Source organism: Pseudooceanicola sp. (assembly GCF_041987405.1).
Classification (GTDB): domain Bacteria; phylum Pseudomonadota; class Alphaproteobacteria; order Rhodobacterales; family Rhodobacteraceae; genus Pseudooceanicola.
The window spans coordinates 960,766-1,043,974 of sequence record NZ_JBHIWR010000001.1 but is presented as its reverse complement, the minus strand read 5'-3'; the positions used below and the strand labels follow the sequence as shown (position 1 = coordinate 1,043,974).

Annotated in this window: 86 protein-coding genes; 49 read left to right on the top strand and 37 right to left on the bottom strand. The window is 65.2% G+C overall.

The features are described from left to right. Positions 1-945: 945 nt before the first annotated feature. The 3 genes from ACFC2Y_RS04700 (at position 946) to ACFC2Y_RS04690 (ending at position 2,134) form a co-directional block, all read left to right on the top strand. Positions 946-1,350 (top strand): DUF2177 family protein, encoded by a 405-nt coding sequence (locus ACFC2Y_RS04700; protein ID WP_375175208.1) that lies wholly within the window; start codon positions 946-948, stop codon positions 1,348-1,350. 90 nt (positions 1,351-1,440) lie between these two features. Continuing rightward, on the top strand, positions 1,441-1,719 hold the full coding sequence (locus ACFC2Y_RS04695; protein ID WP_375175209.1) for a hypothetical protein: 279 nt from the start codon (positions 1,441-1,443) through the stop codon (positions 1,717-1,719). A 127-nt stretch (positions 1,720-1,846) separates the two neighbouring features. Next, a complete protein-coding gene (locus ACFC2Y_RS04690) occupies positions 1,847-2,134 on the top strand; it encodes a hypothetical protein (RefSeq protein ID WP_375175210.1) in 288 nt (95 codons plus the stop codon). A 32-nt stretch (positions 2,135-2,166) separates the two neighbouring features. Here the strand turns inward: ACFC2Y_RS04690 and ACFC2Y_RS04685 are convergent, their stop codons facing one another. Next, a complete protein-coding gene (locus ACFC2Y_RS04685) occupies positions 2,167-2,373 on the bottom strand; it encodes a cold-shock protein (RefSeq protein WP_375175211.1) in 207 nt (68 codons plus the stop codon). A 177-nt stretch (positions 2,374-2,550) separates the two neighbouring features. Here ACFC2Y_RS04685 and ACFC2Y_RS04680 point away from each other — a divergent pair, with 177 nt between their 5' ends. Then, positions 2,551-2,865, top strand: a complete 315-nt coding sequence (locus tag ACFC2Y_RS04680) for an ArsC/Spx/MgsR family protein (protein ID WP_375175212.1) — start codon at positions 2,551-2,553, stop codon at positions 2,863-2,865. 3 nt (positions 2,866-2,868) lie between these two features. Beyond that, a complete protein-coding gene (locus ACFC2Y_RS04675) occupies positions 2,869-3,237 on the top strand; it encodes a hypothetical protein (protein WP_375175213.1) in 369 nt (122 codons plus the stop codon). Here ACFC2Y_RS04675 and ACFC2Y_RS04670 read toward each other — a convergent pair. The 4 genes from ACFC2Y_RS04670 to ACFC2Y_RS04655 all read right to left on the bottom strand — a co-directional run bounded on the left by ACFC2Y_RS04670 (position 3,188) and on the right by ACFC2Y_RS04655 (position 5,755). Next, complete coding sequence (locus ACFC2Y_RS04670) at positions 3,188-3,751, bottom strand: DoxX family protein (RefSeq protein WP_375175214.1); 564 nt, start codon at positions 3,749-3,751, stop codon at positions 3,188-3,190. The two genes, ACFC2Y_RS04675 and ACFC2Y_RS04670, sit on opposite strands and share 50 nt — an antisense overlap. A 1-nt stretch (position 3,752) precedes the next feature. After that, positions 3,753-4,508 carry a putative DNA-binding domain-containing protein gene (locus tag ACFC2Y_RS04665; protein ID WP_375175215.1) on the bottom strand — a complete coding sequence of 252 codons (756 nt, stop codon included), beginning with the start codon at positions 4,506-4,508 and terminating at the stop codon, positions 3,753-3,755. Further along, positions 4,505-5,356 (bottom strand): DUF692 family multinuclear iron-containing protein, encoded by an 852-nt coding sequence (locus ACFC2Y_RS04660; RefSeq protein ID WP_375175216.1) that lies wholly within the window; start codon positions 5,354-5,356, stop codon positions 4,505-4,507. The genes ACFC2Y_RS04665 and ACFC2Y_RS04660 overlap by 4 nt, the downstream gene beginning before the upstream one ends. A 72-nt stretch (positions 5,357-5,428) precedes the next feature. Further along, complete coding sequence (locus ACFC2Y_RS04655; protein ID WP_375175217.1) at positions 5,429-5,755, bottom strand: DUF2282 domain-containing protein; 327 nt, start codon at positions 5,753-5,755, stop codon at positions 5,429-5,431. A 184-nt stretch (positions 5,756-5,939) separates the two neighbouring features. Here ACFC2Y_RS04655 and ACFC2Y_RS04650 point away from each other — a divergent pair, with 184 nt between their 5' ends. Together ACFC2Y_RS04650 and ACFC2Y_RS04645 are read left to right on the top strand one after the other, a co-directional pair. Then, complete coding sequence (locus ACFC2Y_RS04650) at positions 5,940-6,488, top strand: sigma-70 family RNA polymerase sigma factor (protein WP_375175218.1); 549 nt, start codon at positions 5,940-5,942, stop codon at positions 6,486-6,488. Between the two features lie 12 nt (positions 6,489-6,500). Further along, positions 6,501-7,142 (top strand): NrsF family protein, encoded by a 642-nt coding sequence (locus ACFC2Y_RS04645; protein ID WP_375175219.1) that lies wholly within the window; start codon positions 6,501-6,503, stop codon positions 7,140-7,142. A gap of 397 nt (positions 7,143-7,539) precedes the next feature. Here ACFC2Y_RS04645 and thrS read toward each other — a convergent pair whose 3' ends face one another. After that, positions 7,540-9,519: a threonine--tRNA ligase gene (gene thrS, locus ACFC2Y_RS04640; RefSeq protein WP_375175220.1), complete on the bottom strand. Its 1,980-nt coding sequence runs from the start codon at positions 9,517-9,519 to the stop codon at positions 7,540-7,542. 124 nt (positions 9,520-9,643) lie between these two features. Between thrS and ACFC2Y_RS04635 the strand changes: the two genes are divergently transcribed. From ACFC2Y_RS04635 to ACFC2Y_RS04625, 3 genes are all read left to right on the top strand, one after another. Beyond that, positions 9,644-10,936: an MFS transporter gene (locus ACFC2Y_RS04635; RefSeq protein ID WP_375175221.1), complete on the top strand. Its 1,293-nt coding sequence runs from the start codon at positions 9,644-9,646 to the stop codon at positions 10,934-10,936. A gap of 293 nt (positions 10,937-11,229) precedes the next feature. Continuing rightward, a complete protein-coding gene (locus ACFC2Y_RS04630; RefSeq protein ID WP_375175222.1) occupies positions 11,230-12,000 on the top strand; it encodes an alpha/beta hydrolase in 771 nt (256 codons plus the stop codon). A 67-nt stretch (positions 12,001-12,067) separates the two neighbouring features. After that, the gene (locus ACFC2Y_RS04625; RefSeq protein ID WP_375186408.1) at positions 12,068-12,775 is read left to right on the top strand and encodes an alpha/beta fold hydrolase; all 708 of its coding nucleotides are present in this window, start codon (positions 12,068-12,070) and stop codon (positions 12,773-12,775) included. 138 nt (positions 12,776-12,913) lie between these two features. Here the strand turns inward: ACFC2Y_RS04625 and ACFC2Y_RS04620 are convergent, their stop codons facing one another. The 3 genes from ACFC2Y_RS04620 to fsa all read right to left on the bottom strand — a co-directional run bounded on the left by ACFC2Y_RS04620 (position 12,914) and on the right by fsa (position 15,583). After that, positions 12,914-13,846, bottom strand: a complete 933-nt coding sequence (locus ACFC2Y_RS04620) for a tyrosine recombinase XerC (protein ID WP_375175224.1) — start codon at positions 13,844-13,846, stop codon at positions 12,914-12,916. Then, positions 13,846-14,550 (bottom strand): DUF484 family protein, encoded by a 705-nt coding sequence (locus ACFC2Y_RS04615; protein WP_375175225.1) that lies wholly within the window; start codon positions 14,548-14,550, stop codon positions 13,846-13,848. The genes ACFC2Y_RS04620 and ACFC2Y_RS04615 overlap by 1 nt, the downstream gene beginning before the upstream one ends. A gap of 379 nt (positions 14,551-14,929) precedes the next feature. Beyond that, positions 14,930-15,583 carry a fructose-6-phosphate aldolase gene (gene fsa / locus ACFC2Y_RS04610; protein WP_375175226.1) on the bottom strand — a complete coding sequence of 218 codons (654 nt, stop codon included), beginning with the start codon at positions 15,581-15,583 and terminating at the stop codon, positions 14,930-14,932. A 136-nt stretch (positions 15,584-15,719) separates the two neighbouring features. Between fsa and ACFC2Y_RS04605 the strand changes: the two genes are divergently transcribed. The 5 genes from ACFC2Y_RS04605 to ACFC2Y_RS04585 all read left to right on the top strand — a co-directional run bounded on the left by ACFC2Y_RS04605 (position 15,720) and on the right by ACFC2Y_RS04585 (position 22,087). Continuing rightward, positions 15,720-17,915 carry a primosomal protein N' gene (locus ACFC2Y_RS04605; RefSeq protein ID WP_375175227.1) on the top strand — a complete coding sequence of 732 codons (2,196 nt, stop codon included), beginning with the start codon at positions 15,720-15,722 and terminating at the stop codon, positions 17,913-17,915. A 233-nt stretch (positions 17,916-18,148) separates the two neighbouring features. After that, entirely contained in the window at positions 18,149-19,378 is a 1,230-nt protein-coding gene (locus tag ACFC2Y_RS04600; protein WP_375175228.1) for an MFS transporter, read from the top strand. After that, on the top strand, positions 19,356-20,747 hold the full coding sequence (locus tag ACFC2Y_RS04595) for an MATE family efflux transporter (RefSeq protein WP_375175229.1): 1,392 nt from the start codon (positions 19,356-19,358) through the stop codon (positions 20,745-20,747). Before ACFC2Y_RS04600 ends, ACFC2Y_RS04595 begins: the two co-directional genes overlap by 23 nt. 30 nt (positions 20,748-20,777) lie before the next feature. Continuing rightward, on the top strand, positions 20,778-21,650 hold the full coding sequence (locus ACFC2Y_RS04590; RefSeq protein ID WP_375175230.1) for a 50S ribosomal protein L11 methyltransferase: 873 nt from the start codon (positions 20,778-20,780) through the stop codon (positions 21,648-21,650). Between the two features lie 77 nt (positions 21,651-21,727). After that, positions 21,728-22,087 carry a hypothetical protein gene (locus tag ACFC2Y_RS04585; RefSeq protein ID WP_375175231.1) on the top strand — a complete coding sequence of 120 codons (360 nt, stop codon included), beginning with the start codon at positions 21,728-21,730 and terminating at the stop codon, positions 22,085-22,087. 100 nt (positions 22,088-22,187) lie between these two features. Here ACFC2Y_RS04585 and ACFC2Y_RS04580 read toward each other — a convergent pair whose 3' ends face one another. Further along, positions 22,188-22,730 (bottom strand): DUF1127 domain-containing protein, encoded by a 543-nt coding sequence (locus tag ACFC2Y_RS04580; RefSeq protein WP_375175232.1) that lies wholly within the window; start codon positions 22,728-22,730, stop codon positions 22,188-22,190. Between ACFC2Y_RS04580 and ruvC the strand changes: the two genes are divergently transcribed. The 20 genes from ruvC (at position 22,720) to folD (ending at position 41,205) form a co-directional block, all read left to right on the top strand. Beyond that, positions 22,720-23,220 carry a crossover junction endodeoxyribonuclease RuvC gene (gene ruvC / locus ACFC2Y_RS04575; protein ID WP_375175392.1) on the top strand — a complete coding sequence of 167 codons (501 nt, stop codon included), beginning with the start codon at positions 22,720-22,722 and terminating at the stop codon, positions 23,218-23,220. The genes ACFC2Y_RS04580 and ruvC overlap by 11 nt on opposite strands. Further along, positions 23,217-23,885: a Holliday junction branch migration protein RuvA gene (gene ruvA / locus ACFC2Y_RS04570; protein ID WP_375175233.1), complete on the top strand. Its 669-nt coding sequence runs from the start codon at positions 23,217-23,219 to the stop codon at positions 23,883-23,885. Before ruvC ends, ruvA begins: the two co-directional genes overlap by 4 nt. 3 nt (positions 23,886-23,888) lie before the next feature. After that, positions 23,889-24,275, top strand: coding sequence for a hypothetical protein (locus ACFC2Y_RS04565; protein WP_375175234.1), 387 nt, complete (start codon positions 23,889-23,891; stop codon positions 24,273-24,275). Positions 24,276-24,284: 9 nt separating this feature from the next. Further along, entirely contained in the window at positions 24,285-25,316 is a 1,032-nt protein-coding gene (gene ruvB, locus ACFC2Y_RS04560) for a Holliday junction branch migration DNA helicase RuvB (RefSeq protein WP_375175235.1), read from the top strand. A gap of 4 nt (positions 25,317-25,320) precedes the next feature. Then, complete coding sequence (locus ACFC2Y_RS04555) at positions 25,321-26,016, top strand: hypothetical protein (RefSeq protein WP_375175236.1); 696 nt, start codon at positions 25,321-25,323, stop codon at positions 26,014-26,016. 304 nt (positions 26,017-26,320) lie between these two features. Further along, complete coding sequence (locus ACFC2Y_RS04550) at positions 26,321-27,313, top strand: Hint domain-containing protein (protein WP_375175237.1); 993 nt, start codon at positions 26,321-26,323, stop codon at positions 27,311-27,313. Positions 27,314-27,387: 74 nt separating this feature from the next. Continuing rightward, entirely contained in the window at positions 27,388-27,777 is a 390-nt protein-coding gene (gene ybgC / locus ACFC2Y_RS04545) for a tol-pal system-associated acyl-CoA thioesterase (RefSeq protein WP_375175238.1), read from the top strand. Positions 27,778-27,898: 121 nt separating this feature from the next. After that, on the top strand, positions 27,899-28,594 hold the full coding sequence (tolQ, locus tag ACFC2Y_RS04540; protein ID WP_375175239.1) for a protein TolQ: 696 nt from the start codon (positions 27,899-27,901) through the stop codon (positions 28,592-28,594). 150 nt (positions 28,595-28,744) lie between these two features. Continuing rightward, a complete protein-coding gene (tolR, locus tag ACFC2Y_RS04535) occupies positions 28,745-29,215 on the top strand; it encodes a protein TolR (RefSeq protein ID WP_375175240.1) in 471 nt (156 codons plus the stop codon). 9 nt (positions 29,216-29,224) lie between these two features. Then, complete coding sequence (locus ACFC2Y_RS04530; protein WP_375175241.1) at positions 29,225-30,355, top strand: energy transducer TonB; 1,131 nt, start codon at positions 29,225-29,227, stop codon at positions 30,353-30,355. Continuing rightward, positions 30,352-31,677 carry a Tol-Pal system beta propeller repeat protein TolB gene (gene tolB, locus ACFC2Y_RS04525; RefSeq protein ID WP_375175242.1) on the top strand — a complete coding sequence of 442 codons (1,326 nt, stop codon included), beginning with the start codon at positions 30,352-30,354 and terminating at the stop codon, positions 31,675-31,677. The genes ACFC2Y_RS04530 and tolB overlap by 4 nt, the downstream gene beginning before the upstream one ends. A 78-nt stretch (positions 31,678-31,755) precedes the next feature. Beyond that, on the top strand, positions 31,756-32,268 hold the full coding sequence (gene pal, locus ACFC2Y_RS04520; RefSeq protein WP_375175243.1) for a peptidoglycan-associated lipoprotein Pal: 513 nt from the start codon (positions 31,756-31,758) through the stop codon (positions 32,266-32,268). Between the two features lie 21 nt (positions 32,269-32,289). Continuing rightward, positions 32,290-33,150 (top strand): tetratricopeptide repeat protein, encoded by an 861-nt coding sequence (locus tag ACFC2Y_RS04515; protein ID WP_375175244.1) that lies wholly within the window; start codon positions 32,290-32,292, stop codon positions 33,148-33,150. Beyond that, positions 33,147-34,400: a tRNA lysidine(34) synthetase TilS gene (gene tilS, locus ACFC2Y_RS04510; RefSeq protein WP_375175245.1), complete on the top strand. Its 1,254-nt coding sequence runs from the start codon at positions 33,147-33,149 to the stop codon at positions 34,398-34,400. Before ACFC2Y_RS04515 ends, tilS begins: the two co-directional genes overlap by 4 nt. 80 nt (positions 34,401-34,480) lie before the next feature. After that, a complete protein-coding gene (gene ftsH, locus ACFC2Y_RS04505; RefSeq protein ID WP_375175246.1) occupies positions 34,481-36,400 on the top strand; it encodes an ATP-dependent zinc metalloprotease FtsH in 1,920 nt (639 codons plus the stop codon). A 94-nt stretch (positions 36,401-36,494) separates the two neighbouring features. Beyond that, the gene (locus tag ACFC2Y_RS04500) at positions 36,495-37,268 is read left to right on the top strand and encodes a methyltransferase domain-containing protein (protein WP_375175247.1); all 774 of its coding nucleotides are present in this window, start codon (positions 36,495-36,497) and stop codon (positions 37,266-37,268) included. A gap of 19 nt (positions 37,269-37,287) precedes the next feature. Then, complete coding sequence (locus tag ACFC2Y_RS04495; protein ID WP_375175248.1) at positions 37,288-37,884, top strand: MOSC domain-containing protein; 597 nt, start codon at positions 37,288-37,290, stop codon at positions 37,882-37,884. Between the two features lie 365 nt (positions 37,885-38,249). After that, positions 38,250-39,926: a formate--tetrahydrofolate ligase gene (locus ACFC2Y_RS04490; protein WP_375175249.1), complete on the top strand. Its 1,677-nt coding sequence runs from the start codon at positions 38,250-38,252 to the stop codon at positions 39,924-39,926. 65 nt (positions 39,927-39,991) lie between these two features. After that, positions 39,992-40,306, top strand: a complete 315-nt coding sequence (locus ACFC2Y_RS04485; protein ID WP_375175250.1) for a chorismate mutase — start codon at positions 39,992-39,994, stop codon at positions 40,304-40,306. After that, positions 40,303-41,205, top strand: a complete 903-nt coding sequence (gene folD / locus ACFC2Y_RS04480; RefSeq protein WP_375175251.1) for a bifunctional methylenetetrahydrofolate dehydrogenase/methenyltetrahydrofolate cyclohydrolase FolD — start codon at positions 40,303-40,305, stop codon at positions 41,203-41,205. The genes ACFC2Y_RS04485 and folD overlap by 4 nt, the downstream gene beginning before the upstream one ends. Here folD and ACFC2Y_RS04475 read toward each other — a convergent pair. From ACFC2Y_RS04475 to ACFC2Y_RS04460, 4 genes are all read right to left on the bottom strand, one after another. After that, positions 41,202-41,609: a PaaI family thioesterase gene (locus ACFC2Y_RS04475; RefSeq protein WP_375175252.1), complete on the bottom strand. Its 408-nt coding sequence runs from the start codon at positions 41,607-41,609 to the stop codon at positions 41,202-41,204. The two genes, folD and ACFC2Y_RS04475, sit on opposite strands and share 4 nt — an antisense overlap. Beyond that, on the bottom strand, positions 41,606-42,283 hold the full coding sequence (pdeM, locus tag ACFC2Y_RS04470) for a ligase-associated DNA damage response endonuclease PdeM (RefSeq protein WP_375175253.1): 678 nt from the start codon (positions 42,281-42,283) through the stop codon (positions 41,606-41,608). The genes ACFC2Y_RS04475 and pdeM overlap by 4 nt, the downstream gene beginning before the upstream one ends. 70 nt (positions 42,284-42,353) lie before the next feature. Beyond that, positions 42,354-44,762 carry a ligase-associated DNA damage response DEXH box helicase gene (locus ACFC2Y_RS04465; protein WP_375175254.1) on the bottom strand — a complete coding sequence of 803 codons (2,409 nt, stop codon included), beginning with the start codon at positions 44,760-44,762 and terminating at the stop codon, positions 42,354-42,356. Between the two features lie 37 nt (positions 44,763-44,799). Continuing rightward, a complete protein-coding gene (locus tag ACFC2Y_RS04460; RefSeq protein WP_375175255.1) occupies positions 44,800-45,378 on the bottom strand; it encodes a MarR family winged helix-turn-helix transcriptional regulator in 579 nt (192 codons plus the stop codon). A gap of 161 nt (positions 45,379-45,539) precedes the next feature. Between ACFC2Y_RS04460 and ACFC2Y_RS04455 the strand changes: the two genes are divergently transcribed. Then, positions 45,540-47,084, top strand: coding sequence for an MDR family MFS transporter (locus tag ACFC2Y_RS04455; protein WP_375175256.1), 1,545 nt, complete (start codon positions 45,540-45,542; stop codon positions 47,082-47,084). A gap of 99 nt (positions 47,085-47,183) precedes the next feature. Here the strand turns inward: ACFC2Y_RS04455 and ACFC2Y_RS04450 are convergent, their stop codons facing one another. Then, positions 47,184-48,497: an ATPase gene (locus ACFC2Y_RS04450; RefSeq protein ID WP_375175257.1), complete on the bottom strand. Its 1,314-nt coding sequence runs from the start codon at positions 48,495-48,497 to the stop codon at positions 47,184-47,186. Between the two features lie 170 nt (positions 48,498-48,667). Between ACFC2Y_RS04450 and ACFC2Y_RS04445 the strand changes: the two genes are divergently transcribed. Further along, a complete protein-coding gene (locus ACFC2Y_RS04445) occupies positions 48,668-50,179 on the top strand; it encodes a hypothetical protein (RefSeq protein ID WP_375175258.1) in 1,512 nt (503 codons plus the stop codon). A gap of 6 nt (positions 50,180-50,185) precedes the next feature. Here the strand turns inward: ACFC2Y_RS04445 and ACFC2Y_RS04440 are convergent, their stop codons facing one another. The 12 genes from ACFC2Y_RS04440 to ACFC2Y_RS04385 form a co-directional block, all read right to left on the bottom strand. Continuing rightward, positions 50,186-50,677 (bottom strand): prepilin peptidase, encoded by a 492-nt coding sequence (locus tag ACFC2Y_RS04440; RefSeq protein WP_375175259.1) that lies wholly within the window; start codon positions 50,675-50,677, stop codon positions 50,186-50,188. Positions 50,678-50,681: 4 nt separating this feature from the next. After that, on the bottom strand, positions 50,682-51,527 hold the full coding sequence (locus ACFC2Y_RS04435) for a tetratricopeptide repeat protein (protein ID WP_375175260.1): 846 nt from the start codon (positions 51,525-51,527) through the stop codon (positions 50,682-50,684). 30 nt (positions 51,528-51,557) lie between these two features. Beyond that, on the bottom strand, positions 51,558-52,118 hold the full coding sequence (locus tag ACFC2Y_RS04430; protein ID WP_375186407.1) for a tetratricopeptide repeat protein: 561 nt from the start codon (positions 52,116-52,118) through the stop codon (positions 51,558-51,560). Further along, on the bottom strand, positions 52,115-53,119 hold the full coding sequence (locus ACFC2Y_RS04425; RefSeq protein WP_375175262.1) for a type II secretion system F family protein: 1,005 nt from the start codon (positions 53,117-53,119) through the stop codon (positions 52,115-52,117). Before ACFC2Y_RS04425 ends, ACFC2Y_RS04430 begins: the two co-directional genes overlap by 4 nt. A gap of 15 nt (positions 53,120-53,134) precedes the next feature. Beyond that, positions 53,135-54,106, bottom strand: a complete 972-nt coding sequence (locus tag ACFC2Y_RS04420; RefSeq protein WP_375175263.1) for a type II secretion system F family protein — start codon at positions 54,104-54,106, stop codon at positions 53,135-53,137. 4 nt (positions 54,107-54,110) lie between these two features. After that, the gene (locus ACFC2Y_RS04415) at positions 54,111-55,616 is read right to left on the bottom strand and encodes a CpaF family protein (RefSeq protein WP_375175264.1); all 1,506 of its coding nucleotides are present in this window, start codon (positions 55,614-55,616) and stop codon (positions 54,111-54,113) included. A gap of 23 nt (positions 55,617-55,639) precedes the next feature. Next, positions 55,640-56,887: a CpaE family protein gene (locus ACFC2Y_RS04410; RefSeq protein ID WP_375175265.1), complete on the bottom strand. Its 1,248-nt coding sequence runs from the start codon at positions 56,885-56,887 to the stop codon at positions 55,640-55,642. 192 nt (positions 56,888-57,079) lie between these two features. Next, entirely contained in the window at positions 57,080-57,745 is a 666-nt protein-coding gene (locus ACFC2Y_RS04405) for an OmpA family protein (protein ID WP_375175266.1), read from the bottom strand. A gap of 5 nt (positions 57,746-57,750) precedes the next feature. Then, a complete protein-coding gene (locus tag ACFC2Y_RS04400) occupies positions 57,751-59,175 on the bottom strand; it encodes a type II and III secretion system protein family protein (RefSeq protein ID WP_375175267.1) in 1,425 nt (474 codons plus the stop codon). 172 nt (positions 59,176-59,347) lie between these two features. After that, on the bottom strand, positions 59,348-60,205 hold the full coding sequence (gene cpaB, locus ACFC2Y_RS04395; RefSeq protein ID WP_375175268.1) for a Flp pilus assembly protein CpaB: 858 nt from the start codon (positions 60,203-60,205) through the stop codon (positions 59,348-59,350). 141 nt (positions 60,206-60,346) lie between these two features. Continuing rightward, positions 60,347-60,517, bottom strand: coding sequence for a Flp family type IVb pilin (locus ACFC2Y_RS04390; protein WP_375175269.1), 171 nt, complete (start codon positions 60,515-60,517; stop codon positions 60,347-60,349). Positions 60,518-60,628: 111 nt separating this feature from the next. Next, the gene (locus tag ACFC2Y_RS04385; RefSeq protein ID WP_375175270.1) at positions 60,629-60,814 is read right to left on the bottom strand and encodes a hypothetical protein; all 186 of its coding nucleotides are present in this window, start codon (positions 60,812-60,814) and stop codon (positions 60,629-60,631) included. A 350-nt stretch (positions 60,815-61,164) separates the two neighbouring features. Between ACFC2Y_RS04385 and ACFC2Y_RS04380 the strand changes: the two genes are divergently transcribed. Next, positions 61,165-61,986: a lytic transglycosylase domain-containing protein gene (locus tag ACFC2Y_RS04380; protein WP_375175271.1), complete on the top strand. Its 822-nt coding sequence runs from the start codon at positions 61,165-61,167 to the stop codon at positions 61,984-61,986. Positions 61,987-62,090: 104 nt separating this feature from the next. On the opposite strand, the gene ACFC2Y_RS04375 is transcribed toward ACFC2Y_RS04380, so the two are convergent. The 8 genes from ACFC2Y_RS04375 to tldD all read right to left on the bottom strand — a co-directional run bounded on the left by ACFC2Y_RS04375 (position 62,091) and on the right by tldD (position 71,359). Next, positions 62,091-62,714 carry a 3-oxoacid CoA-transferase subunit B gene (locus ACFC2Y_RS04375; protein WP_375175272.1) on the bottom strand — a complete coding sequence of 208 codons (624 nt, stop codon included), beginning with the start codon at positions 62,712-62,714 and terminating at the stop codon, positions 62,091-62,093. Between the two features lie 16 nt (positions 62,715-62,730). Beyond that, positions 62,731-63,771: a PAS domain-containing protein gene (locus tag ACFC2Y_RS04370; protein ID WP_375186101.1), complete on the bottom strand. Its 1,041-nt coding sequence runs from the start codon at positions 63,769-63,771 to the stop codon at positions 62,731-62,733. A 45-nt stretch (positions 63,772-63,816) separates the two neighbouring features. After that, positions 63,817-64,515: a CoA transferase subunit A gene (locus tag ACFC2Y_RS04365; protein WP_375175274.1), complete on the bottom strand. Its 699-nt coding sequence runs from the start codon at positions 64,513-64,515 to the stop codon at positions 63,817-63,819. A gap of 150 nt (positions 64,516-64,665) precedes the next feature. Then, positions 64,666-65,241 carry a L,D-transpeptidase gene (locus ACFC2Y_RS04360; protein WP_375175275.1) on the bottom strand — a complete coding sequence of 192 codons (576 nt, stop codon included), beginning with the start codon at positions 65,239-65,241 and terminating at the stop codon, positions 64,666-64,668. Positions 65,242-65,529: 288 nt separating this feature from the next. Continuing rightward, positions 65,530-68,118, bottom strand: a complete 2,589-nt coding sequence (topA, locus tag ACFC2Y_RS04355; protein ID WP_375175276.1) for a type I DNA topoisomerase — start codon at positions 68,116-68,118, stop codon at positions 65,530-65,532. A gap of 173 nt (positions 68,119-68,291) precedes the next feature. Next, positions 68,292-69,428: a DNA-processing protein DprA gene (gene dprA, locus ACFC2Y_RS04350; protein ID WP_375175277.1), complete on the bottom strand. Its 1,137-nt coding sequence runs from the start codon at positions 69,426-69,428 to the stop codon at positions 68,292-68,294. Between the two features lie 72 nt (positions 69,429-69,500). Beyond that, on the bottom strand, positions 69,501-69,944 hold the full coding sequence (locus tag ACFC2Y_RS04345) for a hypothetical protein (protein ID WP_375175278.1): 444 nt from the start codon (positions 69,942-69,944) through the stop codon (positions 69,501-69,503). After that, on the bottom strand, positions 69,941-71,359 hold the full coding sequence (tldD, locus tag ACFC2Y_RS04340) for a metalloprotease TldD (protein ID WP_375175279.1): 1,419 nt from the start codon (positions 71,357-71,359) through the stop codon (positions 69,941-69,943). The genes ACFC2Y_RS04345 and tldD overlap by 4 nt, the downstream gene beginning before the upstream one ends. A 197-nt stretch (positions 71,360-71,556) precedes the next feature. On the opposite strand from tldD, the gene coxB reads away from it, so the two are divergent. From coxB to ACFC2Y_RS04285, 11 genes are all read left to right on the top strand, one after another. Continuing rightward, entirely contained in the window at positions 71,557-72,462 is a 906-nt protein-coding gene (gene coxB, locus ACFC2Y_RS04335) for a cytochrome c oxidase subunit II (protein ID WP_375175280.1), read from the top strand. Positions 72,463-72,540: 78 nt separating this feature from the next. Next, positions 72,541-73,491 carry a heme o synthase gene (gene cyoE / locus ACFC2Y_RS04330; RefSeq protein WP_375175281.1) on the top strand — a complete coding sequence of 317 codons (951 nt, stop codon included), beginning with the start codon at positions 72,541-72,543 and terminating at the stop codon, positions 73,489-73,491. After that, positions 73,491-73,679 (top strand): hypothetical protein, encoded by a 189-nt coding sequence (locus ACFC2Y_RS04325; protein WP_375175282.1) that lies wholly within the window; start codon positions 73,491-73,493, stop codon positions 73,677-73,679. Before cyoE ends, ACFC2Y_RS04325 begins: the two co-directional genes overlap by 1 nt. After that, a complete protein-coding gene (locus ACFC2Y_RS04320) occupies positions 73,679-74,254 on the top strand; it encodes a cytochrome c oxidase assembly protein (protein ID WP_375175283.1) in 576 nt (191 codons plus the stop codon). Before ACFC2Y_RS04325 ends, ACFC2Y_RS04320 begins: the two co-directional genes overlap by 1 nt. Before the next feature lie 30 nt (positions 74,255-74,284). Further along, positions 74,285-75,085 carry a cytochrome c oxidase subunit 3 gene (locus ACFC2Y_RS04315; RefSeq protein ID WP_375175284.1) on the top strand — a complete coding sequence of 267 codons (801 nt, stop codon included), beginning with the start codon at positions 74,285-74,287 and terminating at the stop codon, positions 75,083-75,085. An 84-nt stretch (positions 75,086-75,169) separates the two neighbouring features. Further along, positions 75,170-75,856, top strand: a complete 687-nt coding sequence (locus ACFC2Y_RS04310) for an SURF1 family protein (protein WP_375175285.1) — start codon at positions 75,170-75,172, stop codon at positions 75,854-75,856. After that, complete coding sequence (thrC, locus tag ACFC2Y_RS04305) at positions 75,853-77,241, top strand: threonine synthase (RefSeq protein ID WP_375175286.1); 1,389 nt, start codon at positions 75,853-75,855, stop codon at positions 77,239-77,241. Before ACFC2Y_RS04310 ends, thrC begins: the two co-directional genes overlap by 4 nt. After that, positions 77,238-78,500, top strand: a complete 1,263-nt coding sequence (locus tag ACFC2Y_RS04300) for a M16 family metallopeptidase (RefSeq protein ID WP_375175287.1) — start codon at positions 77,238-77,240, stop codon at positions 78,498-78,500. Before thrC ends, ACFC2Y_RS04300 begins: the two co-directional genes overlap by 4 nt. Further along, a complete protein-coding gene (locus ACFC2Y_RS04295; RefSeq protein ID WP_375175288.1) occupies positions 78,500-79,084 on the top strand; it encodes a GNAT family N-acetyltransferase in 585 nt (194 codons plus the stop codon). The genes ACFC2Y_RS04300 and ACFC2Y_RS04295 overlap by 1 nt, the downstream gene beginning before the upstream one ends. Positions 79,085-79,487: 403 nt before the next feature. Beyond that, entirely contained in the window at positions 79,488-80,306 is an 819-nt protein-coding gene (locus tag ACFC2Y_RS04290) for an MBL fold metallo-hydrolase (RefSeq protein WP_375175289.1), read from the top strand. Positions 80,307-80,344: 38 nt separating this feature from the next. Further along, on the top strand, positions 80,345-81,763 hold the full coding sequence (locus tag ACFC2Y_RS04285; RefSeq protein ID WP_375175290.1) for an FAD-binding oxidoreductase: 1,419 nt from the start codon (positions 80,345-80,347) through the stop codon (positions 81,761-81,763). Between the two features lie 50 nt (positions 81,764-81,813). Here the strand turns inward: ACFC2Y_RS04285 and ACFC2Y_RS04280 are convergent, their stop codons facing one another. Then, positions 81,814-82,617 carry an EcsC family protein gene (locus ACFC2Y_RS04280; RefSeq protein WP_375175291.1) on the bottom strand — a complete coding sequence of 268 codons (804 nt, stop codon included), beginning with the start codon at positions 82,615-82,617 and terminating at the stop codon, positions 81,814-81,816. A gap of 48 nt (positions 82,618-82,665) precedes the next feature. Then, a complete protein-coding gene (locus tag ACFC2Y_RS04275; protein ID WP_375175292.1) occupies positions 82,666-83,163 on the bottom strand; it encodes a GNAT family N-acetyltransferase in 498 nt (165 codons plus the stop codon). Positions 83,164-83,209: the final 46 nt, after the last annotated feature.

The following is an 83,209-nucleotide window of genomic DNA, read 5'->3' as shown; positions in this document are numbered from 1 at the left end:
TCAGGTCTCGTGCCAAGCTGGTCTCCATCGCAGATATCAGCTTGAATCACGATTAGTCCGCCCTGTGAATCCTTTTTGTCAACACTACCTAGTCCGCCCTGTGAATCCTTTTTGTCAACACTACCTAAGCTTCCATGAAATGGCCCGGGGCGACCAGCCCCGGGCCGCGCCCGCCTGGGCTCCGCCCGTTCGGGCCTGAAACTCTCCACCGGAGAGTTTCCGAGACGGCCCTCACCCCTCCCCCCGGGAGGGCGCATGTCGACGTCGCCCGCCAAACAACCCGACCAAAATGCTTGCGAGATAAATCGCTCACCAAAAGCGTTGCGAAGCGCCCTCCCAGGGTCGGGCGCTGCCCTCACCGCCAAGCGTCCAGCGCCCCCTGCGCTTCGCGCGTTCGAGGCTGAAACGCTCCGCCGGAGCGTTTCCGGGACGCCTCTCACCCCAGGGTCGGACGCGGCCCTCATCACCAAGCGTCCCGCGCCCCACCCTACACCCACGCGGACTCCGTCCACTGATCAGGCCGTAGGATGGGTGATTTCACCCATCAATCCGGGTCAATGACCTGATCGGCGCCCGGTGGCGCGAGGGGTGACAATCACCCATCCTACGGGTCATCGACTCTCCGTCTCGCCCATGTCCGCCTCACGCCCCGCCGGGAAGCTGCACAACCGGCCGCATGCGCAGGCCGCCTTCACCCGTCCGGCGCGTCCCGCATTCGGTCCTCTACCTTTCACCCGGCCTTCTGGACGGCCTTCCCGGGGCTCCGCCCGTTCGGGCCTCGGTCCGTCCACCGGACGGCCCGCCGCTGCGCGGACCGGCCCTCCCCCTCCGCAAATCCCGTTTCTGCGCTGCAGTACCGACGTGATACCGACGAGATACCGACGTAAAACCGATCCACTTTTCCGCCCCCGCCGTAGACCTTTCGAAGCCCCCGGAGGAAACGCCATGCAGACCCTGACCCTCTATTTCTCCACCGCCGTGATCTTCCTCGGCCTCGATGCGATCATGCTGAAGACCGTCATCCGCCCGGTCTTCGAGACGCGCATCTCGCATCTGCTTCTCGACGACCTGCGGCTCGGACCGGCGGCGGTTTTCTACCTCTTCTACGTGGGCGCGCTGCTCTGGTTCGTGTCGATCCCGGCGCTGCGTGACGGCACGGTTCTGCAGGCGCTGCTCGGGGGGGCTTTGCTGGGCGCAATGGCTTATGGGACCTACGAATTTACCAATTACGCCACGCTCAAGGACTGGGCCCCGCGCATGGTCGTGGTGGACCTGATCTGGGGCACCGTGCTGACCGGCACGGCGGCGGCGGCCGGGGTCTGGATCACCCGGGCGGTGTTCCGGGGCTGACGCCACATCGGACCAATAGTCTTTTGCGTTTTGCCTTCCGGGTGTTAAGCTTTGCCCAAACCGCCAGACGGCACTGACGAGGGCAGACCCATGAAAACACTGATGATCACCGCGGGCCTCGGCCTCTTCGCCATGGCCGCCCCGGCGGCGGCAGATGCGAAACTCTTCCCCTATCCGGCCAGCGCGAACTACTGCCCCCAGGGGCTACAGCCGGTCCAGATGGGCGGCGTGATCTGCTGCGGGGTGCCGAACCAGTCGGTAACTTACTCGCAATATCAGGCACATCCGACCCGCCGGGTCTATCGGGCGCCTTACGACGGCTCCAAATCGCCGCAGGGCTGGGACGGATCGAAATCGCCCCAAGGCTGAGCAGCCCCCACAGACCGAACCACAGGCGCGCCCGCCCGGCGCGCCTTTTTGCATGCCCTATGGGAAAGTCTCTCGCCGGATCGTCATCAAACTGTTACATTGGGGAAAACAAGCAAACAGGCCCCACATGATCCGATCCGCGCTTCTGCTTCTCCTGCTCGCCGCTCCGGCCCTTGCCAGCAACCCGATCGCGGAGGTGCTCTGCGAGCCGACCTCGCGCATGACCGAAAAGCTGACGCGCCAGATGCACAGCCAGCGACAGAACGTAGGATTGCGCGGCCCGGAACAGGTGCTTGAGGTCTGGACGGACAAGCGCGGCGACTGGACGATGGTCATCACCTACGCCAGCGGCCAAAGCTGTATCGTGGCCATGGGCGAAGCCTGGCTCGACACCAAAGCCAAGGACCCGGCCTGAACCGCCCGGGTCAGCGGGTCGGCAGAGAAGCTTTACAAAAGCTTGAGGTCGCCGGCCATCTGTCGGCCATCGCGACCGTCGAGAAGTTCGTAAGCGACTTTCTGGTTGTCAGCGAGGCCGGTCAACCCGGATCGCTCAACCGCGGAAATATGGACGAACACGTCCTTCCCGCCATCCTCCGGTTCGATGAACCCATATCCCTTGGTCGTATTAAACCACTTTACGGTGCCGTTCGGCATGCCGCGTCTCCTTCTGGTACTTCTGTACTTCCCCCGAAAATCCACGGGGGGACCGGGCCGAACTGGACCCGATCCACTCCAGCAGACTGCGGGTGCCATGTAAAAATCAAGCAAAACGGTGATGAATCCGGGCGGAATGTCACCTATGTCATTGCAAATGCCCAAGGGAAGGAAGCTATGAAGCTCTATGGCCTGAAAAATTGCGACAGCTGCCGCGCCGCGCGAAAGGCGCTGCCGGGGGCGGACTTCGTCGATGTCAGGGAATCAGGCGTGGATCCGGCGATTCTCGCCGCCGCTCTCGACACCTTCGGCGAGGCCCTGGTGAATCGCAAATCCACTACCTGGCGCGGCATGGAGGAGGCGGAGCGCAGCCGCCCGCCGCTGGAGCTGCTGGCCGATCATCCGACCCTGATGAAGCGACCCCTGATCGTCGACGGCGACCGCATGACCCTGGGCTGGACCAAGGCCACCCAGGCCGATCTGGGGGTCTGAGCGATGCGGAACGCGGCCTTGATCCTGGGGATGATCGGCGGGTTGATGGGGCTGATCATCGGGGTGTTCAGCTATGGCTACACCGAGGCGATCGACCATTTCGGCGAGGTCGAGGGCCTGTTCGAACAGGTCGCCAATGTGGATGCGATCCGCGCCACCGCAGTCCTGTCGCCGATCCTGGCGCTGGCCGGGGCGGGCATGGCCAAGGTCCGCGCGCTCTGGGGCGGCGCGCTTTTGCTGATCTCGGTTGCGGGGATGTATCTGGGCATGGGGTTCGGCTTCTTCACCCTCTGGCCCATGGCCTTTTGTGGCGTGGCCGGGATCATGGCGCTGGCTGCGGGGAAGCCGGACGAACCGAAGGCGCATTTCTGAAGACCACCCGGTCCAGCGACAGCAGCCCGCCTCCCAGCACCACAAGCGAGGCCAGCAGATAGACCCAGAAGGCCCGCTGATCGAGGATCAGCGCATCCGGCGCCCTGTCGAACCAGGCGCCAAGCGTGCCTTCATGTTCGATGGCCCCGTGGCCGTAGAGGTCGGTCAGGCTCTGCAACACGATGAACCCGATCATTCCAAAGGCCGCCAGCCGGGTCAGCAGGCCCAGCACGACCAGCGCGGGCAGGATGAACTCCGCCCACATGCCCGCCGTGACCACCGCCCAGTGGAACAGTCCGAGATTGTCCAGATTGTACCCCGCCGCCTCGGTCGCCTTGGGAAAGATCTGCGCATAGGCCCCGAGCGAGGGGGAGAAGAGGCCGAACACGCCCGATCCCAGCTTGGTCACTGCCGAGGCCCAGAAATAGGGCAGCAGCACCGCCGCAAAGGTGAACCGCGCCAGCAGCGGCAAGAGGGGCGTGAGGCGGGCGAGGGGGGCTGTCGGATCGGTCATGTCATGCCTCCTGGGCTGGCAACAGGGCCTGGTTCTGCATCAGCAGGGTCAGGATCGGGGTCGGGTCATGGTCGGGCGTCTGCTCGGTTGCGGCCTCCGCAGCCTCCGCCAGGGGGGCGCCACCGGCCAGCGCGTCGAGAAACCCGATATCGCCGGGCGAAAGGAGATGCGGGATCGGGTCATAGTCCGGCCGCAGGATCAGCACATCTTCGGCCCCCGGCTGTGCCTGCGGGGCCGTCGGGTCCAGCGCGCGGTGCCAGATTGACAGCACCGGCCACTCCGACCGCAGAACACGCCGCGACGGCGGCAGGGCGAAACGTGTGGAACCCAGATCCTCCGGCGGGATTGCGGCCAGGGTTTCCGGCGACAGCGCCTCCGCATCCGCGGCGTGGTAACTCTGGCGCAGCGCATATTCCAGCCGCGCCAGATCGCCGATCCAGCGCATCCCCGCCACCTGCGGCGCGGCGTCGAGGAACCCCGGAAGCGCCTCCCCGAACCGCGCCATGAGGGGCGAGGCGGGGGGATGCTGGCGCAGATAGACACCGGCCATGCCCCGGAACATCTCGTCCCCCAGCACCGCATAGCAAGCGGGGAAGCCTTCGATCAGGGCCTCCGTCAGGCTGACGGCAACATTGTTGCGATAGACGGAAAACCGCCGCCCTGCAGGCCGCCCCGCCCCGTCGGTGAGGGAGGCAGGCACCGGCGCGGCGGGGTCCATCATCGCCGCGCGGAAGAGGGTCTGGTCCGTCGTGCTCATGCTGCGGCCAGGGCTGCGGCGCGATCCAGGGCGCGCTGCGCCCGCTCCGCCTCTGCCGCCAGAACGGGCCACTCCGGCACATCCGTATCCCATTCGATCAGCAGCGGGGCCGCGCCCCGCCGCGCCAGCACATCCTCCAGCAATGCCCAGACCGGATCGGCCACTTCGCGCCCGTGGCTGTCGATCAGCAGCGGCGCGCCGTGGTCGTCCTCATCCTCGTCATGTCCGCCCAGATGCAGCTCTCCAACCGCCTCCATCGGGAAATCGGCGACATAGGCGCGGGCGTCGAGGCCGAGGTTTGTGGCCGAGACAAAGACGTTGTTCACATCCAGCAGCAGGCCACAGCCCGTCCGCGCCGCCACCTCGCGCAGGAAATCGGTCTCGCTCATCGTACTTTCGGCAAAGGCGAGGTAGGAGGAGGGGTTCTCAAGCAGCATTCGCCGCCCGATCGCCTCCTGCAATTCGTCGATATGATCGGCGACACGGGTCACGGTCTCGGACGTGTAGGGCAGGGGGAGCAGATCGTTCAGGAAGGCCCCATCATGGGTCGACCAGGCCAGATGTTCGGAAAAGCTGGCCGGGTTCAGCCAGTCGCAGAGGCGTTTCAGCCGCGCCAGGTGGTCCGGATCAAGGCGACCCTCGCCGCCGATCGACAGCCCGACACCATGCACGGAAATGGGAAATCTTTCAGACAGATGGCGCAGCTGCGCCAGGGGGCGACCGCCATCGCCCATGTAGTTCTCGGCATGGATCTCCAGCCAGCCGACGGGGCCGGGGTCAGCCATGATCTCCGCATAGTGCTGCGGTTTGTAGCCGACGCCGGGGGCGGGGGGGAGATGTGTGCTCATGACATGGCTCCTGGTGCCGTGGCGGGGAAAAGCATCGGGGCGGGAGTTTCCTCCCGCCCCCCGCATGAGGCCTCAGCCGTCCATCGGCAGATCGCGATCCAGGGCTTCCATGCTGCCCATCTTGCCGTCGGGCAGCATCACCTTGGTGCCGTCTGCCAGAACCGGCTCCGCGCTTTCGCAGGTGCCTTCCTGAACCAGGGTCCAGGCGTTGCCCTGATAGTCGACCTTGGACGTGCCGGCACAGGTCGTGCCCGGGCCAGCCGCGCAGTCGTTCTTGCCGGCCATGGAAACGCCATAGCACTTCACGTTGTCGGCGGCGGCGGCGGCGGTGGTCATCGCACCGGTTGCGGAAACGGCAGCGGCGAATGCGGTCAGGACAAGTGCCTTGTTGGTCTTCATGGTTTTCCTCCGTTGGAATACGCCCAAATGGCGCTGTGTGAACTGCGGCGCCTGGATGGCGACCGTGCCCCTCCTTTCGCGGCCCGGGTCGGGGATGTTACACGCCTCACGAACGAGTGATGATGTTTACAAATTTTCACGGTTCGCTGTAACGATTGCCCATGGCCCGCGAATGGAGAGGTGAATGACGGATCGCAACGACCGCTGGAGCGATCTGCTGCGCAGGGGCATGCGCGGGGACGGCGCCGCCTATGGCGCCTTCCTGGCCGAAATCACCCCGGTCCTTCGCGGTATCGTCCGTGCCCGCACCGGCGGGGCGGAAGATGGCGAGGACATCGTGCAGGAGGTGCTTCTTGCGGTGCATTCCAAACGTCATACATGGCGAGAGGACGAACCGGTCACGCCCTGGCTCTATGCCATTGCGCGCTACAAGGCGGCCGATGCCGGGCGCCGACGCGGGCGTCAGGGGCCACAGGTGCCGATCGACGATCTGGCCGATGTCCTGCCCGAAGAGGCCGGGGAAACCACGGCGGCCCGCGATCTCGCGGTGCTGCTGGACAGAATAGATGACCGCGCTGCCCGGATTGTCAGGGCCGTCGGGATCGAAGGCCGCAGCGCCGGAGAGATCGGCGTGGAGTTGAACATGAGTGAGGGCGCGGTCCGGGTGGCCTACCACCGCGCCATGGTCCGACTGAAAGACCTGGCCGAAACAGACGCACAGACGACCAACTGACGAAGAGTGACGATGAAGACCGACGACCTCATCACCATGCTGGCCCAGGATGCCGCCCCCCCGCCCGCCGCTCCGCTCGGGCGGCGGGTCGCGCTCGGTCTGGCGCTCGGCTGTGTCGTGGCCCTGGCCCTTTACGGTCTGGCGCTCGGCCCCCGTCCACTGCTGATGGACTACTGGCAGGACCCGCTCGTCCTGGCCAAGACATTGTTGCCGCTGGCCCTTTTTGCCTTCGCGCTGCCGCTCGGCCTGCGCGCGGTCCGGCCGGGCGCGGCGCCGGGTGTGGCGGCGCGGGCGATCTGGGTCGTGCCTGTCGTGCTGGGAGGGCTGGTGGTCTGGACCCTGTTCACCACCCCGCGGGGCGAGCTGTTCTGGGACTGGATCGGCCATTCCATCCCGGTCTGCCTGCCCGCGATCACCGTGCTGTCCCTGCCGATCCTCGCCGGGTTGATCACCGCCCTGCGCCGTGGCGCGCCGGTCGACCCTCAGGCCGCCGGGGCCTTGGCCGGGCTGGCCGCTGCCGGTCTTGCAACGGCGCTCTACTCCACCTTCTGTACCGAAGACAGCCCGCTCTTCTATGCCACCTGGTACACGGTCGGGATCATGTTCACCGCAGGCCTCGGGGCCTGGGCCGGGGGCAAGTGGCTGCGCTGGTAGGTGGCGGGGATGGGTGCGGCGCACCCATCCTACGGGGCACGGTTTGCCCGCCCCGGACTGATGCCGGAGCGGGGGTTTTGCACCCCCAGCCGTTCTGTTTCGTGTGGTTTTCGACGGGATCAAGTCCTTGCCGAGGGCAGCGACCGACCCGAGGGTGGCGCGAAAGCGCCGCCCTGGGGGGCGGGTCGGCGCTGCCCGGCGTTGCCGCCAGGCGGTGCGTTTGATCAGTGTTGCGAGAAAGTCTTCGAAGACTGAACCGACATGACCTCAGCGTGCGCAAGAGCTTGTGTAGGAACCTTCCACATTAGCCAGAACGGCTGGTTTTGCACCCCCGCACCCCCGCAGGATATTTGCAGCAAAAAGAAAGGGGCGACGAAGGTGCCGTCGCCCCTTTGCGTTACTTCAGGTCCGGCGGCGTGGCCTCGTCCTTCAGCCGCGCCACGATCTTGTCCAGCGTCGCGCCGAAGGTCTGTTTTTCGCCCAGCTTGCGGACCGACACCGTGCGCTCCTCGACCTCGCGGCCGCCGCAGGCGAGGATGTAGGGCACCTTGCCAAGCGAGTGTTCGCGGACCTTGTAGTTGATCTTCTCATTGCGCAGATCGACCTCCGCGCGCACTCCGGCGGCCTGGAGCGCCGCGACCACCTCGCGGCAGTAGTCATCCGCATCCGACACGATGGAGGCCACGACCACTTGGCGCGGGGCCAGCCAGACCGGCAGCTTGCCGGCATGTTCCTCGATCAGGATGCCGATGAACCGCTCGAACGACCCGAGCGTTGCCCGGTGCAGCATGAAAGGCCGGTGCTTGTCGCCATCTGCGCCGATATAGCTGGCGCCCAGACGCTCCGGCAGGTTCGGGTCGACCTGGAAGGTGCCGCACTGCCAGACCCGGCCGATCGCGTCGGTCAGGTAGAAGTCCAGCTTCGGCCCGTAGAAGGCCCCGTCGCCGGGTTCCAGCGTGTAGTCACGTCCCACGGCCTTGATCGCGTTTTCCAGCGCGTTCTCGACGTAATCCCAGGATTCCTCGGTGCCGACCCGTTTTTCCGGACGGGTGGCGAACTTGATCTCGAACTCCGGGAAGCCCAGCTCGGCATAGATATCGGCGAGGAAGTCGATGAAACGCGCGCATTCCTCCTGGATCTGATCCTCGGTGCAGAAGATATGGCCATCGTCCTGGGTAAAGCCGCGCACCCGCATGATGCCGTGCAGCGCGCCCGAGGGTTCGAACCGTGCGCAGGAGCCGAACTCCGCCAGCCGCAGCGGCAGGTCGCGGTAGGATTTCAGGCCCTGGTTGAAGACCTGCACGTGGCACGGGCAGTTCATCGGCTTCAGCGCATTGATCCGGGTGTGGTCCTTGTTCTTGGCGGAGGCATCGTCATTCTCGCCATCGCGGCTCTCGTCCACCTCCACGATGAACATGTGGTGCTGGTACTTCTCCCAGTGGCCGGAGGCCTCCCACAGCTTGCGGTCGACGACCTGGGGGGTGTTGACCTCCCGGTAGCCGCCCTTGCGCTGTTTGCGGCGCATGTAGTCCTGCAACTCGGTGTAGACGGTCCAGCCGTTCGGATGCCAGAAGACCTGACCCGGCGCTTCTTCCTGCATGTGAAAGAGGTCCATCTCCCGGCCCAGCTTGCGGTGGTCGCGCTTGGCGGCCTCCTCCAGCATGTTGAGATGCGCCTTGAGGTCATTGCGGTTCTTGAAGGCCACGCCGTAGATCCGCTGCAGCATCGGGCGCGTCGCATCGCCCAGCCAATAGGCGCCCGCGATATGGGTCAGCTTGAAGGCGTCCGCCGGAACCTGGCCCGTCGATTGCAGGTGCGGCCCGCGGCAGAGGTCCTGCCAGTCGCCGTGCCAGTACATCCGGATCGGCTCGTCGCCCGGAATGCGGTCCAGCAGTTCGACCTTGTAGGGTTCGTTCGTGTCTTCGTAATGCTTGCGCGCGCGGGCGCGGTCCCAGACCTCGGTCCGGACGTCATCGCGGGCGTTGATGATCTCCTTCATCTTCGCCTCGATCTGGCCGAGGTCTTCGGGCGTGAACGGCTCCGCCCGGTCGAAATCGTAAAACCAGCCATAATCGCGGACCGGCCCGATGGTGACCTTCACGTCCGGCCAGATCTCCTGCACTGCGCGCGCCATGATATGAGCGAGGTCGTGGCGGATCAGTTCCAGCGCCTGTTCGTCGTCCTGCAGGGTGTGGATCGCGATAGAGGCATCGGCGTCTATCGGCCACTGCAGATCGTAATGCGCGCCGTTCACCGACGCGCTGATCGCCTTCTTGCCAAGCGAGGTGGAAATATCGGCGGCCACCTGGGCCGGAGTGATCCCGGCAGGGACTTGCCGCGTATTTCCATCGGGAAAGGTGAGGGTGATCTGGGACATGTCTGTCCTCCTCGTCAGTTTGGCGCCCACGGAACGCCCGGTTGCGGGTATGTCGGTGCGCCCTAAGTGAATCGCGTCTCGCCGTGAGTCAAGCGGCGAAACCACGAAAATGCGGAAGGCGACTATGACTGCAACAGATGAACATGCCGCGACTTCCGCCGCCGCAACCCGCGCATCGGCCCTGTTCGGCCGTATCTCGGGGGCAGAACACCCCGACCCGAAGGAGGCCCGGAACGGGCTGCGCATCGTCGCGAGCCTGAGCCTGACGAAAGTGTCGGACGGGCTGATCGACCCCAAGCTCGTGCTGAGTTGGCTGATGACCGCGCTTGGCGCCCCCGGCGCCCTGGCCTCGGCCCTTGTCCCGATCCGGGAGGCCGGGGCGCTGCTGCCGCAGGTGGCCTTTGCCGGGCTGGTGGACCGGACCCGGCATCGCAAGCGGATCTGGGCCGCCGGAGCCGTCGGTCAGGGGGTCTCGGCCTTCGGCATCGCGCTGGCGGGCTTGCTGCTGGAGGGCACGGCGGCGGGGCTGGCCATCTGCATCCTGCTGGCATGTCTCGCCGTGTCGCGGGCGGCCTGTTCGGTGTCCACCAAGGATGTGCTGGGCCGCACGGTCGCCGAAACGCGGCGGGGTGCTGTGACGGGGTTGGCGGGCTCCGTCGCCTCGGTCGGCGTTGTGATCTTCGCGCTGCTCCTGGTCTCCGGCCTGTTGCAGGATCGCGGGCCGGTGCTGATCGCCATCGCTTTGGCCGGGGTCTTCTGGCTCTCCGCGGCCGCGATCTTTTCGCGGATCGAGGAGCCGGAGGCGGAGGTGTCCGCCGGTGCGGGCCTTCCCCCGGTCCTGTCGGTTCTGCGGCAGGACCCGCTGCTGCGCCGCTTCATCCTCGTGCGCGGGCTGCTCGTCTCCACCGCGCTCGCCCCGCCGTGGATCGTCGTGCTGACCAGCGAGGGCGGGGACAACCTGCTCAGCGCGCTCGGCGCGCTGGTGCTGGCCTCGGCGGCGGCCTCCTTCGTCAGCTCCTTCGTCTGGGGGCGGCTCGCGGACCGTTCCTCCCGGCTGGTGCTGGCCCTGTCGGGCGGCACCGCTGCGGCGGCACTGGCGATCATGCTGGGGCTTGCGGCGGCGGGCCTGTCCTCCACAGTCTGGGCAGGGCCTGCGGTGCTTTTCGGGCTGATGCTGGCCTATCACGGGGTGCGGCAGGGGCGGTCGACCTATCTCGTCGACATGTCGCCCGAAAGCGACCGGGCCACCTACGCCGCCGTCGCGAACCTCTCGATCGGTCTGATCCTGCTGGCCGTCGGTGCCCTCGGCGGCGGGCTGGGCATGGTCGGCGCCACCTGGGCCCTTGCCGGGTTCACCGCGATGGCCGCCGCGGGAGGCGCGATGGCGATGACGCTGCGGGAGGTCGAGAGCGTTTAGGACAGCAATCATGTTGTTTTAAGATAATTGTCCGCTCAACTCAGGGTCTTATTGCCTCACCGATTATATGTCCCGCCCGGCGGCACGCCGGGCTGCGCCGGTCCGCCCCCGTCGCACCGGAGGTGCGCCGATATTGGGTTAGCACGCCTTTGGCGTGACAGGCGGTGCATTTGCGCCACCCCTCGGACCGACGCAGCCCTTGTTTTCGACCGCAGGTGTCGTGGGCCGTTCGTCGAATGATTGCACCCTGCTTTACCGCGTGGCACACCTTGCCCGATCACAGGAGGAGCGTCATGACCGCGCCGGACACAGCCCCCGATTACCTGACCACGCCGCAGGGCCGCCGCATCGCCTATCGCCGGACCGAGGGCGCGGGGCCGGGGATCGTCTTCCTCAGCGGGTTCAAATCCGACATGCAGGGGACCAAGGCAGTGGCGCTGGAGGAGTGGGCGAAACAGCAGGGCCGGGCCTATCTGCGCTTCGACTATTCCGGCCATGGGGAGAGTGACGGCGAGTTCACCGCAGGCTGTATCGGCGACTGGGCCGAAGATGCGCGCGCCGCGATCACGCAACTGACCGAGGGGCCGCAGATCCTTGTCGGCTCCTCCATGGGGGGGTGGATTTCGCTGCTGATGACGCAGGCGATCCCCGACCAGGTCGCGGGCCTCGTCACCATCGCCGCCGCCCCGGATTTCACCGAGGACAGCATGTGGGCCGGGTTCGATGCGGCGCAGCGGGCGGCGCTGGACATGGTGGAACAGGTGAGCCTGCCGTCGGATTACGGCGAGCCCTATATCATCACCAAACGGCTGATCGAGGACGGGCGCAATCACCTCGTCCTTCGCGACCGTCTGCCCTTGCCCTTCCCGACCCGCTTTCTTATCGGAACCGCGGACGAGGCGGTGGACCTCTCGGTCGCCTACCGTCTGATGGAACGTGCGGAGGGGCCGGACATCCGCCTGACCCTGGTCAAGGATGCCGATCACCGTTTCTCCGAACCGGAGAACCTGACCCTGATCGAAGAGATGATCGCGCAGGTTTCCGCCGTAATCGCGGAACGGTAATACCCGCAGGGGTTGACCTGTTGGCCAGATGTGAGACGATTCCCCAAAAGAGGCGGGGCAGGCCCAGATGTCATTACCGATCGTATTCCTTCCGGGATACCTGTGCGATCAGCGGATGTTTCTCGCGCAGGCCTTTGACCTGTCGCAGTCCCGCATCGTCATACAAGCCCCGCTGATCGGCGAAAGATGCGAGGAGATGGCCTCGACCCTGCTGCCCAACCTGCCGCCGCGTTTCGCGCTGGTCGGGGCCTCGCTTGGCGGGACCGTCGCGCTGGAGATCCTGCGCAAGGCGCCGGAGCGGGTGAAACGCCTCTGCCTGATTGCCACGGATGTCTTTCCGGATGCGCCAGAGGTTTCTGCCGATCGCGAACCCCTGTTGGTGCAGGCCCGTGCGGGCCGCTTTGCCGAAGCCGTGCGCGCCACCCTGCCTCCGGAGGCCCTGGCCCCCGGTGTCGGGCGGGCGCATGTGCTGGAGACCTTTGCCGAGATGGCGGAGTTCCACGGTCTGACCGGCCTGCAGATCCAGACACGCGCGATCCAGCGCCGCCGGGATCACCAGTCCACGCTCTATCGCGCGCAGTGCCCGGTGCAGATCATCGCCGGTCAGCACGACACGATCGTCACGCCGAAACGCCAGGCCTTCATGGCGGAGCTTGCCCCCAGGGCGGAGTTCACCTGCCTGGAAACCGCCGGCCATCTGCCCACGCTCGAAGACCCCGGGGCCGTGGCGCATATTCTGCGCGACTGGCTGGAGGCAAAGCAGAAGGCCGCGTGATGCCAATGCCGGGCACCCCGCGCCCCGGGCCTGACCCGGGGCCTCTCGGCCTCCCGGTGAGTGGCGGTCGGAGATCCTCGGGTCGCGCCCGAGGATGACGCCGTCCATCAAGCGGGCTTCAGCGCGCCAACCGCCCAGCTACCGCTTCCCTGCTCGGGGATGCGCCGCGTCATAGACCTCCATCAGCCGCGCCGTATCCACCGCCGTATAGACCTGCGTCGTCGACAGCGAGGCATGGCCCAGCAAGTCCTGGATGGACCTCAGATCGCCCCCCGCGCTCAACAGATGGGTGGCGAAGGAATGGCGCATCGCATGGGGCGTGGCCGAGGACGGCAGGCCTAGCGCCATCCGCGCCTGGGCCACGACCTTCTGCACCGTGCGCGGCGACAGCCCCCCGCCACGGATCGCGCGGAACAGGGGCTGATGTGGTTCGGAGAAATAGGGCAGCAGCTCGAAATAACGCTCCACCGCCGCGTGGGCGGGGGCGATGACCGGCACGATCCGCTCCTTGCCGCCCTTGCCGGTGATGCGCAGCGTGTCGCCGAGGGGCAGGTCGGCGACGGTCAGCGACAGCGCCTCCGATATCCGCAAGCCGCAGCCGTACAGCAGCGTCAGCACCGCCGCATCCCGCGCCGCGACCCAGGGGCGTTCATCCCAGGATCCGACCGTGTCGATCATCGCCTTGGCCGCATCTTCGGCCAGCGGGCGGGGGAGCGATTTCTGGAACTTCGGCGCCTTTGCCGACAGGACGGGCGTGACGTCGTATCCCTCCCGCGAGGCGAGCCAGCGATAGAAACTCTTCACCGCCGACAGCTTTCGCGCCAACGACCGTGCGCCCAGGCCGGCGCTGCGTTCCCGGGCCATCCAGGCGCGCATGTCGGAGGTCCGGATCGCGCCCAGCCCGAACAGGCCCTGAGGCCCGCCCAGATGCTCCGTCATGAAGGACAGGAAGTCGGTCAGATCGCGGCGGTACGCGTCCAGCGTGGCCTCCGACGCGCCACGCAGGGATTTCATCCCCGACAGCCAGTCCGCCAGGGCATCCCGCGCGGCGTCGGAGATCATCAGACTCATCAGTCCAGCCAGCGGCGCATCGTCCGCTCGAAGACGCCGGCGAAGAACCCCAGGAGGTCCGTGCCATGCTGCGGGGTGAACTGATGCGGATCCTCGGCGCCCATGACCAGCATGCCGGGCAGGCGACCTGGGCCGAAGTTCAGCCGCAGGCAGGCCTCGCTGCGCACCCATTCATGGGCCTTGCCGTAGATTGCGAAATGCCCCTCCTGCACCTGGCGCAGGGTGACCTGGCGCGGCGGCGCGCCGCGGCCACCGTCGGCGTAATCTTCGCAGAAGCCCGGGGGCACGACTTTCAGAACCGACCCGACGCGGCTGATGGCAGGATCGTCGTCCGTCTGTACCGTTTCCAGAACCAGATGCATGTGATCCACGCCGAGGGTGTCCGCCACCTCGCCCGCCAGATCGCGCAGGAAGCTCTCGAAATCCAGCGGGTCCAGCATCCGCAGCACGGCGCGATGCACCTGATTGGTTCCGGCCAGGTTTTCGTAGGCGGCGGCGATGACAGACCGATGTGTGTCCTCCAGCCGCTCCAGCCGCGCTTCCAGCCGCTCCATGGCCACGCCGCGCAGGTCCACCACATTGGAGCCCACGGCCCGGTCATTGGCCGCGATCAGCGCCTGCATCAGGTCCTGGTCGTCGAGAATGGCATCAGGCTCCGCGAGGATCTTTTCGCGAAGGGACGGGTCGATCTTGGCGTCGGTCATGTCTGTCTCAGGCCTGCCTGGTCTTGTTTTTGGTATGATAGCAGAGGTGGCGGCCCTTGGCAGGGCCAAACCCGGGGTCAGGAAAAAAATCGCTTGGGTGAGTCCTCAGGGGAACAGACGTGGGTGGCGGCGCGGCGCTGCCCCCTCACCCTGACCCTCTCCCCCGGGGGGAGAGGGGACCTGTTGTGCTGTCGGCGAGTGGGACTCTGTTACGTGCGGTTTGGGGCAGGCGGTGACGGGCTTGCATTCGCACGGCGTCATCCTCGGGCTCGACCCGAGGATCTCCTGCCTTCCCGTCTACCGAGTGCCACAAGGCCCCCGGGGCAAGCCCGGCCCCGGCGCAAGGCCGGGGATGACCTCACCGTCCCGGAACGACCCCTCAGAGGATGGAGATATTCGCTGCCTTGATATCCGCCAGGAAAGCATCCAGCCCCTTGTCGGTCAGCGGATGCTTGACCATCGACTGAATGACCGCGGGCGGCGCCGTGATTACATCGGCGCCGATCTTGGCGCATTCGGTCACGTGATTCACCGTCCGGATCGAAGCGGCGAGGATCTCTGTCTCGTACCCATAATTATCGTAAATCGTGCGGATATCGGCGATCAGGTCCAGCCCGTCGAGGTTGATATCGTCCAGCCGCCCGATGAAGGGCGAGATGAAGGTCGCGCCCGCCTTGGCCGCCAGCAGTGCCTGGTTTGCCGAGAAACAGAGCGTCACATTGACCATGTTGCCCTCTTCCGACAGCACCTTGCAGGCCTTCAGCCCGTCCCAGGTCAGCGGCACCTTCACCGCGATATTGTCGGCGATTTTCACCAGCTTGCGCCCCTCGGCGATCATCGTCTCGGCATCGGTTGCAGTGACCTCGGCGGAGACCGGACCGTCGACCAGGTCACAGATTTCCTTGGTCACCTCCATGATATCCCGCCCGGATTTCTTGATCAGCGAGGGGTTGGTGGTCACACCATCGACCATGCCAAGTTCGTTCAGCTCGGCAATGGCGGGGACATCGGCGGTATCGACAAAGAACTTCATCTCTGGCCTCTTGGGCTGGGCCGGGGTGCTGGGATGCGCGCCCGGGGGGTTGGAAAGACGTCGCCCGCGATTTACCCGATAGGGGGACGCTCCGAAACCCCGGATCGCCCGCCGCCGCCACAGACCGGAGTCACCCTTGGACCTGCCTTCCCATTACGCCGCCGGAGAGCTCGTGTCGGTCCTGACCACCCAGCCAATCGACCGGTTCCTCGATTACAAGGCGCCCGAGGGCGGATGCATGCAGGGGGCCTTCGTGCAGGTCCCGCTTGGCCCGCGTCAGGTGCTGGGCGTCATCTGGGGGCCGGGCAAGGGGGACTTCGATTACAGCAAGGTGCGACCCGTCACCAAGGTGCTGGACGCCGCGCCGATGCGCGAGGATATGCGCGAATTTCTGCTGCGGGCGGGCGATTACACCCTGACCCCCATGTCCGCCATGTTGCGCCTCGCCACCCGCGCCCCGGGGCTGAGCGACCCGCCCTCGATGCAGAAAGTCTATCGCCTGGGCGACAGCGAGCCCGACCGCATGACTGACGCCCGCCGCAGGGTTCTGGAGGTTCTGGAGGAGTACGGCGGCCTCTCCTTCACGTTGAAGGAACTGGCGGATATGGCGGGCGTGTCCTCCGGCGTGGTCAAGGGGCTGGTCCAACACGGCGCGGTGCGGGAGGAACAGGCCCCGCGCGATCTGCCATACCCCCGCATGGACACCGACCGTCGCGGCAAGCCCCTGACCGACAGCCAGGCCGCCGCCGCCGCCCGCCTGACCGATGGCGTGAAGGAGGGGCGCTACGGCACCACCCTGCTGCGCGGCGTCACCGGGTCGGGCAAGACCGAGGTCTATCTGGAGGCCGTCGCCGCCTGCCTCGCCGCAGGACGTCAGGCGCTGGTCATGCTGCCGGAGATCGCCCTGTCGGAACAGTTCCTTGTCCGGGTGGAAGAACGGTTCGGCGCCAAACCCGTGGAATGGCATTCCGGCGTGACCATGACCGAACGCCGCCGCGCCTGGAAAATGATCGGCCATGGCGAGGCGCAGCTGGTGGTCGGTGCGCGCTCTGCCCTCTTCCTGCCCTATCGCGACCTCGGCCTGATCGTTGTGGATGAGGAACACGACACCTCCTACAAGCAGGAGGACGGGGTACATTACAACGCCCGCGACATGGCGGTGCTGCGCGCTTCGCTGGCGGGCGCGCGGGTCGTCCTGGCCTCCGCCACGCCGTCGCTGGAAAGCTGGGCCAATGCGGATGCGGGGAAATACGACCGCGTCGATCTGGACAGCCGCTTCGGCGTGGCCGTCCTGCCCACGATGCAGTCGATCGACATGCGGGCCGAGCGGATGGAGCCGGGCCGCTGGATCTCCCCTTCACTCGCCTCGGCGGTGCAGGCGCGGATCGCCAAGGGGGAGCAATCGCTGCTCTTCCTCAACCGGCGCGGCTATGCCCCGGTGACCCTCTGCCGGGCCTGCGGCGAACAGATCGCCTGTGACCATTGCGACGCGCGGATGGTAGAGCACCGGTTTCTCAAACGCCTCGTCTGCCACCAGTGTGGCGAGAGCCGCCCGATGCCGACCGAATGCCCCTCCTGCCATGTCGAGGGCAAGCTCGCCGCCATCGGCCCGGGGGTGGAGCGCATGGCGGAGGAGGTCGCGGCGGTCTTCCCGAATGCCAAGACAGCGGTGCTGTCGTCCGATCTCTTCTCCTCCGCCCGCGCGCTGAAGGAGGCGATTGCCGAGATCGCGGAGGGCGACGTCGACATCGTCATCGGAACGCAGCTGGTCGCCAAGGGCCACAACTTCCCGCGCCTGACCCTGGTCGGGGTGATCGACGCCGACCTCGGGCTGCAGGGCTCCGACCTGCGCGCCGCCGAACGGACCTTTCAACTGATGCGGCAGGTGGCGGGCCGCGCGGGCCGGGCGGAGGCCCCGGGCGAGGCGCTGCTGCAAACGCACCAGCCCGAACACCCGGTGATCCGCGCCATCCTGACCGGGGATGAAGAAGCCTTCTGGCAGGCGGAGGCCGAGGGGCGCCGCGCCGCCGGGATGCCGCCCTATGGCCGCCTGGCCGCGCTGATCCTTTCGGCCACCGATGCGCAGGTCGCCTTTGCCGCCGGACAGGACCTGGCCCGCCGCGCCGGGCCGTTGACCGCCATCGGCGCGCAAGTCTTCGGCCCCGCGCCCGCGCCGATTGCGCGTGTCCGGGGGCGGCACCGCGTGCGCATGCTGGTCAAGGCCGACAAGGGCACGGCGCTGCAGGGTGCGGTGGCGCAATGGGTCGGGCAGTTGCGGCCGCACAAGGATCTGCGCGTGGCTGTGGATATCGACCCGCAGAGCTTTTACTGACGGTGGCTGAGGGGGGCGTTGCCCCCCGCGCGTGCCGCACGCCCCCCCAGGATATTTCCGGCAAAAAGAAAGGTGCGCGGCGGCGCGGTGATCCGCGTGAGCCTTGGGGTCTGCGTCGGGTTGGCGCTAGGCGACAGATGCATGATCGCCTTTGCCGGGGCGCAGGTTTGGTATTTCACGGATTCAAGCCAGCCTCTCTCGCCAAGCCCGAAAATTGGGCGTAGAGAAAAAACATGACTCGGACAGTTAAATTGGATGACGCTCGGCATCTGCCGGTGTGGCGCAGGCCGAGAACCCTGCTGTTCCTCATGGCCGCCGCCATGCCGATCGCCTTTGCCACATGGTCCGCGCTGCTCAACAACTTCGTCATCGAGGTGGCCCAGTTCGACGGGGCCGATATCGGCTGGCTGCATACGGTACGGGAGATTCCGGGATTTCTGGCCATTGGGGTTATCGCCCTGATCATGGTCGTGCGCGAACAGGTTCTGGGCCTCGTGTCTTTGGCCATGCTGGGGGTAGCCACCGCAGTCACCGCCTGGTTTCCCAGCCTCGGTGGTATCCTGACGATCACCCTGCTCAGCTCCATCGGATTTCATTATTACGAGACGGTGAACCAGTCGCTGCAGCTCCAGTGGCTGCCCAAGAAGGACGCGCCGCGCATTCTGGGCCAGCTGCTGGCGACCGGATCGGCGGCGACCTTGTGTTCCTACGGTCTGATCATGCTGCTGTGGGAGCCGCTCGGCCTGACCTATAATCTGGTCTACCTGATCTCCGGTGGTTTGACGGCGGCGATGGCCATCTATGCCATGGTGGCCTTTCCGCAATTCGAGGCGCCCAATCCGCAGGTCAAGAAATTCATCCTGCGCCGCCGCTATTGGCTCTACTACCTGTTGCAGTTCATGGCCGGTGCACGGCGGCAGATCTTTGTCGTCTTTGCCGGCTTCATGATGGTCGAACGCTTCGGGTTCGATGTGCATGAGGTGACAGGGCTCTTCCTGATCAACCTCGTGGCCAACATGATCCTGGCCCCGCTGATGGGCCGAGCCGTCGGCCACTACGGCGAGGCCCGGGTGCTGCGGTTCGAATATATCGGCCTCGTCATCGTCTTCACTCTTTACGGGGGCATCTATTACTTTGGCTGGGGGGTGTTGCTGGCCTCGGCGCTCTATGTGATCGACAACCTGCTGTTCGGGCTGGCGCTGGCGCTGAAGACCTATTTCCAGAAGATCGCGGACCCTGGTGACATCGCCCCGACCGCCGCCGTGGCCTTCACCATCAACCATATCGCGGCGGTCTTTCTGCCTGCGGGGCTTGGCTACCTCTGGCTGATCTCCCCGGGGGCCGTCTTCTTTCTGGCGGCCGGACTCGCCGCGACCTCCTTCTGTCTTGCCCTGCTGATCCCGCGCCACCCGGAACCTGGCCACGAGACCGTCTTCACCCGTGTCTTTACCCCCGCAGAATAACGCCCGCCGGATCGACGCGCGCTTCGTCACCGGATCGACCATGCGGCACGTCGTGGTGATGACCATGTCCGGCTCCGTCGGGCTGAGCTTCCTGTTCCTCGTCGATGTCATGGCGCTTTTCTGGGTCAGTCGGCTGGACGATGTGGTGCTGGTCGCGGCCATGGGGTTTGCCGCGACGATCCAGTTCCTCGTGGTCTCCGTGGCGCTTGGCATGATGATCGCCGGTGTCGCCCTGGTGGCGCGCAACATCGGGGCGGGGCGGGCCGATGATGCGCGCGCCTTCGCGACGACCACGATACTCGTCAGCACGACGATACAGGCGATCCTCGCGGTGCTGACCTTCATTTTCCGGCGTGAGCTGCTGGCCCTGACCGGGGCGGAAGGGCAGACTCTGGAGGTTGCGGCGCATATCGTCTCGATCACGGTCCTGTCCCTGCCGCTGATCGCCATCGGCGTCGCGTCGGCGGGCATCCTGCGGGCGGCCGGGGATCCGTGGCGGTCGATGCTGGTGACGCTGATCCCGGGGATGCTGATCGGGGTGCTGGATCCGATCCTCATCGTCTGGTCAGGCCTTGGCGTGACCGGCGCGGCAATCTCCCTCGTCATCTCGCGCCTGTTCATGATCGTGATCGGGCTGACCTGGATGATCCGACGCCACGACCTGATGGCGCGGCCCTCCGTCCCGGACCTGCGCCGCACGATCCGCCCGCTCATGCAGATTGCCGGGCCGTCCATGGCGACCCAATCCTCCACCCCGATCGGCAACTGGCTGCTGACCCTGGCCATGGCCCCCTTCGGGCCGGAGGCGGTCGCGGGCCTCGCCGTGTCGCTGCGCCTGATCATGCTGGTCTTCGGGGGCATTTACGGACTCTCGGGCGCTATCGGGGGGATCATCGGGCAGAACTTCGGCGCCCGGCGGATGGACCGCGTGCGGCGGGCCTACCTTGACGCTCTGATCTTCTGCGCGGGCTATACCGCGGTGGCCTGGGCGCTGATGTCGCTGCTGGCCCCGCATATCATCGCGGGCTTCGGCATCACCGGGGCGGGGCAGGGGGTGGTCCTGGCCTTCTGTTACATCTTCACAGCCTCCTTCCTGTTCAATGGGACGCTCTTCGTCGCGGCCTCCTGTTTCAACAACCTCGGCAAACCGATGTGGGCGACGTTTGCGAACTGGGCCCGTGATCTTGTCCTGATCTACCCGCTGGCGGTTCTGATCGGCGCGTATTTCGGGGCAACGGGTGTGATGGTGGCCCCGGCGCTGGCGAATGTCATCGCGGGCACCAGCGCGGGGCTTCTGGGCCTGCTGCTGATCAACCGCCTGCTGGCCTCCAACCCGCCCGCGCTTGACGCGGAACGCCCTGCGGACTAGGCCGCAGCGGACCCCACAGAGGACGACATCATGCCCACCTTCACCGCGCTCACCACTCTTCCCGGCAAGGACAAGGCCGAGGCGCTCGGCGAGGCGATGGAGGCCCTGAGCCCCGAACCCTACGGCGTCGGCGTCTTCGAGATCGAGGATGACAGCGGCTTGTGGGAGGTCGGCGGCTATTTCAACGAGGCCCCGGACGAGGCCGGGCTGGCCCTGCTGTCCACCATGTACGCGGCCAAGCCCTTTGCCGTGTCGGAACTGCCCGAGACCGACTGGGTGGCCAAGGTCAAACGCGAACTGGCCCCGATCCGCGCCGGGCGCTTCTACCTCTACGGCAGCCACGATGCCGACAGCGTTCCGGAGGATGTCGAACCCCTGTTGATCGAGGCCGCCATGGCCTTCGGCACCGGTCACCACGGCACGACCCAGGGGTGTCTGCGCGCGCTGGACCGGCTGGCGACCCAGGGTGTGGTGGCCGATAAGGTGGCCGACATCGGCTGCGGCACCGCCGTTCTGGCCATGGCCGCCGCCCGCATCTGGCCCGGCGTTCCTCTGGCCAGCGATATCGACCCCGTGGCGGTGGAGGTGGCGGAGGCCAACCTGGCGGCCAACGGCATGGCGGGTCGCGTCACCTGTCTGGAGGCCACGGGCTTTGACCACCCGCAGATCGGCGCGGGCGCGCCCTATGGACTGATCTTCGCCAATATTCTCAAGGGTCCGCTGATCGACCTGGCCCCCGACCTCGCCGCGCATCTGGCGCCCGGCGGGCATGCGATCCTGTCGGGGTTGCTGAACGAGCAGGCAGATGCGGTGGCGTCGGCCTATGTCGCCGAGGGACTTGAGAAGGTCGAGGCCGAGGTCATCGGCGACTGGACGACCCTTCTGCTCAAAAAACCGGTTTGACCGATTTCGGTCAAACTGTAGCCCAATTCTCTGGGTAGCCGTGCGGTTCAGCGACAAATCCGCAGGAGCAGACGGATATGAAAGACGGATTCGCAAATTTCGACCAGCGGCTGGAGCGGCTGGCGGAAAAGAAAGCGGCTCTGCAAGAGGGACACCGGCTCGAGATTGACGAGAACGGTCTGATGAAGCTGACCCCCTCGGGCCAGCGGCGCCGTCAGATCGGCCGCCTCATCCCGCTGCGCGCGATGATGATCATCGCCGCCGTCGTATTGAGCTTCAAGGGCTTCCTGCTCTACCAACTGGGCTTTTCGGTCTATACCGCCAAGGTGGCCGGGATGCGGCAGGGGGATACCGCCGATCAGATCGGCTCCTACCTGATGCAGATCGATCCGGTGACGCTCTGGGTCTATCAGGTGATCACATATTTCTTTGGCTAGCGGGCGGCCCGGTCGGGTCCCTTCGTTCAGCCACGCAGGCAATAGAAAAGGCCGCGCCCTGACGGGACGCGGCCTTTCTATTCAGCAGGAGCTGAAGGGGTCAGGAGAGGGTGTCGATCTCCGAACGCAGGAGGCCGATGTCGGCGAGTTCACGATCGGAAAGACGACCGAGCAGCTTGCGGGTGACACGGCGGTTGTTCCACTCGCGGATGGCGAGGTGGACGTTCGAAACGGTCCGGCCGAATTGACCGAATGCAACGGCAAAGCCGGACTGCGTCGTGTAGGACATGGAATAGACAGGCATGGTGCGCTCCTTGGCTGAAAGCAGAGTTTTCACAGCGCCCATATAACGAGCAGAAGCGCCCGCGGAAGAGGCATTTTTGCATAGGTTCCATGTCGCGAATGCATAACTCGAAATGCTGCCTAAAGTGTTGATAGAGCGTAAATAATCCGCCTTCGGAACCCGCCGGATTTCGGCATTTCGATGTCTGTTTCCGACGCCGCTGTCGCTGCGGGGAAAGTCGATGTCGTTTTTGGATCTTGCGTCCCGAACGGTTGTCTCTTGGCGGATGTTCTCGTTTCGTGCTAGATGTTGCCAAAAGGACAACACCGCAGGCACGGGAATGGGCAGTATCAAGGTCATCGGGATCGATCCGGGGCTCCGAAATCTCGGTTGGGGCGTCATTTCCGTGGCAGGAAGCCGAATCAGCCATGTCGCGAACGGACAGTGCCACGGCACCGGGTCGTCGATGGCCGAACGCCTCCTGGCCCTGCACCGCGCGCTGACCGACGTGTTTGCCGCACATGCGCCGGAGATGGCCGCGGTGGAACAGGTCTTCGTCAACTCCAGCGGCGCCAGCACGCTGAAGCTGGGGCAGGCGCGGGGGATCGCCATGCTGGTCCCGGCGCAATACGGGCTGGAGGTCGGGGAATATGCCCCGAACACGATCAAGAAATCCGTTGTCGGTGTCGGGCATGCGGCCAAGGAACAGGTCCAGCACATGGTGCGGCTGCAATTGCCGGGGGTGGAGTTCACCGGCCCGGATGCCGCCGACGCCCTGGCCATCGCGCTGTGCCACGCCCATCACATGGGCTCTGCAGCCGCACTGAAGGCCGCACAGGTGCGCGCATGATCGGGCGGATCGCAGGCCGCATCGACATGAGGGGGCCGGACCACGTTCTGATCGACGTGCGCGGTGTCGGTTATGTCGTCTTCGCCTCCGACCGCACACTCATGGCGCTGCCCGGCCCGGGGGAGGCCGCCGCGCTCTATACCGAACTCATCGTGCGGGAAGACCTGCTGCAGCTCTACGGTTTCCCGACGCTGGTCGAAAAGGAATGGTTCCGCCTGCTGACCTCCGTTCAGGGGGTCGGGGCCAAGGGCGCGCTTGCCATCCTTGGCGCGCTCGGCGCGGACGGCCTGTCGCGGGCGATTGCCCTGGGCGATCAGGCCTCGGTCAAGGCGGCCAAGGGCATCGGCCCCAAGACCGCGCAGCGCATCGTACTTGAGTTGAAGGACAAGGCCCCCGCCGTCATGGCCATGGGCGGCACGGCGCCAACCACCACATCCGATGATGTCATTGAACCCGACACGCCATCGCCCCGCCCCCCGAAACCCGTGCCGGGGCCCGCCCCCTCCGCCAGCGCCCAGGCCGAGGCGCTCTCGGCCCTCGGCAACCTCGGCTACGCCCCTTCCGAAGCCGCCGCCGCCGTTGCCGAAGCCGCCGGAGAAACGCCCGAGGCCGACACGCCGACCCTGATCCGTGCGGCGCTCAAGAAACTCGCACCGAAGGGGTAACGCATGGCCATCTCCGCCCGCACATGGCAGATACTCATCGCCGTGCCCTTCCTCACCCTCGGGGCCTGGGCGCTGCTCTCCCCCTCGACCGTGCAGCTTATGTCGCTTCGGCCGGAGGTGCGCATGGATGACCGCATCCTCAACGTCACCATCGGGGCTTTCGGCGCGCAGGCGCTGCTTTGTTCCATGTTCATTCTGACCAGCCGGTTCACCCGGTGGAGCTTCCTTGCTTACGGTATCGCGCTCCTGCCCTTCTTCGGCTTCAACTACTACTTTCTCTATGTGGAGCCGCTCTTTTCCGCCGGTATGGCCATCGACTTTGTCGCCAATGTCTTCATGCTGGGGTTCTGTGTGATGGGCTGGCGTGCAGCCCGCGCCGAAGGGCTGTAGAGAGGCGAGATGTCCGACTCCGATCCCACCCTGCGCCCCGATCCGCTGCCCGAAGACGCCGACGACACCCGCGCGCTGCGACCGCAGACGCTGGATGATTTCATCGGCCAGAAAGAGGCGCGCGCGAACCTTCGGGTCTTCATCCAGTCCGCCCGCCAGCGCGGCGAGGCGATGGATCACACGCTGTTCCACGGCCCCCCCGGCCTCGGCAAGACGACGCTGGCACAGATCATGGCGCGCGAGCTTGGGGTCAACTTCCGGATGACCTCCGGCCCGGTGCTGGCCAAGGCGGGCGATCTGGCGGCGATCCTGACCAACCTCGAGGCGCGCGATGTCCTGTTCATCGACGAGATCCACCGCCTGAACCCGGCGGTGGAAGAGGTGCTGTATCCGGCGCTCGAGGATTTTGAACTGGACCTCGTCATCGGCGAAGGCCCCGCCGCCCGCACCGTCCGGATCGAGCTGCAGCCCTTCACCCTCGTCGGCGCGACTACCCGCCTCGGCCTGCTGACCACGCCCCTGCGCGACCGCTTCGGCATCCCGACGCGCCTGCAGTTCTACACCGAGGACGAGTTGCACGACATCGTCACCCGCAACGCCCGCAAGATGGGGGCGCCCGCCGACGACATGGGCGCCCGAGAAATCGCCCGCCGCGCCCGGGGCACCCCGCGTATCGCCGGTCGCCTGCTGCGCCGCGTGGTCGATTTCGCCGTGGTCGAAGGCGACGGCACCATCACCCGCGACCTGGCCGACAATGCGCTCACCCGCCTCGGGGTCGACAACCTCGGCCTGGACGGGGCGGACCGGCGTTATCTGAACATGATCGGGGTGGAGTATCAGGGCGGGCCGGTCGGCATCGAAACCCTCTGCGCCGCGCTCAGCGAAAGCCGCGACGCGGTGGAAGAGGTGATCGAACCCTACCTGCTGCAACAGGCCCTGATCCAGCGCACCCCGCGCGGCCGGATGCTGGCCGCCAAGGGCTGGCGTCACATCGGGCTGGAACCACCGCGCGCAGCGGGGCAGGGGACGCTTTTCGAATAAGGTCTTGCGCTTCGGGACGGGACGGGGCAACGACACGACCCATCACGCCCCGATCGGAGCTGCCGCAGCCGTCATGCCGCAACCGGACCAGATTGAACGCCTCTTCACCCGCGAGGATGGCACCTATCATTTCGCCAGATGGGGCCGCCCGATCGTGCCCGTGATCTTCGGGGTGGAGGAGCAGAGCCTGCCGCCGCTCAAGGGCGCAATCGAAGCCGTGGTGGCCATGGCGGGCCACACCATGGGCGAGACCGACCCCGAGCTTGGCACCAACCTCATGGTCTTCTTCCTGCAGGACTGGGCGGAGATGGCCGCGCTGGACGGGCTGGCGCAGCTGCTGCCGGAACTGGGCACGCTGGTACCCCGGCTGATCGCGGCCGATGCCAGCCAGTATCGGCTGTTCCGCTTTGATCCGGACGGGGCGATCCGGGCCTCCTTCGTCTTTCTGCGGATGACCGGCGATTTCGCCCGCCGCCCGGCGGAGGAGATCGGCCTGGAAATGGCGGTGAAATCCATCCTGGACTGGGGACCGGCAGCCTTCGCCGCGCAATCCCCGCTGGTGCACGGGCAGGATGGTTTGGCGCGTGTCGATCCGCTGATCTCGGCCGTGGTGGGCGCCGCTTATGACCCGGTCCTGCCGACCTCGGCCAGGGACGCCGCCCATGCCCTGCGGATATTCGCCCGGCTGCCCCGGAATTGAGGCGGATTTCTGACGGAATTCGGAGCGGAAATTTGACGCGATATGGCGTCACATGATCGGTCGCCGCATAAGGCGCTGAGATTTAATGAAATTCTACAAACATACATAGGGGATGCACATTGATGCAGTTCCGCCTTTGACACTTTGTAAAGGTTGGCGGCCTAAGGTCATTGCGGCACCGCTGTGAAAGAACCCAATTCCCTTCATCGCCACGCCCCATTTAACCGCCAGTCTGTGGGCTGGGTAGTTCGTCATGAGCGCGAAAATGCGCCGGGCGAGAGCATGAACCGTCGAGGCCACGAGCATGGCGACGTATACGATAGCAGGCTACGACGTAAATGACGTCGTGATCCACTCGGGTCAGGATCCTTTCGAGGATGATGACACCGGGAGGAGTGGCGCTGTCGGCACGATCTTCTCGGTCACCTCGAACCCCGATGTCTTCGATATCGAGGACAACGACAGTTTCTTCTCCGACGGCGACGGCAGCCAGGACCTCAGCCAATCCCTGTCCCAGGGCGATGGCACGGCCAGCGCGGGATCCGGCATCACGCCTGAGTACCAGTACCGGGTGCGTCCCGTGGGCGGCACCGCGGCCGATGATTTCTACATCTATCACTACGATGCGGGCGTTTCCGGCAATGGCTTCGGCTTCGCGACCGAATACCGCCTGGTGCCCGGCCAGCAATACCAGATCATGGAGGAGGGGCCGACGAATGACCCCTCGGTCGCCTATTCCTCGCTTTATGTCTGTTTCACCCCCGGCACGATGATCGCGACCCCCTCCGGGGCCCGCCCGATCGAAAAGCTCGGTCCAGGCGACCTCGTTCGCACGATCGAGGGCACCTGCGTCCCCGTGCTCTGGGTTGGCAATCGCGAACTGCGCCTGGATGACATGGCGGGCCATCCGGAGGTCATGCCGGTTCGGTTCGAGGTCGGGTCCCTGGGGGAAAACCTGCCCGAACGCCCGCTGGAGGTTTCGCCACAGCATCGCATCATGCTCAAGTCCCGCGTCGCGGAGCGGATGTTCGGCGAAGAGGAGGTGCTGGTGCCCGCCCATTGGTTCGTCGGCCTGCCCGGGATCACGCGGGTCAGGGGCATCCGCCCGACCGAATATATCCATCTGCTGGTCGAGGGGCATCAGGTCCTGTTGGCCAATGGCGCCCCGGCCGAAAGCCTCTATGTCGGCAAGAAGGCCCGGCAGCTGGTGGCGCGCCAGGTGCGAAACTCCAAACGTGGTTTGATCGAACTGTCACCGCGCCCCGAACGTCCAGCACTGCGCCTCGTCGTCGCCTGATCGTCTGCCGGTCCACCCGGGTCTTGCCCCCGGGGCAGGGCACGGGCATAGCGGGGGCAACGAAAGGACGGGTCATGACACATCGCTTTACCCTGCGCGTCTACTACGAGGACACGGACCTCGCCGGCATCGTCTATTACGCCAACTACCTGAAGTTCATCGAACGCGCCCGCAGCGAATGGATCCGGACCCTGGGCGTCGATCAGAAGGCGATGAAGGAGGAAACCGGCACCGTCTTCGCCGTCCGCCGGGTCGAGGCGGATTACCTCTCGCCCGCCCGCTTCGACGACGAACTGGAGGTGCAGACCTCGACCGAGGCGGTCACCGGCGCGCGCATCATCCTCAGACAGGACGTGCTGCGCGATGGTGAGGTGCTCTTCACCGCGCATGTCACCATCGTCGCCATCGCAGAGACGGGCCATCCCGCCCGGCTCCCGGCAAATATCCGCCGCCAGATGCACTAGAACGCACCCTGTAACGGTCGCACACGCCAATGTGTTGGCGTTTCATCTTGTGATCCGCTACATTCCGGGACAACGAGGCCGCGAAAGACGGCCCATATCCTATGGCTGACGAGCAGGCAGAATGGAAACCGAGACACTGACCTTGGCGCAGAACATGGATTTTTCCATGTGGGCGCTCTTCGCACGCGCGACCTTTACCGTGAAGCTGGTGATGCTGATGCTTGTCGCCGCCTCCTTCTGGTCCTGGTCGATCATCATACAGAAGATCATCACCTACCGCGCCGCCCGCAGCGAGGCGGCGCAATTCGACCGCACCTTCTGGTCCGGCGAGCCGCTGGACGAGTTCTACGAACAGATCGGACCGGACCCGGCGGGCCGCGCGCATCGGGTCTTTGCCGCCGGCATGACCGAATGGCGCCGCTCGCACCGCGAGGATGGCGGCATGATCGCCGGAGCCCAGGCCCGGATCGACCGCTCCATGGACGTCGCCATCGCCAAGGAGGCCGAGGGTCTGCAATCCGGACTGCCGGTGCTTGCCACCGTCGGCTCCACCGCGCCTTTCGTCGGGCTTTTCGGCACCGTCTGGGGCATTATGCATGCCTTCATCGGCATCGCGGAAAGCCAGAACACCAACCTCGCCGTCGTCGCGCCGGGCATCGCCGAGGCGCTGCTGGCGACCGGCCTGGGCCTTCTGGCGGCCATCCCGGCGGTGATCTTCTACAACAAGCTCTCGACCGATGCGGACCGCATTGTCGGCAACTACGAGGCCTTCGCCGACGAATTCTCCACCATCCTCAGCCGCCAGCTGGACGCCTGAGAGATGGAACTTCGCCTTCTCCCCAAATCCCAGCTCGGAGTTGAGTCCGAAGGGCGGCGCCGTCCCGCGGGGTGGCGCAGAAGCGCCGCCCCAGGGGGGCGGGACGTCAATTCGTGCGGTTCGATCCAGAACGCAGAAGGGGCCGCATAAATGGGCGCCGGAACTATCTCCAAGGCAAGCGGCGGGGGCCGCCGGGGGCGTCGTCGCGGCGGCCGCGCGCAGCCGATGTCGGAAATCAACGTCACGCCCTTTGTCGACGTCATGCTGGTGCTGCTGATCATTTTCATGGTTGCCGCCCCGCTGATGGTCGTGGGCGTGCCGGTCAAATTGCCGGAAACCGCCGCCAACTCCCTCCCGACGGAGCAGGAGGAGCCGCTGACCGTGACCGTAACCGCCGAGGGCACGGTGATGATTCAGACCACCGAAACCGCCCGGGACGAGCTGATCCCCAAACTGCGCGCCATCGCCACCGAACGCGACGGCGACCGCATCTACCTGCGGGCCGATGGCTCCGTCCCCTATGAACAGGTCATGCAGGTGATGGGCGCGCTCAACAAGGGCGGGTTCAAGAACATCGGCCTGGTCACCGATCCCGGCGGGCCGACCCTGGGTGGGAATTGATCCGGTCACATGCATACGGGGCACATCATATCAGGGGCAGGGCATCTGGCCCTCTTCGCCTGGGCGTTGATCGGCAGCTTTTCCCTGCCGCCTGATGACGCCATCGAGGTGACGGACGTGGCGCTGGTCTCGCCCGAGGAATTTGCCGCGCTCACCCCGCCGGTCGATCAGGCGCCGGGCGCGGATACCGACATCGCCGAATTGCCTGCGCCCGAGGCCGCCGACACCCCGCCCGAGGCCCCCTCGCAGGCCGACAGCGCCCCCGCGCAGACGCCGCCCGAAACCGCCGAAGCCCCGGCTCCGGAGGAGGCGCCGGAGCAACCCGACCTGACCACCCCGCAGGCCGAGGTCTCCGACAGCACCGACACGATCACGCCGCCGTCCGAAGACGTGGCTGCCGTGGTGCCAGAGACCCCCGACGACGCGCCGCGCGACATTCCCCGCGTCGCCCCCCGCCCGGTCCTGCGCGAAGATCGCGATATACCTGTGGGCGAAAGCCCGCAGGCCCCGACCGCGCCTGCGGACACCGCCGAGGATGTCCAGCCCGCCGAGGACGAGAAGGCCCCGGAGGAAGCGACGACCCGCATCCTGACCGAAGCTGACGAGACGGGCGACGGCTTGCCGAAGACCTCCAAGCGCCCGCCCGCCAGCCGCCCGGTGCAAACCGCCGCGGCGGAACCGGAGCCGAAACCCGCCCCGACGCCGGAGCCGACGCCGAAGCCGGAACAGAAGGACGCGATCAACGACGCGCTGAACCGCGCCCTCTCCGGCGCATCGGAGGCGACCCCGGAAACCCCGCCCGCCGGTCCCTCCGGCCCGCCGCTCACCAGCGGCGAGAAGGAGGCGCTGCGCGTCGCCGTTTCCGCCTGCTGGAACACCGGCAGCCTGTCGACGGACGCGCTCAAGACAACGGTCGTGGTCGCGGTGGAAATGAACGACAACGGCACGCCCCGGGGGGAAACCATCCGGATGCTGACCTCGTCGGGCGGGTCCGGCACCGCAGCACGCCAGGCCTTCGAGGCCGCACGACGCGCAATCATTCGCTGTGGCGCGAGCGGCTTTGGACTGCCGGTGGACAAGTACGACCACTGGCGCGAGATTGAAATGACCTTCAACCCGGAGAAGATGCGGATCAAATGAAACATCTCACCAGGCTTATCACCATTCTGGCCACCGCCATGGCCTTCACCGCCCCCGCCATCGCGCAGGACGGCCCGCTGAGGATCGAGATCACCGAAGGTGTCATCGAACCCCTGCCGTTCGCCATCCCGAACTTCGTGCCCGAGACCGGCGGCGCGGGCGAGATGGCCGCCAATATCACCCGGGTCGTGTCCAGCGACCTGACCGGCACCGGCCTGTTCCGCGAAATCCCGCAAAGCGCGCATATCGGCTCCGTCACCAGTTTCTCCAGTCCGGTTCAATATGCCGACTGGAAGGCGATCAACGCCCAGGCCCTCATCACCGGCAGCGTCAGCGTGCAGGGCGACCGCGTGGACGTGAAGTTCCGCCTCTACGACGTCTTCTCCGGGCAGGAGATGGGCGATGGCCTGCAGTTCTCCGGCACCACGGCGGGCTGGCGGCGCATGGCGCACAAGGTTGCCGATACGGTCTATTCCCGCATCACCGGCGAGGGTCCCTATTTCGACAGCCGCGTCGTCTACGTGTCCGAGACGGGCCCCAAGGACGACCGCCGCAAACGTCTGGCGATCATGGATTACGACGGCGCCAATACCCAGTACCTGACCGACAGTTCCTCGATCGTCCTCGCCCCGCGCTTCTCGCCCACGGGAGACCGGGTGCTCTATACCAGCTACGAAACGGGCTTTCCCAGGATCTACGTCCTCGACGTGGCCTCGGTCGGGCGGCGCACCCTCACCACGCCGGAGGGCACCATGTCCTTCGCCCCGCGCTTTGCGCCGAACGGGCAGACGGTGGTCTATTCGCTCAGCCAGGGGGGCAATACCGACATCTATTCGATGGACATCAACTCCGGTCAGTCGGTCCGGCTGACCACGGCCCCCTCCATCGAAACCGCGCCCAGCTTCTCGCCCGATGGCACCCAGATCGTGTTCGAGTCCGACCGATCGGGCTCTCAACAGCTTTACATCATGCCGGCCGGTGGCGGCGAACCGCGCCGCATCAGCTTTGGCCAGGGCCGCTACGGCACGCCCGTCTGGTCCCCGCGCGGCGATCTGGTGGCCTTTACCAAGCAATCCAAGGGCCGTTTCCATATCGGGGTCATGCGCACCGATGGCTCCGAGGAGCGGTTGCTGACGGCCTCCTTCCTCGACGAGGGGCCGACCTGGTCGCCCAATGGTCGTGTCATCATGTTCACCCGGGAGACCCAGGGGGAACAGGGGGCGGCTGCGCTCTACTCCGTCGATATCTCCGGCCGCAACCTGAAACAGGTGCGGACGGAAGGTGCGGCCTCCGACCCGTCCTGGTCGCCACTGCAGAAGTAATCCGGTCCCGCCGGGGCCAAGAGTTTTCCACACGCCCGCCAGATGATACAGTCGGGCAAACAATGACAAAGGCACGAGATGAAACATGCAAAACGCGCGGCCCTGACGCTCATCGCCGTCCTGGCCCTTGCGGCCTGTGACAACAGCCGCCGCTTCGACAATGACGTGAACCTGGGGGCCGGGGCCAATGGCGCGGTTGTTCCCGGATCGGCCAATGATCCGGCCTCGCCGCTCTACTTCCAGCAGTCGGTTGGCGACCGTGTCCTCTTTGCCGTGGACCAGCACACCCTGTCCGACGGCGCCCGCGCGGTGCTGAACGCCCAGGCGCAGTGGCTGATGGCCAACGCCGACTATACTGCCGTGATCGAAGGCCATGCCGACGAACAGGGCACCCGGGAATACAACCTCGCCCTCGGGGACCGCCGCGCCAATTCGGTGCGCGAGTATCTAATCACGCAGGGCGTTTCCGCCGCGCGGCTGCGCACCGTGACTTACGGCAAGGAACGCCCGATCGAGATCTGTTCGGTAGAAAGTTGCTATGAAAAGAACCGTCGCGCCGTGACCGTCCTGGCCGCCGGGGCGATCAGCTAAGCCAGCGGAAAGGAAAGCCAGATGCGGAGTATCCTCGTCCTCGGTCTCATCCTGGTGCTGCCCCTCGGGGTGGCCACTTCGGCCATGTCACAATCGCGCGACGAAACCCTGGCCGATATCCGGCAGGAACTGACGGTGCTGAATGTCGAGATCCAGAAGCTCAAGCGCGAGCTGTCCACCACCGGCAATGCCGGGGCGGTGACGGTTGGCGGCTCGGTCCTGGAACGGCTCGACGCGCTGGAGGCGGAGGCCTCGCGTCTGACCTCCAAGACCGAGAACCTGGAATTCCGCATCAACTCCATCGTGCAGGACGGCACCAACCGCATCGGCGATCTGGAGTTCCGTCTGGTGGAGCTTGAGGGCGGCGATATTTCCAAGCTGGGCGAGACCTCGACCCTCGGCGGCCCGATCCCCGAAGATGCCCCCGCCGGCACCATGACGCCCCCTGCCGAAACGGGCACGACCCCAGGGGCAGGGTCCGCGCCGGTGGCGGAAATGGCGATCGCGGAAAAGGCCGATTTCGAAGCGGCCCAGGCGGCGCTGGAGGCCGGGCAATCTGCGGATGCGGTGCAGAAGTTCGACGATTTCCTGACCAACTACCCCGGCTCGCCGATGCAGGCGCAGGCCGAACTGGGCAAGGGCAAGGCGCTGGAGGCGACAGGGGAGATCACTCGCGCGGCCCGCGCCTATCTCGCCGCCTTCTCCGCCGCGCCGGACGGCCCCGCTGCACCCGAAGCCCTGTTCAACCTCGGGCGCGGCCTCGGGCAACTGGGCCAGGGGCCGGAGGCCTGCACGACCCTGCTGGAGGTCGGCAACCGTTTCCCCGCCGCGCCGCAGGTGCAGGCGGCGAATGCGGAGCGTGCGCGGCTCGGCTGCTCGTGACACATCCCCCGGGCGACCCCGCCGCGGCGGTCGCCCGGTTCTTCACTACGCCCCCCGATGGCCCGCTTGGCGTGGCCGTTTCCGGCGGGTCCGACAGCCTGGCACTCCTGTTCCTCCTGCATGACTGGGCCGCCACTAGTGACACCCCGCTACATGCCGTGACGGTCGACCACGGATTGCGCCCCGAGGCGGCAGAAGAGGCGGCCTTTGTCGCCCGTATCGCCGAAACGCTCGCCATACCCCACAAAACGCTGCGATGGTCGGGATGGGACGGGCAGGGCAACCTCCCCGACCGGGCCCGCCGCGCCCGCTATGCGCTGATGGCCGACTGGGCAGCAGGGCAGGGCATCGCGCAGATCGCGCTTGGCCACACCGCCGATGATCAGGCGGAGACCTTCCTGATGCGCCTCGCCCGTGGGTCGGGGGCAGAGGGGCTGTCCGCCATGTCCCCCCGGCGGGAGGAGGGTGGCGTCACCTTCCTGCGCCCGCTGCTAGACCAGCGCCGCGATGCTCTGCGCGCGGTGCTGACCGCCCGGGGGCAGAGCTGGATCGACGATCCGACCAACGACGATCCCAGCTATGACCGCCCCCGCTTCCGCCAGGCCATGCCGCAGCTCGCGCAACTGGGCCTGACCGCCGACGCCCTGACCTCCGCCGCCGCCAACCTGCGCGCCGCGACCGACACGATCGCCCACTATGCCGGGCAGGAGGCCCGCCGGATCGTCCGGTTCGAGGCCGGCGATATCCTGCTGCCCCGGTCGGGCGTCCTCGCCCTGCCGCCGGAAATCACCCGCCGCCTCCTGACCGCCGCCCTGCGCTGGATCGCGGGGGAGGACTATCCGCCGCGCCGCGCCGGGCTGGATCGCCTGACCGCCGCACTGCTGGCAGGAGAGACCATGGCCCTGTCAGGCTGCTTGATGACGAACGACCAGACCACTATCCGCCTGACCCGAGAGGCCGCCGCCGTCGCCACAACCCGCGCCGAACCGGGCGAAATCTGGGACGGGCGCTGGCAGATCACCGGCCCCTTCGGCCCGGGTGACCATATCGCCGCGACCGGAGAGGCCGGGCTGCGCCACTGCCCCGACTGGCGCGACAGCGGTCTCAAGCGCACATCTCTCCTCGCCGCCCCGGCGGTCTGGCGGGGGAATGAACTGCGGGCATCCCCCCTTGCCAACCACAGCGCAGGCTTCGCCGCGCGGCTGACCCGAACGGCGGAAGTTTTCCATGCGACATTCCACACGCATTGAACATATGCCCCCAAATCTTATTTTAAGTCCAAGCCGGGTATGCTAACCCCGCGCTTATCCCCAATCTGGAGGAGATTTCCTTGGGCAACGCGAGACAATTCGCCTTCTGGGTCGTTCTGCTGCTGCTGATCGTGGCGCTGTTCAACCTGTTCAGTGGTTCGGGCAACACGCTGCAGAGCCGTGAAATCCCCTATTCGGAATTTGTCCGGAGTGTCGAGGCAGGCGAGGTCAGCTCGGTCACGCTGGACGGCGAACAGGTGCGCTATCGCGGCAAGGACGGTCAGGATTACGTGACCATCAAGCCCGAGGATGCGGAGGTCACCCAGACCCTGATCGCCAACGACATCCCCGTTTCGGCCAAGAGCCAGGAAGAAAGCGGGTTCCAGGCCTTCATCGTCTCGCTCCTGCCGATCCTGCTGCTGATCGGCGTGTGGATCTATTTCATGAACCGCATGCAGGGCGGCGGCAAGGGCGGCGCCATGGGCTTTGGCAAGTCCAAGGCCAAGATGCTGACCGAAAAGCATGGCCGCGTGACTTTCGACGACGTCGCGGGCATCGACGAGGCCAAGGAAGAGCTGGAAGAGATCGTGGAATTCCTGCGTAACCCGCAGAAGTTCTCCCGCCTCGGCGGCAAGATCCCCAAAGGCGCGCTGCTGGTCGGCCCTCCGGGCACCGGTAAGACGCTGCTGGCCCGTGCGATTGCCGGTGAGGCGGGCGTGCCCTTCTTCACCATCTCCGGTTCGGACTTCGTGGAAATGTTCGTCGGTGTCGGGGCGTCCCGCGTGCGCGACATGTTCGAACAGGCAAAGAAGAACGCCCCCTGTATCGTCTTCATCGACGAGATCGACGCCGTCGGTCGCCATCGTGGCGCTGGCTACGGCGGCGGGAATGACGAACGCGAGCAGACGCTGAACCAGCTGCTGGTCGAGATGGATGGTTTCGAGGCGAACGAAGGTGTCATCATCCTCGCCGCCACCAACCGCCGTGACGTGCTCGACCCCGCGCTGCTGCGTCCCGGCCGTTTCGACCGTCAGGTCACCGTACCGAACCCCGATATCAAGGGCCGCGAGAAGATCCTCGGCGTGCATGCCCGCAAGACCCCTCTGGGCCCGGATGTCGACCTGCGCATCATCGCGCGCGGCACCCCCGGCTTCTCCGGTGCGGATCTGGCGAACCTCGTGAACGAGGCCGCGCTGATGGCCGCCCGTGTCGGACGACGTTTCGTGACGATGGTCGATTTCGAGAATGCGAAGGACAAGGTCATGATGGGGGCCGAGCGGCGCTCCATGGTCCTGACCGCCGACCAGAAGGAAAAGACCGCCTATCACGAGGCAGGCCACGCCGTCGTCGGCCTGACCCTGCCCAAGTGCGACCCGGTCTACAAGGCGACGATCATACCGCGCGGCGGTGCCCTCGGCATGGTGGTGTCGCTTCCGGAAATCGACCGGCTGAACTGGCACAAGTCCGAGTGTGAGCAGAAGCTGGCCATGACCATGGCGGGCAAGGCGGCAGAGATCATGAAGTATGGCGACGGGGAGGTTTCCAACGGCCCCGCCGGCGACATTCAGCAGGCCTCCGCCCTGGCCCGTGCCATGGTCCTGAGATGGGGCATGTCCGACAAGGTCGGCAACGTCGATTATGAACAGGCGCACGAAGGCTACATGGGCAACGGTGCCGGTGGCTTCTCGATCTCAGCCCACACCAAGGAGCTGATCGAGGAAGAAGTGAAGCGCATGATCGACGAGGCCTACAAACAGGCCTACGAGATCCTGACCGAACACAAGGAAGAGTGGGAGCGTCTGGCCGAAGGTCTGCTGGAATACGAAACCCTCACCGGCGACGAGATCAAGCGCGTCATGAACGGTGAGCCGCCGCAATCCGAGGACGAGGACACCGGATCGGACGAGGGCAGCGCGCCCTCCGTCACCGCCATCCCGAAGACCAAGCCGCGGTCCAAGCCGGGCGGGTCGGGCGGGATGGAACCGGAACCGACAGCCTGATCAACGCCTGAGACGGGGCCGGGGGAAATCCCGGCCCTTTTCATTGGCGCGGATCCATGATTGCATGCCGTTGCATACCGCAAGGAGCGATCGGATGAGCGACTGGAACCCGCAAAGCTACGCCCGCTTCACGGCCCTGCGCCTGCGCCCCGCGGTCGATCTGCTGATGCGCGTCCCGCAGCTGCGCGGTGACAGCATCGTTGACCTCGGCTGTGGCAACGGCGCGGTCGGTCCGGTCCTGCGTACCCGCTATCCGGAGGCCCGGATCACCGGGATCGACAGCTCTCCGGCGATGCTGCAGGAGGCCTGGAAGACCGGTGTTTACGACGCCCTGGCCGAGGCCGATATCGCCACCTGGCGGCCTGATGCGCCGCCCGACCTGATCTTTTCCAACGCTGCCCTGCACTGGCTACCCCATCATCAGACCCTGCTGCCTGCGCTGGTCGATCTGCTGGCCCCCGGCGGCACGCTGGCCGTGCAGGTCCCACATCAGAACAACGCGCCCTCGCACCGGCTCTGGCATGATCTGGTGGAGCAGCTCTTCCCCGGCCGCTTCGATCCGCGCAGCGCCCCGGGCATCCCGGACGCGCGCACCACCTGGGCCCTGCTGGACGGGCTGGGCGAGTTCGCACTGTGGGAAACCGAATACATGCAGAACCTCCCCCCGGCGGAGGAGGCGCATCCGGTGCGCCTCTTCACCTCCTCCACCTTCGCGCGTCCGGTCCTTGACGTGCTGACGGAGGCAGAGCAGCAGGAGCTTTGCCGCCATTACGATGCCGCGATGGAGGCCGCCTATCCCCGCCGTTCGGACGGGTCGGTTCTGTTCCCATTCCGCAGGCTCTTCTATATCCTCACCCGGGTCGATTGACCTATTCGAAAGCCTCCCCATGCCCGCATTGAAACTGACCGATTTCTCCTGCCGGATCGCCTGGCTGGGCCGTGTCGCCGACCGCGAGGCCGCGCTGGCCTCCGCCCCGGTCAAAAGCCTGGCCGCCGGGTTCGACGGACCCGAGGGCGAGGCGCATGGCGGCATCACCCGCCCCTCCTGCAGCCGCGTCCTGGACCTTCACCCGCGCGGGACGACGATCCGGAACGTGCGGCAGTTCTCGATCCTCTCGGTCGAGGATCTGTCGCAGATCGCCGCAAATATGGGGATCGACGCGCTGCAGCCTGAGTGGCTGGGTATGACCATGCTGGTCGAGGGGATCCCGGATTTCACCCACCTCCCGCCCTCCTCGCGTCTGCAGGGGCCGGATGGCGTCACACTGGTTGTGGATATGGAGAACCGCCCCTGCCAGCTGCCCGCCCGCGTGATCGAGGATCATCTGCCGGGTGCAGGAAAGGCCTTCAAGAGCGCGGCCAAGGGGCTGCGCGGGGTCACGGCCTGGGTCGAACGGGAGGGGGTTTTGTCGGTCGGGGATGACCTGCGTCTTGCCATCCCGGATCAACCGGTCTGGTCACAGCTGGAAAAGGCCCGGGGGTGAGGGAAAACCCCCGGGCTTTCAATAAATCAAAGTACGGAAATGATGCCGACGGCGACAACCATCGTCGTGGCAAAGCTAGTGTAGAATACGACTGCAGCAGCTTTCATAATCAATCCTCCAAACAGTGGCGCAGGTGATCAGCAGCGATCCGCCTGCGCCGTCATTACTCACTTGAACAACGCCATTGTACCATGGGTGGTTCCCGCACTTGACGATTCTTATCTGATCAATCTGTTTCCGAATCGTTAAGCAAACGGGCGCAAAATCGAGCGGAAAGGTCGGAATCGCGGCTCACGGGGGAAATTCCTTGGACTAACCAAGGCATATGCCACGGGTCCAAAACCCCCCAACAGGATAAGCCTAAGATGAGCTACCGCACCGATATCGAAATCGCCCGCGACGCCAGGAAACAGCCGATCCAGCAGATCGGCGAGAAGCTGGGCATTCCCTCGGACCATCTGCTGCCCTACGGCCACGACAAGGCCAAGGTCGGGCAGGATTTCATCAATTCGCTGCAGGACCGCGAGAATGGCAAGCTGATCCTGGTGACCGCGATCAACCCCACCCCGGCGGGGGAGGGCAAGACCACGACGACGGTCGGTCTGGGCGACGGCCTGAACCGCATCGGCAAGAAAACAGCGATCTGTATCCGCGAGGCCTCTCTCGGGCCGAACTTCGGGATGAAGGGCGGCGCGGCAGGCGGAGGCCTGGCGCAGGTTGTGCCGATGGAGGACATGAACCTCCACTTCACCGGCGATTTCCACGCCATCACCTCCGCCCACAACCTGCTGTCGGCGATGATCGACAACCACATCTACTGGGGCAACGAGTTGGGCATCGACGAACGCCGCGTGACCTGGCGCCGCGTCCTGGACATGAACGACCGCGCGCTGCGCGACACCGTGACCTCCCTTGGCGGCGTCGCCAACGGGTTCCCGCGTCAGACCGGCTTCGACATCACCGTCGCGTCGGAGGTCATGGCGATCCTCTGCCTCGCCTCCGATCTCAAGGACCTGCAGAAGCGCCTGGGCGACATGATCGTCGCCTACCGCCGCGACCGCACCGCCATCTACGCCCGCGACATCAAGGCCGACGGCGCGATGACCGTGCTGCTCAAGGACGCGATGCAGCCGAACCTCGTGCAGACACTGGAAAACAACCCTGCCTTCGTGCACGGCGGCCCCTTCGCCAATATCGCGCACGGCTGCAACTCCGTCATCGCGACCAAGACGGCGCTGAAACTGGCCGACTACGTGGTGACCGAGGCGGGCTTTGGCGCGGACCTGGGCGCCGAGAAGTTCATGAACATCAAGTGCCGCAAGGCCGGTCTGGCCCCCGATGCGGTGGTGCTGGTCGCGACCGTGCGCGCGATGAAGATGAACGGCGGCGTGGCCAAGGCCGATCTGGGCGCGGAAAACGTCGCCGCGGTCGAGGAGGGCTGCCCGAACCTTGGCCGCCACATCGCCAACGTCAAATCTTTCGGCGTGCCGGTTGTCGTGGCCATCAACCACTTCGTCACCGATACCGATGCCGAGGTTCAGGCGGTCAAGGATTATGTCGACAGCCAGGGCTCCGAAGCGATCCTGTGCAAGCACTGGGCCGAAGGCTCCGCCGGGGTCGAGGAACTGGCCACCCGCGTGGCGGAGATCGCCGACAGCGGCATGTCGCAATTCGCCCCGCTTTATCCCGATGACATGCCCCTCTTCGAAAAGATCGAGGTGATCGCCAAACGCATTTACCGCGCCGACGAGGTCATGGCGGACAAGAGCGTGCGTGATCAGTTGCGCGCCTGGGAAGAGGCGGGCTATGGTGACTTGCCGGTCTGCATGGCCAAGACGCAGTACAGCTTCTCTACCGATCCCAACCTGCGCGGCGCGCCCACGGGCCACAACGTGCCGATCCGCGAAGTGCGGCTGTCTGCGGGGGCGGGCTTCATCGTGGTGATCTGCGGCCAGATCATGACCATGCCGGGCCTGCCGCGGGTTCCGTCCGCCGAGAACATCATGCTAAACGACGCGGGCGAGGTCGAAGGCCTGTTCTGACGGCCGCGTAAGTCCGGGCCCTGCGGGGCCCGGCACCGCATCCGTTTCAATACGAAAGACCCGGAATGAGCCGCCCCGACCCTGCAACCCTGACCTCCCTGGATGAGCTGCGGGCGGGCATCGACGCGATCGACACGGAACTGCTGACGCTCTTTGCCGAACGGCAGGCCCATGTCGACAGCGTGGCCGGGATCAAGGCGAAAACCGGCCTGTCCGCCGCCGCCCCGACACGCTATGCCGCCGTCATCGACAGGGTGCGCGACAGGGCGGCCGACGCCGGGTTCGACCCCGATATCGCCGAGGGCATGTGGCGCGTCATGATCGACGGCTTCATCGCCCAGGAACAACAGGTGCTCGGCACCGAAGGAGAAGACGCATGACCGCAGAGATCCTCGACGGCAAGGCATTCGGCGCAAAGATCCGCGCCAAGGTGGCAAACCACGTGACCCGGCTGGTCGCCGATCACGACCTACGCCCGGGCCTCGCCGTGGTGCTTGTGGGCGAAGACCCCGCCAGCCAGGTCTATGTCCGCAACAAGGGCATCGCGACGAAAGAGTCCGGCATGAAATCGGTGGAGCATAAGCTGCCCGCCGACACGTCGGAGGCCGACCTTTACGCGCTGATCGACGAGCTGAACGCCGATCCGTCCATCCACGGCATCCTCGTCCAGTTCCCGGTACCCGACCACCTTTCCGAACGCGACATCGTCGCCCGCATCGACCCGGCCAAGGATGTCGACGGCCTCTCGGTGATCAACGCCGGTCTTCTGGCCAGCGGGCAGCGCGCCATGGTCTCCTGCACCCCGCTCGGCTGCCTGATGCTGCTGCGCGAAACGCTCGGCTCCCTCTCCGGCAAGGACGCGGTCGTGATCGGTCGGTCGAACCTTGTGGGCAAGCCGATGGCACAGCTCCTCCTGCGTGACAGCTGCACGGTGACCATCGCCCACTCCCGCACCGCCGACATCGCCGACACCGTGCGCCGCGCCGACATCGTGGTCGCTGCCGTGGGTCGGCCGCAGATGGTGCCCGGCGACTGGATCAAGCCCGGCGCCACCGTCATCGACGTCGGCATCAACCGCATCCCGGCGCCGGAAAAGGGCGAGGGCAAGACCCGGCTGGTCGGCGACGTGGATTTCGAGAGTGCCAAAGAGGTGGCGGGCCATATTACCCCGGTCCCCGGCGGTGTCGGCCCCCTGACCATCGCCTGCCTGCTGGCCAATACCGTGACCGCCGCCTGTCGGATCAACGGCCTGGACGAACCCGAGGGGCTGACCGCCTAGATCGGCATCATCGACCCTTGCAGCAGCGCGACCTCCTTGCGGGTCGCGCCGCTCACCGCCTCGACCACGGCCGAGACGACCACCAGCCGCCGCCCGGGCTTCACCACACGCCCCCGCGCCTCAAGCCAGTCGCCCGTCGCGGGGGAGAGCAGGTTGATCTTGATCTCCGCCGTCACCACCTCCTGCCCCTCCGGCAGGGTGGTCAGCGCCGCATAGCCCGCCGCCGTATCGCCAAGCGCGAAGGTCAGCGCGGCATGGGCAAACCCCATCTGCTGCTTGGCCAGATCGAGGATCGGCGCCCGAAGCACCACCTCCCCCTCGGCGACCGACACGACCTCCGCCCCGAAGGTTTGCATCATGCTCTGTTGCGCGAAACTCTCGCGAATGCGCTGCTCTATGCTCATCCGGCCCCTCCCTGTCTGGGCATCGGGATCGCCCGCACCACCGGCCCTGTCAAGATGGCCAGCGCGCCGGGCCTCATCAACCCGGCCAGCGCGGGATCATCGGTCCGCAGCCCGCCAGTATAGGTGCCATAGGCCGGCAGGATCAGCCGCCGCTCATCCAGCAGGAAACACCGCCTCGAGACAGAGGCGATCCGCGCCTTCGGATGATAGTGCCCGGACACTTCGCCATCCCCCTCTGGCTCTGCAATATGGCGCAGCACCAGCGGCCCGACCTCGACCTCTGCCCTGTGCGCCCCGCCAAGTGCGACCGGGCCGGGGTCGTGATTGCCCTCGACCCAGATCCAGTCCCGCCCCGCCTGCAGGCGCAGCAGCCAATCCGTGATCCCCTCCGGCAATCCCGCCGCAGCCGCCGCATCGTCGAAACTGTCGCCCAGACAGACCACCGCCCGTGCGCCACGTCCCGCGATATCTGCCTCCAGCCGCTCCAAGGTCTCGAGCGCCTCGTAAGGCGGCAAGGCGGCACCGCCAAGCCGGGCGATCCGCTCCGACTTGCCCAGATGCAAATCCGAGACGACCAGCATCTCCCGCTCCGGCCACCACAGCGCCCCGGAGCCGAGTGCCACCAGACCCGCCCCGCAAAGATCAAACCGGTATCCCGTGGTCCCCTGCTTCATCTTGCCAGAAATACTCCGGGGTGAATTGGCCGGAACGGCCAAGAGGGGCAGCGCCCCGTGACGCATACCGTCATGCCAGCCCCGCCTCGGCCATCAGCCGCTCCGCCTCTTCCGCCACCAGCCGCTCGCGGCCCATCCCTTCGACCGGCACCTTGCCGACCTCCAGAAACAAGGGTGCCGCCAGAGGCGTCACCCGGTCCAGCCGCTTCACGTCGATCCGCCCCTCGACCCGGGCCAGCATCTCCTCGATCCGGCCGAAATCGACGAGGCCCCGCATCGCCTCCTCCCGCGTGATGTCCATCAGCAGGTGATCGGGGTCGTATTTCTGCAGAGTGTCATAAAGAATATCCGACGAAAACGTCGCCTGCCGCCCGGACTTCCGCGCCTGCGGTGCGTTGCGCTGGATCAGCTGCGCAATATGGGCCGCCACGCGGAAGGTCCGTTTCATCACCGCATTCCCCGCCAGCCAGCGGTCCAGACCGTCGTGCAGGGCCGCCGGGTTCAGCAACGGCGTCGGATCGGTCACAGCCTCCAGCCCCCAGATCAGCACCGCGTAATCGGACGAGACAAAGCCAAGGGGGTCCAGCCCCATCTCCTCCATCCGCTTGGTCAGGATCAACCCGAGCGTCTGCATCGCGTTGCGCCCGGCAAACCCATAGAGGCACAACTGCTCGCGCCCGTCGAAGGGAAAACTCTCCACCAGCAGCCGCCCGGGCTGGGGCAGGGCGGAGATCTGGCGCTGAAGGGAGAGCCATTCGGCGGTGTGGTCCGGCAATTCCGGCCAGCTGTCCTGCTGGAACATCCGCAGGATGCGCTGCGACAACTGCGTGGAGGTGGCGAACTTCGTCCCGGAAAAGACGGCGATCTTCGGCTTTTTCACGCTGGCCCGCGTGACCTCCACCACCATCTCCTTCAGCCCCTCGTAGCGCACGATCCGTCCGCCGATCAGAAAGGTGTCGCCACGGTTGAGCTGCGCGGCGAAATGTTCTTCTACCTCGCCCAAAGGCCGCCCGCCGCCGAACCGCATCCGCACCTTCAGCTTGTCGCTGTCGTGGATCGTGCCCAGGTTCATCCGGAACAGTTGCGACGCCCGCGGATCGCGCAGATGCCAGCGCCCCTCGCTGTCCTGCATCAGCCGCTGCCAGCGGTCATAGGCGCGCAGCGCATAGCCCCCGGTCGCGCAATACTCCATGCATTGGTCGAACTGCGCCCGGCTCAACCCGGAATAGGCCCCCGCCGTCTTGACCTCTGCATAAAGGTCATCGGCAAGGAACGGCCCGGCACAGGCTGTCGCGAGGATATGCTGGCACAGCACATCGCGCGGCCCCGGTCCGCGCGGGTCGCCATCCAGATCATGCGCCTTCACCGCCTCCAGCGCCGCCACGCATTCCACCACCTCGAACCGGTTGGCGGGCACCAGCAGCGCCTTGGAGGGCGCATTGTAGCGGTGATTGGCCCGCCCGATCCGCTGCACCAGCCGCTTGACGTTCTTCGGCGCGCCGACCTGGATCACCAGATCCACATCCCCCCAGTCGATCCCCAGATCTAGCGACCCGGTGCAGACCACGGCACGCAGCCGCCCCTGCACCATCGCCTGTTCGACCTTTTCGCGCTGTTCCCGCGCAAGCGAGCCGTGATGGATGCCGATCGGCAGCCCCTCGTCATTGGCGAGCCAGAGGTTGTGAAAGAAGATCTCCGCCTGCGCCCGGGTGTTGTGAAAGATCAGTGTGGTCTTGTGCCGCCGTACTTCGTCGAGGATCGCCGGGATTGCATAACCCCCGCCGCCGCCGGACCAGGGCGGCTGTTCCGGGGTTTCCAGCATGCGGATATCCGGGTCGGGACCGGGATCGGCCATCAGGATCGGGCAGGGATCGGGATTGCGGGCCAGCAGATGCGCGATGGCGGCGGGGTCCTCCACCGTGGCCGACAGGCCGACGCGCCGCAGATCGGGGCACAGCCGCTGCAGCCGCGCCATGGCCAGCCACAGCTGATCGCCCCGCTTGCTGTCCGCCAAAGCGTGGATTTCATCCACCACGATCCGCTGCAGCCCGGCAAAGGTCCGCGCCGCATCCTCGTACGACGTCATCAGCGCCAGGCTTTCCGGTGTCGTCAGCAGGATATGCGGCGGATCGGCCCGCTGCCGCCGCTTGCGCGACGACGGCGTGTCGCCGGTGCGGTCCTCCACCCGGATCGGCAGGCCCATCTCCTCGATCGGGGTCGAGAGGTTGCGCCGGATATCCGCCGCCAATGCCTTCAGCGGCGAGACATAGAGGGTATGTATCCCCTGATGCTGTCCGTCTGCCAGTTCCGCCAGCGTCGGCAGGAACCCTGCCAGCGTCTTGCCGCCTCCCGTCGGGGCGATCAACAGCAGAGAGGGCGCGTCGGAGCGCGCCAGCATCTCGGCCTGATGCGGATGCACCTGCCAGCCGCGTGTGGCGAACCAATCCTGGAATCTCTCGGGCAGGGCGGGGGAGAACATAACGGGAATATAGCCCCCTCCGCCCCGCTTGGCGAGATCAATCGAGGTGCTTTTTCAGCCCTTCGCGCAGCGTCGCGATTTCATCGCCAAACCGGTCCGGACCGGCCGTGCCGACCTCGTCCACCCAATGGGTCAGCCGGTGGAGAAGCGGGGTCAGGGTGGCCATCTCCTCCTCCGTCCAGTCCGACAGGAAGGAGCCGAGGACGAGGTATTTGATCGTGCGCACCGCCTCGACCACGGCGGTGCCCTTGTCGGTGAGCGTGACAATGGTGCGGCGGGCATCTTGCTGACTGACGGCGCGGGCGGCATAGCCTTCAGCGATCAGCTCGGTCACCAGGCGCGAGGCACGGGAGGGGTCGATCCCCAGCCTTGCGGCAATGGTAGCAACCATGGTCTCTTCCTGCCCCGTGGCGCCGAACTCGTTCGAGGGGGCCCAGATGGCGACCATGACGTCCAGTTTCGGCACGTCCAGCGGCAGTCCAAGCTCGGTCAGGGCCATATGGCCCAGCTCGCGTTTCTGCACCCGCCGCCGCCAGGCCTGCAGGATCGCGTCCAGTTCCAGGGCGTGCTGGGTGACGTCGCGGGACACCCCGAACCCCTCCAGAACCGCCTTCATATCGTCATTGCGCCCGCCTATCGGACTGCCCTCCAATTAATGCATGCTCTTGACATGTATATGTCTCTGACACATATATGGCACCAAGTTACAGCCATTCCTACCACCGAATTGCATCCGGACCACGATGTGCCGCAAATTGCGCCGGTCCGAGGAGTACCATGCAGGACAAACAGCCCCAGACAACCGTCGGGTTACAGGATATTCCCAGCCCCGACAGCCGGACATTGCGTGTCATCCTGATCACCGTGGCCACGACGCTTTTCCTGGCCTCGACCGGGAATACCATCGTCACCACGGCCCTGCCCAGGATCGTCAGCGACCTTGGCGGGCTGACCTATATCTCCTGGGTGGTGACCGCCTTCCTGCTGGCCTCGACCGTCGGTGCGCCGATTGCGGGCAAGCTGGGCGACATGTACGGGCGCAAGGTGGTGCTGGAGTTTGCCATCGGGGTTTTCCTGCTAGGCGGGGTGATCTGCGGGCTGGCGGGCAGCATGGCAGTGCTGATCGCCGGACGCTTCGTCCAGGGTCTGGGCGGCGGGGCGCTGATCGTCGTCTCCATGGCTGTGGTGGCCGACATCCTGCCGCCGCGCGAACGGGGCAGGGCGCAGGGCGCTTTGTCGTCGGTCTTTGGCTTCTCCACCGTCGTGGGGCCGCTGATCGGCGGGTTCCTCGTGCAGACGGTCAGCTGGCACTGGATCTTCTTCGTCAACTTCCCGATCGGTATCCTGGCCTTCGTGATCCTGCGCCGCACGCTGCCCTCCCGCGCCGAACGGGCGCCGCACAAGATGGACTATGCGGGTTCGGCCATGCTGATGATCCTGCTGTCGACGGTCGTGCTGATCGCGAACCTGGCGGGCACGGTCTATGCCTGGTCCTCCGTGCCGATCCTCTTCCTGTTGATCCTGTCGCCCATGGCCTTCTTCGGCTTCATCTCCGCCGAACGCCGCGCGGCCGAGCCGGTGATGCCGCTGGACCTCTTCCGCATCCGGAACGTGCAGACCGCCAATGGGGTCAACTTTCTTGTCGGCATAACGATGTTCGGAACCATCGCCTTCATTCCGATGTTCCTGCAGATCGTGAAACACGTCGATCCGGTCAGCAGTGGCCTTTACCTTGTCGCGATGATGGCGGGGCTGATCGGCACCTCCTTTGTGGCGGGGCGGTTCATCTCGGCCACGGGGCGATACAAGGTCCTGCCGACCCTCTCGACCGCCGTGCTGACCGTGGCGATGCTGCTTCTCACCACCGTGGGGCCGGAGACGCCGTTGCCGCTGATCACCCTTTACCTCTTCCTGGTCGGGATCGGCATCGGCCCGACGATGAGCGTCGGCATCGTCTCCATCCAGACCTCGATCCCGCGCGAACATCTGGGCGTGGGCACGGCCAGCGCCAATATGTTCCGCCTGATCGGCGGCGCCATCGGCACATCGGTTTTCGGGGCGATCTTCTCCATCGGGCTGGTGCGGCATGTGCAGCCGCTGATGCCCGGGGTGTCGGATGTGCGCGGTTTGACCGCGACCATGGTGGAGCGTCTGGATCCCGTGGCGCAGACCGCTGTGTTGCAGGGGTTTTCCGATTCACTTTCGCCGATCTACTACGTCGGCGCGGTGGTGGCCGCGGTAGCCTGCCTTGCCTCGACCCGTCTGGTGGAACTGCCGCTCGGTCCGATGAGTTCGGCTGCGGGGCGCGCGCCGGCGGAGTGACGCGGGGGCGGACCGTCGGGGGGTGGTCTGACCGGTGAGAGATCCTCGGGGTGGACCCGACGATGACGGCTTAGACCCGCGCGGTGGCGCGAAAGCGTCCTACTTAACGATCTCTTCGTGCTTGACGAACATGTTGCCCCAGGCGCGGTCGATCAGGTCCGGGGTCATCTGGTACGGGATGCCCTCGAACTCGCAGATGGAGATCATCTGGTCGATCAGGAAGACCGGCTGGTAGTTGGCGAAGTTGTTGTTGATTGTCGGGTATTTCTTCTTCAGCAGATGCACGAGCGAGCCTTCGTCCAGCGGCATCTTCTTCTTGCGCGCGACCAGCGCGAAGATCTTAAGGAAGTTCTCCTGGTTCGGTCCGTCGATCTTGATCTTGAAGAAGATCCGGCGCAGCGCGGCCTGGTCGAAAATCTCGTTCGGGTGGAAGTTGGTGGAGAAGATCACCAGCGTATCAAACGGCACCTCGAACTTTTCGCCGGATTGCAGCGACAGGATGTCCTTGCCCTCTTCCAGCGGCACGATCCAGCGGTTGATCAACGCCTGCGGCGGTTCCGCCTGGCGGCCAAGGTCGTCGACGATGAAGACGCCGCCGGTGGCCTTCATCTGCAGGGGCGCCTGATAGGTCCGCGCCACCGCGTTGTAATTGAGGTTGAGCATCTCCAGCGTCAGCTCGCCCCCGGTGATCACCGTGGGCCGTTCGCAGCGGATGTAGCGCGTGTCGAACCGGTTGCCGGAGCGGCGCAGGGCCGTGGGATCATCCACCTGTTCCTCGGCGGCGGAATGCACGATCGGATCGTAGACCGTGATGACCTGGCCGGAGTATTCGACCGCGCGCGGCACATAGATCTTGTCGCCAAGCGCATCGCGGATGCCGTTGGAGATCGACGACTTACCGTTGCCCGGCGGGCCATACATGAGGATTGACCGGCCGGAGCTGACCGCCGGCCCGAGGTTGGAAATCAGGTCGTTCGGCAGAACGAGATGCCCCATGGCGGAGGTCAGCTGATCCCGGGTGATCTGTATATCCCGGATCGACTGCCGCCGGATCTGCTGATGATAGATCTGCAGGGGAACCGGCATCGCGCCGTAATATTCGGACTGGGCCAGCGCATCCAGCGCCCGGGCCTTGCCGTTGTCGGTCAGTTGATAGCCCATCTCGCGATCGGCGGTGGCCTTCATCGTGCCGGTCGCCTCCAGCAGCATCTGCTCCCGGGCGAGGTCGATGAGTTCCTGTGTCACATTCGGCGGAAGGCAGACCGCGGCGGCGATCTTGGAAAGCTTGTCGACGCTCTTGCGAAACATCGTCTTGATCAGGATGTCGCGCGCCATCACGATTGGAAGCTCCAGCTCTTCCAAACTTCGTGGGGGCGGTGGTGGAACCACCGCTGTCGAGACCTGCATATTCATGGGCTGCTGCTCATGTTTATTATTGCTGCAATCATAACGTGTTTCGATTCGGCCCGCTACGGAAATTCAGTGCAAGCGAAACTTTAGGTTGATACCGTGCACAAAAAAGAAAGCGATTTTGGGGCATGGCAGTCAAACAAGTTCAAATCGTAAGTATCGTCGGCGTTTTCTTGCTTATTCAAGCAGTTCTGACCTCTCTGGGGGATGGGCTGTTCTTTTCCAGCCACGAGGCCGACATGGTTCATTTGGCGGATCTGGTGCTGCGCCAATCTGCCGGTGAGGTCTATCATCTAGATATTGCGACCCCGATTGGCGGATGGGCGACCTTGCCCATGGCCCTGCTGCACCGCGCGGGTCTGGGATTGGGCGCGGCGATGACATGGGGGCAAATAGTTGCGGCAGTTGTCTTTTTACCGGCTCTTGTGGTTGTCACTGTCAATCGGTTTACCTTGGGTCAGGCGGCGCTGGTCTGCCTGATCGTCATCGGGTTGAGCACGGGCCTCGTCGCGGGAGGAACGGAGCCTCTGACCTCCCTCTCAATGCACTACAATCGCTGGTGTTGGGCGGCCACGCTGATCGTGGCGCTGACAGTCCTGCTGCCCGGGACGCCGATGCGGGACACGGCGGACGGCGTTGTGATCGGCGTCCTGATGGTTGGGATGGCCATGATCAAGGTCAGCTATCCGGTCGCACTGGCCTTGCCGGTCATCTTCGGACTGTTGCGAAATGGTCGCACCAAAGCGCTACTTGTCTCGATTTTCACTGCATTCATCGGGCTTCTGCTGATCACATTGGTGCTGGGGCTGGGCTATTGGCAGGCCTATCTCGGGGATCTCCTGACCGTGGCGGGCTCCGCGGCGCGGGCCGCACCGGGGGCGGACTGGCCTCACCTCGTCATCTCACCTGTCGGGATACCCTCCACATTGGTTGTGGTCGCAGTGATCTACTTCGCGACCCGGTTGGGTCGGCGCGAAATCGGCGCGATGCTCCTGCTGTTCTTCGCCGCCTTCACGGTCATCACCTGGCAGAACTTCGGCAATGATCCCCTGTGGCTCTGCGTGCCTGCCGCCCTCGCCTGGGTTCTCTCCAGCCGCGCGCAGGGCAGTGCAGCCAGGGGTCTGCGGGTCACGGCGGTGGCTGCGGGGGTCCTGATCCTGCCGGTCGTGCTGAACATCCTGTGGAGCCCGATCCGCCATGTCACGGCCTCCGAAACCCTCTCCCGCCCGCTGTTGCCCCAAGACGAGAGCCTGCGCATCGTCAAGGCCCGGGGCGAGGCCTCCTTCGCCAAGACAGAGCTGATTTCGCCGCCCGATACGACGGTCGCGACCTTCAGGGGGGAGGACCTGCCGACCTGCGAACTTTCCGGCGGGCTGGTCGCAAAGCTGGAAAAGGACACCGCCGCGCTGATGCAGCTTGCCCCGGACCTGGACCGTCAGCCGTTGGCGGCGGATCTCTTTCAGGCGCATTGGATCTTTGCCGGGTTGCGGCCGCTGAAGGGTGGGGCACCCTGGTACTACGACGAGCTGCCGGGGATCGCTGATGCAACCCATGTCATGATCCCGGACTGCCCGGCGGACCTGCGCGCCCGCGACCGGGTGACGGAGTTGCTGGAGCAGTCCGGCCTGGTGCTGGAGGAGGTCGGGCGGGCCGAGGGGTTTGCCCTCTACCGGATCGTCCGCTGACCCCGCTCAGGTAAAGGCGGCGAGGGCGACGTAGAGCGTCAGAGCGGTGGACAGCGCCGTGCCCATGGGAAAATCGCGTGTCCGGTCCCAGCTTTCCCAATCCGGGGCAAGACGTCGCAACGGGCTGTGTTTCGCCATGCGATGCGTGGCAAAGGCTGCCAGTATGGTTGCCGCCAGGATCATGAAAACAAGGTGCAGATCGGCGATGGCGATATAGGGGGCCGCGGCGGCGATAAACTTCGCATCGCCCGCGCCCATGACCCGCAGCGCCGTCAGGATCATCCCGCAGACCAGCATGACCGCCAGATGGATCAGCCGGAAACCGTAGATTTCAAAGGGCAGGACGAAAGGTCCGAGAACGACAAAGGCCAATGCCAGCAGGATCACGCTGCCATTCGGGATCCGCATGGCGCGCAGATCGCTCCAGGAGACATAGAGCCCGATGACCAGAACAAAGGGCAGGAACAGCCGCGCCGCGACCGGATCCAGCGCCAGCATCGGGTCAGCCTTGGAGGGCGCGTAGCGACCGTACCGCGTCCTCGTAATGCTGCGGGTGCGTGTCGATCGCCTCGCGCAGCAGGGCCTTGCCGGTTTCGACGTCACCCTGTTTCACAGCGCTCAGCCCGAGCGTGTAAAGCAGTTGCGCCCGTTCCGTTTGCTGCATCGGGACGACGGGCAGGGAATAGTTCCGCTGCGCCCCGCGTGCCAGGATCAGGTTGTTCTTGGCGGTGAAGAGGTCCGGGTCCTGCTGGATCGCCTGGGAAAAAAGCTTCTCCGCGTCGGTGAAATCACCGCGCGTCAGCTTGGAATAGCCCCAGTTGTTCAGCACGCCGCCGGGTTTGGTCGTCAGACCGACGGCGGTTTCATAGAAACTGTCGGCCTTCTTCCATTCCTTGTTGCTGTCAGCGACCATCGCCTCCAGCCGGTAGCGTTTGTAGGTCTCATGTGTCGGCGGAACGGTATCCAGGACCTTGTCGGCCTTGTCCCATTCGTCGTTCCGGATCAGCGCATCCGCATAGTCGACCTTGTCATCCTGGGTCGCTTCGGGATGGTCGATGACCTTGGACCAGACCGTCACGGCCTCCGTCGGGCGGCGCGCTTTGGTCAGGCTCTGGGCCAGGCCGCGCATCACGTCGATCCGGTCGGGGTTGTCCTTCAGCGTACGCTGAAAATAGACCACGGCTTCGTTCGGGTCACCAACGGTCAGCATGATGTCGTTGAGGTTGCTCTCGTCCACGACATTCACATCGCGGAAGGCGCGATTGACCTCTCCGTCGGATGTCTTCGAACAGGCGGACAGGGCAACAGCCCCCGCCAGACAGGAGATCACGAGTACAGGGTGGCGCATGTGCCTGCGTCCTTTACTGCTCTGCCCCGATCAAGGGTATTGCTCGCGTAGCCGATAAAGGCTGTTCCCGCTGCGCACCAGGTCGAGTTCTTGTTGTAGCTCCGGATCATAGACTGTTTTTTGCTGCATTGCGAGTGCCAAGCGCAGATTGTCCCGTATCTCGTCGTTTTCTCCGTTCGATAGGGCAAATGCGCGACGCAGGATTTCCACCGCTTCGGGCACTTCGCCGCTGTCCATCAGCACCACGCCCAGGTTATTCCAGGTCTGCGGTGCCGCATCCGGGGCCTTGATCGCCTCGCGCAGCTGCTTTTCCGCCTGGCCCAGACGACCCAACCCCAGATTGGCCGCGCCCAGCCCGGCATAGATCGGCGGGGTCAGCCCTTGGGTCGCGGCGGCGCGGGTAAAGGCATCCAGCGCCAGTTCGTATTGCTTGGCCTCCAGCAGGCGGTTGCCGACCACCAGTCCGTCGACCGCCTCCTTCCGGCGGTCTATCCCCGGCGCATAGGGGGCATCCTTGTCGATCCTGGCAGTATCGGTGCAGGCACCGAGTGCGATCATGACGGCAAGGGCGGCAAGGGCCGCCCCGATCACCGCGACTGCTCCTCGGCCTGTTCCTGCGTGGACTGGGCGGTGATTTCGCCCATCTTGGTGATGCCCAGAACCGACGGGCCGATCAGGATGATCAGCAGCGGCGGAACCGTCAGCATCATCGTGGCCAGCGTCATTTTCGTCGGCAGCTTGTTGGCCTTTTCCTCGGCCCGCATCACACGTTTGTCCCGCATTTCAGAGGCATAGACCCGCAGCGCATCGGCGACCGAGGTGCCGAACGTCGCGGACTGCACCAGCACCGTCACGAAGGACGAGATGTCCGAGACGCCGCAGCGATCGGCCATGTCGCCGAGCACGCTGGCCTTGTCCTTGCCGGCCTTGATCTCGTGGCTGACCATCTGGAATTCATCCGACAGCGAGGGGTAGGAGGCCTCCAGCTCTTCGGAGACACGCAGGATCGCCTGGTCCATCGACTGCCCGGCCTCGACACAGACGAGCAGCATGTCGAGCGCGTCCGGGAAGCCGTTGGTGATTTCTTCCTGACGTTCCGCCTGACGCTTGTTGATCCAGTACTTCGGGATCATGTAGCCCACGCCGCCGGGCCCCAGGATGTACATCACCGTCTGCTGCGTCGTGACATCCTGCCCAGCCTTCACGGTCAGGAAGTAGACCACGCCGCCAAGCAGGCCGAAAATGCCAAGCGCGAACTGGGCGAAGTGAAAGTACCGCACCGCATCCTTCGACCGATACCCGGCCTGAAGCATCTTTGTGCGCATGGCCGAATACTCTTTCTCGTTCTGCGGTTCGAGAAAGCTGGAATACCGCTCCAGGCGTTTGTTCGACTTGCCCGCGCGCAGCCGGTCCTTCGGCCCCTCGTTCGCGGACTGACCATTGTTCTTCTTCAGTTTTTCGAGCGGATCGACCTCTTTCTTCAGCATGAAGGGCAGGGTGGCGACGATCATGAGAACGCCCAGCCCACCAACCAGCATGAGGGGGCCCAGTGGGCCCAGAAGGTCTACGATGACCGCGTTTATTGCGTGCATGATCCTATCCCCCGATCACACCTTGATATCGACCAGCTTGCGCATCACGAACAGGTTCAGCCCCAGAAAGGCCGCCACAGCGAAACAGGCCGGAATGAAGAACGGGTGATCCATCACCTCGTCGTAATAATTCGGGTCCATCAGGTTGATGGCGATCAGCGCGGCAATCGGGAACCCGGACAGGAACATGCCGGACCACTGGGCCTCGGCCGTAATTGCCTTCACCCGACGGAACAGCCGGAACCGCGCCCGGATCACGCCCGCCAGACCGGCGAGGATCTCGGCCAGGTTACCACCGGAGGTCTGCTGGATGGTCACGGCCACGGCCAGGAACCGAAGATCCTGCAGGTCGATCCGTTCGGCCAGGTCCTTCAGGGCTTCGCCCATGTCGCGACCATAGGCGTTTTCGTCCGCGATGATCCCGAACTCGGAGCCGAGAGGATCGGCGACCTCGCGGCTGACGATCTGGATGGCGGAGGAGAAGGGGTGCCCGACCCGCAGCGAGCGCACCATCAGTTCAACCGCATCAGGCAGCTGTTCCTCGATCATGGACATCCGCTTCTTGGCCTTCTTGTTGACCCAGAAATAGATGGCGCCGATGCCGATGCCGACGGACAGGGCGGCGCGCAGCGGAACAGAACTGTCCGTGGCAATGGTCAGCGCAAAGAACGTCACCATCGACAGCCCGCCCATCAGCATGATCAACTGCTTCGGCGAAAACGCGATGGCGCCCTGGCGGGCCTTGTCTGCGAGCAGGGAATAGAGCGGCACCTTCTGCGCGGTCATGTGCTGCTGCATCTCCTTGCGGAGCTTTTCAAGAACTTCCTCGCGGTTGCCCCCCGCCTTGTCGAGCATTTCCAACCGGCGGTTCACCCGGCGGCTGGACCGCACGGAACTGCCGAAGAACAGGAGGTAAATCCCTTCCACCAGTGCCAGGACGGCGACAAAGATGACGATATAGATGATCGGTTCGGGACTGATCGGCATCGGTTTACTCCATGCGCGTCGGATCGAAGATATGGCTGGGCAGGTCGTAGCCCCACATCTTGAACCGTTCAGAGAAGTTGGAACGCACGCCGGTGGCCGTGAAATGCCCGATGATCTTGTTGTCGGGCGTCAGGCCGGTGCGCTGAAAGCGGAAGACCTCCTGCATGGAGATCACGTCGCCTTCCATCCCCGTAATCTCGGTGATCGAGGTCATGCGGCGCGTCCCGTCCTGCAGACGGGAGGCCTGTACGATGAGGTGCACAGCCGAGGCGATCTGCGACCGCATGGCCTTCAGCGGCATCTCGATCCCGGACATGGAGATCATGTTTTCCAGACGGCTCACGCCATCCCGGGCGGAGTTCGCGTGGATCGTGGTCATGGACCCGTCGTGGCCGGTGTTCATGGCCTGCAGCATGTCGATGACTTCCTCGCCGCGCGTCTCGCCGACGATGATCCGGTCGGGGCGCATACGAAGGGCGTTTTTCAGACAGTCGCGCGGGCTGACCGCGCCCTTGCCCTCGACGTTCGGCGGGCGGCTTTCCATCCGGCCAACGTGGGTCTGCTGCAGCTGAAGTTCCGCCGTATCCTCGATCGTGAGGATGCGTTCGCTGTCGTCGATGAAGGACGACAGCGCGTTGAGGGTGGTCGTCTTGCCCGAACCGGTACCGCCAGACACGATGACGTTCAGACGCGTGGCGACGGCGGCCTGCAGATAGGCGGCCATTTCTTCGGTAAAGGCGCCGAACTTGACCAGATCGTCAATGCCCAGCTTGTCCTTCTTGAACTTACGAATGGAAACCAGCGATCCGTCGACCGCGATCGGCGGCACCATGGCGTTGAAACGCGAGCCATCCTGAAGGCGGGCGTCGACATAGGGGTTCATCTCGTCGACGCGACGACCCACGGCCGAGACGATCTTGTCGATGATCCGCAGCAGGTGCTTCTCATCCTTGAAGGTCACGTCCGAGATCTGCAGCTTGCCGTCCCGCTCCACAAAGATCTGGTGCGGGCCGTTGACGAGAATATCGGAGACCGTGTCGTCCTTGAGCAGGCTTTCCAGCGGGCCAAGGCCCTTCACCTCGTCGTAAAGCTCCTGGTTCAGGGTCGTGCGTTCCTCGCGGTTCAGCACGATGCCCTTTTCCTGCAGCACTTCGGTCGCGATGGAGTTGATCTCTGCCCGCAGCTCCTGCTCCGTCGCATTGTCGAGGGCGGCGAGGTTCAGGTTGTCCAGAAGCGAGCGGTGCAGGTCCAGCTTGATCTCGCCAAGCCGCTCCTTGCGCTTGCGGTTCTTGTCGGCGGCCAGCGGCGACGCGGCCGACTTCGGCATCGGCTTTCGCATGGACGACGACGGCTGCGGCGGGGAGGCCGGGGAGGAAACGGGTTTCAGGTTCGACGGTTCACGAAGCGCTGCACCACCGGGCGCGGCATTGGTAGACGGACGCGGCGCCGCGGCTGGTTTCGGCCGCGGAGCGGGTGTTGCTGCCTCGTCTTTCTTGTACCGTGAAAACATACCCCGTGCCCTTCAATTCCAACTTAGGCCGCCGCTTCGGTGGCCTGTTCCCCAATTTCGTAAAGCGACCGCGCCAGTTTCTGGAGTTCCTTGCGCAGCGGGTTCTTGCCCGCCGTCAAGGCCAGCGGCTGACCATGATCACAGCTCTGCACAACTTGCTTCCCGCCATCCGGAAGCTGAACTTCAATAGAAATATCAAGGCTTTCCGCCAGGCGCTTGACCCGGGACTTGCCCTGCAGATCCAGCGACTTCGGCGCCTTGTTCAACACATAACGCAGCTTTTCGACCGGCAGATCTTCGGCCTGCAGGGCCCGCTTCAGGCGCTGCGTGTTCTGCGCCGACCGCATGTCCAGCTCCATCAGGGCAAAGTAGACATGCGCGGCGTTCAGAACCGTCTCGGACCACTGGATCAGGGTCGAGGGCATATCGACCACGACAAAATCGAAGTGCGACCGGGCCATGTCGATCAGTCGCTGCACGTCGGCAGAACTGATGAGGTCCAGCGGAAGCATCTCGGACGGCGAGGTCAGGACATGGATCTTGCCGTCGAAATCCAGAAGCGCCTGGTTGAACACATCGTCGTCCATCGCTTCGGTATCGGAGAGCAGTTCGTAGATCGCTTCGCGGCGCGGCAGGTCCAGATAGGTGCCAACCGCCCCGAATTGCAGATCAAGGTCGATCACGCAGACCCGCGACGCGTCTTCACCCTTTTTGGCGGCATGCGCCAGCTCCCAGGCGAGGTTCACGGCGAACATCGTCGATCCGGTGCCGCCGGCCAGCCCATGACAGACCACGACGGCCCCGTCCTTCGTGCCCTTTTTGGTGGCCTTGCGGCTCGGCGCCTGCTCTTCATGAACCGGTTCAGGTTCCTGAATACGCTCGATCGCGGCGGCAAGTTCGCCTTCGGGAAGAGGGTAGGGGACAAATTCATCCGCGCCCTTGCGCAACAACTGGTGCAGCGCCGAGGGGCTGACGTCCTCGGCAATCAGGATGACCTTGATGCCGCTGTTGTGGGCCTGGCTGATCACCTCGCCCAGCATGACGATATTGTCTTCGTCCTGCTCGTCCATGGCGACGGCGATGAATTCGAGGGTCTTGGCTTCGGGCTGGTTGAAGAACATGAGCGCTTCGGCAAAGCCCAGGTCACCCCAGGCCTCGCCGAGGGCGGCCTCCATGTCCTCGATCAGAAGTTCGAACCCGTCCGGGTCTCTTCGGATCGTGCAGGCTACGATGGGTGCCTCTTGCGGGTGCTCTTCAACAGGTGCAGTCATTGCCTCAAGTCCCAAACAGATAACGTCCGGCTTATTGCCTGTGCTTCCGGATTGTTCCGGAACCGGTACGCCAGTCCGACTCAATCGGACGTTAAGCTTCACATTTGAAAATGAAGGGCAATCTGGGCAATAGTAGGGCCAAATCCAAAAAATTGTGCGTCAGACGTGAACGATCCGGGCACAACGGTGGGATTAACCACCGCCGCCACCCCCGGCGGAGAATTCGACACCGGTCAGGCCGGAGGCGGGTGCCGCGCTCTCGACGTAGCCGCGATAGACCACTTGGGCGTATTTCCCGTCCAAGATCAACGGGTTGCTCTTCACGAACCCGGTCACTTCGGTCACGGTCCGACGGTTGCGCCGCTCACGTCCCTGGGTGACGATCAGGGGCTGTGTTTCGCCCTTGGATACGACCGCTTCCAGCCGATTTCGGCTGACCCCATGCGAGACAAGGTAGTTGACAACGGCCCGCGCCCGGCGAAGCCCCAACCGCTGGTTGTAGGCGTTCGATCCGACCAGATCGGTATGCCCGTAGACGCGGAACCGCACTTCGGGAAATTGACGGATCCAGTGCGCCTGGCGCAGCAGAACCGCCTGCGCCTCGCCGTCCAGAACGGCGGAGTTGAAGGCGAAATTGACCGTGCTGTCGACCTCTTGGGCAAAGCGGTTGGCCAGGTTGAGCACATAGTCGCGCTCGCCCGACATGACCAACGTGTTGTTCATCGTCGCATTGCCGAAGTTGGTGTCGCCATCGGCCCCGGCCTCGCCGTAGAAGGAGCGGGCGCTGTCCTGGGTACAGCTGGCCACCAGAGTGATCCCTGCGGCGGCGATCAGGATGAGTTTCGAGGTGTGCACCATGTGTCTCACTCCATCACGTAGCCATAGGAGCCGTTGAAGTCCTGTTTCGCGACTTCCTTGGCGGCACCGCGCAGCTTGCTGTTGTCCTTGGATGTCTTGCCAAAGAGGAACAGGTCCTTCTCGGACGGCGGCTTCACCCGGTCTGTCGGCAGGGCCAGCGCCTCGCCACGCGTCGGCGTGACCAGATGGGCGGTGATGATGATCACCAGCTCGGACTGGTTGCGCTGATACTCGGCGCTGCGGAACAGCGCGCCGATCACCGGAATGTCGCCCAGCCAGGGGATTTGGCTGTTGTTGTCGCGGAAGTCGTCCTGCAGCAGGCCCGCAATGGCAAAGCTGTCGCCGTCGCGCAGCTCGACCGTGGTCGAGGTCTCGCGCCGGGTGAAGGCGTCGATGCGGAAGGCGTCAAGTTCGAACCCGTTGTTCGGGTCGATCGCCGATACGGCCGCCATGAGCTCCAGGTTGATGATGTCGTCATCCACGACGCGCGGGATGAAGTTCATCTCGACGCCGAAGGGTTTGAATTCGACCGTGACCGAGCCGCCGTCCTGCGCCACCGGCACAGGGTACTCGCCGCCCGCCAGGAATTTGGCCTCCTGGCCCGACAGGGCGGTCAGGTTCGGTTCCGCCAGTGTGCGAACAACGCCTTTGGATTCAAGCGCTTCGAGCAGTACGCCGACCTGAACCGCCCCGGCGTTGAAGCCAAGAAGCGTCGCGCCGGAATTGGTGTTGGAGGCCGGGATCGTTCCACCCAGACCATTGGCCTGGCTGGGGGAGTTGGAATAGCGTCCGCCGCCGCCCGAGAGGCCGACATTGCCGCCAAAGATTGACCCGTCCGCCGCCAGCGAGGCCGACAGCGACTTGGAGACGGAGCGCTGCATTTCCGCAAAACGCACCTTCAGCATCACTTGCTGCACGCCTCCGACGCTCATCAGGTTGGACACACGCTCGGGCGCGTATCGTTCGGCAAGGTCCAGCGCCCGCTGCAATTTCTGCGAGGAGGAGACGACACCGGACAGCACCATCCCGTCATTGGCGGTGCGCACCTCGATCTTCTCGTTCGGAAGGATCTGCCGCAGCCGTTCCTTGAATTCGGAAATATCCGCCGACACGACCACGTCGACATTGGTGATCAGCCGCCCGTCGACATCCAGCAGGGTCAGGGTGGTGATGCCGGGCTGTTTGCCCAGAACATAGATCGACCTGTCGGAGAGTGACGAGATATCCGCGATTTGCGGGTTCGCGATCGACAGTTCCGCGAAGGACACGTCGCTTTCGACCACAACCGCACGGTTGATGGCCACTTTCAGCTGGCTGTCGGAATTTCGATTGACGATTGTAAGCCGCTCGGCCTGTACGGGTCCGGCGGTGCTGCCAAAAGTCAAGGTCAGCCCAAGAAGGGCGGCCCCTAGGTATCTTCTATATGTCATGTGACCTGCCTCTCGATCACGCCTCTGTTCGGGTCTTTTTGCCCGTGTGTTGTCGGCATACTGCGCCAATTTCCGATTTCATGCAAGAATCAAAGCCTTTCACCGCTTTCCTGATGCAGCAAAGCCGCAGGGCGCACCCTACGGCTTTGTCGTGATTGCAGGAATTTCGCTCTCAGTTGCAGGCGATCGGGGTCTCCACGACCTCGGCACCGCGGCGGGTCCGTATGGTGCAGATCTCCCGTTGCGGGGCTTCGCGCTTTTCCTGGATCTGCGGTGCGTCGGCCAGGCCGAGCAGGGAACGCTGGTCAACCTCGATCGCCTCGGCGACTGTGTCGTCCAGGTTACCGACCAGCGACAGCGACAGCCGTCCGGTCGATTGGGCCTGGGCCAGCGATGCGACCTGCTGCGGGTTGATGGCGACGGTGACGGTCCGGGCGATCATCGCCTCGGAATGGTCGCCATTGGCCATCTGGTCCACCGCGATCAGCTGGATCCCGGTTTCGATCAGCTTGGTCACCTCGCCGGAGGAGGCACGGTCCACACCGTCGACACGGCCGGTCCAGTAAACATCGACGCGGTCACCGGGGCGCAGGAAGCCCGACACGCCGGACGCCACATCAACCTTAATGGCAAAGGCGCGCATCCCTTTGACAAGACGCGAAGTAAGGCCGGCATCCTCGCCGGGCTGGGTGACCTTCACTTCCATCACGGCTTCGTTCGGCTCCATCGCACGCAGCACATAGCGCGGACGCGGATCGTTTTCCGGGAAGAGGGCGGCCTCTTCGAAGAAGACGCCTTCCGGCATGGCAGCCTCGGGCCATTCGATACGGCGCACGTTGGATTTCGTGATCTCGTCGCCGTATTTCAGCTGTGATTTCGCAACATAGACCATCTTGGTCGGAACGGCCTCGGGCACGGCCTGGGCTTCGGCCATCTGGGCCTGTTGCGCCAGGAAGTCCTGGACCATCATGACGGCAAACCCGGCCAGGCCGATGCCGACGATAAGTACCAATCCGAATACTGCTCGCATGGTTCTTTTCCTTTGTCTCACCTGTAGTGGACGGGTCCACCCACCACTCTCCGCTTTCATATTCCCAGGGGATTGTGGCCAAAGAAGGGACAGTGTTGGGTTCTGTCATGGCATGTCCCCGATGCCACGACAGTGCATCGGTTACTGCGACGCCATGTAGGAACTGATATTGTCCGCCAGACCGAGTGTGTCGTCCTTCACCGCAGCGAAGATCAACACGATGACCGTCACCATCCCGGCCGTAAGCACGACCCAGTCGACTGTGACTGCACCGTCTTCGGCGGTCAGAAACTTGAAAACCTTGCGTTTCATGATCACTACCCTGTTCGGAACGGCGGCCCTGAGTTCCGGCCTGGCCCGCCAGATAAAAGGCCGCGCCTGGTGAGGCACGGCCCGTTTGCGTCTTTCAAGCCGAAGCCAGACTTACTGGGAACCCGGGGAGATCGAGCCCATGTAGGTGCCGACATTGCCGGTCAGGGTCGTGGTGCCGGTCTTGATCGAACCGTAGGCGGCAACGCCCAGGCCAACGACGGCTGCGGTCAGAACAACCCAGTCCACCGTAACGGCGCCGAGCTCGTCCTTGCGGAAGTTCTTGAAGAAATTAATCATGTCGTGTCCCTCCAGAGGATCATGTCGATGTGTCAGTGTTCCGTTTGGCTATCCAGTACCCACGGCTCTCTTCCACAGGCACCACCTTCGCGGCACAGCGACATATAGCCTGCCAATTTGGGCAGCATTTGGGCATGAATGGCACGAAATTAAAGAAACCTAATATCTGCTGGAATAAGTTATAAGCATTTGAATTAAAATATAAAAACCAACAGTTCTGCGGCTGTGTCGGCGGCCGTCACCGCCCGTCTATTGCGAAAATGCAACGCCGCTTTCCGCCGGGCTGGCCCGACGCTCCGGATTCTGCGAAACTTCCCGCAAAGACGAGCAGACACAAAACAGGCGACAACATGCGCCGATATTTTCCGGTCACGGTCCTGATCGCAGGCCTTGCCGCATTGCCCGCCGTGTCAGCGCGGGTCGCGGCCGATCCTCCGGCCTTCGAGGACTTCACCTTCAAGCGTGTCACCCCGCCGAGCCGGTCGGGTGGCAAGCGCATCACCGTGCAGATCACCGAACCGTTGCCGAAGCCAAAAAAGAAGAGCGAGGAGAAGGCAACGCAGCCGCAGGCCGCCGTTGCCGCCGCGGCCCTTGATTGGTTCTGGCAGGACATTTCACCTGACCTCACTGCCTCTGCCCCGGATCGGCTGACCCCGGCCCTGGTGCGCCTGTCCAACCCGCCGACAGGCAACACCGTCCCGGAGCCGCGACTGAGCGACCTTCTGGCGATCACCGACCGCTACGGCCCGTACATCCTGATGTCCACCATTGGCACCCGCGTCTCCCCCGCACTGGCGCTCGCGGTGATCTCGGTCGAATCCGGGGGGCGGGCGGATGCAAAAAGCGGGGCAGGGGCCCTGGGGATCATGCAACTCATGCCCGCGGCGGCGGAGCGTTTCGGCGTCGCGGACCGGCTGGATGCGGCGCAGAACATCCGGGGCGGTGTGAAATACCTCGATCAACTGATGAAGGATTTCGACAACGATCCGCTGCTGGCCCTCGCCGGATACAACGCGGGCGAAAACGCGGTGCGCAAACATGGCGGCGTGCCGCCCTACGCCGAAACGCGTGACTATGTGCCCAAGGTGCTGGCCGCCTTCGCCGTGGCGCGCGGGCTCTGCCTGACACCGCCGGAACTGGCCACCGACGGCTGCGCCTTCCGCCAGCCCTGAGCCGGGAGGCCGCGCTGCGGCCTGGCCTTCGGCGAGAGTATTTCTGGAAAGATGAAGGGGCGGCCACGGCGACCGCCCCTTGGATCTTCAAAGCGAGAAAGGGGTCAGACGATCGTCGCCTCGGTGGAGGCACGCAGCTCCTCCTCGGTCACGCCGTCGGCCAGTTCGACGATTTTCAGCCCGCCCTCGACCACGTCCAGCACGCCGAGGTTGGTGATGATCCGGTCGACCACGCCCGTCCCGGTCAGCGGCAGGGTGCATTGTTTGAGCACCTTGGTTTCACCGGCCTTGTTGGTGTGATCCATCACGACGATGACGCGCTGCACCCCGGCGACGAGGTCCATCGCCCCGCCCATGCCCTTCACCAGCTTGCCGGGGATCATCCAGTTCGCCAGATCGCCGTTTTCGGCCACTTCCATCGCACCGAGGATCGCCGCCGCGATCTTGCCGCCCCGGATCATGCCGAAGGACGTCGCGCTGTCGAAATAGGCGGTGCGCGGCAGTTCGGTGATCGTCTGCTTGCCCGCGTTGATCAGGTCCGGGTCCTCATCGCCCTCGACGGGGAAGGGGCCCATGCCGAGCATGCCGTTTTCCGACTGCAGCGTGATGTCCTTGTCACCGACATAGTTCGACACCAGCGTCGGGATGCCGATCCCGAGGTTCACATAGGTGCCGTCTTCCAGTTCCTCTGCCGCGCGTGCGGCCATCTGGTTTCTGTCCCAGGGCATGTTTTTCTCCTGTCCCTTAGGGCCGTCTGATCAGGCCGGGGAAGTCCAGCGTCACGACGGTACCCGCCTTGCCGCTTGTCACATCCGCCGACCCGCCAAGCTGGCCGATCAACCCGTTCATGATATTTCCCCCGGTTCCGGCGCGACCCGGCCAGATTGCGCCTTCGGGGAAGCCGATGCCGTCATCCGATACGATGACGCGAAAATGCCCTTCGTTCAATGACTGACCGCGCAGTTCCATCGTGCCGGTTTCCCGCCCGATGAACGCGTGTTGAAGCGCATTGGTCAGCACCTCCGATACGATCAGACCCAAAGTCGAGGCATCGTTTGTCAGGATGTCCCCGGTATCGACATTCACATTCACCTTGATCCCGGCGCGACCGTCCAGCGACTGCGTCGCGGCCGCAAGACGGGCCAGATAGGTGCCGACGGAAACCGTGTCCATATTGCGTTTGCGTTCCGGATTCGACAGCTCTTGATACAGCACCTGCAGGCTTTCGATCCGGCGGGCCAGCGTATCGAACTGGCTGCGCGCATCGCCCGCCGACCGGCCCTGCATGCGCACCATCGACACGATCATCGAAAGGTGGTTCTTCACGCGATGCTGGACTTCCCGCATCGCATGGCGCACCGCATTGGGTGACAGCATGTCCTCAAGCTGCGACAGAGGCTTCTGAATGCCGAGGAAGAAGCGTATCTTGCCGTCCTTTTCGAAAATCGGCGTCATCATGAGCCGGTTCGTGAACTCCGTCCCGTCCGCACGATAGTTGAGCAGATCAACCGTCACGTCCTCGCGCGCCTCGATGGCCTCGCGCAGGCGCTTCACGTCATCGGGATCCGTGTCCGGCCCCTGCAGGAACCTGCAATTGCGTCCGATGGCCATGGCCGCCGCATATCCTGTGACCCGCTCGAATGCGCGGTTCACATAGACGATCGGCACATCGTCAAGGTTGGGGTCCGCCAGCACCATAGATACGTTTGACCCGGCAAGGGTCTCGAAGGCCTGAGCGTGGCTGATCGGCTGAACGCCGGTGTTATGTTCTCCGTCCATAGTCATGTGACGAAAACCCGTTGGTCCGTCCATAGTTCCGGGAACGCTACGTCACGCGGCCGGACGTGTTGTCCGCTGCTCGATCCTTTTCTCATGTTCGCCCTGGATGATCCGGTGGACGTATACGCCGGGCAGGTGGATGTGATCGGGGTCCAGCGATCCGGTCGGCACAATCTCCTCGACCTCGACCACGCAGACCTTGCCACAGGTCGCGGCAGGCGGGTTGAAATTGCGGGCGGCCTTGCGGAAGACGAGGTTCCCGGTCTCGTCGGCCTTCCACGCCTTGACGATGGACAGATCCGCGAACATGCCGGTTTCCAGGATATAGGTTTCCCCGTTGAAATCCTTGTGTTCCTTGCCGTCGGCGATCTGGGTGCCGACGCCGGTCTTGGTGTAGAAGCCCGGAATGCCCGCGCCACCGGCGCGCATGCGCTCGGCCAGTGTGCCCTGCGGGTTGAATTCCAGTTCGAGTTCGCCGGACAGGTACTGGCGCATGAATTCCTTGTTCTCGCCCACGTAGGAGGAGATCATCTTCTTCACCTGCTTGGTCTGCAGCAGGATGCCGATGCCGAAGTCGTCCACGCCGGCATTGTTGGAGGCGAACGTCAGGTCCTTGGTCCCGGCCTCCCTGATCGCGTCGAGCAGCAGTTCGGGAATACCGCAGAGGCCGAACCCGCCTGCTGCAATGAACATCCCGTCAAACAGCAGGCCGTCGAGCGCCTCTGCTGCGGAGCCATAGATCTTTTTCATGGGGTCCTCCTGAATGGTTGCCACGGTGATGGCGGGGGAGGGGGCAAGAGTCAATGTTTTGCCGCGCTGCGGAATAACCCGGCCCGCGATGCGGGGCAAACCGGGCGGGATCGGGGCGTTTTCACCCGATCTGCCGGTGTTCGCCGCGGCTCAGATCACCCGGACCTGGGTCCCGATCGGCGTGATCTCGAAGAGCTCCGCGATGGCGGAGTTGAAGAGCCCGATACAGCCGTCGGAGCTTTGCCGCCCGATCTTGCGCGTGTCATGCGTGCCGTGGATCAGATAGGCGGGCCAGTCGAGATACATGGCATGGGTGCCAAGCGGGTTGTCCGGCCCCGGCGGCATGTAGGTCCAGCCGAACCGTTCCTTCTGGCTTGCGGTCGGGGTCCAGTCCGGCCCGACCCGTTTGCGCACGATCTTCGTGTAGCCCCGCTTGGTCAGCTCGTCACTGCGCGGTACGGAGGTCGGGTAGACGCGGTAATCGCTCTCATCCGCAGACCAGTAGTGCAGCGCGCGGCTGATGGTATCGCAGAGGATGGCCCCCTTGCCGAGGTCATCAAAATGATCGCGCCAATCCTGTGAGGAGAAGCTGGAGACATTGTGCCGGACGGGCGCCTGCGGCTCTTCCGGCAGGGTCTGGGCCTGCAGCAGTTGCGGGGCGGCGAGGGAGAGGACGCCGCCGATCAGGACATGGCGGCGCGTGTGGAGTGGGGGACGTGTCATCATTATGCCTGCGTGTTCGGGTTTTACCGGGACACTTGAAGGGCGCGGGGACGAATGGCCACTCACATTCACTTGAGGGGATATGTTCCGCGCCGCAACACCGAGATTGTCTGGACGCAATGGCGCCCCGGGGACGAATCTGTCCCGGCCCCCGAGCCGGGACCCCACGACCAGTCGCGTCTGCGCGGATGTGGTCTATGACGACAACGTCACTTGGGACGCGTCATCTCGGTCAGTCAGGGCCCGGGTACACGGTCGCGAGAGGCCCCGGCGCGGGGCCGGGGCAGGCAATCAGTCGGCCTTCTTTGCAGCCTTCTTGGGTGCGGCCTTCTTCTTCGGAGCCGCCTTTTTCTTCGGGGCCTTCTTGCCCGACTTGGCAGCGCGTTCCGCGATCAGCTCCACCGCCTGCTCCATGGTGAGCGTCTCGGGATCGGTCTCCTTGGGTAGGGTGGCGTTGATCTTCTCCCACTTGACGTAGGGCCCGTATTTGCCCTCCATCACCGCGACCTTGCCGCCCGCATCCGGGTGATCCCCTAGCTCTTTCAGCACCTTGGCCGCCGCGCCACGTCCGCCACGGCTGGCCACCTTTTCGGCCAGCAGCTGCACGGCGCGGTTCATCCCCACGGTCCAGACCTCGTCGATCCCGTCGAGATTGGCATTGGTGCCGCCCCGGTCGGAGGTGGTGTCGGCATGTTTAATATAAGGCCCGTAGCGCCCGATATTGGCCCAGACGTTCACCCCGTCCTCGGGATGCGTCCCGATCAGGCGCGGCAGGGTCAGCAACATGACGCCCTGTTCCAGCGTCAGATCCTCCGGCACCCAGTCCTTGGGCACCGACTGGCGCGGCGGCTTCTTGTTCTCTTCGGTCACCGGGCCGCGCTGGACATAAGGCCCGAACCGGCCCTTGAAGACGCGGATCTCGTCGCCCTCATCCTTGCCCAGCAACTTGCCCTCGGGCGGGATGGCGCTGGCCTCCGCCTCCGCATCGGGCGGGCCGAAGGGGCGGGTGTAGCGGCATTCGGGGTAGTTCGAACAACCGATGAACGCCCCGCCGGAGCGCGCCGTGCGCATCGACAGCCGCCCGGCCCCGCAGTTCGGGCAGACGCGCGGATCGGACCCGTCGGGCTGCGGCGGGAAGAGATGCGGCTCCAGCACCTCGTTGATCTTTTCCAGAACCTCGGTGATGCGCAGCTCCGACGTCTCCGCAATCGCGGCGGAGAAATCGCGCCAGAACCGGCCCAGCACATCCTTGTAATCCCGCGACCCGGCGGAGACGTCGTCGAGTTCTTCCTCCAGATCGGCGGTGAAGTCATACTCCACATACTTCCGGAAGTAATTCTCCAGGAAGGCGATCACCAGCCGCCCCTTGTCCTCGGGGATCAGCCGGTTCTTGTCCTTGCGCACATAGCCCCGGTCCTGGATCGTAGTGACGATGGAGGCATAGGTGGAGGGCCGCCCGATGCCGAGTTCCTCCATCCGCTTGACCAGCGTCGCCTCGGTGTAGCGGGGCGGTGGCTGGGTGAAATGCTGTTCGGGCGTGATGTCCTTCTTGGCCATCGCATCGCCCTGGGAGATCTGCGGCAGGCGCTTGTCATCGTCTTCCTCGACGTCGTCGCGCCCCTCTTCATAGACCTTGAGGAACCCGTCGAAGAGAACGACCTGACCGGTCGCGCGCAACCCGACCTGTCCATCGCGCGAGGCGATCTCGACCGTGGTGCGTTCCATCCGGGCGCTGGCCATCTGGCAGGCCAGGGTGCGTTTCCAGATCAGGTCGTACAGCTTTTTCTGGTCGGCGTCGGTCAGGCGCAGGCTGTCCGCATCCGCCGTCATTTCCGTCGGGCGGATACATTCGTGCGCTTCCTGCGCGTTCTTGGCCTTGTTCTTGTAGACGCGCGGTTGATCCGGCACATAGTCCGCCCCGAACCGGCCACCGATGGCGTCGCGGCAGGCGCTGACCGCCTCCGGCGCCATGTCGATCCCGTCGGTCCGCATATAGGTGATGTGCCCCGCCTCGTAGAGCCGCTGCGCCGCCTGCATCGTCTGGCGGGCGCCCATGCCGAACTTGCGCGACGCCTCCTGCTGCAGGGTCGAGGTCATGAAGGGCGGGGAAGGGTTGCGCGTGGCGGGCTTGGCCTCGACCGAGGCGACCGAGAGATCGCGGGAGGTGACGGCCTGCACCGCCATTTCCGCCGCCGTGGCGTCCTTGATGTCGTACTTGTCGAGCTTCTTGCCCGCCAGAACCGTCAGCCGCGCCTCGAACTCCTGCCCGCGCGGCGTGGCCAGCAGCGCCTTGACGGACCAATATTCCCGGGCGCGGAAGGCCTCGATCTCCATCTCCCGCTCGACCAGCAGGCGTAGGCAGACCGATTGCACCCGGCCTGCGGATTTCGCCCCGGGCAGCTTGCGCCAGAGCACCGGGGAGAGGTTGAAGCCGACGAGGTAATCCAGTGCGCGGCGGGCGAGGTAGGCCTCCACCAGGTCGCCGTCGACCTGTCGGGGGTTCTGCATCGCCTCGGTCACGGCGGTCTTGGTGATCGCGTTGAAGACCACGCGGCTGACCGGCGTGTCCTTCTTGATCGCCTTGCGGTTGCGCAGCGCCTCTTCCAGGTGCCAGCTGATCGCCTCCCCCTCGCGGTCGGGGTCGGTGGCGAGGATCAACGCGTTGTCATCCTTGAGCGCATCGGCGATCGCCTTGACGTGCTTGCGCGAGTCCGAGGCGATCTCCCATTTCATGTCGAATTCATGCTCCGGATCGACCGAACCATCCTTGGGCGGCAGGTCACGGACGTGCCCGTAGGACGCCAGCACCGTGTAATCCGACCCCAGATATTTGTTGATTGTCTTGGCCTTGGCTGGGGATTCGACAACAACGACTGGCATGAAACATCCTCTCTCACTCTGGGCGAGCTATATGGCGGCGGACCATGTGGCCCGCAAGGGTGGAATGTCAATGCGTGGGCGGATGGCCGGAAAATTGATCGCAGCGTCAGGTCATTTGCGGGGTGGGCAGGCACGCGGACGCCGGGCCGGGCTGCGTCGCGCGGCCCTATCCCCTACGCCTTGGCCACACGGGACAGCAGGCCGCCAGCCTGGCGCCGCACCGCCCCCTCGATCTCCAACTGGGTGATGACGGGGGTGACGTGGTGCGCGGCACTGTCCAGATCGCGGATCAGCTGATCTTCGGCCAGCGGCGTCGGACCGAGCCGGTCGAGGATCTGTCGGTGAAGCGCGGCCGTGTCCCGCAGGCTGCGCGTCTCCGGCGGGGGGGCGAGGGGCAATTCGACCACCTGATCCTCCGCCTCCGGTCCGGGCAAAGCCTCGATCACGTCTGTCGCCGACCGGACGAGGATCGCCCCGTCCCGGATCAGCATGTTCGATCCCGCCGCCCGCGCGTCGAAGGGATGGCCCGGCACCGCCAGCACCTCCCGCCCCTGGTCTAGGGCGGTGCGGGCGGTGATCAGACTGCCGGATTTTGCCGCCGCCTCCACCACCACCAGCGCCCGGGCGAGGCCGGAGACGAGCCTGTTGCGCCGGGGAAAATGTTGCGCGCGGGGCTGTTGCCCCATGCGCATTTCCGAAACCCGCGCGCCGGAAGACAGCATCTTTTCCCCGATCTCGGCCGATTCCGCCGGGTAGAGGACATCCACCCCGCCGGCCATGACCGCCACCGTGCCGCTGTCCAAAGCGGCGGCATGGGCGGCCGCGTCGATGCCGCGCGCCAGGCCGGACACGACGACAAAGCCCGCATCCGCCAGATCCTTGGCGATGGCCCGCGCCATCCGCAGCCCAAGGGAGGAGGCATTGCGCGCCCCGACCACGGCAATCATCGGGCGGTGCAAGGCCTCGGTCTGTCCCTTGATCCACAGCAGCGGCGGCGGGTCCGCCACATCCAGCAACTCCGGCGGATAATCAGCGGTGCCGATCATGACCAGCCGCGCCTCCGCCGCCTGTCCGGCGCGCAGTTCTGTCATGGCATCGGTTTCGGAGCAGACCTTGTAGTCGCGCACCCCCGCCTGGGCGGCGACCTCCGGCAGGGCCGCCAGCGCGGCCTGGGCCGTGCCGTGCTCATGCAGCAGCCGATAAAAGGTCGTGATCCCGACCCGTCTGGAGCGCAAGAGGCGAAGCCACGCCAGCCGGTCATCTTCCGAGGTGGGTGGGAGTGGGGGGTGAGTGGAAGGATGATAGTCCACGACCGATGCAACTCCGCCTGCTTGCGGAATCAGGTATAGGATCAGGCGGTTAATTAACCGTGAATCGCTTGGTTAATCACCCATTGCCGACGGTGCGCGGACCGCGGCGGGCCGGAAGCTGCCGGGAGAGAGCCAGCGCAGCGTCCACCAGTAAATCGCCGCCAACGGTATCCCGAAAATCCACGCCAGAGGCCCCACGAATTCCGCCAGAAGCAGCCCGAGCGCGGTTGCCAGTGCGAGGCAGGGTAGAAAGCCGCCCCATCCCAGGCGCCAGGCCCCCCAGTGCAGTGCCATTCCCGGCAGCAGACCCGCCCAGGAAAACATCACGCTGTAAAAGACCACAAATCCGGTGCCGAAAACGAGGTTGTTCTGGCTGGGGCTGATTGCTCCCCCGATCAAGGCAAGGAGAATGCCGACAAGGGGCGGGCCGAAGAGCGTGATCGCCCCCGCGATGGTGATCCGACCGAGACCGAGCGGCACATCCCGCCGGGTCCGCAGCCAGGCAATCCCCATCATGCCGATCCGCCGACGGTCAGCCCGCCGATCAACACCGACGGCTGGCCGACGCCCACGGGCACCCATTGGCCCGACTTGCCGCAATTGCCCATGCCCGGGTCCAGCGCCATGTCATTGCCTAGCGCCCGGATCCGCGTCAGCGCCTGCGGCCCGTCCCCGATCAGCGTCGCGCCCTTGACCGGGGCGCCGCGCTTGCCGTCCTTCACCAGGTAGGCCTCGGTGCAGGAGAAGACGAACTTGCCGGAGGTGATGTCGACCTGCCCGCCGCCGAACCCGACCGCATGGATGCCGTCCTTCATCTCCGCCACGATCTCCTCCGGCGCGGCCTCGCCGCCCAGCATGTAGGTATTGGTCATCCGCGGCATCGGCGCATGGGCGTAGCTTTCGCGCCGCCCGTTGCCGGTCGGTTCGACCCCCATGAGACGCGCATTCTGCCGATCCTGCATGTAGCCGACGAGGATCCCATCCTCGATCAATACGTTCTTGCCCGAGGGCGTGCCCTCGTCATCCACGGTGATCGACCCGCGCCGGTCCGGGATCGTGCCGTCATCGAGCACCGTCACGCCCTTGGCCGCCACCTGCTGGCCCATCAGACCCGCGAAGGCCGAGGACCCCTTGCGGTTGAAGTCGCCCTCCAGCCCGTGACCGATCGCCTCGTGCAGCAGGATGCCGGGCCAGCCCGGGCCCAGCACGATATCCATGATCCCCGCCGGCGCGGGCACCGCGTCGAGGTTCACCAACGCGATTCGCAGCGCTTCGCGTGCCTTGGCCTCCCAATCCGCCGGATCGAGCAGCCCGTCGAGGCCGACACGTCCCCCGCCGCCCGCCGTGCCGCTTTCGCGCCGCCCGTTCTGTTCGACGATCACCGACACGTTCACCCGGACCATCGGCCGCGCATCCCGCACGATCCCGCCTTCGGGGCGCAGGATCTCCACCTCCTGCAGCGAGGCCATGATCGTCGCCGAAACCTGCACCACCCTTGGGTCCAGATCGCGGGCAAAGGCGTCGATCTCGCGCAGGGTCTCGACCTTCACGGGGAAATCCGCCCCGGCGATCGGATCCGCATCTGTATAGAGCTTGCGGTTGGTCGCCCGCGGGGCAGGGGCCATGGTGCCGCCGCCGTCGCCCACGGCCAGTCGCGCGGTTTCCGACGCGCGTTTCAAGGCGGATTCAGAAATGTCGGTGCCATGGGAATAGCCCGACACCTCGCCCCGCACCGCGCGCAGCCCGAACCCTTCGGAGGCATCGTAGCTGGCCGTTTTCACCCGGCCATCGTCGAAATGAAGCATTTCCGACCGCTTGCGCTCCAGAAACAGTTCTCCGTCATCCCCGCCCGCGACGGCCTCCCGCAGGATCGCCAGCGCGCGGCCCTCGTCCAGCAGGGTTTCAAAGGGTCGGAAAGGGGTGTCAGTCATGCCTATGGCCTCCTCGGCGGCGCCCTGTGCGACGGAATTTTTTGATCCAGATCAAAAAAAGCGGCCGTTTGCCACATGCGCGATTATTGTGCTGTCGGGAAGAATATGGTTTTAGACTTCGTCAAACAACGGGCGGTGCGCGGATTCCGCAAATCGCCCGAAGATCGGACAAGAGCCTTTCAAGATCAGGGTGTCACATGCGCAAAATCACGAGCCTCTCGGCCCTCATGGCCTCCGCCGCAGCCTTTCCCGCCATGGCGCAGGACCTTGAAGCCATCGGCAAACCCACGCCGGGCGGCCTCGGGTTCCAGGAGGCGGTGACCTCTATCGCCCGCGACCTGCAGTGGCTGGATCAGATGATCCTCTACATCATCACGGCCATCGTGATCCTGGTCAGCGCCCTGCTGCTCTTCGCGATCTTCCGCTTCAACCGCAAGGCCAACCCGACCCCGGGCACCTTCACCCACAACTCTCCGCTGGAAGTGGCCTGGACGATCATTCCGATCCTGATCCTTGTCTTTATCGGCGCCTTCTCCCTGCCGACGCTGTTCAAGGAACAGACCTTCCCCGAGGGGGACGTCAACATCAAGGTGACGGGCTATCAGTGGTACTGGGGCTACGAATACACCGATACGGAATCCGGCCTGGCCTATGACGCCTACATGATCGGCCAGCCCGCCACGATGACCTCCGAAGACGAGGACGCCGGGGCCGCCGCCTATGTCAATTCCGACGCTATGGCCGCCAAGCTCGAGGCCGCGGGCTATAACGCCGATGAATTCCTGCTGGCCACGGACACCGCCGTTGTCGTGCCCGTCGGCGCCACCGTCGTCATGACCGTGACCGGCGCCGATGTGATCCACTCCTGGGCCATGCCGGCCTTTGGCGTGAAGCAGGACGCCGTTCCCGGCCGCCTCGCGCAGCTGTGGTTTGCCGCCGAAAAGGAAGGCGTCTACTTTGGCCAGTGCTCCGAGCTTTGCGGCAAGGACCACGCCTACATGCCGATCACCGTCAAGGTCGTCAGCCAGGAGGTCTACGACGCATGGCTCGCCGCCAGCGAAGAGGCCGGCGGATACGTCGACCCCGAAGCGCTGAACAGCTGATCCGCTGCCCGGGCACGCGCCCCGGGCCATCCCGCCGGAGGGGCCAACAGGCCCGCCAGCCAGACGAACGGAACCTGAATGACTGACGCGAGCTTTGAGACGCAGACAGAGACGGGCGAGGCGCAGTTCGGCGATTATGTCGCCCTGCTCAAGCCGCGCGTCATGTCGCTGGTCGTGTTCACCGCCGCGGTCGGTCTGATCGCCGCTGCGGCGACCGTGCCGGGCGGGGTCCATCCCTTCATCGCCTTCTTCGCCGTGCTCTGCATCGCCATCGGCGGCGGGGCCTCCGGCGCGCTGAACATGTGGTACGACGCGGATATCGACCGGGTGATGAAACGCACCTCCGGCCGTCCCATCCCCTCTGGCCGCGTCCAGCCGGAAGAGGCTCTGGCCATCGGCCTGACCCTCTCGGGCTTCTCGGTCATCATGCTGGGCCTCGCGACCAACTGGGTCGCCGCCGGTCTGCTCGCCTTCACCATCTTCTTCTACGCGGTCATCTACACCATGTGGCTGAAGCGCTGGACCCCGCAGAACATCGTCATCGGCGGGGCCGCCGGCGCCTTCCCCCCGATGATCGGCTGGGCGGCCGTGACCGGCGATATCACGCTGGCGTCGGTGCTGATGTTCGGCCTGACCTTCCTCTGGACCCCGCCGCACTTCTGGGCGCTCGCGCTCTTCATGAATTCCGATTACGAAAAGGCCGGTGTGCCGATGCTGACCGTGACCCACGGCCGCCGCACCACCCGCCGCCATATCTTCGCCTATACTTTCCCGCTGGCCGCGCTGGCCGTCGGGCTGGCCTTTACCGCTGTCGGTGGCCCGATCTACCTGACCGCCGCCGTCATCATGAACGCCCTCTTCGTCAAGGGCGCCTGGGACATCCTGCGCCGTGACGAAACCTCGGCCGAAGCCGACAAATACAAGGTCGAAAAGCGCTATTTTGCCTTCTCCCTTCTGTACCTTTTCGTGCATTTCGGCGCCATCCTGGCAGAGGCCGCGCTGCGGCCCTGGGGCATGGGGGGATGGTGATGGCATTCCGCGAACCGCATGAGCTGCACAAGCGGCGGTGGAGCCGGAACCTCGGCCTCGGCATCGTGCTGGCGGTCTTCGTCTCGCTCGTCTTCGGCCTGACCATCGTCAAGGTCACGCAGGACCCCCTGCGCCTGGACAATGGTCAGCTCAAACCCGCCTCGGCGCTGGAACAGGGGGGCAACTGATGGCGCTTTCCGGACCCAGGAAAACCGTGTTGACGACAGTTGGCGTCGTCTTCGTGATGGGTTCGCTCGGCTTTGCCTCCGTCCCGCTCTACGATCTGTTCTGTCGCGTCACCGGCTTTGGCGGTGTCACGCAGGAGGCGGACGCGGCGTCGGACACGATCCTCGACCGCACCATCAAGGTGCGCTTCGACGCCACCGTCGATAGCGGCATGCCCTGGACCTTCAAACCGGTCCAGCGCGAGATGGAGCTGCGCATCGGCGAAACCGGCCTGGCCTTCTACGAGGCGCACAATCCGACCGACCGTCCGGTCGCGGGCACGGCCAGCTACAATGTCTTCCCCTATGACGCAGGCGGCTACTTTACCAAGATTGAATGCTTCTGCTTCACCGAACAGGTGCTCCAGCCCGGAGAGACCGTGCAGATGCCCGTCACATTCTACGTGGACCCCGAAATGGTCGAGGACCGCGATGCGAAACACGTGAAGTCGATCACGCTTGGCTACACGTTCTATGAAACCGATCTCCCCGTCGAACAGGCCCAGCTTGCGACGGAGAAGTCGAGCGATATAAACTAAGACCTCAGGCGAGGGAACGAGGGCTCCGATATGGCGCATGAGAAAAATCACGACTACCACATTCTGACACCGTCGATTTACCCCTTCATCGGGGCGGCCGGTGCCTTTGTCATGCTCTTTGGTGCCGTCCAGTGGATGCACGACAGCGGCCCCTGGATCTTCCTGATCGGTCTGGTGGCCGTGCTTTACACCATGTTCGGCTGGTGGGCCGAAACGGTGAAGGAAAACAACGTCGGCGATCACACCCCGGTGGTCGAGATCGGCCTGCGGTATGGCTTCATCCTGTTCATCATGTCCGAGATCATGTTCTTCTCGGCCTGGTTCTGGACCTTCTTCAAGCACGCCATGTACCCCATGGGCGAAATGTCCCCGATCAAGGATGGCGTCTGGCCGCCCGCGGGGATCGAAACCTTCGACCCCTGGCACCTGCCGCTGATCAACACGCTGATCCTGCTGTGTTCCGGCGCGGCGCTGACCTGGGCGCACCACGCCCTGGTGCACGAAGACAACCGCCAGGATGTGAAATGGGGCCTGTGGCTGGCCATCGCGCTCGGCGTGCTCTTCACCGTCTTTCAGGCCTATGAATACGGCCATGCCGCCTTCGGCTTCTCCGGCAACATCTACGGCGCGACCTTCTTCATGGCGACGGGCTTTCACGGGGCACACGTCATCATCGGAACGATCTTCATGATCGTCTGCCTGGCCCGTGTCTACAAAGGCCACTTCACGCCGAAGAGCCACGTCGGCTTTGAAATGGCCGCCTGGTACTGGCACTTCGTGGATGTCGTCTGGCTGTTCCTCTTTGCTGCGGTCTACGTCTGGGGCGGCTGAGCACTTGCGGGCTGACGCCCCGGGCTTGAAATACGGGAAGGCGCGGGGCAGGGCTCCGCGCCTTCGACTTTGAAGGCTGAGAGAATGCTGAGAAAACTCATCGGACCACTGGTCTTCGGCATTGGCGGCGTGGCGATCCTGCTCGCCCTCGGCTCCTGGCAGCTGCGGCGGCTGGAGTGGAAGGAATCCTACCTCGCCGCCATCGAGGCCCGGATCGGCGAAAGCCCCGAGGCCCTGCCGGTGGTGCCGTATGCGCAGACCGACCAATACCTGCCCGTCGCCCTGACCGGCCGCTTCGGCGAAACCGGCCTGCGCGTTCTGGGCAGCCGCAAGCAGATCGGCCCCGGCCACCGCCTGATCCAGCGGTTCGAGACCGGCGACCGCTCCGTCCTCGTGGATCGGGGGTTCCTGCGCGACCGTGACACCGCGCCCGACCTCCCCGCCGGGGAGGTGTCGATCCGCGGCAACCTGCTCTGGCCCGATGAAAGCGACAGCTTCACCCCCGCCCCGGACATCACCGGCGGGTTGTGGTTCGCCCGCGATGTTGCCGCCATGGCCGCCGCCCTGGGGACCGAACCGGTGCTGATCGTCGCCTCCGAGGTCAGCTATGATCCGGGCGCCGTCACCCCGGTGCCCGTCACGACCGAGGGGATCCCGAACGATCACCGAAATTACGCCATCACCTGGTTCTCTCTCGCGGCGATCTGGCTGGCCATGACGGCCTATCTGATTTATCGCACGGTGAGTGCGAAGAAGGGCGATGTGACGTGAACTATATTTCGACCCGGGGCCAGGCCCCCGACCTGACCTTCGAACAGGCGATGCTGACCGGGCTGGCCCGCGACGGTGGCCTTTATGTGCCCGCCGACATCCCTGTGATGAGCCACAGTGACATTGCCGCCCTGGCCAACCAGCCCTACGAGGAAGTCGCCTTCCGCGTCATGCGCCCCTTCCTGGGCGATGCCTTCACCGACGACGAATTCCGCGAGATCATCGCCAAGGCCTACGCCGGTTTCGGCCATGCTGCCCGCGCGCCGCTGGTCCAGCTGAACAGCGGGCATTTCCTGCTGGAGCTGTTCCACGGCCCCACGCTGGCCTTCAAGGATTTCGCCATGCAGCTGATCGGCCAGCTGTTCCAGGCCTCGCTCAGCCGCTCCGGCGACCGGGTGACCATCGTCGGCGCGACCTCCGGCGATACCGGGTCGGCGGCGATCGAGGCCTTCAAGGGGCTGGACGCGGTCGATGTCTTCATCATGTTCCCGCATGGCCGCGTGTCGGAGGTGCAGCGTCGCCAGATGACCACCCCGTCGGAGGCGAATGTCCACGCGCTGGCCCTGACCGGCCATTTCGACGACTGCCAGGCCCGCGTGAAGGACATGTTCAACGACCACGCCTTCCGCGACGAGGTCCGGCTGGCCGGTGTGAATTCGATCAACTGGGCGCGGGTGCTGGCGCAGGTGGTCTATTACTTCTCCTCCGCCGTGGCCCTGGGCGCGCCGCATCGAAAGGTCAGCTTCACCGTGCCCACGGGCAACTTCGGCGACATCTTCGCGGGCTACATCGCCCGAAAGATGGGCCTGCCGATCGACAAGCTGGTGGTCGCGACGAACCAGAACGACATCCTGCACCGCTGCCTGACGACGGGCGACTACATCCCCGACGGCGTGATCCCCTCGATCAGCCCCTCGATGGATATCCAGGTCTCGTCCAATTTCGAACGCGTGCTGTTCGACGCCTATGGCCGCGACGGCAAGGCCGTGTCGCAACTCATGGACGAACTCAAGTCGGGCGGTTTCTCCGTCAGTCAGGGCGCGCTGCAGCACCTGCAGGACCTCTTCCTCTCCGGCCGCGCGTCGGAGGAGGAGACCTCCGCCACGATCAAGCGCCTGCGCGCGACGACCGGCGAGCTTCTCTGCCCGCACTCCGCCGTCGGTGTGAAAGTGGCCGAGGAGTGCCTCGACCCCGCCGTGCCGATGATCACCCTCGCCACCGCCCATCCGGCGAAGTTCCCCGACGCGGTTGAGGCCGCGACGGGCCACCGCCCCGGCCTGCCGCCGCGCATGGCCGATCTCTTTGATCGGGACGAAAGAGTCACAAGGGTGGAAAACGACCTCGGCGAAATCCAACATCTCATCCGGGAAAATATCGCGAATTGACACCTGAACTTCACACCCTGTCGAACGGTTTCCGCATCGTGACCGAGCGGATGCCGGGCCTGCAATCCGCAACTATCGGCATCTGGGTCGACGCCGGTGGCCGGGACGAACGGATCGAACAGAACGGCGTTGCGCATTTTCTTGAACATATGGCGTTCAAGGGCACCGCGACGCGCAGCCCGGTGCAGATTGCCGAGGCGATCGAGGACGTGGGCGGCTACATGAACGCCTATACCTCGCGCGAGGTCACCGCATATTACGCCCGGGTCCTCGGCGCCGATGTACCCCTCGCGCTGGAGGTCATCGCCGATATCCTGCGCAACTCCACCCTCGACGAGAAGGAGCTGGAGGTGGAACGCGGGGTCATTCTGTCGGAAATCGGTCAGGCTCTCGACACACCAGACGACATTATCTTCGACTGGTTGCAGGAAAAGGCCTATCCGGAGCAGCCGCTGGGCCGCACGATCCTGGGCCCCGAAGAGCGGATCCGCAGCTTCCAGCGCGCCGACCTCGCCACCTTCGTCAAGGAACACTACGGGCCGGGCCAGATGATCCTGTCGGCCGCGGGCGATGTGGACCACGCCACCATCGTCGCCATGGCCGAACGGCTATTCGGCGACATGACCCCGATCGACGCCGCCCCCGCAGGCCATGCCAGCTTCGTCGGCGGCGAAAGCCGGACGGTCAAGGACCTGGAACAGGCCCATGTCGCCATCGGCTTCGAAAGCCCCGACTACCGCCATGCCGATGCCTATGTCGCACAGGTCTATGCCTCGGCCCTGGGCGGCGGGATGGCCTCGCGCCTGTTCCAGGAAATCCGTGAAAAACGCGGGCTTTGCTACACGATCTTCGCGCAGGCGGGCGCCTATACCGACACCGGCATGACCACCGTCTATGCGGGCACGGCGGGCGATCAGATGGCGGATCTGGCCCGGATCACCATCGAGGAAATGAAGCGCGCCGCCGAAGACTTCTCCGACGAGGAAACCGCCCGCGCCAAGGCGCAGATGAAGGCGGGCCTCCTCATGGGGCTGGAGGGGCCGTCGTCGCGCGCGGAACGGATGGCGCGGATGGTGCAGATCTGGGGCCATGTCCCGGCCCTCGACCGCGTGGTCGAAAAGATCGAGGCCGTCACCCGGACCGACCTGCGCCGCTACGCCGAACAGATGGCCGTCCGTGCCCCCATGGCGCTGGCCTACTACGGCCCGGTCAAGGATGCGCCGGACCACGCCACCCTGAGCCAAAAGCGCGCGGCCTGATGATCCTGAACCGGCGCAAGGTGAAGATCGAGACGGAGCGCCTGACGCTCCGTCCGCCGGTTCACGGAGATCACAGATCCTGGTCCGCCCTGCGCCTGGAAAGCCAGGCCTACCTGACCAAATGGGAACCCGCCTGGGCGTCGGATCACCTGTCGCGCCGCGCCTTCACCAACCGGGTCTACTGGGCGCAGCGTTCGGTCTCCAACGGCTCGGCCGTGCCGCTTTTCCTCTTCCGCCGCGACGACGATGCGCTGGTCGGGGCGATCACCCTGGACAACATCCGCCGCGGCCCGGCCCAGGCCGGCACCATCGGCTACTGGACCGGCGAACGCTTCGCCCGGAAGGGCTACATGCGCGAGGCGATCAACGCCGTGGTCCACCACGCCTTCCACCGCCTCGACCTCAGCCGGATCGAGGCCGCCTGCCTGCCGGAAAACACCCCCTCGCGCCGCCTTCTGGAAAGCTGCGGTTTCAAATACGAGGGCGTGGCGCAGAGCTATCTGCAGATCGACGGGCGCTGGCGGACCCATGTCCTCTACGCGTCGCTCCGCATGGACCGTCGGGGGCGCACGGACGCAGGGTAGGGGGCGCGGCGGGCCTTTTTTGAGAGGTCTTGCCGAACTCTCTTGTGCACGGAACTGCCTCGCGGCCTCAATCTTCGAAGACTCACGCGATACACCGATTTGATGTCCCGCCCGGCGGAAACGCCGGGCAGCGCCGACCCGCCCCCATGGGGCGGCGCTGCCCTGTGGTCAAACTTGATCTAACCAAAAACAGCATGAAACAAGAGTGCGGAAGGTGTGCTTCCTGACCCTCGGGCACCAGCTAGAAACCAGCAGAGTTTTGCGTCGGGGGAAATCTGAAACGGCGAAGACATGTCTCGCCGCCGAAGCATTTTTGACCAGAACCAGCCCGCGATGCGCATTCTGGCACGCCCTACGCGAATGTGATCGGCGGCCAGCGGCGGGCCTATGCTACGATTCTGCCATGCGCCGCCTGTTCCTTGCCCTCGGTCTGAGCCTCCTTGCCCTGCCCGCCGCCGGTCAGGGCCGGATGAGCCATTGCATCGCCATCGCCGATGCCGCCCCGGGGATCGACTATATCCAGAAGGCGTCCTTCCGCGATCCGGTGCCGGATTATGCGGTGCGGCTGTCCTATGTCACCCACAGCTCCTACCTGATCCAGACGCCAGGCGGCCTTTCGGCGATCACCGATTACGCCGGATACCATGGCAACGTCGATTTCATCCCCGATATCGTCACCATGAACCACGCCCATACCAGCCATTACACCGGCGCGCCCGATCCCGCGATCAAACATGTCCTGCGCGGCTGGTCCGAAACCTATGGCGAGGCGGCGGATCATCACCTCGACCTGGGCGAGATGTTGATCCGCAACGTCTCCACCGACATCCGCTCCATGGGCGGGGTGGAGGAGAACGGCAATTCCATCTTCATCTTCGAGGTGGAGGGCCTGTGCATCGGTCATCTCGGCCACCTGCACCACGAACCGAACGAGGAACAATACGCGGCCATCGGGCGGCTTGACGTGGTGATGGTGCCGGTGGACGGGGGCATGACTCTCGACACGGAGTCGATGGTGCGGGTGGTGGAACGGCTGAAATCCTCCATTGTCCTGCCGATGCACTGGTTCTCCGGCGCGTCGCTTCAATGGTTCCTCGAAGGGGTACAGGACGAGTTTGACATCGACCTGCGGCAGGAAAGCGAGCTGGTGATTTCCCTCCGCGATCTGCCGCAGCGCCGGACCGTGATCGTGCTGCAACCGGCCTGGCTGCGTGACGAATAATCTGGGCGGCCGGGCACCTTGGTGCTAGCACTTCCCCCATGACACTCAGACCTGCCGATCCCGCCTTTGCCGACAGCCTGCGCGACCAGCTGGACCCGCGCTCCTTCCGCGACCCCGCCCCGCGCTATCTGGAAGAGCCGCGCGGCACCTGGGCCGGCCACGCCGGGCTGATCCTCGCCCCCGGCGATGTGCAGGAGGTCTCAACCATCCTGAAGGCGGCCCATGCCGCCCGTGTCCCCGTCGTGCCCTATGGCGGCGGCACCGGGCTGGTCGGCGGGCAGATCATGCCGGACGGCCCCGCCCCGCTGCTGCTGTCGCTGGAACGCATGACCGCGATCCGCAAGGTCGACCCGGTGGAAAACGTGGCGGTCGTGGAGTCCGGGGTGATCCTGGAGGACATCCATACCGCCGCCGCCAAGGAGGACCGCCTCTTCCCCCTGTCGCTTGCCGCCAAAGGCTCCGCCCGGATCGGCGGCAATCTGGCGACCAATGCGGGCGGCGTGAACGTGCTGCGCTACGGCAATGCCCGCGACCTCTGCCTGGGGATCGAGGCGGTGCTGCCGGACGGTCGCATCTGGAACGGGCTGACGCGGCTGCGCAAGGACAACACTGGCTATGACCTGCGCAACCTGCTGATCGGGTCCGAAGGCACGCTTGGCGTGATCACCGCAGCCGCGCTGAAACTTTTCCCGGTGCCTGCCGGGCAGGGGACGGCGCTGGCCGCGGTGCCCTCCCCGCGCGCCGCGCTGGAACTGCTGTCGCTGGCGCGGTCTCAGGTCGGTGAGGCCGTGTCGAGTTTCGAACTGATCGCGGGCGAGGGCCTGCGCTTTCTGCAAGAAACTCTGCCGCAGATCCGCCGCCCCTTCGACCCCGCGCCGGACTGGATGGTGCTGATCGACCTCGGCCTGCCCGCAGGTCTCGACCCGCAAGAGGTGCTGGAGACGATCTTTGCCCAAGCCTGGGAGCAGGAATTGGTGAGCGACGCGCTGATCGCCCAGAACAGGGCGCAAGCCGACGAATTCTGGGAGGTCCGCGAACAGATCCCGGAGGCGAACCGCCTGATCGGCTCCGTCTCCTCCCACGACATCAGCCTGCCCCTGTCGAACCTGCCCGCCTATATCGAACGCGCCTCGCAGCAGGTCGCGGGCATGGGCCCCTTCCGGATCAACTGTTTCGGCCATCTGGGCGACGGCAACCTGCATTACAACGTCTTTCCGCCCAAGGGGGAACCGGTGGCGGAGTGGCGGCAGCACACCAAGGCGGTGAAGACCATGCTGCATGATCTGGTGCATGAGATGGAGGGGTCGGTCAGCGCCGAACACGGGATCGGGCGGCTCAAGACCGACGATCTGGAACGCTACGGCGATCCGGTGAAGCTGGAGATGATGCGCGCCATCAAGCAGGCGCTGGACCCGCAGGGGATCATGAACCCCGGGGCGGTGCTGCGGGCGAGATAGGGCGTCTGTATCAGCAGCGCCTCTCACCAAAGCACCAAACCCGCCCCGCCCTACACCTCGCGGATGCGCGGTTTCGCCAGCCTCTTCTGCAGCCCGGCGATCAGCTCCTCCGGCGGCACATCGGCCTCGATCGCGACCTTGCGCAGGCGGAAATGCACATGGGCCATCTCTTGATAGTAGCTCGTGTAGGCGAAATTCGTCGCCGCCCCCGCCACCGCGCCCAGAACCGGCACGGTCTGCGCCGCCAGCTTCTGGCCAAGCACCGTCGCCAGCCGTGGGGCAACCCGCGCGATCAGCCCCTGCACCGCAGCCCCGGTGATCGTGCCGCGCGCGATGTAGAACCCGAGGTCCGCGCCATCGTCCTCTTCCAGCGGGCCGGCCGCGGCAAAGACGCGGATACAGTCGAACTGCACGCTCTCGCTGTCCGGATCGAACCCGTGGTCCTGCGCAACGCCCTGAATGATCCGCAGCAGCACCGTCGTCGTGACCGGCAGTTCGGCCATGGCACTTGGCAATCCGCCAAACCCGCCCGCCGCACCCATGGCGGTCGTGACCGCGCGGTTGAGCCAATCCGGCTGATCCTTCACCACGCGCCGCGATCCGCTGGCGGCCCGCATGGCCGAGCTCAACGCGGACTCCGTTGCACGGTCCAACCGCCCACGCACCTCGGTCGGCAGGCGCTTCAACAGCCCCTCGGCATTGTCGCCGATGAGGTTCAGTACCTGCAGCCCCGGACCGCCCGCACGGCGATACCGCCGCGCCAGGGCGTCCAGCTCCGCCTCGATGTCAATCGGCGGTTCGGTCGGATCGTCCAGCAGCTGTGACCGGATCGCCTTCGGGCGGGCCTTTGTCATGGGGGTACTCCTCTCGTGAGGAATAGATTTGGTCGCCGCGCCTGCGGATCAAGGGGCAGGGGGCAGATCCCGCATCACCCGCCCCGCGACGCCCGTCCAGGCACCGTCGGTCAGGGCCAACCCCAGCACGCGGTCCGGATTGGTCGGCGGCGGCATTTCCACCCCGTCCAGGCGTTCGAACCCGAAGCGCGCGTAATAGGGGGCATCTCCGACCAGCATCACCCGCGCCCAGCCCTCCGCCTGCGCCTTGTTCAGTGACTCCGCGATCAGCAGCGCGCCCAGCCCCTCGCCCTGATGCGTCGGGTGGACCGCGACCGGGCCCAGCAACAGCACCCGCGCCCTGCCGACCCGCACCGGCCAATACCGGATCGCCCCGGCCACGGTGCCATCACCATCGCGCGCCACAAGGCACAATTCGGCCACCTTGGGCACCTCGTCCCGCAGCCGGTAGGAGGACAGCGCCTCCCGCCCCGGCGCGAAGCAGAGGTCATAGAGGGCCTCGACCTCCCACCAGTCGTCGGCGGTTTCTTCCGTGAGGGTGAACAACCCGCCCGACTCCTCTCCGTTTTCGGGGTTTCAGGCGGAGTAACAT

What these genes read in the sequence shown, in the direction of transcription:
- cyoE (WP_375175281.1), top strand. Translation starts at nt 72,541, where the DNA reads ATGACTGACGCGAGCTTTGAGACGCAGACAGAGACGGGCGAGGCGCAG.
- ACFC2Y_RS04475 (WP_375175252.1), bottom strand. Translation starts at nt 41,609, where the DNA reads ATGAGCATAGAGCAGCGCATTCGCGAGAGTTTCGCGCAACAGAGCATG.
- ACFC2Y_RS04645 (WP_375175219.1), top strand. Translation starts at nt 6,501, where the DNA reads ATGAAGACCGACGACCTCATCACCATGCTGGCCCAGGATGCCGCCCCC.
- ACFC2Y_RS04485 (WP_375175250.1), top strand. Translation starts at nt 39,992, where the DNA reads ATGAGCCGCCCCGACCCTGCAACCCTGACCTCCCTGGATGAGCTGCGG.
- tolR (WP_375175240.1), top strand. Translation starts at nt 28,745, where the DNA reads ATGGGCGCCGGAACTATCTCCAAGGCAAGCGGCGGGGGCCGCCGGGGG.
- pal (WP_375175243.1), top strand. Translation starts at nt 31,756, where the DNA reads ATGAAACATGCAAAACGCGCGGCCCTGACGCTCATCGCCGTCCTGGCC.
- ybgC (WP_375175238.1), top strand. Translation starts at nt 27,388, where the DNA reads ATGACACATCGCTTTACCCTGCGCGTCTACTACGAGGACACGGACCTC.
- pdeM (WP_375175253.1), bottom strand. Translation starts at nt 42,283, where the DNA reads ATGAAGCAGGGGACCACGGGATACCGGTTTGATCTTTGCGGGGCGGGT.
- ACFC2Y_RS04280 (WP_375175291.1), bottom strand. Translation starts at nt 82,617, where the DNA reads ATGACAAAGGCCCGCCCGAAGGCGATCCGGTCACAGCTGCTGGACGAT.
- ACFC2Y_RS04365 (WP_375175274.1), bottom strand. Translation starts at nt 64,515, where the DNA reads ATGAAAAAGATCTATGGCTCCGCAGCAGAGGCGCTCGACGGCCTGCTG.
- ACFC2Y_RS04530 (WP_375175241.1), top strand. Translation starts at nt 29,225, where the DNA reads ATGCATACGGGGCACATCATATCAGGGGCAGGGCATCTGGCCCTCTTC.
- ACFC2Y_RS04620 (WP_375175224.1), bottom strand. Translation starts at nt 13,846, where the DNA reads ATGAGTCTGATGATCTCCGACGCCGCGCGGGATGCCCTGGCGGACTGG.
- ACFC2Y_RS04435 (WP_375175260.1), bottom strand. Translation starts at nt 51,527, where the DNA reads ATGCGCCACCCTGTACTCGTGATCTCCTGTCTGGCGGGGGCTGTTGCC.
- ACFC2Y_RS04285 (WP_375175290.1), top strand. Translation starts at nt 80,345, where the DNA reads ATGACACTCAGACCTGCCGATCCCGCCTTTGCCGACAGCCTGCGCGAC.
- ACFC2Y_RS04670 (WP_375175214.1), bottom strand. Translation starts at nt 3,751, where the DNA reads ATGACCGATCCGACAGCCCCCCTCGCCCGCCTCACGCCCCTCTTGCCG.
- ACFC2Y_RS04580 (WP_375175232.1), bottom strand. Translation starts at nt 22,730, where the DNA reads ATGACCTTGATACTGCCCATTCCCGTGCCTGCGGTGTTGTCCTTTTGG.
- fsa (WP_375175226.1), bottom strand. Translation starts at nt 15,583, where the DNA reads ATGAAGTTCTTTGTCGATACCGCCGATGTCCCCGCCATTGCCGAGCTG.
- ACFC2Y_RS04635 (WP_375175221.1), top strand. Translation starts at nt 9,644, where the DNA reads ATGACTGCAACAGATGAACATGCCGCGACTTCCGCCGCCGCAACCCGC.
- ACFC2Y_RS04460 (WP_375175255.1), bottom strand. Translation starts at nt 45,378, where the DNA reads ATGAAGGCGGTTCTGGAGGGGTTCGGGGTGTCCCGCGACGTCACCCAG.
- ACFC2Y_RS04345 (WP_375175278.1), bottom strand. Translation starts at nt 69,944, where the DNA reads ATGATGGGGATTGCCTGGCTGCGGACCCGGCGGGATGTGCCGCTCGGT.
- ACFC2Y_RS04410 (WP_375175265.1), bottom strand. Translation starts at nt 56,887, where the DNA reads ATGACTGCACCTGTTGAAGAGCACCCGCAAGAGGCACCCATCGTAGCC.
- ACFC2Y_RS04385 (WP_375175270.1), bottom strand. Translation starts at nt 60,814, where the DNA reads ATGATTAATTTCTTCAAGAACTTCCGCAAGGACGAGCTCGGCGCCGTT.
- ACFC2Y_RS04495 (WP_375175248.1), top strand. Translation starts at nt 37,288, where the DNA reads ATGCCCGCATTGAAACTGACCGATTTCTCCTGCCGGATCGCCTGGCTG.
- ACFC2Y_RS04655 (WP_375175217.1), bottom strand. Translation starts at nt 5,755, where the DNA reads ATGAAGACCAACAAGGCACTTGTCCTGACCGCATTCGCCGCTGCCGTT.
- ruvA (WP_375175233.1), top strand. Translation starts at nt 23,217, where the DNA reads ATGATCGGGCGGATCGCAGGCCGCATCGACATGAGGGGGCCGGACCAC.
- ACFC2Y_RS04650 (WP_375175218.1), top strand. Translation starts at nt 5,940, where the DNA reads ATGACGGATCGCAACGACCGCTGGAGCGATCTGCTGCGCAGGGGCATG.
- topA (WP_375175276.1), bottom strand. Translation starts at nt 68,118, where the DNA reads ATGCCAGTCGTTGTTGTCGAATCCCCAGCCAAGGCCAAGACAATCAAC.
- ACFC2Y_RS04415 (WP_375175264.1), bottom strand. Translation starts at nt 55,616, where the DNA reads ATGTTTTCACGGTACAAGAAAGACGAGGCAGCAACACCCGCTCCGCGG.
- tolB (WP_375175242.1), top strand. Translation starts at nt 30,352, where the DNA reads ATGAAACATCTCACCAGGCTTATCACCATTCTGGCCACCGCCATGGCC.
- coxB (WP_375175280.1), top strand. Translation starts at nt 71,557, where the DNA reads ATGCGCAAAATCACGAGCCTCTCGGCCCTCATGGCCTCCGCCGCAGCC.
- ACFC2Y_RS04320 (WP_375175283.1), top strand. Translation starts at nt 73,679, where the DNA reads ATGGCGCTTTCCGGACCCAGGAAAACCGTGTTGACGACAGTTGGCGTC.
- ACFC2Y_RS04425 (WP_375175262.1), bottom strand. Translation starts at nt 53,119, where the DNA reads ATGCACGCAATAAACGCGGTCATCGTAGACCTTCTGGGCCCACTGGGC.
- ACFC2Y_RS04465 (WP_375175254.1), bottom strand. Translation starts at nt 44,762, where the DNA reads ATGTTCTCCCCCGCCCTGCCCGAGAGATTCCAGGATTGGTTCGCCACA.
- ACFC2Y_RS04615 (WP_375175225.1), bottom strand. Translation starts at nt 14,550, where the DNA reads ATGACCGACGCCAAGATCGACCCGTCCCTTCGCGAAAAGATCCTCGCG.
- ACFC2Y_RS04690 (WP_375175210.1), top strand. Translation starts at nt 1,847, where the DNA reads ATGATCCGATCCGCGCTTCTGCTTCTCCTGCTCGCCGCTCCGGCCCTT.
- thrS (WP_375175220.1), bottom strand. Translation starts at nt 9,519, where the DNA reads ATGTCCCAGATCACCCTCACCTTTCCCGATGGAAATACGCGGCAAGTC.
- ACFC2Y_RS04500 (WP_375175247.1), top strand. Translation starts at nt 36,495, where the DNA reads ATGAGCGACTGGAACCCGCAAAGCTACGCCCGCTTCACGGCCCTGCGC.
- ACFC2Y_RS04315 (WP_375175284.1), top strand. Translation starts at nt 74,285, where the DNA reads ATGGCGCATGAGAAAAATCACGACTACCACATTCTGACACCGTCGATT.
- ACFC2Y_RS04590 (WP_375175230.1), top strand. Translation starts at nt 20,778, where the DNA reads ATGCCCACCTTCACCGCGCTCACCACTCTTCCCGGCAAGGACAAGGCC.
- ACFC2Y_RS04405 (WP_375175266.1), bottom strand. Translation starts at nt 57,745, where the DNA reads ATGGTGCACACCTCGAAACTCATCCTGATCGCCGCCGCAGGGATCACT.
- ACFC2Y_RS04290 (WP_375175289.1), top strand. Translation starts at nt 79,488, where the DNA reads ATGCGCCGCCTGTTCCTTGCCCTCGGTCTGAGCCTCCTTGCCCTGCCC.
- ACFC2Y_RS04700 (WP_375175208.1), top strand. Translation starts at nt 946, where the DNA reads ATGCAGACCCTGACCCTCTATTTCTCCACCGCCGTGATCTTCCTCGGC.
- ACFC2Y_RS04370 (WP_375186101.1), bottom strand. Translation starts at nt 63,771, where the DNA reads ATGACTATGGACGGAGAACATAACACCGGCGTTCAGCCGATCAGCCAC.
- ACFC2Y_RS04420 (WP_375175263.1), bottom strand. Translation starts at nt 54,106, where the DNA reads ATGCCGATCAGTCCCGAACCGATCATCTATATCGTCATCTTTGTCGCC.
- ACFC2Y_RS04565 (WP_375175234.1), top strand. Translation starts at nt 23,889, where the DNA reads ATGGCCATCTCCGCCCGCACATGGCAGATACTCATCGCCGTGCCCTTC.
- ruvB (WP_375175235.1), top strand. Translation starts at nt 24,285, where the DNA reads ATGTCCGACTCCGATCCCACCCTGCGCCCCGATCCGCTGCCCGAAGAC.
- ACFC2Y_RS04515 (WP_375175244.1), top strand. Translation starts at nt 32,290, where the DNA reads ATGCGGAGTATCCTCGTCCTCGGTCTCATCCTGGTGCTGCCCCTCGGG.
- ACFC2Y_RS04440 (WP_375175259.1), bottom strand. Translation starts at nt 50,677, where the DNA reads ATGCTGGCGCTGGATCCGGTCGCGGCGCGGCTGTTCCTGCCCTTTGTT.
- ACFC2Y_RS04660 (WP_375175216.1), bottom strand. Translation starts at nt 5,356, where the DNA reads ATGAGCACACATCTCCCCCCCGCCCCCGGCGTCGGCTACAAACCGCAG.
- ACFC2Y_RS04630 (WP_375175222.1), top strand. Translation starts at nt 11,230, where the DNA reads ATGACCGCGCCGGACACAGCCCCCGATTACCTGACCACGCCGCAGGGC.
- ACFC2Y_RS04455 (WP_375175256.1), top strand. Translation starts at nt 45,540, where the DNA reads ATGCAGGACAAACAGCCCCAGACAACCGTCGGGTTACAGGATATTCCC.
- tolQ (WP_375175239.1), top strand. Translation starts at nt 27,899, where the DNA reads ATGGAAACCGAGACACTGACCTTGGCGCAGAACATGGATTTTTCCATG.
- folD (WP_375175251.1), top strand. Translation starts at nt 40,303, where the DNA reads ATGACCGCAGAGATCCTCGACGGCAAGGCATTCGGCGCAAAGATCCGC.
- ACFC2Y_RS04665 (WP_375175215.1), bottom strand. Translation starts at nt 4,508, where the DNA reads ATGAGCACGACGGACCAGACCCTCTTCCGCGCGGCGATGATGGACCCC.
- ACFC2Y_RS04400 (WP_375175267.1), bottom strand. Translation starts at nt 59,175, where the DNA reads ATGACATATAGAAGATACCTAGGGGCCGCCCTTCTTGGGCTGACCTTG.
- ACFC2Y_RS04600 (WP_375175228.1), top strand. Translation starts at nt 18,149, where the DNA reads ATGACTCGGACAGTTAAATTGGATGACGCTCGGCATCTGCCGGTGTGG.
- tldD (WP_375175279.1), bottom strand. Translation starts at nt 71,359, where the DNA reads ATGACTGACACCCCTTTCCGACCCTTTGAAACCCTGCTGGACGAGGGC.
- ACFC2Y_RS04550 (WP_375175237.1), top strand. Translation starts at nt 26,321, where the DNA reads ATGGCGACGTATACGATAGCAGGCTACGACGTAAATGACGTCGTGATC.
- ACFC2Y_RS04325 (WP_375175282.1), top strand. Translation starts at nt 73,491, where the DNA reads ATGGCATTCCGCGAACCGCATGAGCTGCACAAGCGGCGGTGGAGCCGG.
- ACFC2Y_RS04685 (WP_375175211.1), bottom strand. Translation starts at nt 2,373, where the DNA reads ATGCCGAACGGCACCGTAAAGTGGTTTAATACGACCAAGGGATATGGG.
- ACFC2Y_RS04380 (WP_375175271.1), top strand. Translation starts at nt 61,165, where the DNA reads ATGCGCCGATATTTTCCGGTCACGGTCCTGATCGCAGGCCTTGCCGCA.
- ACFC2Y_RS04625 (WP_375186408.1), top strand. Translation starts at nt 12,068, where the DNA reads ATGTCATTACCGATCGTATTCCTTCCGGGATACCTGTGCGATCAGCGG.
- ACFC2Y_RS04450 (WP_375175257.1), bottom strand. Translation starts at nt 48,497, where the DNA reads ATGAATATGCAGGTCTCGACAGCGGTGGTTCCACCACCGCCCCCACGA.
- ACFC2Y_RS04490 (WP_375175249.1), top strand. Translation starts at nt 38,250, where the DNA reads ATGAGCTACCGCACCGATATCGAAATCGCCCGCGACGCCAGGAAACAG.
- ACFC2Y_RS04295 (WP_375175288.1), top strand. Translation starts at nt 78,500, where the DNA reads ATGATCCTGAACCGGCGCAAGGTGAAGATCGAGACGGAGCGCCTGACG.
- ACFC2Y_RS04360 (WP_375175275.1), bottom strand. Translation starts at nt 65,241, where the DNA reads ATGATGACACGTCCCCCACTCCACACGCGCCGCCATGTCCTGATCGGC.
- ACFC2Y_RS04585 (WP_375175231.1), top strand. Translation starts at nt 21,728, where the DNA reads ATGAAAGACGGATTCGCAAATTTCGACCAGCGGCTGGAGCGGCTGGCG.
- ACFC2Y_RS04695 (WP_375175209.1), top strand. Translation starts at nt 1,441, where the DNA reads ATGAAAACACTGATGATCACCGCGGGCCTCGGCCTCTTCGCCATGGCC.
- ACFC2Y_RS04680 (WP_375175212.1), top strand. Translation starts at nt 2,551, where the DNA reads ATGAAGCTCTATGGCCTGAAAAATTGCGACAGCTGCCGCGCCGCGCGA.
- ACFC2Y_RS04310 (WP_375175285.1), top strand. Translation starts at nt 75,170, where the DNA reads ATGCTGAGAAAACTCATCGGACCACTGGTCTTCGGCATTGGCGGCGTG.
- ACFC2Y_RS04390 (WP_375175269.1), bottom strand. Translation starts at nt 60,517, where the DNA reads ATGAAACGCAAGGTTTTCAAGTTTCTGACCGCCGAAGACGGTGCAGTC.
- ACFC2Y_RS04375 (WP_375175272.1), bottom strand. Translation starts at nt 62,714, where the DNA reads ATGCCCTGGGACAGAAACCAGATGGCCGCACGCGCGGCAGAGGAACTG.
- cpaB (WP_375175268.1), bottom strand. Translation starts at nt 60,205, where the DNA reads ATGCGAGCAGTATTCGGATTGGTACTTATCGTCGGCATCGGCCTGGCC.
- ACFC2Y_RS04675 (WP_375175213.1), top strand. Translation starts at nt 2,869, where the DNA reads ATGCGGAACGCGGCCTTGATCCTGGGGATGATCGGCGGGTTGATGGGG.